Consider the following 115,343-nt stretch of genomic DNA (forward strand, 5'->3'; position numbering starts at 1 on the left):
GCATAGATATCTTCCTTGTTATATTTGAGTAACATTGCTTTAGCGAGATTTTAACTGATTCTGTTCTTGGGTACATGAAAAGGGCATCAGAGAGTCGGTGGGATCACGCAGTGTTATCGAAAAAATAATATTTGGTATGTCGTATGTCTCCAAATGACAGTGTGGATATTGAAATTTTTTCTTCGAACGTATTTACTTCGGTACGTGAACAAAGAGGTATGTTTAGTGTCTTATATAACCAGAGTGCCTTATATAAATAAGTGATTCGCGTTATATTGAATAGAGTATTAGACATGCCTGTTTAGGCTGTAAAAGAAGAAATTGATAAAGTATGAAACCAATGGGCATTCGCGCACAGCAAAAAGAAAAAACTCGTCGCAGCTTAATCGATGCAGCATTTAGCCAACTCAGCGCCGATCGTAGTTTTTCCAATCTAAGCTTGAGAGAAGTCGCTCGTGAGGCTGGAATAGCACCGACTTCCTTTTATCGTCACTTCAAAGACATGGATGAGCTTGGCTTAACCATGGTTGATGAAGGTGGCTTACTGCTGCGCCAGTTAATGCGTCAAGCTAGGCAACGCATAGTAAAAGAAGGCAGTGTGATTCGTACATCGGTTGAAACCTTTATGGAATTCATTGAAAGCAGCCCTAACGTATTCAGACTGTTATTGCGAGAGCGCTCAGGAACTTCATTTGAGTTTCGTGCAGCGGTAGCTCGTGAGATACAGCACTTCTCTGCTGAGTTAACCGAATATTTGATAACGACTGGCATGACAAGGGACGAAGCTTTCACTCAAGCGGAAGCCTCGGTTATCTTAGTCTTCAACTCAGGGGCAGAAGCATTAGATTTAGATCGACGTCAGCGAGATGAATTGGCTGAACGCTTGATCATGCAATTGCGAATGATGGCCAAAGGAGCTTTTTGGTATCGTAAAGAACGTGAACGTAACCGATTAAAAGGCGGGATTGAATAATGTCGAATGAAAATAATACTGTAAACCGTGGTTCTGAAAGAAAAACACTCGTACTTGCTGTTGTAGCCGGTGTGTGTGGTGATGCATTGTTATCTTGGGTAACAATGAGCGAAGTGGGCTTCTCTATTTTCCCGCTTATCGCTTTAGTTTTGGCTGTACAAGCGCTTTACCAAGAGTACCTAACTAACCCAGTATCTGAAGATATCCCACTAGTAGGTTTAGCTTGTTTCTTCGTGGGTGCATTTGGCCACTCGGCTTTTGTGAAGGCACAACACCCTGATGCTGGCTCAAACTTCTTTGCGATTATTGTCGCGATGTTGCTTCTTGCATGGGTAGGTAAGAAACTCGGCTTTATCGGCAAAACTGCTTAAGCTGATTTAGAAATTAAAAAAACGAGCCAATGGGCTCGTTTTTTTTGTATCTGCTGTTTGGCTTAGACCTGAAAGCGATACTTACGCTTTACGCTCTAGGAATACGCCAGCTTCCATGTGGTGCGTGTAAGGGAACTGGTCAAACAGAGCAAAACGAGTGATGTCGTGCGTTTCGCTTAGGATGTCTAGGTTCTCTTTCAATGTTTCAGGGTTACAAGAGATGTACATGATACGCTCGTAGCCTTGAACCATCTTACAAGTATCAACATCCATACCTGAACGCGGTGGATCAACAAAGATAGTGTTGCAGTTGTAGCTCTTAAGATCGATGTTCGCTTGCTGTAGACGACGGAACTCACGCTTGCCTTCCATTGCTACAGTAAAATCTTCTGCAGACATACGGATGATCTGAACATTTTCAATGTTGTTCGCAGCGATGTTGTATTGCGCAGATTCTACTGACGGTTTCGCCAGTTCAGTTGCCAGTACACGCTCGAAGTTTTGTGCTAGCGCTAATGAGAAGTTACCGTTACCACAGTAAAGCTCAAGTAAGTCGCCTTTGCTGTCTTGAGTACAATCGACAGCCCATTCCAACATTTTCTCTGCTACTTTGCCGTTTGGTTGAGTAAAGCTGTTTTCTACTTGTTGGTAGATGTAGCTGTCACCATTCACGTCTAGCTTTTCAATGACGTAGTCGCGGTCTAGTACGATTTTCATCTTACGCGCACGGCCAATCAGGTTTAGATTGAAACCTTCATCGTTTAATTGCTGTTTAAGTGCTTTAGCATCTTGAATCCACTGTTCACCCAATTGACGGTGGTAAAGCAGTGACACCAAAATTTCGCCGCTTAGTGTAGATAGGAAGTCTACTTGGAATAGCTTGTGGCGTAGAGAATGGTTGCTCTTCATTGCATCCGTTAATAGAGGCATTAGATCGTTGATAAGACGACTAGCCGCAGGAAACTGGTCTACGCGGTATTTTTCTTTGGTCTCTTGATTGAACATGACGTAATACATATCGTCACCTTCATGCCACACGCGGAATTCAGCACGCATGCGGTAGTGTTGTTCTGGAGATTCATACACTTCCAGCTCAGGCACATTGTATTGTGAGAACATTTCAGTAAGACGTTCAGTCTTTTCTGCGAGCTGTTCTTGGTAGCGTTGCGGGTTTACATCTAAATTCGCCATTGTTATGCCTTTTGCTGTCGTGCTTTTAAATCAAGAGCGCAGATTTTATTCAATCACAGGCGCTTGTCCAGTGTTGAGAGCTATTCAATGTAAATCGACCTTGAAAACTATAGCTTATAACTATCTTAGACTAGACAAATGATTCATAGGTTAATACTATCTCCGACAAGCTGGTGCCATTTGGATGTATAGATGGCTGAAGAGGGAATCTGGTGTGAATCCAGAACTGACGCGCAGCGGTAAAAGAGAACGAGTATTCATAAGACACTGCAAATAGCTTTTTGTGGGAAGTCGAATATTAGGTAACCATAAGGGTTGTGCTCTTGAGTCCGAATACCTGCCAGCGGCTAAGCCACACAATGTGGTTTGGTAGGACTTTACGCGATTTAGGATCACAACATGAAGAAATCCCTTTTAGCGGTTGCTGTAGCATCGCTGCTTTCACCTATCTCCAATTTACACGCCCAAGAAGCATCTGCCGACGAAACCATGGTGGTGACGGCTAACCGTTTTGAGCAAGTTGATGGCGCAGTATTAGCGCAAACTGTAGTGGTTACCAAAGAAGACATTTCAAAACTTCAAGCAAATAGCCTTATTGACGTTTTTCGAACGTTGCCAAGCGTTGAAGTTGCTCAATATGGTGGTCGCGGGCAAACAGCCTCGTTCTATGTGCGAGGCGGTAGTTCTTCTCAAGTTCTAGTACTAATGGATGGAACTCGCTTACCAAGAGCTATGATGGGTGGTGTTGATTTTAACTCTTTGCCAGTTAACTCAATTGAACGAATTGAATTCATTCGTGGTGCGCGCGCCTCTATATATGGTTCTGAAGCTATTTCTGGTGTCATCAATATTATTACTAGAGCAGATGTGAATGAGAATGCCGTTAAAGTGTATGGCGGGTATGGCACAAACAATCATTATGTAACCTCCTTAGCTGCTCTGCATAAAATTGATGATAACCAACATATTAAAGCTGTTGTTGGTTATGAAAAGGATGATGGATTTAATGTTAAGCCGATTGAGGGTATCAATGATGGTGATGAGCACGGCTTTGAGTCATACAATTTAAATATTGGCTACCAAAATCAGCTAACCAAGACAGTTAATGCCTTTGTTAATGTTGTGGCTTATGACAACGAAGGTGAGTACGACAATAGCTCGGCAGCTTCTCCTTGGGGGCCTGCTCGACATGAAGAAAAAGTTGGCCGAACTGAATTTCGTTCAATCAATACAAACTTGGCTTACAACGAAGATAACCTCACTTCAACGTTAGATCTTACTTATGCAGAGCAAGACAACTACGATTATATTGTAGGTAAGAGTAAGAAAAGTGGTGGTATCACATCGATTAACCAAATCAATGCTGCTTGGTTGAATTCATACCGAGTAAACGAGCAGTTGGCTTTGGGTGGTGGTTTAGATTACCGACGTGAAGAGTTAGATGAAGGTTATACTGGTTCTAGTTACTATAAACCAGAAGAGAACCCTCGTGAAAACTATGGTGTGAGTGTTATTAGTCAATACACTATAGATGGCTGGACACTTGAAGCAAGTGCTCGAAATGATGAGAACAGCCAATATGGAAACAACACGACGTGGCAAGCAGCGGCGGGTTGGGCATTCCTTGATAATTATGAGCTTAAAGCGAGTCATGGTACTGCATTTAGAGCTCCTACGTTTTTAGACTTATATTACCCAGGTTACGAAGCTCCTAATCTAAAAGCAGAAGACTCTCAAAATACAGAGTTAACACTTGAAGGCACACATTCTTATCTAGATTGGTCTATTACTGGCTTTATCAACAAGATTGATAACATGTTGATGTGGCAGGGTGCTGGCATGACCAATATTGGTGAAGCTGAAATCAAAGGTGTTGAACTGGGTTTAGGTTTTGATACTTCAATCGTTACACACCAGTTTTACTTAGATTGGAAAGATCCAGTAGATAAGTCTAATGGTAAAGAGCAGCAATTAGCATACCGTTCTAAACAAGGCGCTAAATGGAACGCCTTTGCTGAGTTAGGTGATTGGGTTCTGGGCTCTCAGTATCTTTATCAAGGTGAGCGTTTTAATGGTACGACACGATTAGCAAGCTACAGTCTTTGGAATTTTACTGCTGAGTACGCAGTTTCGGCAGATCTTAAGGTGAAAGGGAAACTGAGTAACGCATTCGATGAAGATTATGAAATGTATAGTGGTTACGCGACACCGGGTCGTGAATACTTTGTATCAGCATCTTACCAATTCTAATTATCACCTAAACCGCCTTCGGGCGGTTTTTTCTTATTGGGTATATCAATGAAAAAGAAAGTCGTCATAAGTTGGTCGTCAGGCAAAGACTCTACATTAACCCTAGAACGTCTACTTGAAAGCACCGAGTATGAAGTTGTTGCTCTCTATACTACGTATGTTGGAGATGAGGTCCCTTTCCAAGTCACGCCAATCGAGGTTGTCGGAATGCAGGCTACATTGATCGGTTTGCCTCTAATAACGATTGAGCTGCCGGAGGTGTTCCCAAGTAACGAGATCTATCAAAGTACGATTGTTACGGCGCTTAAAGGATCGGGTTTATCTATTGATGCCGTGGCATTCGGCGATATGTTTTGCAATGGTATTGCTGATTACCGAAGAAGTTATATAGAACCTGCGGGCTGGGAGTGTGTATTTCCTCTACTAGGAGAGAGTAGCCAAACTCTGGCTCAAGAAATCATAAATAGAGGAATCGAAACCTTCCTCGTCACAGTTGATAGCGATGCATTAGACATGAGCTATTGCGGGAAAGAATACACGCCTGAACTAATAGACAGTTTGCCAAGTCACGTCGACCCATGTGGAGAAGATGGTGAGTTCCATACCTTAGTAACGTCAGCGCCATGCTTTAAAGGTAAGCTCAAGATAGAGCTAGAAAATGTAGAGCAGGGTGAGCGCTTTGGGCATCAACGCTACCGAGCTTGCATTATATAGAGTGATGATTGGCGAAAACTAAGTGAAGGGGTATCATTGCTGCGGAACTTCTTACAGGTAATGGTTGTGTCGAAAAGCATACAAAAAAACATATTGGTCTTTGATTCTGGAGTTGGCGGCCTCTCTGTATATAAAGAGATAAGCCAGTTACTACCAAATCACAACTATATCTATGTATTCGATAACGAGGCTTACCCATATGGTGAGCTCGATCAGCAAGTCCTCATTCAGCGAGTCCAAAGTATCGTCGCCAGTTTTGTTGCGAGTCACGCTATTGATATTGTGGTGATAGCTTGTAATACGGCCAGTACGATAGTCCTGCCTGCACTTCGCGCTAATAACCTTATCCCTATTGTCGGTGTTGTCCCGGCAATCAAACCTGCCTCGTTACTGGCTAATAAAGCGGTTGGACTTATTGCAACCCCTGCGACGATTACTCGTGAATACACACACGAGCTCATCAAAAACTTCTCGAGTAATAAAAGAGTAGAGCTGTTGGGTTCTACTCGACTGGTGGATATGGCCGAAGATAAACTCAGAGGTGAGGAAATTAGCCTTGAAGAGTTACAGAAAATCCTTCAACCGATGATCAACACGATTGATGTGGCTGTTTTAGGATGTACTCATTTCCCACTTATCAAATCTGAGATTCAACAAGTACTAGGTGAAAGTGTAATGCTGATAGATTCTGGTAAAGCAATAGCGAAGCGAGTTCAAGATTTGTTGGGTTTGGAAAGCATTAATAAAGAAGTGGGAGTGCGTGAGGTTTTTTGTAGTGCACTTCCTAAAAAAGAAAGTGCACTAAATAGTATGTTAAAGCAGTTAGGGTTTAGCTCAGTTCAGATTCGTCCGTTTCAGGATGTTTAGGATCATTTGCAACACGTACTTTTAAAGTGCGTTGCATGTAATCTTTATCGTTAAGTGCAGAGATTGCATGATTCACATCATTACTTGCCATAACAACAAATCCAAAGCCTCTTCTTTTACCAGTACGTTTGTCTTTCATTAAGCGTACTGCAAATACTTCACCATGCTCTGAGAATAATTCACGTACATGTGATTCGTTCGCTTTGTATGGAAGGTTACCCACATAAAGTGTTTTGGTTGAAGCCTTAGGTTCTGGATCTGATTTTGAGTTGGTGCTTGAAAAGTTAACAACAAAAGCGGAAGCCAAGACACCAAGGATAAAGGTAATTGCAGGCGATATATCTACCTGAGAGAAAACAATGCCGCCTAATACAGCCAGTGCGACAATTAACAACATCGATTTTTTTGAGTTCATATCGGAATACTACATATTAATAAACGAAATAGACGCATCTACTATTAACAAAATAGACACATGAATCTTACGTTCATGGCTTCCATTTTTCCAATGTATTGCTGTGATACGTCTCAAATGTTTAGTTTTTATTCGAAAAATGCGGATCTGGTGGCTTTTTAGGCGAACAAAACTTTTATTTCAAAAAGCCCTTGTGCTCCATCTCAATCTCTCTATAATGCCGCCTCACCGACACGGAGTGAGACGAAAGTCACACAGCGAAATCGGTAGAGAAAAAGAGTTTGAAAATAACCCTTGACTCTCAAAGTGGTGCAGGTATAGTACGCACCCCTAGCGACTGAGATGTGAATCACAAAACGCTAGCGCTCTTTAACAATTTAAACCTATCAATCTGTGTGGGCACTCGTTGATGAATATCAAAACGTTTTATCGTTAGATAAAACAGATTCTTCGGAATCAAAATTGATTTCAATGAACTGAGTGACCAATACGTTTAACTACTTGTAGTTATTCGGCACAGTCAATTCATTACCATTCTGTTCCTATTTATTTAAGAAGAGAGGGGTAATAGCTTTAGAATTACATGTTTCTGTTCTTTTTCGAAAGAGCGGTAAATATTAGTTTTGAAGTCAGTATTCGTTGAGTCACACCTATTAATTTAGGTAATCAAAACTTTAAATTGAAGAGTTTGATCATGGCTCAGATTGAACGCTGGCGGCAGGCCTAACACATGCAAGTCGAGCGGAAACGAGTTGTCTGAACCTTCGGGGAACGATAACGGCGTCGAGCGGCGGACGGGTGAGTAATGCCTAGGAAATTGCCTTGATGTGGGGGATAACCATTGGAAACGATGGCTAATACCGCATAATGCCTACGGGCCAAAGAGGGGGACCTTCGGGCCTCTCGCGTCAAGATATGCCTAGGTGGGATTAGCTAGTTGGTGAGGTAATGGCTCACCAAGGCGACGATCCCTAGCTGGTCTGAGAGGATGATCAGCCACACTGGAACTGAGACACGGTCCAGACTCCTACGGGAGGCAGCAGTGGGGAATATTGCACAATGGGCGAAAGCCTGATGCAGCCATGCCGCGTGTATGAAGAAGGCCTTCGGGTTGTAAAGTACTTTCAGTTGTGAGGAAGGGGGTAGCGTTAATAGCGCTATCTCTTGACGTTAGCAACAGAAGAAGCACCGGCTAACTCCGTGCCAGCAGCCGCGGTAATACGGAGGGTGCGAGCGTTAATCGGAATTACTGGGCGTAAAGCGCATGCAGGTGGTTCATTAAGTCAGATGTGAAAGCCCGGGGCTCAACCTCGGAACTGCATTTGAAACTGGTGAACTAGAGTACTGTAGAGGGGGGTAGAATTTCAGGTGTAGCGGTGAAATGCGTAGAGATCTGAAGGAATACCAGTGGCGAAGGCGGCCCCCTGGACAGATACTGACACTCAGATGCGAAAGCGTGGGGAGCAAACAGGATTAGATACCCTGGTAGTCCACGCCGTAAACGATGTCTACTTGGAGGTTGTGGCCTTGAGCCGTGGCTTTCGGAGCTAACGCGTTAAGTAGACCGCCTGGGGAGTACGGTCGCAAGATTAAAACTCAAATGAATTGACGGGGGCCCGCACAAGCGGTGGAGCATGTGGTTTAATTCGATGCAACGCGAAGAACCTTACCTACTCTTGACATCCAGAGAAGCCAGCGGAGACGCAGGTGTGCCTTCGGGAGCTCTGAGACAGGTGCTGCATGGCTGTCGTCAGCTCGTGTTGTGAAATGTTGGGTTAAGTCCCGCAACGAGCGCAACCCTTATCCTTGTTTGCCAGCGAGTAATGTCGGGAACTCCAGGGAGACTGCCGGTGATAAACCGGAGGAAGGTGGGGACGACGTCAAGTCATCATGGCCCTTACGAGTAGGGCTACACACGTGCTACAATGGCGCATACAGAGGGCAGCAAGCTAGCGATAGTGAGCGAATCCCAAAAAGTGCGTCGTAGTCCGGATTGGAGTCTGCAACTCGACTCCATGAAGTCGGAATCGCTAGTAATCGTGAATCAGAATGTCACGGTGAATACGTTCCCGGGCCTTGTACACACCGCCCGTCACACCATGGGAGTGGGCTGCAAAAGAAGTGGGTAGTTTAACCTTTCGGGGAGGACGCTCACCACTTTGTGGTTCATGACTGGGGTGAAGTCGTAACAAGGTAGCCCTAGGGGAACCTGGGGCTGGATCACCTCCTTATACGAAGATATTTACGATGAGTACCCACACAGATTGATGGTTTAGATTTAGTTAAAGCCAGAGCTTTAATTAATAACGTAAGTTATTGATTAAAGCTTTTTGCTTTATGCTCTTTAACAATTTGGAAAGCTGACTGATTGATTACTTACGAGTAATTCAATCAAATTTAAAAGTTCTCAATGTTTATCTTTCATTAGATAAACACAACAAACACATTCAAGTGTCTTGTATTCGATTCAAACTTGTTTGAATCACAATTGAGTCCGGCAAACAGTCATTGAGAATTAACCCTTCTTGATGACAACCAAAAACCTTGGTTAGTTGCCATACGCTTATTTGTCTTCACTTTTTAAAGTGAAAGCAAATAGAAACCCTTTCGGGTTGTATGGTTAAGTGACTAAGCGTACACGGTGGATGCCTTGGCAGTCAGAGGCGATGAAAGGCGTAATAACTTGCGATAAGCCCAGATTAGGTAGTAATAACCTTTTGAGTCTGGGATTCCTGAATGGGGAAACCCACTTACATAAGTAAGTATCCTGTTGTGAATACATAGCAACAGGAGGCAAACCGGGGGAACTGAAACATCTAAGTACCCCGAGGAAGAGAAATCAACCGAGATTCCGAAAGTAGCGGCGAGCGAAATTGGATTAGCCCTTAAGCTTTTAATGATGCAGGTGAAGAGTCTGGAAAGTCTCGCAGTAAAGGGTGATAGCCCCGTAACCGACACATCATAATCAGTGAAAACGAGTAGGGCGGGACACGTGATATCCTGTCTGAATATGGGGGGACCATCCTCCAAGGCTAAATACTACTGACTGACCGATAGTGAACCAGTACCGTGAGGGAAAGGCGAAAAGAACCCCTGTGAGGGGAGTGAAATAGAACCTGAAACCGTGTACGTACAAGCAGTAGGAGCACCTTCGTGGTGTGACTGCGTACCTTTTGTATAATGGGTCAGCGACTTAATTTTAGTAGCAAGGTTAACCGTTTAGGGGAGCCGTAGGGAAACCGAGTCTTAACTGGGCGTACAGTTGCTAGGATTAGACCCGAAACCAGGTGATCTAGCCATGGGCAGGTTGAAGGTTGAGTAACATCAACTGGAGGACCGAACCGACTAATGTTGAAAAATTAGCGGATGACTTGTGGCTAGGGGTGAAAGGCCAATCAAACCTGGAGATAGCTGGTTCTCCCCGAAAGCTATTTAGGTAGCGCCTCGGACGAATACTACTGGGGGTAGAGCACTGTTAAGGCTAGGGGGTCATCCCGACTTACCAACCCTTTGCAAACTCCGAATACCAGTAAGTACTATCCGGGAGACACACGGCGGGTGCTAACGTCCGTCGTGGAGAGGGAAACAACCCAGACCGCCAGCTAAGGTCCCAAAGTATAGCTAAGTGGGAAACGATGTGGGAAGGCTCAGACAGCCAGGATGTTGGCTTAGAAGCAGCCATCATTTAAAGAAAGCGTAATAGCTCACTGGTCGAGTCGGCCTGCGCGGAAGATGTAACGGGGCTAAGCTATACACCGAAGCTGCGGCTACGTACCTTAGGGTATGTGGGGTAGGGGAGCGTTCTGTAAGCCGTTGAAGGTGGTCTGTAAGGGCTGCTGGAGGTATCAGAAGTGCGAATGCTGACATGAGTAACGATAAAGGGAGTGAAAAACTCCCTCGCCGGAAGACCAAGGGTTCCTGTCCAACGTTAATCGGGGCAGGGTAAGTCGACTCCTAAGGCGAGGCCGAAAGGCGTAGTCGATGGGAAACGGGTTAATATTCCCGTACTTCTTACAATTGCGATGGGGGGACGGAGAAGGCTAGGTGGGCCTGGCGACGGTTGTCCAGGTTCAAGTACGTAGGCGGGTGGTTTAGGTAAATCCGGACCGCTATTAACGCTGAGATACGATGTCGAGCTACTACGGTAGTGAAGTCATTGATGCCATGCTTCCAGGAAAAGCCTCTAAGCTTCAGATTGTAAGGAATCGTACCCCAAACCGACACAGGTGGTCGGGTAGAGAATACCAAGGCGCTTGAGAGAACTCGGGTGAAGGAACTAGGCAAAATGGTACCGTAACTTCGGGAGAAGGTACGCTCTTATCAGTGAAGTCCCTTGCGGATGGAGCAGACGAGAGTCGCAGATACCAGGTGGCTGCAACTGTTTATTAAAAACACAGCACTGTGCAAAATCGTAAGATGACGTATACGGTGTGACGCCTGCCCGGTGCCGGAAGGTTAATTGATGGGGTTAGACTTCGGTCGAAGCTCTTGATCGAAGCCCCGGTAAACGGCGGCCGTAACTATAACGGTCCTAAGGTAGCGAAATTCCTTGTCGGGTAAGTTCCGACCTGCACGAATGGCGTAATGATGGCCACGCTGTCTCCACCCGAGACTCAGTGAAATTGAAATCGCTGTGAAGATGCAGTGTACCCGCGGCTAGACGGAAAGACCCCGTGAACCTTTACTACAGCTTGGCACTGAACATTGAACCTACATGTGTAGGATAGGTGGGAGACTTTGAAACCGCGTCGCTAGATGTGGTGGAGTCGTCCTTGAAATACCACCCTTGTAGTTTTGATGTTCTAACGTTGGTCCCTGAATCGGGATTACGGACAGTGCCTGGTGGGTAGTTTGACTGGGGCGGTCTCCTCCCAAAGAGTAACGGAGGAGCACGAAGGTGGGCTAAACACGGTTGGACATCGTGTGGTTAGTGCAATGGCATAAGCCCGCTTGACTGCGAGAATGACAATTCGAGCAGGTGCGAAAGCAGGTCATAGTGATCCGGTGGTTCTGAATGGAAGGGCCATCGCTCAACGGATAAAAGGTACTCCGGGGATAACAGGCTGATACCGCCCAAGAGTTCATATCGACGGCGGTGTTTGGCACCTCGATGTCGGCTCATCACATCCTGGGGCTGAAGTCGGTCCCAAGGGTATGGCTGTTCGCCATTTAAAGTGGTACGCGAGCTGGGTTTAGAACGTCGTGAGACAGTTCGGTCCCTATCTGCCGTGGGCGTTGGAAAATTGAAAGGGGCTGCTCCTAGTACGAGAGGACCGGAGTGGACGAACCTCTGGTGTTCGGGTTGTCATGCCAATGGCATTGCCCGGTAGCTAAGTTCGGAATCGATAACCGCTGAAAGCATCTAAGCGGGAAGCGAGCCTTGAGATGAGTTTTCCCTGGCACTATAAGTGTCCTAAAGGGTTGTCGTAGACTACGACGTTGATAGGCAGGGTGTGTAAGTGCTGCGAGGCATTGAGCTAACCTGTACTAATTGCCCGTGAGGCTTAACCATACAACACCCAAGGGGTTTTGTGGACTCAAAGAAATACCAAACGCTTGAATGAGTTTGAAAGAGACTTTTAAATCAGTTTTCCAGATTATTTTGCCTTCAGTTTTTAAAAAAGCTGAAAGTAAAAGCAAAATTTGCTTGGCGACCATAGCATTGTGGACCCACCTGATTCCATGCCGAACTCAGAAGTGAAACACAATAGCGCCGATGGTAGTGTGGGGCTTCCCCATGTGAGAGTAGGACATCGCCAGGCTTTAAATTCGACTTTGTCTATTAAATAGACAAGTCACCATAGAGTTCTGAGTTTTCTTAGTATTTTATGTTGACTTTCAAAGTAGAAAGCGTATTATACGCGTCCTGCTTAAGTGCTAAGGCACTGAAAGCAAAGCTCTTTAACAATTTAAACCTATCAATCTGTGTGGGCACTCGTTGATGAATATCAAAACGTTTTATCGTTAGATAAAACAGATTCTTCGGAATCAAAATTGATTTCAATGAACTGAGTGACCAATACGTTTAACTACTTGTAGTTATTCGGCACAGTCAATTCATTACCATTCTGTTCCTATTTATTTAAGAAGAGAGGGGTAATAGCTTTAAAATTACATGTTTACTTCGGTAAATATTAGTTTTGAAGTCAGTATTCGTTGAGTCACAAAATCTTAAATTGAAGAGTTTGATCATGGCTCAGATTGAACGCTGGCGGCAGGCCTAACACATGCAAGTCGAGCGGAAACGACACTAACAATCCTTCGGGTGCGTTAATGGGCGTCGAGCGGCGGACGGGTGAGTAATGCCTAGGAAATTGCCTTGATGTGGGGGATAACCATTGGAAACGATGGCTAATACCGCATAATGCCTACGGGCCAAAGAGGGGGACCTTCGGGCCTCTCGCGTCAAGATATGCCTAGGTGGGATTAGCTAGTTGGTGAGGTAATGGCTCACCAAGGCGACGATCCCTAGCTGGTCTGAGAGGATGATCAGCCACACTGGAACTGAGACACGGTCCAGACTCCTACGGGAGGCAGCAGTGGGGAATATTGCACAATGGGCGAAAGCCTGATGCAGCCATGCCGCGTGTATGAAGAAGGCCTTCGGGTTGTAAAGTACTTTCAGTTGTGAGGAAGGGGGTAACGTTAATAGCGTTATCTCTTGACGTTAGCAACAGAAGAAGCACCGGCTAACTCCGTGCCAGCAGCCGCGGTAATACGGAGGGTGCGAGCGTTAATCGGAATTACTGGGCGTAAAGCGCATGCAGGTGGTTCATTAAGTCAGATGTGAAAGCCCGGGGCTCAACCTCGGAACTGCATTTGAAACTGGTGAACTAGAGTGCTGTAGAGGGGGGTAGAATTTCAGGTGTAGCGGTGAAATGCGTAGAGATCTGAAGGAATACCAGTGGCGAAGGCGGCCCCCTGGACAGACACTGACACTCAGATGCGAAAGCGTGGGGAGCAAACAGGATTAGATACCCTGGTAGTCCACGCCGTAAACGATGTCTACTTGGAGGTTGTGGCCTTGAGCCGTGGCTTTCGGAGCTAACGCGTTAAGTAGACCGCCTGGGGAGTACGGTCGCAAGATTAAAACTCAAATGAATTGACGGGGGCCCGCACAAGCGGTGGAGCATGTGGTTTAATTCGATGCAACGCGAAGAACCTTACCTACTCTTGACATCCAGAGAAGCCAGCGGAGACGCAGGTGTGCCTTCGGGAGCTCTGAGACAGGTGCTGCATGGCTGTCGTCAGCTCGTGTTGTGAAATGTTGGGTTAAGTCCCGCAACGAGCGCAACCCTTATCCTTGTTTGCCAGCGAGTAATGTCGGGAACTCCAGGGAGACTGCCGGTGATAAACCGGAGGAAGGTGGGGACGACGTCAAGTCATCATGGCCCTTACGAGTAGGGCTACACACGTGCTACAATGGCGCATACAGAGGGCAGCAAGCTAGCGATAGTGAGCGAATCCCAAAAAGTGCGTCGTAGTCCGGATTGGAGTCTGCAACTCGACTCCATGAAGTCGGAATCGCTAGTAATCGTGAATCAGAATGTCACGGTGAATACGTTCCCGGGCCTTGTACACACCGCCCGTCACACCATGGGAGTGGGCTGCAAAAGAAGTGGGTAGTTTAACCTTTCGGGGAGGACGCTCACCACTTTGTGGTTCATGACTGGGGTGAAGTCGTAACAAGGTAGCCCTAGGGGAACCTGGGGCTGGATCACCTCCTTATACGAAGATATCTTTGATGAGTACCCACACAGATTGATTAGGTTTAGAAAAGTTAAGAGACGATATTGGGTCTGTAGCTCAGCTGGTTAGAGCGCTCGCCTGATAAGCGGGAGGTCGGTGGTTCAAGTCCACTCAGACCCACCAATATCGACCTAGATGGGGCTATAGCTCAGCTGGGAGAGCGCCTGCCTTGCACGCAGGAGGTCTGCGGTTCGATCCCGCATAGCTCCACCATCTTTAAGTATTCTCTTAAGAGAGTCTTTAAAAATGGTTCATTTTATTGAATCAAGCTCTTTAACAATTTGGAAAGCTGACTGATTGATTACTTACGAGTAATTCAATCAAATTTAAAAGTTCTCAATGTTTATCTTTATTGATAAACACAACAAACACATTCAAGTGTCTTGGCTTTTTGTCTTCACTTTTTAAAAGTGGAAATAAAGAGTGATTCAAACTTAGTTTGAATCGAAATTGAGTCCGGCAAACAGTCATTGAGAATTAACCCTTCTTAATGACAACCAAAAACCTTGGTTAGTTGCCATACACTAAGACCCTTTCGGGTTGTATGGTTAAGTGACTAAGCGTACACGGTGGATGCCTTGGCAGTCAGAGGCGATGAAAGGCGTAATAACTTGCGATAAGCCCAGATTAGGTAGTAATAACCTTTTGAGTCTGGGATTCCTGAATGGGGAAACCCACTTACATAAGTAAGTATCCTGTTGTGAATACATAGCAACAGGAGGCAAACCGGGGGAACTGAAACATCTAAGTACCCCGAGGAAGAGAAATCAACCGAGATTCCGAAAGTAGCGGCGAGCGAAATTGGATTAGCCCTTAAGCTTTTAATGATGCAGGTGAAGAGTCTGGAAAGTCTCGCAGTAAAGGGTGATAGCCCCGTAACCGACACATCATAATCAGTGAAAACGAGTAGGGCGGGACACGTGATATCCTGTCTGAATATGGGGGGACCATCCTCCAAGGCTAAATACTACTGACTGACCGATAGTGAACCAGTACCGTGAGGGAAAGGCGAAAAGAACCCCTGTGAGGGGAGTGAAATAGAACCTGAAACCGTGTACGTACAAGCAGTAGGAGCACCTTCGTGGTGTGACTGCGTACCTTTTGTATAATGGGTCAGCGACTTAATTTTAGTAGCAAGGTTAACCGTTTAGGGGAGCCGTAGGGAAACCGAGTCTTAACTGGGCGTACAGTTGCTAGGATTAGACCCGAAACCAGGTGATCTAGCCATGGGCAGGTTGAAGGTTGAGTAACATCAACTGGAGGACCGAACCGACTAATGTTGAAAAATTAGCGGATGACTTGTGGCTAGGGGTGAAAGGCCAATCAAACCTGGAGATAGCTGGTTCTCCCCGAAAGCTATTTAGGTAGCGCCTCGGACGAATACTACTGGGGGTAGAGCACTGTTAAGGCTAGGGGGTCATCCCGACTTACCAACCCTTTGCAAACTCCGAATACCAGTAAGTACTATCCGGGAGACACACGGCGGGTGCTAACGTCCGTCGTGGAGAGGGAAACAACCCAGACCGCCAGCTAAGGTCCCAAAGTATAGCTAAGTGGGAAACGATGTGGGAAGGCTCAGACAGCCAGGATGTTGGCTTAGAAGCAGCCATCATTTAAAGAAAGCGTAATAGCTCACTGGTCGAGTCGGCCTGCGCGGAAGATGTAACGGGGCTAAGCTATACACCGAAGCTGCGGCTACGTACCTTAGGGTATGTGGGGTAGGGGAGCGTTCTGTAAGCCGTTGAAGGTGGTCTGTAAGGGCTGCTGGAGGTATCAGAAGTGCGAATGCTGACATGAGTAACGATAAAGGGAGTGAAAAACTCCCTCGCCGGAAGACCAAGGGTTCCTGTCCAACGTTAATCGGGGCAGGGTAAGTCGACTCCTAAGGCGAGGCCGAAAGGCGTAGTCGATGGGAAACGGGTTAATATTCCCGTACTTCTTACAATTGCGATGGGGGGACGGAGAAGGCTAGGTGGGCCTGGCGACGGTTGTCCAGGTTCAAGTACGTAGGCGGGTGGTTTAGGTAAATCCGGACCGCTATTAACGCTGAGATACGATGTCGAGCTACTACGGTAGTGAAGTCATTGATGCCATGCTTCCAGGAAAAGCCTCTAAGCTTCAGATTGTAAGGAATCGTACCCCAAACCGACACAGGTGGTCGGGTAGAGAATACCAAGGCGCTTGAGAGAACTCGGGTGAAGGAACTAGGCAAAATGGTACCGTAACTTCGGGAGAAGGTACGCTCTTATCAGTGAAGTCCCTTGCGGATGGAGCAGACGAGAGTCGCAGATACCAGGTGGCTGCAACTGTTTATTAAAAACACAGCACTGTGCAAAATCGTAAGATGACGTATACGGTGTGACGCCTGCCCGGTGCCGGAAGGTTAATTGATGGGGTTAGACTTCGGTCGAAGCTCTTGATCGAAGCCCCGGTAAACGGCGGCCGTAACTATAACGGTCCTAAGGTAGCGAAATTCCTTGTCGGGTAAGTTCCGACCTGCACGAATGGCGTAATGATGGCCACGCTGTCTCCACCCGAGACTCAGTGAAATTGAAATCGCTGTGAAGATGCAGTGTACCCGCGGCTAGACGGAAAGACCCCGTGAACCTTTACTACAGCTTGGCACTGAACATTGAACCTACATGTGTAGGATAGGTGGGAGACTTTGAAACCGCGTCGCTAGATGTGGTGGAGTCGTCCTTGAAATACCACCCTTGTAGTTTTGATGTTCTAACGTTGGTCCCTGAATCGGGATTACGGACAGTGCCTGGTGGGTAGTTTGACTGGGGCGGTCTCCTCCCAAAGAGTAACGGAGGAGCACGAAGGTGGGCTAAACACGGTTGGACATCGTGTGGTTAGTGCAATGGCATAAGCCCGCTTGACTGCGAGAATGACAATTCGAGCAGGTGCGAAAGCAGGTCATAGTGATCCGGTGGTTCTGAATGGAAGGGCCATCGCTCAACGGATAAAAGGTACTCCGGGGATAACAGGCTGATACCGCCCAAGAGTTCATATCGACGGCGGTGTTTGGCACCTCGATGTCGGCTCATCACATCCTGGGGCTGAAGTCGGTCCCAAGGGTATGGCTGTTCGCCATTTAAAGTGGTACGCGAGCTGGGTTTAGAACGTCGTGAGACAGTTCGGTCCCTATCTGCCGTGGGCGTTGGAAAATTGAAAGGGGCTGCTCCTAGTACGAGAGGACCGGAGTGGACGAACCTCTGGTGTTCGGGTTGTCATGCCAATGGCATTGCCCGGTAGCTAAGTTCGGAATCGATAACCGCTGAAAGCATCTAAGCGGGAAGCGAGCCTTGAGATGAGTTTTCCCTGACGCTATAAGCGTCCTAAAGGGTTGTCGTAGACTACGACGTTGATAGGCAGGGTGTGTAAGTGCTGCGAGGCATTGAGCTAACCTGTACTAATTGCCCGTGAGGCTTAACCATACAACACCCAAGGGGTTTTGTGGACTCAAAGAAAGACCAGACCTTGAATGAGTTTGAAAGAGACTTTTAAATCAGTTTTCCAGATTATTTTGCCTTCAGTTTTTAAAAAAGCTGAAAGTAAAAGCAAAATTTGCTTGGCGACCATAGCATTGTGGACCCACCTGATTCCATGCCGAACTCAGAAGTGAAACACAATAGCGCCGATGGTAGTGTGGGGCTTCCCCATGTGAGAGTAGGACATCGCCAGGCTTTAATTTCGACTTTGTCTACAAAGTAGACAAGTCACCATAGAGTTCTAAGTTTTCTTAGTATTTTATGTTGACTTTCAAAGTAGAAAGCGTATTATACGCGTCCTGCTTAAGTGCTAAGGCACTGAAAGCGTTCTCTTTTTAGAGAACAAGCTCTTTAACAATTTAAACCTATCAATCTGTGTGGGCACTCGTTGATGAATATCAAAACGTTTTATCGTTAGATAAAACAGATTCTTCGGAATCAAAATTGATTTCAATGAACTGAGTGACCAATACGTTTAACTACTTGTAGTTATTCGGCACAGTCAATTCATTACCATTCTGTTGGAATGGTAATAGCTTTAAAATTACACTCTTTATTTATAAAGAATAGTTTTGAAGTCAGTATTCGTTGAGTCACACCTATTAATTTAGGTAATCAAAACTTTAAATTGAAGAGTTTGATCATGGCTCAGATTGAACGCTGGCGGCAGGCCTAACACATGCAAGTCGAGCGGAAACGACACTAACAATCCTTCGGGTGCGTTAATGGGCGTCGAGCGGCGGACGGGTGAGTAATGCCTAGGAAATTGCCTTGATGTGGGGGATAACCATTGGAAACGATGGCTAATACCGCATAATGCCTACGGGCCAAAGAGGGGGACCTTCGGGCCTCTCGCGTCAAGATATGCCTAGGTGGGATTAGCTAGTTGGTGAGGTAATGGCTCACCAAGGCGACGATCCCTAGCTGGTCTGAGAGGATGATCAGCCACACTGGAACTGAGACACGGTCCAGACTCCTACGGGAGGCAGCAGTGGGGAATATTGCACAATGGGCGAAAGCCTGATGCAGCCATGCCGCGTGTATGAAGAAGGCCTTCGGGTTGTAAAGTACTTTCAGTTGTGAGGAAGGGGGTAGCGTTAATAGCGCTATCTCTTGACGTTAGCAACAGAAGAAGCACCGGCTAACTCCGTGCCAGCAGCCGCGGTAATACGGAGGGTGCGAGCGTTAATCGGAATTACTGGGCGTAAAGCGCATGCAGGTGGTTCATTAAGTCAGATGTGAAAGCCCGGGGCTCAACCTCGGAACTGCATTTGAAACTGGTGAACTAGAGTACTGTAGAGGGGGGTAGAATTTCAGGTGTAGCGGTGAAATGCGTAGAGATCTGAAGGAATACCAGTGGCGAAGGCGGCCCCCTGGACAGATACTGACACTCAGATGCGAAAGCGTGGGGAGCAAACAGGATTAGATACCCTGGTAGTCCACGCCGTAAACGATGTCTACTTGGAGGTTGTGGCCTTGAGCCGTGGCTTTCGGAGCTAACGCGTTAAGTAGACCGCCTGGGGAGTACGGTCGCAAGATTAAAACTCAAATGAATTGACGGGGGCCCGCACAAGCGGTGGAGCATGTGGTTTAATTCGATGCAACGCGAAGAACCTTACCTACTCTTGACATCCAGAGAAGCCAGCGGAGACGCAGGTGTGCCTTCGGGAGCTCTGAGACAGGTGCTGCATGGCTGTCGTCAGCTCGTGTTGTGAAATGTTGGGTTAAGTCCCGCAACGAGCGCAACCCTTATCCTTGTTTGCCAGCGAGTAATGTCGGGAACTCCAGGGAGACTGCCGGTGATAAACCGGAGGAAGGTGGGGACGACGTCAAGTCATCATGGCCCTTACGAGTAGGGCTACACACGTGCTACAATGGCGCATACAGAGGGCAGCAAGCTAGCGATAGTGAGCGAATCCCAAAAAGTGCGTCGTAGTCCGGATTGGAGTCTGCAACTCGACTCCATGAAGTCGGAATCGCTAGTAATCGTGAATCAGAATGTCACGGTGAATACGTTCCCGGGCCTTGTACACACCGCCCGTCACACCATGGGAGTGGGCTGCAAAAGAAGTGGGTAGTTTAACCTTTCGGGGAGGACGCTCACCACTTTGTGGTTCATGACTGGGGTGAAGTCGTAACAAGGTAGCCCTAGGGGAACCTGGGGCTGGATCACCTCCTTATACGAAGATATACACGATGAGTGTCCACACAGATTGATTAGGTTTAGAAAAGCAAAGAGATGAAGAACTCCCAAGTTCTTCGAAGTTTGTTTCTACTTTTTAAAGTAGAGACGAATTGCAGTGTCCCGTTCGTCTAGAGGCCTAGGACACCGCCCTTTCACGGCGGTAACAGGGGTTCGACTCCCCTACGGGATACCATTGGGTCGTTAGCTCAGTTGGTAGAGCAGTTGACTTTTAATCAATTGGTCGCAGGTTCGAATCCTGCACGACCCACCATTCTTTCTCCGCGAAGGAATTAAAACTATCGTGGGCGATTAGCTCAGTTGGGAGAGCACCTGCCTTACAAGCAGGGGGTCACTGGTTCGAGCCCGGTATCGCCCACCATTCTCTAAATATTCTTGGAAGTTAAATATCCAAACCACTTCTTATGTCGTTGGTTGGATTTTTCGACTGTGAGAGTCTTTAGAAAATGAACTTCACAAGAAGTCTCATTGCTCTTTAACAATTTGGAAAGCTGACTGATTGATTACTTACGAGTAATTCAATCAAATTTAAAAGTTCTCAATGTTTATCTTTCATTAGATAAACACAACAAACACATTCAAGTGTCTTGTATTCGATTCAAACTTGTTTGAATCACAATTGAGTCCGGCAAACAGTCATTGAGAATTAACCCTTCTTAATGACAACCAAAAACCTTGGTTAGTTGCCATACGCTTATTTGTCTTCACTTTTTAAAGTGAAAGCAAATAGAAACCCTTTCGGGTTGTATGGTTAAGTGACTAAGCGTACACGGTGGATGCCTTGGCAGTCAGAGGCGATGAAAGGCGTAATAACTTGCGATAAGCCCAGATTAGGTAGTAATAACCTTTTGAGTCTGGGATTCCTGAATGGGGAAACCCACTTACATAAGTAAGTATCCTGTTGTGAATACATAGCAACAGGAGGCAAACCGGGGGAACTGAAACATCTAAGTACCCCGAGGAAGAGAAATCAACCGAGATTCCGAAAGTAGCGGCGAGCGAAATTGGATTAGCCCTTAAGCTTTTAATGATGCAGGTGAAGAGTCTGGAAAGTCTCGCAGTAAAGGGTGATAGCCCCGTAACCGACACATCATAATCAGTGAAAACGAGTAGGGCGGGACACGTGATATCCTGTCTGAATATGGGGGGACCATCCTCCAAGGCTAAATACTACTGACTGACCGATAGTGAACCAGTACCGTGAGGGAAAGGCGAAAAGAACCCCTGTGAGGGGAGTGAAATAGAACCTGAAACCGTGTACGTACAAGCAGTAGGAGCACCTTCGTGGTGTGACTGCGTACCTTTTGTATAATGGGTCAGCGACTTAATTTTAGTAGCAAGGTTAACCGTTTAGGGGAGCCGTAGGGAAACCGAGTCTTAACTGGGCGTACAGTTGCTAGGATTAGACCCGAAACCAGGTGATCTAGCCATGGGCAGGTTGAAGGTTGAGTAACATCAACTGGAGGACCGAACCGACTAATGTTGAAAAATTAGCGGATGACTTGTGGCTAGGGGTGAAAGGCCAATCAAACCTGGAGATAGCTGGTTCTCCCCGAAAGCTATTTAGGTAGCGCCTCGGACGAATACTACTGGGGGTAGAGCACTGTTAAGGCTAGGGGGTCATCCCGACTTACCAACCCTTTGCAAACTCCGAATACCAGTAAGTACTATCCGGGAGACACACGGCGGGTGCTAACGTCCGTCGTGGAGAGGGAAACAACCCAGACCGCCAGCTAAGGTCCCAAAGTATAGCTAAGTGGGAAACGATGTGGGAAGGCTCAGACAGCCAGGATGTTGGCTTAGAAGCAGCCATCATTTAAAGAAAGCGTAATAGCTCACTGGTCGAGTCGGCCTGCGCGGAAGATGTAACGGGGCTAAGCTATACACCGAAGCTGCGGCTACGTACCTTAGGGTATGTGGGGTAGGGGAGCGTTCTGTAAGCCGTTGAAGGTGGTCTGTAAGGGCTGCTGGAGGTATCAGAAGTGCGAATGCTGACATGAGTAACGATAAAGGGAGTGAAAAACTCCCTCGCCGGAAGACCAAGGGTTCCTGTCCAACGTTAATCGGGGCAGGGTAAGTCGACTCCTAAGGCGAGGCCGAAAGGCGTAGTCGATGGGAAACGGGTTAATATTCCCGTACTTCTTACAATTGCGATGGGGGGACGGAGAAGGCTAGGTGGGCCTGGCGACGGTTGTCCAGGTTCAAGTACGTAGGCGGGTGGTTTAGGTAAATCCGGACCGCTATTAACGCTGAGATACGATGTCGAGCTACTACGGTAGTGAAGTCATTGATGCCATGCTTCCAGGAAAAGCCTCTAAGCTTCAGATTGTAAGGAATCGTACCCCAAACCGACACAGGTGGTCGGGTAGAGAATACCAAGGCGCTTGAGAGAACTCGGGTGAAGGAACTAGGCAAAATGGTACCGTAACTTCGGGAGAAGGTACGCTCTTATCAGTGAAGTCCCTTGCGGATGGAGCAGACGAGAGTCGCAGATACCAGGTGGCTGCAACTGTTTATTAAAAACACAGCACTGTGCAAAATCGTAAGATGACGTATACGGTGTGACGCCTGCCCGGTGCCGGAAGGTTAATTGATGGGGTTAGACTTCGGTCGAAGCTCTTGATCGAAGCCCCGGTAAACGGCGGCCGTAACTATAACGGTCCTAAGGTAGCGAAATTCCTTGTCGGGTAAGTTCCGACCTGCACGAATGGCGTAATGATGGCCACGCTGTCTCCACCCGAGACTCAGTGAAATTGAAATCGCTGTGAAGATGCAGTGTACCCGCGGCTAGACGGAAAGACCCCGTGAACCTTTACTACAGCTTGGCACTGAACATTGAACCTACATGTGTAGGATAGGTGGGAGACTTTGAAACCGCGTCGCTAGATGTGGTGGAGTCGTCCTTGAAATACCACCCTTGTAGTTTTGATGTTCTAACGTTGGTCCCTGAATCGGGATTACGGACAGTGCCTGGTGGGTAGTTTGACTGGGGCGGTCTCCTCCCAAAGAGTAACGGAGGAGCACGAAGGTGGGCTAAACACGGTTGGACATCGTGTGGTTAGTGCAATGGCATAAGCCCGCTTGACTGCGAGAATGACAATTCGAGCAGGTGCGAAAGCAGGTCATAGTGATCCGGTGGTTCTGAATGGAAGGGCCATCGCTCAACGGATAAAAGGTACTCCGGGGATAACAGGCTGATACCGCCCAAGAGTTCATATCGACGGCGGTGTTTGGCACCTCGATGTCGGCTCATCACATCCTGGGGCTGAAGTCGGTCCCAAGGGTATGGCTGTTCGCCATTTAAAGTGGTACGCGAGCTGGGTTTAGAACGTCGTGAGACAGTTCGGTCCCTATCTGCCGTGGGCGTTGGAAAATTGAAAGGGGCTGCTCCTAGTACGAGAGGACCGGAGTGGACGAACCTCTGGTGTTCGGGTTGTCATGCCAATGGCATTGCCCGGTAGCTAAGTTCGGAATCGATAACCGCTGAAAGCATCTAAGCGGGAAGCGAGCCTTGAGATGAGTTTTCCCTGGCACTATAAGTGTCCTAAAGGGTTGTCGTAGACTACGACGTTGATAGGCAGGGTGTGTAAGTGCTGCGAGGCATTGAGCTAACCTGTACTAATTGCCCGTGAGGCTTAACCATACAACACCCAAGGGGTTTTGTGGACTCAAAGAAAGACCAGACCTTGAATGAGTTTGAAGAGACTTTTAAATACAGTTTTCCGAATTTTAAAATTTGCTTGGCGACCATAGCATTGTGGACCCACCTGATTCCATGCCGAACTCAGAAGTGAAACACAATAGCGCCGATGGTAGTGTGGGGCTTCCCCATGTGAGAGTAGGACATCGCCAGGCTTTAAATTTGAACACTTGTCAGCGACGACAAGTATTCCACTGCGGAGTGGTAGTTCAGTTGGTTAGAATACCGGCCTGTCACGCCGGGGGTCGCGGGTTCGAGTCCCGTCCACTCCGCCACTTATTAGAGAAGCCCTGCTAGCAATAGCAGGGCTTTTTTACATTTGAAGAAAAGTGTTTTGCTTATAGGTTATACCAATTAAAGTAAAAATGTGATCTAATTAAGATTGATGAATTATTGTGAAATTTAGCCATGGATAGCCTTAATAACACTGACTTCAAAAAGCTTGCGAGCCAGCAAAAAACCATTCAGATGAAGATGCGTTTACTTGCGCTCGCACACTTTAAAGATGGCCTCTCTCGTACACAAATTGCAAAATCTCTCAAAGTCAGTCGAACCAGTGTCAATAAATGGGTTCGGATTTTTTTGAAGAAGGCCTAGAAGGACTTCAAGAAAAACCTCGGACTGGTAGGCCTGCATACCTCACCGATGAGCAGCGGGCTCAACTCAGTGCCTTCATAAAAAAAGAAGCTGAATCACCTTCTGGTGGCCGCCTTGTTGGAAGCGATATACATGACTACATCGTTAAACACTTTGACAAGCACTACCACCCTAATTCCATCTACTATCTCCTCGACCACATGGGTTTTTCTTGGATAACTTCTCGTTCCAAACACCCTAAACAATCACAGCAAATACAGGACGATTTTAAAAAAATTCCAAATCGAAACGATCCTTAAGATCCCCGGCCATATTGGGCTAGAGAGTGTTGATGTCTGGTTTCAAGACGAAGCTAGGTTTGGTCAGCAGAACACAACAACACGTCTTTGGGCTACTCGTGGAACGAGACCTCGCGTAGTAAAACAGCAGCAATTTGAATACGCTTATTTGTTTGGCTCAGTGCGCCCATCGAGAGGGATTGGTGAGGCAATGGTCGTCCCTTGGGTTAACAAAGACATCATGATAAACCATCTAGAGCAGATATCTAAAGTCACAGAAAAAGACCGTCATTCAGTGGTAATAATGGATGGCGCAGGATGGCATACCGATGATATTGCTAACCCATTTGATAATGTCAGTATTATCAAATTGCCGCCATACTCACCAGAGCTTAACCCTATAGAGCAAGTGTGGAGTTGGTTAAGGCAACACTATCTAGCAAACCAAAACTTCATTGATTATAACGATATTGTTTCGAAGGTCTGTAGCGCTTGGAATGGATTTCTTGAGTGCAAAGATCGCGTCACAAAAATGTGTACAAGAGATTGGATTGACCTGATCAGTTAGTTTTCCGGATTGGTATTACTTCTAACTCTGGTAGTTAAGCTAAATAGAGCAGAGCACTAATCTGATTGTTTTACTATGTGAAATTCTCTATCGCGTACGTACTTCGCCCTAAGGAGTGAGACTTTATTGCTTGAATACGTAAAGGGTAATTGTCGATTATGTTCGTATTGGTACTCGTTTAGCTGCTATCTAAACCATACCTGATACACGTTGACTAAGGAAAAGGTAGGATGCTTAACACTTCAAGCTATCACACTCACTATGCATAAATAGAGATGTTGATTCGAAAGACCATCAAACAAACCTAAATAGCTATCTCGTAGATACAAAAACGCCTAGCGTTTGCTAGGCGTTGATAAATAGTGTCTCTAATACATCGACTACAGTATTTGCTTAAGCACCCTATCGGCTTTCACACGAGTGATCTTACGAATCAACTTCTGAACTTCCATCGGGTAGCTCTCTACCTTGTCTAACTGCTTATAAGTACAGATAAGCTGAGTGTGTTGAAGGATGTTATCCACTTCAGCCTGAAACTTGTCTGTTAGGTGATGGTAGTTATCTTGGATAAAGATACCGTTCTCTAGATCCAACTTCCATGCGCGTGGATTTAGATTATTACCTGTTAGTAGCATGTAGCGCTTATCTACCCAAATGCCCTTTAGGTGGAAGCTATTGGAATCGTGTTGCCAAAGTCGAATTGATAGATTACGGCTAGCAATATGAGCTTCATTCGCTTTAGCGAAACGGCGTAAGTTCAGTTCGTAAAGGTATGGCAAACCACCAATCGTTTTAAACTCTTCTTCTGGTGAGATAAAGAAATCATTCGCTGTCTTATCACCAACAACAATGCTGACCTTTACGCCACGCTTAAGTGCTTTCTTCACTTCTTTAGCTAGGCTAGGTGGGAAGTTGAAGTAAGGTGTGCAGATGAAGATTTCATCTTTAGCTTGAGCGACGAGTTGGTTGATTCCCTGATTCAGACGGTTACGTCTTTTACCGATACCAACCAATGGTGTTACAGCCACTTGCTCTGCTGAAACCTCTTGCCCTTCGAATTGATACTGAGACCTTGCCAATGATGCTCGAAACTGACGAATCGCTGGTTTCAGTTCTTTGGTCGCAGGCTTGTTCTTATCAGCCAGGTCATAAACAGCGCTGTCCGCAACCATCTGTTCGTGTACGTAGGCAAACATTGAGTCAGCAAGAGCTGCATTGTTTAAAACATGGTAACGATCAAAGCGATAGCGGTCATGGTAATTCAGATAGATATTGTTAAGGCTTGCACCGCTGTATATCACGCTATCATCGACGATAAAGCCTTTTAAGTGCAATACGCCAAAGACTTCTTTGCCGCGAACGGGAATGCCATAGACAGGCACAGAATGTTGATATTTCTCTGCGAACTCTTTATACATGGCTGCATTGCCTTCAGAAGACTCTGCGCCAATCAATCCACGCTGCGCCCGGTGCCAATCGACACAAACGCTCACGTCTAATTCTGGATTCTTTTGCTTTGCTTCATATAAGGCAGTTAGGATCTCACGGCCAGCCTCATCATCTTCAAGATACAAAGCGACTAAACTAATACGAGTCGTTGCGCGAGATATTTCATCAAGTAGGCGAGTTCGAAACTCTTGCGCTGATAGTAGTACTTCAAACTTGTCAGGATTCTGCGCTATGGTTGGCAACTGTATGAATGGATTCCTACTGGCAATCATATTGACTGTTTTACCTTAAAAATATGCAAAATTGCGAACCTTTAATTTTACCAAAGGGATAGCACCAAATACTAGATAATCGAGGCATTCTCTAACAATTTTGCTGATAATGCATAGGAATGAGATCTTTTCCGCTATTCGAATAGCGCTCGTATAAAACTCTTAAACCATTTGGTAGATCTTTAGGGTCTACTTGTACGAATTTGTGTCGCGCGTAAAAATTGGTGAGATGAGCGTACGCAAAGCAGTAATCATCTTCCGTAAGCGTATGTTGCGCACAATAATCCATAAGCTGGGAGCCTAATTGCTGACCACGATGTTGTTTTGATATCGCCATACCGGTAAGTAAGCGATTATTTTCTATTGTACGAAAACGCACGACACCGCACAGTTCGTTATTCAGCAATAACGAATAGATCAGTTCACTCTTATTCGCTTTTCCCGTTGGGTAATGTTCTTTATAGAAACGTTTAACTAGGGGAACCTTTACTGGGTCTAATTGAGTAATGATGACATTGTTCATTCAGTCACTGCGCCATTGGTTTATCTGCTGTAGAATGACCGCAGTGTAAGTTAATTGAATATCGCCATGCAATTCCATCTCAATGCTAGTTTAAAAAATGTTCATACTTTTTCCATCGATCAGACGTGTGATGCGTTGGTTGAAGTCACCACTACCGAAGAACTTATTTCGCTTTACAAAGACCCTAAATGGTCAGCTTTGCCTAAGTTAATACTGGGTAAGGGCAGTAATATGCTTTTTACTGAGCACTTCGCTGGCCTGGTCATCGTGAATAAATTAGCTGGGATTGAGCTGGCCGAGACGGACAGTCATCACCTACTGCATGTGAGTGGTGGCGAGGATTGGCCAAGCTTGGTTGAGTGGAGTGTGGATAAAGGGCTGGGTGGTCTAGAAAACCTAGCAATGATACCCGGCTGTTCCGGCTCTGCTCCGATTCAGAATATTGGTGCGTATGGTGTTGAGCTACAAGACGTATGCGAGTATGTCGATATCCTGTGTCTGGATACTTATACAGTTAAGCGATTAAGCAAAGAAGAGTGTCTCTTTGGTTACCGAGATTCTATTTTCAAACACGCTCTCTACGATAAAGCGATTGTTGTTGCGATTGGTTTAACGTTGCCGAAAGAGTGGGAGCCATGCAATCACTATGGCCCGTTAAAAAGCCTAGCAGCCGATACGCTCTCCCCTCGCACTATATTTGATGAAGTGTGTGCTATCCGTTCAAGTAAGCTGCCAGACCCTAGAGTACAAGGGAATGCGGGTAGCTTCTTCAAAAACCCTGTGATCACCAAAGATCATTTTGATCGCTTGTTAGCTCTATATCCAAATATGGTTGGTTATGAGAGTAATGACATGATCAAAGTTGCTGCTGGCTGGCTGATTGATCAATGCCAGTTCAAGGGTGTGACAGAAGGTGGCGCTCAGGTTCACCCCAACCAAGCATTGGTTATTATCAATTATGATGAGGCTTCTGCTGTGGATATCCTTAAGCTTGCAGAGCGAGTGCGCCAGTCCGTTTTGAATAAATTCGATATTCGATTGGAACATGAAGTGCGCTTTATGGGACGAGACTGCGAGACAAACTTGGATAAGGCTTTGGAGTCATTGGCATGAGAGAGCACAGTACCAAGCTTGCACTATTGAGATGTCTTGCTGACGGTGAGTTTCATTCAGGTGAAGACCTAGGTGAAATGATTGGCGTATCACGAGCGGCTATCAGTAAGCACATTAAAGGTATTCAAGAGTGGGGTTTAGATATCTACCGAGTACAAGGCAAGGGTTACAAACTAGCCAGTCGTTTGGATATGCTTGACCAAGACAAATTGTCTGCAGTTAGTCGCGATGCTTCTCTTGAACTCATTCCCATCATAGGTTCTACAAACCAACACCTATTAGAGCGCACTAACACCCTCGAATCGGGTTCTGTCTGTATTGCTGAATATCAAGCTGCGGGTCGTGGACGCCGTGGACGAGAGTGGGTATCACCATTTGGTGCAAACCTCTATCTTTCAATGTATTGGAGACTCGACGCGGGGATGGCTGCCGCAATGGGCTTAAGCCTTGTGGTTGGTGTAGCTGTTGTTGAAGCTTTGGAAGAGATGGGCGTAGAAGGTGTAAAGCTTAAATGGCCGAACGACCTTTACCACAATGACAAGAAGCTTGCAGGTATCTTGGTCGAGCTGTCAGGACAGTCTGGCGGCGCTGCGCATATTGTGATTGGTTTAGGGCTAAACCTATCCATGGATCCAACAACATCAGGTATTGGCCAGCCATGGACTTCCCTTAAAGAAGTGTGTGATGGGAAGGTGCCAGACCGTAACCAGTTAGCGCAGGCTCTGATCAATGCTTGGGATAAGTCACTTGTCGACTACGAGTTGAAAGGAATGTCCAATTTTTTAGAGCGTTGGAACCGCTTGGATAATTTCTTAGGTCGCAATGTTAGATTGATCATTGGACCTAGAGAAATTGAAGGTGTTGTTCAAGGCATCGATGAACAAGGTGCTGTATTGCTCAAAACTGAGAATGGTGTCGAGAGCTATATTGGTGGCGAGATATCGCTAAGAAAAGGCGACTAAGGCGTTACTATTTTCTTAGTAACACTTCTTCAACCATATGATCTGCGCCTTTACGTAGAATCAGGTGAGCCCTTTCTCTTGTCGGAAGGATATTTTGTTCAAGGTTCAAGCCATTAATTGAACTCCAGATACCTTCTGCTTTGTCCAATGCGGCTTGGTTCGATAATTTAGTGTAATGACTAAAGTAAGAGCCAGGCTTAGTAAACGCGCCATCGCGGAATTTCATAAAGCGATTGACGTACCATTCTTTGATTTGTTGGCTATCAGCGTCAACATAGAGTGAGAAATCAAGGAAGTCTGAAATAAACACGCGATGTGGCTCGTGTGGATAATTCATTCCGGTTTGTAAAACATTAAGCCCTTCAATAATAAGCACATCTGGTAGGTCGACGCACTTAACGTCATCAGTAATATTGTACGTAAGATGCGAGTAAACAGGGGCTGTGACATTTCTCTTGCAAGCTTTTACATCCGAAACAAAGTTCACTAAACGCTTGATATCGTAAGATTCAGGAAAGCCCTTTTTGCTCATCAACCCTTTCTCTTCTAACACCTCGTTTGGATATAAAAAGCCATCGGTTGTCACTAGTTCAACTTTTGGGTGGTTTTCCCAGCGAGAGAGTAGGGCTTTAAGCAGACGCGCAGTGGTACTTTTGCCAACAGCTACGCTACCCGCAATACCGATGATAAAAGGTGGCGCTTTCTCTTTCTTATCTAGAAATTGGTGGAGTACCGAGTTTCTATTCTGTCTGGCTGCCACATAGAGGTTCAATAGACGAGATAGCGGTAGATAGATCTCTACTGCCTCTTCCATTGTGAGCTTTTCATTGATGCCTTGAAGCTCTTTTAAGTCGCTCTCAGAAAGTGTCATCGGAACTAAATTCCTTAGCTCAGACCAACGTTCGCGGTCAAATGACATAAATGGGCTCATACAAAACTCTATAGTGGATAACAAAACAAGTGCATGGAAAATACATCAAGCGATAGATAAATAAAATATCTTCCTGTACTAGATGCGGGTTAAAGACGTAAACCTTGAGCTAAATAGCCGTATGTAGGAGTTTGGTCAGAGAATTTTGCACTTTTTTTCAATTTACTATTGCAAGGTGGAAAATCATTCAATAAAATGCGCCCCACTTGTGCCGACTTAGCTCAGTAGGTAGAGCAACTGACTTGTAATCAGTAGGTCACCAGTTCGATTCCGGTAGTCGGCACCACTTTCTCCCTTCCTATAAGGCAAGCGAGAGAAAGCTCAAAATTTGGAGAGGTTCCCGAGTGGCCAAAGGGAGCAGACTGTAAATCTGTTGGCACTGCCTTCGATGGTTCGAATCCGTCCCTCTCCACCATATTCTAAAGGTTAAATAGCTCAAACAGAGTTACGTGTTGCGTGCATCGTATAATGGCTATTACCTCAGCCTTCCAAGCTGATGATGCGGGTTCGATTCCCGCTGCACGCTCCAACTCATTTTGTGTGCTGATATAGCTCAGTCGGTAGAGCGCACCCTTGGTAAGGGTGAGGTCCCCAGTTCGACTCTGGGTATTAGCACCAGTCTAAAGCTTCTTCTCCTTTAATAAAGAAAACCATTTTTTTGGTTGCGTGGTCTTATTTTAAGCCACCTAATCCGTACCTAGAGGGACACCCCATGTCTAAAGAAAAATTTGAACGTACGAAACCGCACGTAAACGTTGGTACTATCGGCCACGTTGACCACGGTAAAACAACTCTAACTGCTGCTATCTGTACTACTCTTGCAAAAGTATACGGCGGTGTTGCTAAAGATTTCGCATCTATCGATAACGCTCCAGAAGAGCGTGAGCGCGGTATCACAATCGCAACTTCTCACGTTGAGTACGACACTCCAGCACGTCACTACGCACACGTAGACTGTCCAGGACACGCGGATTATGTTAAAAACATGATCACTGGTGCTGCACAAATGGACGGCGGTATCCTAGTTGTTGCTGCGACTGACGGCCCTATGCCTCAAACTCGTGAGCACATCCTACTTGGTCGTCAAGTTGGTATCCCTTACATCATCGTATTCATGAACAAATGTGACATGGTAGATGACGAAGAGCTACTTGAGCTAGTTGAGATGGAAGTTCGTGAACTTCTTTCTGAATACGACTTCCCAGGTGATGACCTACCAGTTATCCAAGGTTCTGCACTTGGCGCACTAAACGGCGAGAAGCAGTGGGAAGACAAGATCGTTGAGCTTGCAGAAGCACTAGATTCTTACATTCCTGAGCCAGAGCGTGCAGTTGACCAACCGTTCCTACTACCAATTGAAGATGTATTCTCAATTCAAGGTCGTGGTACTGTTGTAACTGGTCGTATCGAGCGCGGTATCCTACGTGTAGGTGACGAAGTAGAAATCGTTGGTATCAAAGAGACTACTCTTACTACTTGTACTGGTGTTGAAATGTTCCGTAAACTGCTTGACGAAGGTCGTGCAGGTGAGAACGTTGGTGCACTTCTACGTGGTACTAAGCGTGATGACGTTGAACGTGGTCAAGTACTTTCTGCGAAAGGTTCTATCAACCCACACACTAAGTTTGAGTCTGAAGTATACGTACTTTCTAAAGACGAAGGCGGCCGTCACACTCCTTTCTTCAAAGGTTACCGTCCACAGTTCTACTTCCGTACAACTGACGTAACAGGCGACATCACTCTACCAGAAGGCGTAGAAATGGTAATGCCAGGTGACAACGTTCAAATGACTGTTGAGCTAATCGCTCCAATCGCAATGGACGAAGGTCTACGTTTCGCAATCCGCGAAGGTGGCCGTACAGTTGGTGCTGGTGTTGTAGCTAAAATCTTTGCATAAGATTTGACGAACCACTAGTAAAAAGGGCATCATTTGATGCCCTTTTTCTGCGCTAAAAAAAGAGTTGGATGTTTTGACATCGATTTTTGCTCTTAGCAAAGAATTAAACGGTCTTTTTGACTAAAATGACTGTTAGATGTGTTGTTTTGCAACGCAAAGGAATGTGCCCTGCAACAGCGGGGTTATTGTCGTCTATATTTAAGACTTATCACAGGTTGGTTTTATGAAAGCAAACGCTGAAACTCCTGATAGCTCAGGTGCAGCAGATACAATGAAGTGGATTGTCGCTTTTGTTCTGTTGGCTGCTGCTGTTGTGGGTAATTACCTGTATGGTGAATTGTCTGTTGTAATTCGCGCTGCAGGTGTAGTTGTGCTGATTGCTGCCGCACTAGGCGTTGCAGCAACAACAACTAAAGGTAAAGCTGCGATCGATTTTGCAAAAGAATCTCGTATGGAGATTCGTAAAGTTGTTTGGCCTACTCGCCAAGAAACTATGCAAACTACATTGATCGTTTTAGCTGTATGTATTGTTATGTCTCTAGTGCTTTGGGGAATTGACGGCATTATGGTCCGTCTAGTTTCTCTAGCAACTGGGGTGTAGAGGGTTCTGATTCATGAGTGAAGCTCCAAAAAAACGTTGGTATGTAGTTCAAGCCTTTTCTGGCTTTGAAGGTCGTGTTGCACAGTCGCTACGCGAGCATATTAAAATGCACAACATGGAAGAACTATTTGGCGATGTGCTAGTACCTACTGAAGAAGTAGTGGAAATGCGTGCAGGCCAACGCCGTAAAAGTGAACGTAAATTCTTCCCTGGCTACGTATTAGTTCAAATGATCATGAATGATGAATCATGGCACTTAGTACGCAGCATTCCGCGTGTTATGGGCTTCATTGGTGGTACCTCTGATCGTCCTGCACCAATCACTGATAAAGAAGCTGATGCTATCTTGAACCGTCTAGAGAAAGCGAGCGAGTCTCCACGTCCTAAGACAATGTTCGAAGCGGGTGAAGTGGTTCGTGTGAACGATGGTCCATTTGCTGACTTCAACGGTACTGTTGAAGAAGTAGATTACGAGAAAAGCCGCATTAAGGTATCTGTATCGATCTTTGGTCGTGCAACACCGGTTGAGCTTGAATTTGGTCAGGTTGAAAAACTGGACTAAAACTCTAAGTTTTGAACAAGCTGTGGATAAATAGTTCACAAGCTGTTTAAAATTAAAGAGTATAAAAAATCACCTTTTTAGGGTTGTTAAAGGCGCGAATTATGATTATAATTTCGCGCCTTTTTGCTTCTGTGGAAGTGAAAAAGAGTTAATTGAATTTATGGGGAGCTCGCCTGGCGGCTAGCGCATGTACCCAAAATATTAGGAAATATCATGGCTAAGAAAGTTGAAGCTTATATCAAACTGCAAGTTGCAGCTGGTATGGCAAACCCAAGTCCACCGGTTGGTCCTGCTCTAGGTCAACACGGCGTGAACATCATGGAATTCTGTAAAGCGTTCAACGCAAAAACAGAATCTGTTGAGAAAGGTCTACCTACTCCAGTAGTTATTACTGTTTACAACGACCGTTCTTTCACGTTCGTAACTAAGACTCCACCTGCTGCTGTTCTTCTTAAGAAAGCTGCTGGCGTTAAGTCTGGTTCAGGTCGTCCAAACACTGAGAAAGTTGGTACTGTTACTGACGCTCAAGTTCAGGAAATCGCAGAAACTAAAGCTGCTGATATGACTGGTGCTGACATCGAAGCAATGAAACGTTCTATTGCTGGTACTGCTCGTTCAATGGGCCTAGTGGTAGAGGGATAAGATCATGGCTAAACTTACTAAGCGTATGCGCGTAATCCGCGACAAAGTTGACTCAACTAAAGAATACGAAATCAGCGAAGCTGTTGCTCTTCTTAAAGAACTAGCGACTGCTAAATTCGTTGAGTCTGTAGATGTTGCTGTTAACCTAGGCATCGATGCTCGTAAATCTGACCAAAACGTTCGTGGCGCAACAGTGCTACCTCACGGTACTGGCCGTGACATCCGCGTTGCTGTTTTCACTCAAGGTGCAAACGCAGAAGCTGCTAAAGCTGCTGGCGCAGATATCGTTGGTATGGAAGATCTTGCTGAGCAAGTGAAAAAAGGCGAAATGAACTTCGACGTAGTTGTTGCTTCTCCAGATGCAATGCGTGTTGTTGGTCAACTAGGTACAATCCTAGGTCCACGCGGCCTTATGCCAAACCCTAAAGTTGGTACTGTAACTCCTAACGTTGCTGAAGCGGTTAAGAACGCTAAAGCTGGTCAGGTTCGTTACCGTAACGACAAGAACGGCATCATCCACACTACTATCGGTAAAGCATCTTTCGAAGCTAGCCAGCTTCAAGAGAACCTAGAAGCTCTTCTAGTTGCTCTTAAGAAAGCTAAGCCTTCTTCAGCTAAGGGTTCTTACCTGAAGAAAGTAAGCATCTCTACTACGATGGGTGCTGGTGTTGCTGTTGATCAAGCTAGTCTTGACACTCAAGCAAACTAATTTGCTTAGGCGCAGATTTAGTGTATACTTCTGCGCCTAATATTTGTGGTTGGGTGGTTTTAAAGCAATTTGAAATCATCTATCCCAAGACCGTAGGCGCTGTCGATTTTCATTAGATTATTGATAGCTTAATAAAACCTACGTAGGCGATGTTGTGGTTTGAAGTGGATTTATTCACTTTTAAATAACATCGTAAACGCTCAATACATTTTGTATTGGGTGCTGTAATCACAACCAGAGGTTAATCCAAATGGCTTTAAATCTTCAAGACAAAAAAGCAATTGTTGCTGAAGTCAACGAAGCTGCCAGTGGTGCACTTTCTGCAGTTGTAGCTGATTCTCGTGGCGTTGAAGTTGGCGCAATGACTTCTCTACGTAAACAAGCTCGCGAAGCGGGTGTTTACATGAAAGTTGTTCGTAACACACTAGCACGCCGTGCGGTTCAGGGTACAGACTACGAGTGTCTAGTAGACACTTTCACTGGTCCAACTCTGATCGCGTTCTCTAACGAGCACCCAGGTGCTGCAGCGCGTCTTTTCAAAGACTTCGCTAAAGAGAACAAAGATTTCGAGATCAAAGCTGCTGCATTTGAAGGCGCAGTTACTGATGCTGAAGTACTAGCGACACTACCAACTTACGACGAAGCTATCGCACGCCTAATGATGTGCATGAAAGAAGCTTCTGCTGGCAAGCTGGTTCGTACTATCGCTGCACTACGTGACCAAAAAGAAGAAGCAGCGGCTTAAGCCTTGCTTTTCACTGGTTGCAAATTAAACTTATTGTTGACTTAAAAGAGAATTGTTATGTCTATTACTAACGAGCAAATCCTAGACGCAGTTGCAGAAATGTCTGTAATGCAAGTTGTTGAGCTTATCGAAGCTATGGAAGAGAAATTCGGCGTTTCAGCTGCAGCTGCAGTTGTAGCTGGTGGCGCAGCTGGCGGCGACGCTGCTGCTGAGCAAACTGAATTCGACGTAATCCTAACTGCTGCTGGCGCTAACAAAGTACAAGTTATCAAAGCTGTACGTGGCGCAACTGGCCTAGGTCTTAAAGAAGCTAAAGGTCTTGTAGACTCAGCTCCTGCAGCGCTTAAAGAAGGCGTTGACAAAGCTGAAGCTGAAGCTCTTAAAGCACAGCTAGAAGAAGCTGGCGCTTCTGTTGAAATCAAGTAATTATTACTTAATTTCATAGCCGCAAGGCTAATGGCTGGTGGTTTATTAACCACCGGCCTTTTTGCGCTGTAGGGCTATGACGAAATTTCCGCTGTTTAACCGTCATAATCCGAGCAAAAAAACAGTCATTTTTTCGAAATGATTGTTCACTACCACTAAACAGCTGTTTGTCACCACCCCCTCTGAAGAGTGTTTTGGGTGGTTTGGGTCACTTATCAGCGAGCTGAGGAACCCCATGGTTTACTCTTATACCGAGAAAAAGCGCATCCGTAAGGATTTTGGTACTCGTCCACAAGTTTTGGACATTCCATACCTGTTATCGATCCAGCTTGATTCTTTCGACAAATTCATCGAACAGGATCCAGAAGGTCAATACGGTCTTGAAGCTGCTTTCCGTTCTGTATTTCCAATTCAGAGCTACAACGGCAATTCTGAGCTGCAATACGTTAGCTACCGTCTTGGTGAGCCAGTTTTTGACGTTAAAGAATGTCAAATCCGCGGTGTTACTTACTCAAAGCCACTACGCGTAAAACTACGTCTAGTTATCTTTGATCGAGATGCACCAGCAGGTACTGTAAAAGACATTAAAGAACAAGAAGTCTACATGGGCGAAATTCCGCTTATGACAGACAATGGTACTTTCGTAATTAATGGTACCGAGAGGGTTATCGTATCCCAGCTGCACCGAAGCCCAGGCGTGTTCTTCGACAGTGATAAGGGTAAGACCCACTCATCAGGTAAAGTTCTTTATAACGCACGTGTAATTCCTTACCGTGGCTCATGGTTAGACTTTGAGTTCGATCCTAAGGATAACTTATTCGTACGTATCGACCGTCGTCGTAAGCTACCAGCATCGATTATTCTTCGTGCACTTGGTAAATCGACTGAAGAGATCCTTGATCTGTTCTTCGACAAAGTGAACTTCGAAGTGAAAGACCAAACTCTTCTTATGGAGTTGGTTCCTGATCGTCTACGTGGTGAAACTGCGTCATTCGACATCGAAGCAAACGGTAAAACTTACGTTGAGACTGGTCGTCGTGTTACTGCTCGCCATATCCGTCAACTTGAAAAAGATGGCGTTGAGCACATCGAAGTACCAGTAGAGTACATCGTTGGTAAAGTTGCATCTAAAGATTACATCAACGAAGCAACTGGCGAGATCATCGTTGGCGCGAACCAAGAGATTAGCCTAGAAGCTCTTGCTAACCTGTCTCAAGCAGGCCACAAGGCTCTACAAACTCTGTTCACGAATGACCTAGATCACGGTCCATTCATGTCAGACACTCTACGTGCAGATAGCACAGTAGATCGCATCTCTGCATTGGTAGAAATCTACCGCATGATGCGTCCTGGCGAGCCACCAACGAAAGAAGCTGCAGAGTCTCTATTCGAAAGCCTATTCTTCTCTGAAGAACGTTACGACCTATCAACTGTAGGCCGTATGAAGTTCAACAGCTCTATCGAGCGTGAAGAAGAAGAAGAGCGCGGTACTCTGGATGAATCAGACATCATCGAAGTGATGAAGAAACTGATTGGTATCCGTAACGGTATTGGTGAAGTGGACGATATCGACCACCTTGGCAACCGTCGTATCCGTTCTGTAGGTGAAATGGCAGAAAACCAATTCCGTGTTGGTCTAGTTCGTGTAGAACGTGCCGTTAAAGAGCGCCTAAGCCTTGGTGACCTTGATGCAATCATGCCTCAAGATCTTATCAACGCTAAGCCGATCTCTGCTGCAGTTAAAGAATTCTTTGGCTCTTCACAGCTTTCACAGTTCATGGACCAAAACAACCCATTGTCAGAAGTTACGCACAAACGTCGTATCTCTGCTTTAGGTCCTGGTGGTCTTACTCGTGAGCGCGCAGGCTTCGAAGTACGTGACGTTCACGTAACTCACTACGGTCGTCTATGTCCGATCGAAACGCCTGAAGGTCCAAACATCGGTCTAATTAACTCACTATCTGCGTTTGCACGTTGTAACGATTACGGTTTCCTAGAAACTCCGTACCGTCGTGTAGTAGATGGTGTAGTAACAGAAGAAGTTGATTACCTGTCTGCAATCCAGGAAGGTCAATTCGTAATCGCGCAAGCAAACACCATTCTTACTGAAGAAGGTACGTTTGCAGATGAGCTAATCACAGCTCGTCAAAAAGGTGAATCTGGTCTTCACCCACGCGATCACGTTGACTACATGGACGTTGCGACAAACCAAGTAGTATCTATCGCTGCTTCGCTTATCCCGTTCCTAGAACACGATGATGCGAACCGTGCATTGATGGGTGCCAACATGCAACGTCAAGCTGTACCAACACTTAAGGCTGATAAGCCTCTAGTAGGTACTGGTATCGAACGTAACATCGCAGTTGACTCTGGTGTTACAGCGGTTGCTAAACGTGGTGGTCAAGTTCAGTCTGTAGACGCTTCTCGTATCGTAGTTAAGGTTAACGAAGATGAATTGGTACCTGGCGAAGCTGGTATCGATATCTACAACCTAACTAAGTACACGCGTTCGAACCAAAACACATGTATTAACCAACGTCCAACTGTACTTCCTGGTGAACCAGTTGCACGTGGCGATGTTCTTGCTGATGGTCCTTCAACAGACCTTGGTGAACTAGCTCTTGGCCAAAACATGCGTATCGCATTCATGCCTTGGAACGGTTACAACTTCGAAGACTCGATCTTAGTATCTGAGCGCGTAGTTCAAGAAGACCGTTTCACGACAATCCACATCCAAGAACTATCTTGTGTGGCTCGTGATACTAAGCTGGGTTCTGAAGAGATCACAGCTGATATTCCAAACGTAGGTGAGTCTGCTCTGTCTAAACTAGACGAGTCAGGTATCGTTTACATTGGTGCTGAAGTTAAGGGTGGCGACATCCTAGTTGGTAAAGTAACCCCTAAAGGTGAAACTCAACTGACTCCTGAAGAGAAGCTACTACGTGCTATCTTCGGTGAGAAAGCATCTGATGTTAAAGATACTTCTCTACGTGTACCAAACTCTGTTTCGGGTACTATCATCGATGTACAAGTCTTCACTCGCGATGGCGTAGAGAAAGACAAGCGTGCACTTGAAATCGAACAGATGCAGCTTAAAGAAGCTAAGAAAGACCTAACTGAAGAGTTCCAAATTCTTGAGGGTGGCCTTCTTAACCGTGTTAAAGCTGTACTTCTGTCTGGTGGTTACTCTGAAGCTAAGCTTGATACTATCGGTCGTAAGCAATGGCTAGAGCAAGTTCTAGAAGACGATGCGCTACAAACACAGCTTGAGCAACTTGCTGAGCAGTGGGATGAGCTAAAAGCAGACTTCGATAAGAAGTTTGAAACTAAGCGTCGTAAAATCACTCAAGGTGATGATCTAGCGCCTGGCGTTCTTAAGATTGTTAAAGTTTACCTAGCGGTTAAACGTCGTATCCAGCCTGGTGATAAGATGGCCGGTCGTCACGGTAACAAAGGTGTAATCTCTAAGATTAACCCTGTTGAAGACATGCCATACGATGAGAAAGGTCAGCCTGTAGACATCGTACTTAACCCGCTGGGTGTACCATCGCGTATGAACATCGGTCAGATCCTAGAAGTTCACTTAGGTTTGGCTGCGAAAGGTATCGGTGACAAGATCAACCAAATGGTTAAGGAACAACAAGAACTGCATAAGTTCCGTGAGTTCCTACAGAAGGTTTACGATCTTGGTGATACTCGTCAGAAAGTTGATATTGCTGAACTGTCTGATGATCAAGTTCGTACACTGATCAAGAACCTACGTGGCGGTCTACCGATTGCTACTCCTGTGTTCGACGGTGCTTCTGAGTCTCTAATCAAAGAACTACTTAAACTGGGTGATCTGCCAGAATCTGGTCAGCTTAAACTGTTTGATGGTCGTACTGGTGATTCGTTTGAGCGTCCTGTAACTGTTGGTTACATGTACATGCTGAAACTGAACCACTTGGTTGATGACAAGATGCATGCTCGTTCAACTGGTTCTTACAGCCTAGTAACTCAGCAACCACTTGGTGGTAAAGCTCAGTTCGGTGGTCAGCGTTTCGGTGAGATGGAAGTATGGGCACTAGAAGCATACGGTGCTGCATATACTCTACAAGAAATGCTAACAGTTAAGTCAGATGACGTTAACGGCCGTACTAAGATGTATAAGAACATCGTAGACGGTAACCATAGCATGGAACCTGGTATGCCTGAGTCGTTCAACGTACTGTTGAAAGAGATTCGCTCGCTAGGTATCAACATCGAGCTAGAAGACGAAGAGTAATCCCTCCTTCTTTTTAAAAGAAGATAGGATTATTTGGTAAAAGGGAGCTTGCTACAGCAGTGAGCTCCTTTAACTCCTTACAGGAGCTGAATGTGAAAGACTTATTAAACTTTCTAAAAGCACAGCATAAGACCGAAGAATTTGATGCAATCAAAATCGGTCTATCTTCACCAGACATGATCCGTTCATGGTCTTTTGGTGAAGTTAAAAAGCCGGAAACAATTAACTATCGTACGTTCAAACCTGAACGTGATGGTCTGTTCTGTGCACGTATTTTTGGTCCAGTTAAAGACTACGAATGTCTTTGTGGCAAATACAAGCGCCTGAAGCACCGTGGTGTTATCTGTGAGAAGTGTGGCGTTGAAGTTACACAAACTAAAGTTCGTCGTGACCGCATGGGCCACATCGAGCTAGCTTCACCAGTTGCTCACATCTGGTTCCTAAAATCACTGCCGTCTCGTATCGGTCTACTAATGGATATCCCTCTACGTGATATCGAACGTGTTCTTTACTTCGAGATGTACGTAGTAACTGAACCAGGTATGACTGATCTAGAAAAATCTCAGATGCTTACTGAAGAAGAGTATCTGGATCGTCTAGAAGAGTGGGGTGACGAATTTACTGCTAAGATGGGTGCTGAAGCGATCAAAGATCTGCTTGCAACAATGGACCTTCATCAAGAAGTGGAAGAAATGCGCGAAGAGTTAGAAACGACTAACTCAGAAACTAAGCGTAAAAAAGTTACTAAGCGCCTGAAGCTAGTTGAAGCGTTCATTGCATCGGGTAACGATCCGCAATGGATGATTCTGACTGTACTTCCGGTTCTGCCGCCAGATCTACGTCCTCTAGTACCACTAGATGGCGGTCGTTTTGCGACTTCAGATCTGAACGACCTTTACCGTCGTGTGATCAACCGTAACAACCGTTTGAAGCGCCTTCTAGAGCTAGCTGCTCCGGACATCATCGTACGTAACGAAAAGCGTATGCTGCAAGAGTCTGTTGATGCACTTCTAGATAACGGTCGTCGTGGTCGTGCTATCACTGGTTCTAACAAGCGTCCTCTGAAATCTCTTGCTGATATGATCAAGGGTAAACAAGGTCGTTTCCGTCAGAACCTTCTAGGTAAACGTGTAGACTACTCTGGCCGTTCTGTAATCACAGTAGGTCCATACCTTCGTCTACATCAGTGTGGTCTTCCTAAGAAGATGGCACTTGAGCTATTTAAGCCGTTCATCTACAGCAAGCTAGAAACTCGTGGCATGGCTACGACAATCAAAGCTGCTAAGAAGATGGTAGAGCGCGAAGAAGCTATCGTTTGGGATATCCTGGACGAAGTAATCCGCGAACACCCAGTACTGCTTAACCGTGCACCTACACTTCACCGTCTAGGTATCCAAGCGTTTGAACCAGTACTAATCGAAGGTAAAGCGATTCAGCTTCACCCACTAGTGTGTGCGGCATACAACGCCGACTTCGATGGTGACCAAATGGCGGTACACGTGCCTCTAACTCTAGAAGCACAGCTTGAAGCACGTACACTGATGATGTCGACGAATAACATTCTGTCGCCAGCGTCAGGTGATCCGATCATCGTACCTTCTCAGGACGTTGTATTGGGTCTTTACTACATGACACGTGACAAGATCAACGTGAAAGGCGAAGGTATGTACCTTGCTGGCCCTGCTGAGGCTGAAAAGGCATACCGTACTAAGACTGCTGAGCTACACGCTCGCGTTAAAGTACGTATCACCGAAACTGTAGTAGACGAAGATGGTAACAGCACTACTGAAACGAAGATGGTTGATACAACTGTCGGCCGTGCAATGCTATGGCAAATCGTTCCAGCTGGCCTACCGTACAGCATCGTTAACCAAAAGTTAGGTAAGAAGCAGATCTCTACTCTTCTTAACGAGTGTTACCGTAAGCTTGGTCTAAAAGATACAGTAGTATTTGCTGACCAAATCATGTACGCAGGTTTTGCATACGCTGCACTTTCTGGTGTTTCTGTAGGTATCGACGATATGGTTGTACCTCAAGCGAAATACGATGAAATTGAATCTGCTGAAGAAGAAGTTCGCGAAATCCAAGAGCAATTCCAATCTGGTCTTGTTACTGCGGGTGAGCGTTACAACAAAGTTATCGATATCTGGGCATCTACGAATGACCGCGTTGCGAAAGCAATGATGGATAACCTATCTTCTGAAACAGTTATCAACCGTGACGGCGAAGAAGAACAGCAAGAATCGTTCAACAGCATCTACATGATGGCCGACTCGGGCGCACGTGGTTCTGCAGCTCAGATTCGTCAGCTAGCAGGTATGCGTGGTCTGATGGCGCGTCCAGATGGTTCAATCATCGAAACGCCGATCACAGCGAACTTTAAAGAAGGTCTAAACGTCCTTCAGTACTTTATCTCAACGCACGGTGCTCGTAAGGGTCTTGCGGATACAGCACTGAAAACAGCAAACTCGGGTTACCTAACTCGTCGTCTAGTAGACGTTGCTCAAGACGTTGTAGTACACGAACATGACTGTGGCACGCATGAAGGTATCGACATGATGCCTCACATCGAAGGTGGTGACGTTAAAGTTGCACTTTCTGAGCTTGCTCTAGGTCGTGTAGTAGCTGAAGACGTTCTTAAGCCTGGTACTGAAGATGTACTGATTCCACGTAATACTCTGATTGATGAGAAGTGGTGTCAAATCATGGAAGACAACTCAGTAGATAGCATGAAAGTGCGCTCTGTTGTTACCTGTGATGCAGACTTCGGTTGTTGTGCACAGTGTTACGGTCGTGACCTAGCACGTGGTCACCTAGTGAACCAAGGTGAAGCAGTTGGTGTTATCGCTGCACAATCTATCGGTGAACCGGGTACACAGCTAACGATGCGTACGTTCCACATCGGTGGTGCGGCATCTACTGCAGCAGCAGAGAACAGCATCCAAGCTAAGACAACTGGTACTGTGAAACTTCACAATGCTAAGTTCGTAGTTAACAAAGATAAGAAACTGGTTATCACTTCTCGTGCATCTGAGATGACGATTATTGATGAATTCGGCCGTACTAAAGAGAAGCACAAACTTCCTTACGGTTCGATGCTAACCAAAGGCGACAACGCAGCAGTTACTGCTGGTGAAGTTGTAGCTAACTGGGAAGCGCATACCATGCCAATCATCACTGAAGTGGCAGGTCGTATCCAATTCGTAGATATGATCGATGGTATTACAGTTTCTCGTCAAACTGACGATCTAACGGGTCTTTCTTCAAGTGAAGTTACAGACGCAGCAGCTCGCCCAGCAGCAGGTAAAGATATGCGTCCAGCTATCAAACTTGTTGATGAGCAAGGTAACGACGTAATGATCCCTGGTACTGATATGCCAGCTCACTACTTCCTACCTGGCAAAGCGATTGTAAACATCGAAGATGGCGCTGAAGTTGGCATCGGTGACACACTATCTCGTATCCCTCAAAAATCGAGCGGAAACAAAGATATCACCGGTGGTCTACCACGCGTAGCTGACCTATTCGAAGCTCGTAAGCCTAAAGAGCCTGCGATCCTTGCTGAGCACACAGGTACTGTGTCTTTCGGTAAAGAAACGAAAGGTAAGCGTCGTCTAGTAATCACTCGTGAAGGCGGTGACGCTTACGAAGAGATGATTCCTAAGCATCGTCAATTGAACGTGTTCGAAGGTGAGAAGATTGAACGTGGTGATGTAATCGCCGACGGTCCTGAAACTCCACACGATATCCTGCGTCTACGTGGTATCCACGCAGTAACTCAGTACATCGCGAACGAAGTTCAAGAAGTTTACCGCTTACAAGGCGTAAAGATTAACGATAAGCACATCGAGACTATCGTTCGTCAAATGCTACGTAAGTGTACAATCACTCATTCTGGTGACTCTCCGTTCCTACCTGGCGAACAAGTTGAGTACCACAATGTTAAGATTGCTAACCGTAAGCTAGAAGCTGAAGGTAAAGAACTAGTACGTTTCGAACGTGATCTACTAGGTATTACTAAAGCATCTCTTGCAACTGAGTCATTCATCTCAGCTGCATCGTTCCAAGAAACGACTCGCGTACTAACAGAAGCTGCGGTTTCTGGTAAGCGTGATGACCTTCGCGGTCTGAAAGAGAACGTAATTGTTGGTCGTCTGATCCCAGCTGGTACTGGTTTCGCATACCACCAAGAGCGTCAAAAACAACGTGAAGAAGAGCAAGAAGGTCCTTCAGCTGAACAAGCTACTGACAATCTAGCAGCACTTCTAAACGCTGGTTTCTCTTCAGAAGAGTAAGCTCTACGAGTAGTCTCTAAGAGATAAGAAAAAGGCACCTTCGGGTGCCTTTTTTGTATCTGGCGTATTGGTATTTAGCTATGACTTATAAAGTGATAGGTGTGCTTATCTAGCTGGTGAGGTTGGATTTATGTCCTGAAGAGTGCTCTTTGAGGCCAGTAAGATAAAGGGTAGAGATGACTAGGCTGATTAGGGCTGTAACCATATGCTTATGGCTAAAGGTCAGGGCGAGCGAGTAAGCTCTGTCTGAAAGGTTCTGGGTAGTTTGGATAACCTTACAGACAAAACAAAAAGCTTGCACAGAGGCAAGCTTATTAAGGATTCGGCTAACTAAGCGCCTGGTGGAATCGCTAAACTGTCTGCAATAAGCTGGATAAGATTATCTTCTACTTCAAAACGTAGTTCGAGTAGTTCACCTACTTTGGACATATCTCCTTCGAAGTTAGGCAACTCATCGTCTGCATTTACTTTAACGTACTTATCATTGAATTCTAGAAGCGGCTCGGTTGTAAGTACGATCTTCGCGTAAGTTGTATCAATCTCGTCATTGGTTTTAAAGCCTGTTGCTTGCCATTTTTTCATGACCATATCGTAGATCTTAAAATGACCCTCTGAGATATAATCGACAACATGATCACAGAATGAGCTTATTTCTTTAGGGGAAGGGAGTTCAACAACGTTTGATTGCCCGTTGCTAGCTGGCTGCAAGGCACCTAGCTTACAATACTCAACGATTAGAGACTGTCGAGTTTCGAGCCAATGATCGATGACCTCATTAGAGCCACCCCATTGTTCTTGTATTTGTTTGAATTTATTTAGCATGACCATGTCCTCATGATCTGATCACAACCTTGTGATCAAGTAATTGCCTAAGCAGGGTCCGTTTTATTGGTAGCTACTAAGAGTAATAGCTTGAAATATTCTCTGCTACAACTCTAGTATGAAATTAGATTGCCAGTAAAATGAACGAACTGCAAGCAATGAGGCATAGGGATGTTTAAAAAAAGTGATAACAAAATGACAGAGCAAGCTTATTGGTGCGTCGTTTCTGGTAGTGATATTTGGGTTAATAATGATCAGTTTCCGTTTGGCTCTGCTGAAGAGCTTGGGCTGAATGTGGAGCATGCAATCTGTATTGGTCAGCATCAAGGTCGCAAGGTGTATTGGCTCAACGATTGTGATGTGGAGAATGAGCTGAGCATGGTCAGCCTAAGAGAGTTACTGCACTGGCCTGAAGTGAGTTTCTTGACTGCAAGCAAAGCCATCCAATATGGGCATATGACTCAAAGTATGCGTTTTTGCCCTCAGTGTGGTGGTCGAAATCATCTCAACCATAACCAGGTGGCGATGCAGTGTGGAGATTGCCGCACACTTCATTATCCTCGTATCTTCCCGTGCATCATTGTCGCTGTACGAAACGACAACAAGATATTGCTTGCGCAGCACCCAAGACATAAGACAGGTATGTATACCGTGATAGCGGGCTTCCTAGAGGTCGGAGAGACCTTAGAGCAGTGTGTGGCAAGAGAAGTCAAAGAAGAAACGGGTATCGATGTCGATAATATTCGTTATTTTGGCAGCCAGCCATGGGCGTTTCCATCGAGTATGATGATGGGCTTTCTCGCAGATTATGCTGGTGGTACGCTCAAGCCTGACTACAGCGAGCTATCGGATGCTCAATGGTTTGACGTAACAAGCCTGCCTGATGTTGCTCCTGTTGGAACCATTGCGAGACAGTTGATTGAGAAAACCGTTGATGACGTGATGAAAGATGGTGTGACTGAGCAGATACTAGAGCACTAATTTGCCTGTGATAGTATTTGGCCTATGGGTGATCAAAAGCTAAAAAAAACCCTCCACAAGTGGAGGGGGTAAGTAAGATGTCGTTATGAGATGCTGAGTAGTGACTACTCAGATGTTATAATTGTAATTTTCGCTAGCGAACAAATTTTTAACATGCTCCCGTAATTGGGTGCAAATTAAGCATTGATTTAAAAGTTAATAACTTGATCTAGGTTGCAAAGCACAAAGCTTTTACCCTTCAATCAGTGTTAGAATACTTGCCATCAAAACTAGACAAGATTGAATTGGAATTTAACGGAATGACCGAATTAAAAAACGATCGCTATTTACGCGCACTTTTAAAACAGCCTGTTGATTACACACCGGTATGGATGATGCGCCAAGCTGGCCGCTATCTTCCTGAATACAAAGCAACGCGCGCTGAAGCGGGCGATTTCATGTCTTTGTGCAAAAACGCGGAACTGGCATCAGAAGTAACACTTCAACCTTTACGTCGTTTCCCGCTTGATGCGGCAATCTTGTTCTCAGACATCCTAACTATCCCTGATGCAATGGGCTTAGGTTTGTACTTTGAAACAGGTGAAGGTCCTAAGTTTGAGCGTCCTATCACGTGTAAAGCTGACGTAGAGAAGATTGGCCTACCTGATCCAGAAGGCGAGCTTCAATACGTAATGAATGCCGTTCGTCAGATCCGTAAAGACCTGAAAGGCGAAGTGCCACTGATTGGTTTCTCTGGTAGCCCATGGACTCTAGCGACATACATGGTTGAAGGTGGAAGCTCTAAAGCATTCACTAAGATCAAGAAGATGATGTACGCAGAACCACAAACGCTGCACCTGCTTCTAGACAAGCTGGCTGACAGTGTTATCGAATACTTGAACGCGCAAATTAAAGCGGGTGCTCAATCGGTAATGGTATTTGATACATGGGGTGGTGTACTGACTCCTCGTGACTACAACCTATTCTCACTGCAATACATGCACAAAATCGTTGATGGCCTAATCCGTGAAAACGAAGGTCGTCGAGTACCGGTTACTCTGTTCACTAAGAACGGTGGCATGTGGCTTGAGTCTATCGCAGCAACAGGTTGTGATGCGGTTGGTCTAGACTGGACAATCAACATCGCAGATGCAAAAGCTCGCATCGGCGACAAAGTTGCTCTGCAAGGTAACATGGATCCTTCAATGCTTTACGCTCAGCCTGAACGTATTCGCGAAGAAGTGGGCAGCATCCTTGAAGGCTTCGGCGACGGTGGTACAGGTCATGTATTTAACCTAGGCCACGGTATCCACTTAGATGTACCGCCAGAGAACGCTGGTGTATTCGTTGACGCTGTTCACGAATTGTCTAAGCCTTACCACAAGTAATTCTGAGTAAGATTATTGAAAGCGCTGTTGGGAAACCAACAGCGCTTTTTTATTGCCTGAAATTGGCATTTGATGGCGGTTTAATCTTGTTGTGTGCAGTTAATTGGGTATTTGGATCATGGTAGGCCAAATACATCAGAGATGTGTTTCCTGATATAAGGAATGACTTCACTTTCAAACCAAGGGTTCTTCTTGAGCCAGATATTATTGCGTGGCGAAGGGTGGGGTAATGGCAAAAACTCAGGCGCCCACCTTTGCCAATCACGCACGGTTTCGGTCAATGTGCTGGTGGTCTTGTTTGTTAGGTAATGGTTTTGTGCGTACTGGCCAATCAGCAGTGTCATTTGAATATTGGGTAGAGATTGCAGCACTTTGTTATGCCAAAGCTCCGCGCACTCTTTGCGTGGTGGAAGATCACCACTTTTCCCTTTCCCCGGATAACAAAACCCCATAGGCACAATCGCGACTTTTTGCTCGTCGTAAAAAGTATCGCTATCTATCCCTAACCATCCTCTTAATCGTTCGCCACTCGCGTCATTCCAAGGGGTCGACGACTCATGCACCTTGATACCCGGCGCTTGACCTATGATCAGCAAGCGCGCGTTTGGATGCGCTTGAATCACCGGGTTAGCACCGTGTGATAGGTGAGGCTCACAAGCTCGGCATTGTCGAATCTCTTTAAGTAACGAAGAGGACATCAGTAACCTTTATCAAAATCGATGACATGATTAAGTGTAAAGCCATCTCGCCACTGTTTGTAATTCTCTGCGAAGATCTCGACTACTTGTCTTGGCTCACTGAGTGCAGCGATGTGTGGAGTGATGGTGACTTGCGGTAGTTTCCAGAAAGGATGTTCCTGAGAGAGGGGTTCACTTTCAAACACATCTAAAAATGCGTGTTCTACCCATCTGTTTTTTATGGCGAGCAACAAGGCTTTATTGTCGATGCTTTCCCCTCGACCGACATTAAACAGCAACACATTAGAGCAGTAACCTAACGTGGTTTGGTTCAACAGCTGATAGGTTTCAGCGGTTGATGGCAAGGTGTTGACCACAATATCGGCCTGCTTAAGGGCAGCCTCTATCTCATTGATGTGGAAAGTCTCTTTAAAGGTTTCTTGTTTGGATGGGATGCCGGTACGGTTGACACCTATGGTATGAATACCAAAAGCCGCCGCGGTTTTTGCCAAATGACTGCCGATTGAACCTGTTCCTAAAATCACCATAGTTTTGTCAGTTAGGCTAGTATAAAGCTGTGGCTGCCAGTTTCGTTGTTGTTGATGCTGGTGGTAATGAGGGAAGTGTCTACAGTGACTGATTGTGTAACCCAATACGTATTCTGCGATAGCCGGACCAAAGATGCCTTTGACGTTGGTTAGCGTATAGTCCTGACGCAGATCTGGCTGAGTGAGTTTATTGATTCCGGCATAGGTACTCTGTACCCAGTCTAGCTCTTTAAACTCGCCGAGGCGCTCTGCGATTAGAGGTGGTGACGCCAAGACAATCTGTGCTGATTTGGGGTTTTGAGTGATTTCTAGGTCGGGTAAATCCTGGTTTAGAATCAGTTGCGTATAGGTATCGTCATGCTCAGTAAGAATATAGAGCTTATTCGTAAAATTGTTCATCGGCTTACCTTTTCCCCCCAGGATTTATCAAGTACACTTTCGCTGTCTTTTTCTGCAATTATTGAGTGACTATGCTTCAGAATCCACTGCAGGTTCGTCTTGAAAAGTTAGAACCTTGGCAACAAATTACCTTTATGGCGTGTCTATGTGAGCGTATGTACCCTAACTATGCCATGTTTTGTGAGAATACAGAATTTGCGGAAGCTCGAATCTATCGTGATGTTTTGGATAGCATTTGGGAAATCCTGACGGTTAAAACAGCAAAGGTGAACTTTGAGCGTCAACTTGAGAAGGTTGAAGAGCTATTCCCTAGCGGTGATGATTTTGATTTTTATGGTGTTTACCCAGCAATGGACGCATGCCAAGGCCTAGCAACGCTAATTCATGGTCTGCTTGACCGTGAACATATGTTGGAAGCGGTAATTAAAGTGAGTCAACAATCGGTGAAGACGGTTGCTGAGCTTGAGTTTGCTCAAGGCGCTGAAGAAGTGACGAACGAAAACCAGAAAGAAAACGAAGCGGTGTGTGAAGAGTGGGACGTTCAGTGGGCCATTTTCCGACCTCTACGTGAAACGACTGAGCGTGACTTAGAGCTGATCAAAGACCTACGCCACGAACTGCGTGAAGACCCAGTCAGTAACATTGGTGTTGCGCTATAATTCGCAATTGCACCAAGGTACGAATAAAAACAAAGGCTCCCTAGGGAGCCTTTGTGGTATCTGACGGTATCAAATTTAGATTAAGCGTCTTTTTTGTCTTCGTTCTACACTTTGTCTTTTGATGCCTTATCTTTTGATGCGTCGTCGTCATTCGTTGATTTTGCATCTGAAGAGTCGTTGTCTGCTGGAGTTTCTTCCTCGTCCTCGTCATCGCGGTTTTCGATAACACCGTGTGTCTCTTTCCACTTCTCCCAGCGTTGGAACGCCAGTTCTTGCATGTCAGTCGTCTTATCCGCTTCGTCGACAATCTCTTCGCCCACTAGGTGCTCAAAGATGTCTTCTAGGGTGATGATGCCCTGAATAGTGCCGTATTCGTCCACAACTAAAGACAGTTGCAGGCGGTTTGCCATCATCTGGTCAAAGGCCTTAGCCAAGCCCATGTTGTTCAGCAACACGTGGATAGGGCGCATTACTTCACCCAAAGCTTTCTCACCACAACCGGCTTGCTGCAATCTAAACAGCTCTAAGCGGTGAACAAAACCGATGATGTTGTCACTCTGCTCGCTGTAAACCAGCGGACGTGAGAATGGCGTGTCTTTATGTTGTTCTAGGAACGTATTCACACTCATTTCCGCATCAACACGGAATACCACTGGGCGCGGCGTCATTACCTGAGTCACGGGTACATCTTGAATACCCAGTAGGTTGCTCAGGATTTTTGACTCGCCTTCTGCAAATTCACCGCTCTCTTTTGCCAAAATCGCCATTGCAGATAACTCATCACGCATTTTTGGTGCTTGGTGGCCACGAGCAAGACGTTTGGTGATCTGTTCTGAGAACCATACAAACGGTGTTAGGAAGAACACCATCCAACGAAGCACGCTTGCCGAAGCAGGAGCAAGTTGACGCCAGTAGGTTGCACCAATGGTTTTTGGAACAATCTCAGATAATACCAAGATACCTAGCGTTAGCACGGCAGAGAAGACACCTAACCATTGGCTACCAAAAACGACAGCCGCTTGTGCACCTGCTGTCGCAGCACCGATAGTATGGGCGATGGTGTTGAGCGTTAAAATTGACGCAAGCGGGCGGTCAATATCTGTTTTCAGTTTGTCTAAAGACTCTGCTGCAGGGTGCCCATTTTGTTTTAGTTGAGCAATGTAGCTCGGACTAATACTCAAAAGTACAGCTTCCAAAACAGAACAAATGAAAGAAACTCCAATAGCAATGGAGACGTAAATAGATAGCAGCAGCATGTTTGCCCTTAAATTAAATTGTACGCTTTAGCAGCGATTCAGCGTGGATTATAGTGAAAAAGTAGTGGCTAGGTCATCATTAATTTTGCTCTCAGCCCCTTTTAAACAAGGGCTTGCTTAATAAAATCAGTAACAAATTGTGAGTTATTACTCATATTATGGCTAAAACTACGGCATTAGAGCTAAAGATCGACGACAAACCTTTGCCAGATGGGGCATTTATGTTTTAGAGTGAATTGAATTCAAAAATACAAAGAAGGGAAACCTAAAATGAACAAGACTCAATTAATCGACTTTATTGCTGAAAAAGCGGACCTTTCTAAAGCACAAGCTAAAGCTGCTCTAGAAGCGACTCTTGGCGGTGTTACAGATGCTCTTAAAGATGGCGATCAAGTTCAGCTAATTGGTTTTGGTACTTTTAAAGTAAACCACCGTGCAGCTCGCACTGGTCGTAACCCAAAAACTGGTGATGAGATCCAAATCGCTGCTGCAAATGTTCCAGCATTTGTTGCAGGTAAAGCGCTGAAAGATTCAGTGAAATAATCTAAACTGTACCGAGGTAGTCGTATTCCACCTCGGTACAGGTTTTTATGAAAAAAGCATTTCTTCTCGTTTCACTATTATCTACATTTCTTATTGGCTGTTCTTCAACAAGCCCTCGCAAAAACCTAGAGCAATTTGAAACTCACACTGGCGGCCAAGTCATGGGCGACGCGACGAGTTTCTACTGGGTTACAAACAAGCTAACACAACCTCATACTTCAGCTGACTACGTCACTGTCGGCGATTACGGCTGGTACCAAACTGATTATGCTTGGTCAGAAGGCGTGCTTCGTGAATTCATTCGTGAAGGCGAGCAGCGTAACTCTTCTAATGAGCTGGTTCCCTATCGAGTCCATGTGCGTTTCAATAAGTCAGGCGAAGCTGTGTATCAACAGTATCGTATTGATAGCAAAATCTTACCTATCCAAGCCAAGCAGCTTGAAAACTATCAGAAAGAAGCGACGTCGGTTCTAGAGACCACAACGAAGCAGCATGATGAAGGGCTTAGGCTGATTCAGGGTTACTGGAATGGCAGCTCTTTTAAAACGTGCGCTGGTGGTGAGTTTGATCGCATTGAATTTAACCAGACCTTGCCAGGCTTCGTGATTGACCGATTGGCGTCTGTGGAAAGCTATGCGGCGTTTCTTGGCAGTGATTCACTGGGTAAGATGAGCGTGGAAGAGTTACTGATGCTGGCTGAAGACAGCCATGATTGTGTCGTTAGGCCATCATTGTTGAAAGAATAGCGAGTAATCAAAGGATTGAGAGTATTTGGCCTACTGTAGGCCAAGTGCCTATTTGTCTGTACAAATACAGATTCTTGTGTAAATGAGATAATAAAAGGCGCCTATTGAGGCGCCTTTTTCTGTTATTCACTTGCTGTCATTTGCTTACTGTTATTGGAAAGTAAGCGAGCAACAAGATTGTTTACTGCTCTTGTTCGCGCGCAATCGCACGGTAACCAATATCATTGCGGTGGAACATACCATTCCAGCTAACTTGCTTCGTCAACGCGTAAGCGCGCTCTTGAGCCTCAGAAACCGTATTGCCCAGTGCTGTTGCACAAAGTACACGACCGCCGTTTGTCACAACGTCGCCAGCTTCATTATTTGTCGTACCCGCGTGGAAAACCTTTTGGCCTTCAACTTCGCTTGTTGGTAGTGAAATAACGTCACCTTTTGCGTAGTCAGCAGGGTAACCGCCAGCCGCAAGAACAACACCGATAGAAGCGCGTGGATCCCACTTCGATTCTGCTTCGTCGAGCTTCTCGTCGATAGCCATTAGGCAAAGTTCAACAAGGTCTGACTCCATACGCATCATGATAGGTTGCGTTTCAGGGTCGCCAAAGCGGCAGTTGTATTCGATAACTTTAGGTGTGCCGTCAGCATCGATCATTAGGCCAGCGTAAAGGAAACCTGTGTAAGGTGCGCCTTCTGCGTCCATACCACGTACCGTTGGGTAGATAACTTCCTCAAGGATACGGTTGTGGATTTCTGGAGTTACAACCGGCGCAGGAGAGTAAGCACCCATGCCGCCCGTGTTTGGCCCAGTGTCTTTGTCGCCAACACGTTTGTGATCTTGGCTGGTGGCCATAGGAAGCACGCTAGAGCCGTCAACCATTACGATGAAGCTTGCTTCTTCGCCTTCGAGGAACTCTTCGATAACAACGCGGCTGCCTGCTTCGCCAAAGGCGTTGCCCGCTAGCATGTCTTTGATTGCGTCTTCTGCTTCTTCAAGGGTCATCGCAACGATAACGCCTTTACCTGCCGCAAGACCGTCAGCTTTCACTACGATAGGAGCGCCTTGCTCGCGAACGTAAGCGATAGCTGGCTCAATCTCAGTGAAGTTTGAGTAGTAACCTGTTGGGATATCATGACGAGCTAGGAAGTCTTTAGTGAATGCTTTAGAGCCTTCAAGCTGTGCTGCAGCTTGAGTAGGGCCGAAGATTGGCAAACCTACTTCGCGGAATGCATCAACCACACCGATAACCAATGGTGCTTCAGGGCCCACGATAGTCAGTTCGATTTTTTTATCTTGAGCAAACGCGACTAAACCAGCGATGTCTTCAACGCCGATGTTTACGTTCTCTAGTTTTGGCTCAAGTGCAGTACCTGCGTTACCTGGAGCAATGAATACTGTTTCAACGTTTGGGTTTTGTGCCGCTTTCCAACCAAGTGCATGCTCACGACCGCCGGCACCGATAATCAATACATTCATGTTTTAAAATCCTTATAGCTGCTTCAGAGCCTTTATTTCTGTGTCAAACATGCTCACTTATGGTCATAAGCTCCGCGTGTTTTCCTTGAACTAAAGTCACTGACTTGCTCTACGTATTTCAAATATCGGAATATTTAAAAAACAAAATTATAAGTTTTGCTCAAAGTAGTTGGTGATGTGGCTAGGCAGCAATTGAGCCCATCCCCGGGAGCATAGTCCGCTATGTGACCGGGGTGGGCGAAAGCAGCTAACGACGCCACAGTGCCAAATACGAAGAGGAAATTAGTGGCGGAAGTGACGCATGCCCGTAAAGATCATCGCCATGCCGTGTTCGTCTGCTGCTGCGATAACTTCGTCATCACGCATAGAGCCGCCCGGTTGGATAACACACTTGATGCCAGCCTCTGCAGCCGCGTCGATACCGTCACGGAATGGGAAGAATGCATCTGATGCCATCACACAGCCTTCAACCTGTAGACCTTCGTCTGCAGCTTTGATGCCTGCGATTTTCGCAGAGTAAACGCGGCTCATTTGGCCAGCGCCAACACCAATTGTCATGTCGCCTTTCGAGTAAACGATAGCGTTAGATTTAACGTATTTCGCTACTTTCCAGCAGAATAGAGCATCTTTCAATTCTTCAGCTGTAGGTTGGCGCTTAGAAACCACTTTAAGGTCATCTTCAGACACCATGCCTTGGTCGCGGTCTTGAACTAGCAAACCACCGTTAACGCGTTTAACGTCAAAGCCAGTTGTCTTCGTTGTCCACTCACCACACTCAAGTAGGCGAAGGTTTTTCTTAGCCGCTACGATTGCTACTGCTTCAGCAGAAACTGATGGTGCAATGATAACTTCAACGAATTGACGCTCAGTGATAGCCGTTGCTGTTGCAGCGTCTAGCTCACGGTTGAAAGCGATGATGCCGCCAAATGCAGAAGTTGGGTCTGTTTTGAATGCACGGTCGTAAGCTTCTAGGATGTCTTCACCTAGTGCAACACCACATGGGTTAGCGTGCTTAACGATCACACATGCTGGCTGGTCGAACTCTTTCACACACTCAAGTGCTGCGTCGGTGTCAGCGATGTTGTTGTAAGAAAGGGCTTTACCTTGAATCTGGCGAGCTGTAGAAACTGATGCTTCTTCAGGGTTTGCTTCAACGTAGAATGCGGCTGCCTGGTGGCTGTTCTCACCGTAGCGCATGTCTTGCTTTTTCTCGAACTGTTGGTTGAACGTGCGAGGGAATTTAGACTCTTCGTCAGCCTTCTTTCCTTCTTCATCAAGTAGAGAGGCACCGTAAGATGGAACCATAGTGCCGAAGTAGTTTGCGATCATGCCGTCGTAAGAAGCGGTGTGCTCGAATGCTGCGATAGCGAGGTCGAAGCGAGTCTCTAGTGTTAGAGATTTATCGTTCGTGTCCATTTCAGCGACAACGCGCTCGTAGTCGTGTGCGTTAACAACGATCGTTACGTCTTTGTGGTTTTTCGCTGCAGAGCGAACCATTGTAGGGCCGCCGATGTCGATGTTCTCAACAGCATCAGCAAGGGTACAACCTTCTTTAGCAACGGTTTCTGCGAATGGGTATAGGTTTACAACAACCATATCGATAGGGTTGATACCGTGAGTTTCCATCACGTCATCATCTTGGCCACGACGGCCTAGAACACCACCATGAACTTTTGGGTGCAGAGTCTTAACACGGCCATCCATCATTTCTGGGAAACCAGTGTAGTCAGATACTTCTGTAACAGAGATGCCTTTTTCAGCAAGCAGGCGAGCAGTGCCACCGGTAGATAGGATATCTACACCACGGTTAGCAAGAGCTTGTGCAAATTCAACGATACCAGTTTTGTCTGATACGCTGATTAGAGCGCGGCGAATTGGACGAGCGTTATTCATGCTTCCATCTTCCTCAAATTCATGGGGTTAAAATAAAGATATTTGCCAAAAAAGAACTTGTTTCTATCTTCTTAGCGTGGATTATCTTAGATACCAGTAAGAGATAAAATATTGGCCAGTTTTGGTAAAGACCTTTTGGGTTAGTCTTATGATTAAGCTATAAGATAACCAACTCCAAATTTGATGGCGCAGATTCTAACTAATTTATTACAAAAAAGCTCGCGCAATCGTTTGGCATCTCAAAATTAATTATGAAAAGTGCCATTTCAGCCTGAAAAGTAACGATAAGGTTAATTGTGGAATGGACGAAACAGTAGGAAAAAACATGTTTCAGATCGGTGAATTAGCGAAGCGATGCGGTGTGACAGCCGATACCTTGCGATTTTATGAGAAGAATAACCTGATCGCGCCAGCCAGTCGCAGTGACTCGGGTTATCGCCTATATGATGAAAATAACCAGAAACAGGTGACGTTTATTCTCAAATCTAAAGCGTTGGGGCTGAGTTTGGACGAGATTAAAGAATTGCTTGAGATTCGCCTCGAGGCCACACAGCACAGTTGCGCTGAAGTGAAGTCGATTACCTCAGCAAAGCTAGAGATGATTGATGAGAAGATTACCGAGTTAACTAAGATTCGCACCGCACTTAAAAAGATTAATGATGCGTGTTGTGGTCACGTAGACGATGATGCAAGCCATTGTTCGATTCTAGCAGCCTTGGACTCAGCAAACGTCGACAAAGGTCGCTGCTGTCGCACTGGAGAGTAATCAGCGACTATCACGGATCGACAAGCCAAAAAAAAGCCAAACTCAACAATGAGCTTGGCTTTCAATTCAATAAATTACGAAAGAACGATTAGTTCATGCCGTATTTTTTAAGTTTCTTGCGAAGAGTACCGCGGTTAATACCCATCATGGTTGCTGCGCGAGTTTGGTTACCGCGAGTGTACTGCATGATAGTGTCTAGTAGTGGCTGTTCAACTTCAGCTAATACTAATTCGTATAACTCGCTGACTTCTTGACCGTTTAATTGAGCAAGGTAATTTTTCAATGATGCTTTAACTGAGTCACGTAGTGGCTTCTGCGTGATTTGGTCTTGTGATGTAACTGTAGTTACTGTCAATGCTTCTGAAGTCAGATTTTGTTCGAACATATTCGGTCTAGCTCTTCTCGTAATTATGGTGCAACGTTATCAAAAAAACCTTCTAGCGCTTCAAGCTGCAGATCACCTGCTTCGAATGCGTTGAAGGTACGGCGAAACTCACTCGCTTGTTCATGTTCTTTTAGATACCAACCCACATGCTTACGAGCGATGCGAGGGCCTAAAAACTCTCCATAAAATTCATGTAGAGCGTGCACATGACCAAGCATGATGTCTTTCACTTCCGAAATCGGGAGTGGGTCCATCGTGGTGCCGTTTTCCAAATAGTGTAGGATTTCGTTAAAAATCCAAGGACGTCCTTGGGCAGGTCGACCTATCATTAAAGCATCAGCGCCGGTGTACTCCAGCACAAACTTCGCTTTTTCCGGACTATCGATATCACCGTTAGCGATAACCGGAATAGATACTGCTTGTTTCGCTGCTTTAATGTGTTTGTATTCTGCCTCACCTTTGTACATACAAGCGCGAGTTCTTCCATGGAGCGCAAGAGCTTGTATGCCGCAGTCTTCGGCTATTTTCGCGATTTGGACACAGTTTCTATTGTCTGTATCCCAGCCTGTGCGCGTTTTCAACGTTACTGGAACGTCGACAGCATTTACCACCGCTTTCAGAATGTCTTCAATGAGTTCTGGATGCTGCAGTAAGGCTGAGCCCGCAAGCTTCTTATTCACTTTTTTGGCTGGACAACCCATGTTGATATCGATGATTTGCGCACCGTTATCGACATTAAATTGAGCAGCCTCGGCCATAAGCTGTGGATCTGCACCAGCGATTTGTACTGAACGAATGCCCGATTCGCCTTCATGTACCATACGCTGCTGAGACTTTGACGTTTTCCAAACTTTCGGATTGGAGGACATCATTTCACTGACTGCCATCCCCGCACCGTAGCGAAGACACAACTCACGGAATGGTCTATCCGTTACGCCAGCCATAGGAGCGACGATTAGATTGTTCTTAAGTTGATAATTTCCGATTTTCAAAAATGTCATCACAGTTCTGTACCAGCAAGGGCGCGCATTTTACGCATTTTTTCGCTGCGTGAAAAGACTAATATTTGAGCATTTACAATTTGTTTTTGTAATTTGTTTAAATTTCAGTCAATTAGCGCCCAAAGTCTTGTCTAGCCTTGCTTGCGCCCTGAGATTCGACACCATTCTTGTTGTTCGATGATCGGATCAATGTGAAGCTCATCACGATAATAAGTGGCAACATCTTCTGCTTGTGTATCTAAAACACCCGACATCGCAAGTACACCATTTGGCTTAACTAGGCCCTTGATGATGCCAGAAAGGTCGCGTAATGGACCCGCAAGAATGTTGGCAACAACAACGTCTGCTAGCAAACCTTCCGGTTGATCTTGTGGCAAGAACACCTCTAGTTGCTCAGCAACGCCATTGCGTTGTGCGTTGTCTTTTGATGCAAGCAGAGCTTGAGGATCAATGTCGATCCCGATAACTTTTGCTGCGCCTAGTTTGATCGCAGCGATCGCTAGGATGCCTGAGCCACAACCGAAGTCGATCACGGTTTTGCCTGCAAGGTCTAAGCCTTCAAGCCACTCAAGACACAATGCCGTTGTCGGGTGAGTACCTGTACCAAATGCAAGGCCAGGGTCTAGCATTACGTTAACAGCGTCAGGTTCAGGGATATCGCGCCAGCTAGGGCAGATCCATAAACGCTCACCAAACTTCATTGGGTGGAAGTTGTCCATCCATTCACGCTCCCAATCCTTGTCTTCAATTTGCTCTACTTTATGAGCAAAGTCTGCAGGGAACATGTTGCTTGCTTTAATCTGCGCTAGAACGACACCAGTATCAGTCTCAGCGTCGTAAAGCGCGAGAATGTCAGTATCACCCCAAAGGCGAGTTTCGCCTGGCAGAGGCTCAAATACAGGGGTATCTTGTGCATCCAGGAAAGTTACAGAAAGAGCACCAGTCTCTTCCATTAACATGTCGCCGATTTGTTCGGCATTTTCATTGGTAGCATTAAGCTTGATTTGAATCCAAGGCATGGCTGCATCTTCTATATGAGAAAAATTGGATGGCGAGTCTAGCAGAAAATATGAGCAAATTCACCAAAACCCCACGGAATATAATGGGGATTAAAGATTGATTTTTTCGGCGGTTCAAAAACAAAAATGCTCACCGAAGTGAGCATTTTGACTGTTCTTAAACGAACGGATTATGACAAACCAAGTTTCTTCTCAAGGTAGTGGATGTTTGCACCACCGTGTTGGAAGTTTTCGTCGTTCATAATAGACAGTTGAAGCTCAGTATTAACGTTAATACCTTCAACAATCATTTCACCCAATGCGTTCTTCATACGAGCGATAGCAACATCACGGTTCTCACCGTAAGTGATCAGCTTACCAATCATTGAATCGTAGTGTGGTGGCACTGTGTAACCCGTGTAGATGTGAGATTCCCAACGTACGCCCATGCCGCCTGGTGCGTGGAAACGTTCAATCTTACCTGGTGAAGGTAGGAAACGAACTGGATCTTCAGCATTGATACGACATTCGATTGAGTGGCCACGCAGCTTAATGTCATCCTGAGTGAATGATAGAGGCTGACCAGCTGCAATACGTAGCTGTTCTTTCACTAGGTCGATACCCGTTACCATTTCAGTAATCGTGTGTTCAACCTGGATACGAGTGTTCATTTCGATGAAGTAGAATTCACCGTTCTCGTATAGGAATTCAAATGTACCTGCACCGCGGTAACCGATCTCAATACATGCACGAGTACAACGTTCGCCAATGTACTTACGCATCTCTTCAGTGATACCTGGAGCTGGCGCTTCTTCCACAACTTTCTGGTGACGACGTTGCATTGAACAGTCACGCTCACCTAGGTGGATAGCATTACCTTGGCCATCTGCAAGCACTTGTACTTCAATGTGACGTGGGTTTTCTAGGAATTTCTCCATGTAAACCATGTCGTTGTTGAAACATGCTTTTGCTTCAGCACGAGTCATCGCGATAGCTTCAGTTAATTCTGCTTCAGAACGAACAACACGCATACCACGACCGCCGCCGCCGCCAGATGCCTTGATGATAACTGGGAAGCCAATGCGTTTAGCGTGCGCTTTGTTTTTTGCTTCGTCGTCGTCAAGAGGGCCGTCAGAACCTGGTACACAAGGTACGCCAGCTTTTTTCATTGACGTGATAGCTGACACTTTGTCACCCATCATGCGAATGGTTTCAGCTTTAGGGCCAACAAAGATAAAGCCACTGCGCTCTACCTGTTCTGCAAAGTCTGCATTTTCAGATAGGAAGCCGTAGCCAGGGTGAACAGCTACTGCACCTGTAACTTCAGCTGCGCTGATGATACGAGGGATGTTTAGGTAGCTATCGATACCACGAGCTGGACCGATACAAATGGTTTCGTCTGCAAGCAGTACGTGCTTAAGGTCACGGTCAGCAGTTGAGTGAACCGCTACCGTTTTAATGCCAAGCTCTTTACATGCACGCAGAATACGTAGTGCAATCTCACCACGGTTTGCGATTACTAATTTATCTAACATAATGAGTGCTCTCTATTATTCGATAATTACTAGAGCTTGGTCGAATTCTACTGGTTGACCGTCTTCAACTAGGATAGCTGTTACAACACCAGATTTATCAGCTTCGATTTGGTTCATCATTTTCATTGCTTCAACGATACATAGCGTTTCGCCAGCAGTTACAGATTGACCAACTTTAACGAATGGTTTTGCGTCTGGGCTTGGAGCGCCGTAGAAAGTACCAACCATTGGAGAAAGAACTTGGTGACCAGCTGGAACTGCAGGAGCTGCTGCTTCTGCTGCTACAGGTGCCGCCGCAGGAGCTGCTGCCGCTACAGGTGCTGGAGCAGCTGCATATTGAACAGGTGCTACAGGTGCAGTGCTGTTACGACTGATTCGTACTGACTCTTCACCTTCAGAGATTTCTAGCTCAGAAATACCAGACTCTTCAACCAATTCGATTAGCTTTTTGATTTTGCGAATATCCATTGTTTCTTTCTCTTTATCTGTTAATTGAACTTACTCTATGACTGAGTAGGTTAGTAATAGTTCGTTGTTTATGTTTACTTTGAGTTGAGCTTGCTGAGCGCAGCGGTCAAAGCAAATTGATAACCTTGGGCACCTAAGCCACAAATCACACCTTCTGCTTTATCAGATAGGTAAGAGTGGTGACGGAATGGTTCACGCGCGTGAACATTCGATAGATGAACCTCAATAAATGGTATGGCAACGCCAAGTAGTGCATCACGCAGTGCCACACTGGTATGTGTAAAGGCTGCTGGGTTGATAATAATAAAATCAACATTTTGATAAGCACTATGGATAGCTTCAATCAGTTCGTACTCACGATTTGACTGTAAGTGAGATAGCTCAACATCGTGTGCTTTCGCTTGCTCGGTCAGTGAGCTAATAATCTGGTCAAGTGTTTGAGAACCGTAGTGTGCAGGCTCTCTAAGGCCTAACAGGTTAAGGTTTGGGCCATTTAAAACTAGAATGCGAAACTTTGTAGACATCGTGGGGCTATCTTCCTTTATCGTGTTTACGAACGTGAATGTTGCCATTTTATTGAAAATTTGCGGTTAATTTCCAGTGAGAAAAACCCAAATTTAAAAATTAGAACCAGATTATAGCTAATTCAGCGCAAATCGCAGCAATTTACTGGTCTAATCTCATATTGATACAGCTTGGAATTGTTACCAACTTAACAAAAAAGCGTCTTAGCCTTAATTTGGGGCGGGATATTTGAGATCAAGATCAGCCATAAAAAAACCGCCACATAGGTGACGGTTTAGAAAGTGCTGTTTTAAACAGTGATTAGCTGCTGTGACTGGTTGCTTATGCCAGTTCTGCTTTCTCGGCAATCAGCTTATCAACCACACTTGGGTCGGCCAGTGTCGAGGTATCACCTAGGTTACCTGTATCGCCAGTCGCGATTTTACGCAGGATACGACGCATGATTTTACCCGAACGAGTTTTTGGTAGAGAGTCGGTCCAGTGCAGTACATCTGGCGTTGCAATTGGGCCAATCTCTTTACGTACCCAGTCTTTTACTTCTTTATGAAGCTCTGCGGTTGGGAACTCACCATCATTCAGCGTGATGTAAGCGTAAATCGCTTGGCCTTTAATATCATGAGGGATGCCCACAATCGCGGCTTCTGCAATCTTATCGAACGCGACTAGAGCCGATTCAATCTCAGCAGTACCCATACGGTGACCTGATACGTTAAGTACATCATCGACACGCCCCGTAATCCAGTAGTAACCGTCTTCATCACGACGAGCGCCGTCACTGGTGAAGTACATGCCTTTAAAGGTCGAGAAGTAAGTCTGTTCGAAGCGGTCATGATCGCCATGAACGGTACGCATTTGGCCTGGCCAAGAGTCAAGAATCACTAGGTTGCCGTCTGTTGCACCCTCAATGATGTTACCCATGTTATCAACCAGTGCCGGTTGCACACCGAAGAATGGACGAGTTGCAGAGCCCGGTTTCAGGTCTGTTGCGCCTGGTAGCGGTGCAATCAAGATACCGCCCGTTTCTGTTTGCCACCATGTATCAACAATTGGAGATTGCTCATTACCGATTGTTTTGTAGTACCACTCCCACGCCTCTGGGTTGATAGGTTCACCCACTGAGCCCATGATTCTTAGGCTGTCACGAGAAGTACCTTCAACGGCTTCATTGCCTTTCGCCATCAATGCACGAATAGCCGTTGGCGCCGTATAAAGAATATTAACTTGGTGCTTATCGACCACTTCGCTCATGCGGCTGGTGTTCGGGTAATTTGGCACGCCTTCAAACAGAATCGTTTTTGCGCCATTAGCAAGCGGTCCGTAAACAAGATATGTGTGACCGGTAATCCAACCCACATCGGCTGTACACCAGAAAGTCTCGCCTTCTTGGTAATCGAATACGTATTTGAAGGTCATCGCAGCATAAACAAGGTAGCCACCTGTGGTGTGCATAACGCCTTTAGGTTTACCTGTTGAGCCTGACGTATAAAGGATGAATAGTGGATCTTCTGCGTTCATCTCTTCTGGTGGGCAATCTGCAGATACATTAGCAATAGCATCGTGCCACCACACATCGCGATGTTCGTGCCATGCCACATCACCGCCAGTGCGTTTGAATACAACAACCTTCTCGATGTTTTTCACTTCAGGGTTCGTCAGTGCTTCATCGACATTCTTTTTCAGTGGAACAGCACGGCCGCCACGCACGCCTTCATCGGCAGTGATAACGACTTTAGAATTTGAATCGATAATACGACCAGACAGTGCTTCTGGTGAGAAACCACCAAATACGACTGTGTGAACCGCACCGATACGGGTACACGCCAGCATGGCTACTGCCGCTTCTGGCACCATTGGCATGTATAAACAAACCACATCACCTTTGTGCACGCCTTGCTCTTTTAGAGCATTCGAAAACAGGCACACTTCTTTATGCAGTTCATTAAAAGTTAGAGTTTTATCATCTGCCGGGTCATCGCCTTCCCAGATGATAGCGACTTCATCACCGCGCTCAGCAAGGTGGCGGTCGATACAGTTAGCCGAAACGTTAAGCGTGCCATCTTCAAACCAGCGAATATCAATGTGGCCAGGGTCGAAAGAGGTGTTTTTTACTTGTGTGAAAGGTTTGATCCAATCAACGATTTTTCCGTGTTCACCCCAAAAGCCTTCAGGGTCAGAAACAGATTGCTGGTACATGGCTAGGTAAGTGTCATTATCCGCGTGTGTGGTTGATTTAATATTTTCTTTTACCGGATAAACGTGGGCTTCACTCATTGCATCTCTCCTTGTGCCTACATTCCTAATGAACTGGCAACTTCCTTTGTGTTCAGTTTCTAGGTCTATTACAGAACCGTCTTTGTGTTATCACTCTCGGCTAGGACGGCGATTTCCACAATTAGACTTTAGGATGAGACGCTGCTTTTCACTTACAAAATAGCGAGTTAAGTTCAATTTTGAGATGTTGCTCTCTATGTGAAGCGCCAGTGGTTGAATTAAGAATAAGAAGAGTTGAAACGGGGAAGGTCACCATGTTTCAGGCGCACAAAGATCAGCGCAGCGGAGATAGCGTCTTGTAATGCATCATGTTTATTGACCGGGATAGGTAAATCGAGTTGGCGACAGATGGCGTCCATACTGAGATCAAAATAGGCATTGGGCAGCTGTCTTTCGAGTTTGTCTTGATAGAGTTGGCTCACTTCGACTAATCGGTTAGGCAGTGGAAATCCAAGCTGTTTTAAACAGGCGCGGTCGAGAATTTTTTTATCATAGCGGATGTGATAGCCGACTAAAGGACGATTTCCAATGAAGTTCAGTAGCTCGATTAAAGCCTGTTTTTCTTCGATGCCGTGCTTTAGATCTTGATGACGGATACGGTGGATTTTTATTGAATTGCAATCGAGCGATTGGGGGGCGCGCAACCGGACTTCAAAAGGTTGGCTGGTAATGATTCGGTTACCGATGATCTTGGTCGCGGCAATGGTAACTAATTCTGCCTGATTGGGATCTAGGCTGGTGGTTTCACAATCGAGCGATACATATTCATGATCAATAGGCGCAGTAAACAGAGGCTGATAGAGGGAGCCTTTGAGCTTGTGATGCCAGTAATAGCGAACCAACCTATTCATCGTTCAATGCCTAATCCCGTATCTGATAGTGGTAGCCGAGCCATTGCTTGAATTTCTTCACCACGTGCAGGCTATGACGAAGCAGATCCCTGTCTGCTCGTTCCATCAGTTTGACGTTAATCTTGTTGCTGCTGTGCTGCTGAGAAAGCCTTTGGGCTAAGCGCCACTTAAAGAATTGCTTGAGTGCTTCACTGAGATTATCGGCAGTACTTTGCTCTAATACTTTCTTGCTGACCAGCTGCTCAATGCGTTCGAAGGTGTTGTTGACCGTGACACCATGTTCTAGGCAAAGCGCTCTCACACCATGCACGATAGGGAAAATACCGCCTTGTTTGATATCGAGTCCGGACTTAGATTGCTTCACATTACCAAACAGGGTCAGGGGAACTGAGAAGTTCAGCGCCGGGCGGCAGAACTCCGTCAGAATCAATTCTTGTCCGAGCATTAAATCACTGAGGTGCTGCTTTACAGGTTTTAATAACTCTCTATTCCCCGCTACTGCGTGTGCATCTGCCATGATCGCGATATCCATCACGGTGTCTGGCGTGGCTTTTTTTACCCAATGGGTGAGGGTTTGTTTCCACTCTTGTTCTGAATGCACCCATTTCGGATTGTTGACCATTACGTTGCCCGGGCACAGTGGGTAACCCAATTGTTGAAGGGTATGGGTGAGGTCGTTCATGGCACTTTGGCATTGATGCCATTCCAAACCATCTTGAATAATCAGAGCGTTGTCTTGATCGGTTTTGAGAATTTGCTCTCCACGCCCCTCAGAACCCAACACGATTAGGCAGCAATGATTATGCAGTGCAGGTGGGATCACCAACTCAAAAGCCTTCTCTATGATCTGTTCGTTGACCGCAGAAATCAGCTCCATGATAAAGCGTGTGCGAATCCCATTACTGAGCAAGCTCTCGACCAGTTGACGTTGTTTGTTGGATGCCATTGCCAATTCTTCAACGCTGGTGGCGCGCGCAATACGCAAAGTAAGAACGTGGGAGTGTGTGGAGAATGCACTGAGAATCTGTGTCATATCCACCATGCCGACCGCATTTTTACCATCACAAACCATCAACCTTTTTACTCGATTTCTGGTCATGGTAATCATGGCGTTAAATAAGAAATCGCCTTGGTTCACGTGCATCACCGGAAACGTTGCGATCTCACCGACAGGCGCATCCAGTGTGAAATTATCGAGCATCACAGCATGCAATAAATTGGTTCGAGTGACGATTCCATACGGCAAGGAACATGATGATCCAAAAGCTTTTGGATCATTATGTTCCAAATGGACTAGGGCCGAGTCTAACCCTTGTTCTTTAAGGGTTTGAGTGACTTGGTTGATCGGTTGGTTTGGTTCAAGTATCAGTGGTGGGTGATAGATAGAGTCATCCACTTTGGTTAATATAAACTCGGCAAGATTCTGTTGCTGCTGGGCGGCTTCTATCAAAGCTTTTCGTGTTGATAGGTTGCTATCAAAGTAGGCAGCGAATTGGCCATTGGCGTGGTAAAGCTCAAGAAAAATATCGGTGGGCAGCAGATAACTTAATGTATCTTCGAGTGCGATATATTGGTGTTTGGTGTGGGGTTCAAACTGGCTGCGGACATCAAAAATATCGTCATTGGCATAGTGTGCGTAAATCTCACCATCACTGCTCGCGCGCTCTTCAACAGCTCCTTTGATCAAAATATGCAGGTGTCGGCTCGGCCTTTCAGCTTCCAGTATCACTTCTTGAGAGCGGTAATACACCACGTCTAATGAAGAGCGAAGCTTCAACTGTTCGGCGTCGGACAGGCTATCGAAGGGCGGGTGCTGCATATTAAATTTGTCAGGCATAAGCATCACAAGAAGAAATGGGAGTCTTTAATCAGTCTGACAAAATACCAGCGAAGCTCCAGACGACTTTAGTCTAAATGCGAGTATGAGTATTGATGAGCGTGAAATCTCTTGTTGAAATGCGATATCCAGACCCATTGAATATGGGAATACTATCCCAGTAATAATTCCCTTTTTCATCGTATGCGAGATAGGCATAATTGGTGCTGCCTTTTTCCGCACACTTTATAGGTCATTTATGTTTAGCCCTTCACCCTATGGCTGGATCTCTCAGTATTTTCTTGGTTTCTTTTTTGCGTATGGCGTGTATTTGCCATTTTGGGCGTTGTGGTTTGAAGACCAAGGCGTGTCTGCTGGTGATATTGGCGTATTGATTGGTATCGGCTTTGCGACTCGTTGTGTGGCCAACTTAGTGATTACGCCGCGTATCCATAAAGTGGAACACTTGATGCCAGCGCTACGCTGTTTGAGTTTCGCTGCGCTGCTGTTTGTCGGTTTCCACTTCTTCACCGGTGGCAGCTTTATACTGATGTTGTTGGCAACGGTACTGTTTAACCTCTGTTGTGGGCCGATCATTCCTCTTTCTGATGCGATGGCTAACCATTACAGTCGTTTGAAAATGTTCGACTACGGCCGAACTCGTCTTTGGGGATCAATTGCCTTTATCGCAGGTTCAACGGTTGTTGGCTATTTGGTGGCACAATTCGGCACTGACATGATTTTGTATACTGCGCTTGCCGGTGTGTTGCTGTCATTGATTCTTGCGATGAGAAACCCCAATGTGATGCCAGTAACACAATCTGAGCAACAAGCGGCGCGACCAAAACTAGGTGAACTGCTGCGTGAGTCGTCAGTGGTAAAGTTTTTAGCCTTGATGGCGCTGCTGCAAGGTAGTCATGCGGCTTACTACAGTTTTAGTGCGATTTATTGGAAAGAAGCGGGTCACTCAGAAGCTATCATCGGTTATTTGTGGAGTTTAGGTGTTGTTGCTGAAGTGGCCGTATTTGCTCTGAGTAAGCGATTATTCTCAGGCTGGTCACTGCGTACTTTGTTTGTCGTCGCGGCTATTGGGGTGATGGCGCGTTGGGGTATAACCGCATCAACCACGGCGATTTTTGCACTGGTGATGGTGCAGTTGCTGCACGGTGTGACATTTGCCATGGCACACATCGCCGCGATTCAATACATCCAATCTGAAGAACAAAACAAGATGGTTGCGCTACAAGCCCTGTATAACGCGATTCCATTAGGTGCCTTTATTGCACTGATGACCACCTTAAGTGGTTGGGGTTATGAGCTTTGGGGCGCAAATATCTTCTGGGGCATGGCTGCAATGGGTGCACTTGCTCTGTTCATTAAGTTGGATGAAAGAAGTTCAGTGGTTGAGATTAATCAATCAGATTCGGAACAGTCAGAATCTCACAGCAAATGCTGATAATTAGAGTCTAAAGCACAGAATTTAAGCGATGCGATTGAGTTAATCACCCATCCTTAGTTAAATGAAACCTCTCCCTTATGGAGAGGTTTTTTTATGGATGAAAAAAGGGTTTTCAATGCAAGGATGGATAGTAATTCCAGTCTCTTTAGCCTACTTGGGCGTGTTATTTCTGATCGCTTGGTATGGAGACAGGCAGGTTCGTTGGCTATCGCGTTGGCGCCCGTGGATCTATAGCCTTTCGATTGCCGTGTATTGTACCTCTTGGACCTTCTATGGAACGGTCGGGCAGGCGAGTAACAACCCTTGGTCTTTTTTACCCATTTACCTCGCCCCGATTCTAGTCTTTACACTAGGCTGGCGGATCTTGGCGCGGCTGATCCTGATTGCGAAGCGGGAACATATCACCTCCATTGCCGACTTTATCGCGGCTCGTTATGGAAAATCTCAGGGCTTAGCGGTGGCGGTGACGGTTATCGCCGTGGTTGGTATCCTTCCTTATATTGCTCTGCAACTGCGTGGTATTACCATGGGGTTGGATATTGTTGCACCCAACCTAGCGGCTGACTTCGGTTATCAGGACTATCATGTGTCTTGGTTTGTGGTCGGTGCTTTGGCTATTTTCACCATGCTGTTTGGTACAAGACACATTGATAACACAGAGCATCACCGTGGTATGATGATGGCGGTGGCGTTTGAATCCATCGTTAAGCTCGCGGCATTCCTGATCGTTGGCCTATTCATCATGTATCTGGCGATGAGCAGCGACAAGATCGACTTGCTTGATGTGGCGGCTTCCACCTACGAATCACCCAATATTCCGACCTTAATTATTCATACCGTTTTGACCATGTTGGCGATTGTCTGTCTGCCACGCCAGTTCCATACCATGGTGGTAGAGAACGAACGTCCTCAAGACCTGCATACCGCTCGTTGGTTGTTTCCGCTTTACCTGATTTTGATGGGACTGTTCGTGCTGCCAATTGCTTGGGCAGGACAAGGACTACTTACTGGTATGCCAGCGGATACCTATGTGATCAGTGTGCCAATGTCAGAAGGCGCTAATCACATTGCCTTGCTGGCTTTCCTTGGTGGTACGTCTGCGGCAAGTGGCATGGTGATAGTGTCGACCATCGCCTTGGCGATCATGGTGTCGAATGATTTAGTGATGCCATTGTTACTGCGCCGTATGCGCCTAACTCAAAGAACCCATCGACACTTTTCTGGCCTGCTATTGGTGATTCGCCGCGGGCTAATTTTACTGCTGTTACTGGGTGCTTGGCTGTTTTATCAGGCGCTCGATACCATCCATTCACTGTCAGCGATTGGCTTTCTTTCCTTTGCTGCGATTGCTCAATTCGCGCCAGCACTTATTGGTGGTTTGTACTGGCGCCCGGGTAACCGCAAGGGCGTGTATGTCGGCTTAATGGTGGGCTCGTTGATTTGGCTGATTACCTTGATGAGCCAAACCAGCATGTTGGCTGGCGACAGTGAAAGTAACCTTTTACTGTGGATTATCACGCCGCCAGAACTGCTCAGTAGCTGGAATATCAGCAGTTCAAACTGGGGCATTGTGCTGAGTATTGTACTTAATACCTTGTGCTATGCCGTGGTTTCGATGACGACTCGCCCAAGCCTAAGTGAGCGCTTACAATCAGCAGCATTTGTTGGCACGCCGCTGCCTGAAAACGAGAATATCAGCCTTTACCAGAACCGAGTGACGGTCGCTGAATTAGAGATGCTGGCGTCGCGTTTTGTGGGCCGTAAGCGTGCGAAAAGTGCTTTACACAGCTATTGGCAACAACACGGGCAGCCGCTGCTTCCTAATCAACAAGCGCCTGCGAGTCTGATTCGACACGCAGAGCGCGTGCTCGCCGGTGTATTCGGTGCTTCATCTGCTAAGTTAGTACTTACTTCTGCTTTGCAGGGAAGAAACATGCAGCTTGAAGAAGTCGCGACCATCGTTGATGAAGCCTCGGAGCTGTACGACTTCAGTCGCGGTTTACTGCAAGGCGCGATTGAACATATTGGCCAAGGCATCGCAGTAATCGACAAACAAATGAGGCTGGTTGCATGGAATCAGCGTTACCTAGAATTGTTTGAATTCCCTGCGGGTTTGATTCAGGTTGGGCGACCCATTTCAGACGTGATTCGTCATAATGCCGAGCAAGGGTTGTGTGGCCCAGGTGACCCGGAAGATCACGTTCGCCGCCGTGTTTATCACCTTGAGCAAGGCACTCGACACACCTCTTCTCGTATTCGTCCTGATGGCCGAGTGATTGAGGTGCAAGGTAACCCAATGCCAAGTGGTGGTTTTGTGATGAGCTTTACCGACATCACGGTATTCCGACAAGCAGAGCAAGCGCTAAAAGATGCCAATGAAAGCTTGGAATCGAGAGTGCATGAGCGAACTCAAGAGCTCGAAAAACTGAATCATCGCTTGGTAAAAGCCACGCAGATTTCGGATCAAGAATCACAATCTAAGAGTCGTTTTCTAGCCGCGGTAAGCCACGATTTGATGCAGCCGCTCAATGCCGCACGTCTATTTGCTTCGTCACTGTCTGAGGTGGCAAAAGAGCAAGAGGTGAAGCAATTGTCATCTCACATCGAGAGTGCACTTGGCGCCGCAGAAGATTTGATTGGTGACTTGCTAGATATCTCTCGATTGGAGTCCGGAAAGTTAGAAACCAACATTCACGCGATTGCCGTGCATGACGTATTAACCAATTTGAACGCGGAATTTAGCGCTCTAGCGAGACAACAGAAAATTGAGTTTAAGATGATTCCGTCGTCATTGTTCATTCATTCAGACCCTAAGCTGTTGAGGCGTGTGATTCAGAACTTTTTGACCAATGCGTTCCGCTACAACCCGGAAGGGAAAGTGGTACTGGGTGCGAGAAGAGTCAATGGACAGGTTCGAATTGATGTGTGGGATAATGGAACCGGTATCGATGAAGACAAGCAACAAGAAATCTTTGAAGAGTTTACTCGTGGCAGCCAAGTACGAGCCGATCAAGGATTGGGGTTAGGGTTAGCAATCTCGAAAGGTATTGCTCATGTGCTTGGCCATCAAATTTCGATGCGCTCATGGCCGGGGCAAGGCAGTGTCTTTTCCATCACTTTAGCTAGAGCGGAAAAAGTGGCTCCAGTTGTGCAAGCTTCGACGCCAATGGCGACCAGCGACATCGAACATCTCAAGATATTGTGTGTCGATAATGAACGAGAAATCTTAGTCGGTATGGAAAACCTGATCGGACGTTGGGGCTGTGAGGTTAAGACGGCGGTTGATTTGGTCGAAAGCTTGCAGTGCCTAGATGAGGGTTGGCTACCTGATGTGATTTTCTCTGATTACCGTTTAGATAATGGCAGAACGGGTCTCGAAGTCCTGCAGCAGTGTCGCTTGCGCCTCGGAGACTCTTTTGAAGGGGTCATCATTAGTGCCGATAGAACCGATGACATGTTGGCAGCGATAAAGGCCAACAGCTTTCGCTTTATTGCCAAGCCAGTGAAGCCACTTAAGTTAAGAGCGGTCTTGAATCGAGTGAGCTAGTTTGGGTTAACAGGCTCGGATTAGTACGTTCGTGAGCGGATAGTGAAAAGGCCTCAGATGAGGCCTTTTTTGTCTCTGTTTTTTTTGCGAACGCCGATTCGCTTGTTAATTCAATAACTAACCAGCAATGCCACCTTGTGTCAGTGTGGTTGGATCAAGCAGTTTACTGAGCTCTTCTCGGCTAAGATCGGTTTCTCTTTCTGCGACATCCAGAATTGGTAAGCCTTCTTTGTAAGCTTTCTTGGCAATATCAGCCGCCTTCAAGTAGCCAATCACAGGGTTAAGTGCGGTCACTAGGATTGGGTTCTTTGACAGTGCCAAATCGAGATTGTCTTGGCGTACCGTGAAGGTCGCGATGGCTTTGTCCGCTAAAGCGACTGAGCTGTTTGCCAATAACTCAATACTTTCCAACACGTTATGAGCAATCACTGGCAGCATCACATTAAGTTGGAAGTTACCTGATTGTCCGGCTACGGTAATGGTGGTGTCGTTGCCAATGACTTGCGCCGCCGCCATAGCTGCAGCTTCTGGAATCACAGGATTTACCTTGCCAGGCATGATCGATGAGCCTGGTTGTAGAGCCTGTAATTCAATTTCCCCTAAGCCAGCCAACGGCCCAGAGTTCATCCAGCGAAGATCGTTTGAGATCTTCATGATCGCAACTGCTGCCGTTTTGAGCTGACCTGACAGCGCAACGATCGCGTCTTGACTGCTGAGGCTAAAAAAGAAGTTTTCACTCGAGCTAAAACTGATCTTTGTCGATTGAGACAGGTTACTCGCAAACTTATCGGCAAAGCGTGGGTCAGCATTGATCCCTGTTCCAACCGCAGTACCACCTTGTGCTAAAGCCTTGATAGCGGGCAGGGTGTTCTCTATTGCTTGCTTAGCGTGTTCTATCTGAAATTTCCAACCACCTAGCTCTTGAGCAAAGGTCATTGGCATCGCATCCATTAGATGAGTGCGGCCGGTCTTCACGACCTCCGCAAGTTCCTGTTGTTTGATGGTGAGTGCTTCAGAAAGGTGAGTTAATGCAGGTAATAGCTTATTTTCAGCCATCAAAGCAACGCTCACTTGAATTGCGGTTGGCACCACATCGTTACTGCTTTGGCCCATGTTGACGTGATCATTGGGGTTCACGTCGCCTTGCAAGCTTCTTGAGGCAAGCGTAGCAATCACTTCATTGGCATTCATGTTGGAACTGGTACCTGAACCGGTTTGGTAGACATCGATAGGGAATTGATCGAGGTGTTTACCCTCAATGATCTCTTGGCTGGCTTCGGCTATCGCGTTGGCAATATCACCTTCCAGTAGACCTAACTGAGCATTGGTATCTGCCGCTGCCTGTTTAATTAACGCCAGTGCTTGAATAAAACTGGTCGGCATCTTGTGAGAGCTAAACGCGAAGTTATCCGCTGCACGCTGAGTTTGTGCTTGGTATAGCGCATCGGCAGGGACTTTCACTTCGCCCATGCTGTCTTTTTCAATCCGAAATTGTAGGGTCATGTTCTATCCTTGTTAGCCAAGTGGGGCTTGGACTTGTTGTAGTGTTTGGCTGAGATTCAAAAAACGCGCTTGGCCTTGAGGTTGCTGGCAGTAGTGGCGCTTCAAATAAAATAGTGGTGAGTGAATAGAGTCTAGGCAGATATGACGAAAGGCGAAACTGCGCTGAGGAGACTCAATCGCTTCAATCAAATGAAAGAAAACTTGGCGTAGATACAGCTCGCACAACAAGATGTTTTCTTGAGCGGTATGCTTTTCATAGTAAGCCGAAAGCGTCAGTGCACACTCGATATACTCTCGAATTACAAACGGCTCATGGCCTTGAACTTGTTCTAATGAAGCAAAGCGATCCTGTGCTTTGTAAAATCTCGAATAGAGAACCTGCTGCTCTTTCATCATCATCTGCATCTCTTTATTGGATGTTAATGATAATTATTATCAAATAAAATTTTAAAAACAACCCTTTGTTTATCTTTTTATAAAGTGAGCAGAAAAAGAAAAAGCCGATACACGAAGTATCGGCTTTCTGGAGTCAGTACCTAATCCCTACAATGTAAGTACTGATTCATTTTTTGCTAAACATCTTTGTTTAATGGTCGTGCTTAGTGGTCGTGAGCTTCACCTGCACCTTTCGGGTAACGGATGTTCTCAACCATATCTTGTACATCTTGTGGTACTTCAGCAGTTACTTTGTTTACAGCAATCGATACTACGAAGTTTAGACACATACCTAGCGTACCGATGCCTTCTGGGCTGATACCAAACCACCAGTTTTCAGGTGTGCTTGCTGCTGGGTTAATGAACTTGAAGTAGATGATGTAGCTTGCTGTGAAGGCAATACCTGACAACATACCTGCAATTGCGCCTTCCTTGTTCATCTTCTTGTAGAAGATACCTAGGATAATCGCTGGGAAGAAGGATGCTGCGGCTAAGCCGAAGGCAAACGCTACTACCTGTGCTACAAAGCCTGGTGGGTTAATACCTAAGTAACCGGCACCGACAATCGCGACCATGGCTGCCAGACGAGCGGCTAACAGCTCCTGCTTGTCGGTCATGTTTGGTCTGAAGCCTTTCTTCAACAAGTCATGTGAAATCGACGTTGAGATGACCAATAGTAGACCCGCGGCTGTTGATAGTGCGGCTGCTAGGCCACCGGCTGCAAGCAGTGCTACAACCCAGTTTGGTAGTTTCGCTAGCTCTGGAGAAGCCAGTACGATGATGTCACGGTTAATCTTCATCTCGTTGCGCTCATCGCCCGAGTAGAACATTTTGCCATCGCCGTTCTTATCTTCCCAACCTACTAGGCCAGTGCTTTCCCAGTTTTTGTACCAGCTTGGTGCGTCCGCTGCAGCGACACCTTGCATGTCAGGGCCGTTGATTGTTTCGATCATGTTTACACGAGCGAATGCTGCAACGCCTGGTGCTGTTGTGTATAGCAATGAGATGAACAGTAGTGCCCAACCCGCTGAGATACGAGCATCACGTACTTTTGGTACCGTGAAGAAACGAATGATTACGTGTGGAAGACCCGCAGTACCGACCATTAGAGCCGCACAGATGAAGAATACATCTACCATGCTCTTGTTACCTTCGGTATAGGCGGTAAATCCGAGTTCTTCGGTCAGTCCATCCAGTTTATCAAGAAGGTAAACATCTGTGCCTGATAGCGTAGAGCCCATACCAACTTGTGGAAGTGGGTTACCTGTCATCATGATTGAGGTAAAGATTGCTGGAACAAGGAAGGCGAAAATGAGGACACAGAATTGAGCTACCTGCGTATAAGTGATGCCTTTCATGCCACCTAGTACTGCGTAGAAGAACACAATACCCATACCAATGATGATGCCTAGGTTAATATCAACTTCTAGGAAACGAGAGAATACAACGCCCACACCACGCATCTGGCCTGCAACGTACGTAAACGATACGAAGATTGCACAGAATACCGCTACCATACGTGCCGTTTTCGAGTAGTAACGCTCACCGATGAAATCAGGAACCGTAAACTGACCGAACTTACGTAGGTAAGGTGCTAAACATAGCGCAAGTAGTACATAACCACCTGTCCAACCCATTAGGTAAACCGCACCGTCGTAACCAACGAATGAGATGATACCTGCCATTGAGATGAATGATGCTGCCGACATCCAGTCAGCGGCGGTCGCCATGCCGTTTGCTACTGGGTGTACACCACCGCCAGCAACGTAGAACTCACTAGTAGACCCTGCACGAGCCCAGATTGCGATGCCGATATATACCGCGAAAGTAATACCGACGAGAATAAACGTCCAAGTTTGAATATCCATGTTCTAGCCTCTAGTCTTCCTGTACGTTGTATTTTTTGTCGAGCGCATTCATGCGGACAACGTAAATAAATATCAGCGCCACGAAGGTGTATATCGAACCTTGCTGAGCGAACCAAAATCCTAGCTTGAACCCGCCAAACTGAACGGTATTGAGGGCATCCACAAATAAGATGCCAGCGCCGTAAGACACCGCAAACCAGACCGCGAGCAGTGTTCCCATAATTCCCAAGTTTTCCTTCCAGTAGGCTTGAGCATGTTCCGTAGATTCGAACGCCATTGCCTTCTCCTTTATTCCGTTTTCGTAGAAACTGTTTTTGTGAAACCGTTTTGTAAAATAGCGTGTTAACGTAATGTTACGATTTAGAATGTAGCAAGGATAAGTCAAGGGATCTGTGCAACTTTAGTCGGGATGGTATTAGCGCTAATGTACTGAAATATGGGAGCTAGGAGACATAATCATAGAAAAATGTGATGTTAAAATGTTGTTAAATTAGCCAAAGGTCTAACAAAAAGGGATGAATTAGACTGCGAGTCATAAAATTTAACAACTAAATGACCGAGAAACGGTATTTAGCCCTGCTTATGACACGAAGCGAAACATAAGTTTGTTATAGTAACAACGGCACTTTCACCGACCGTGCCTTGCTAAACGGCAGAAGATCAACATGCTTATATCTTGAGTTTTATTCTTTGGGGGAACGAATTGGACGCAATAACTATCAACCACTTATTTTTAACTGGTGCGGTGCTCATCGCCATCAGTGTGCTTTTCTCACAAGTGTCCTCACGATTGGGCGTTCCGATTCTTTTGATCTTTTTATTCGTTGGTATGTTAGCGGGTGAAGATGGACCCGGTAATATTCATTTCGATGATTACTCACTGACCTACTTGGTGAGTAACCTTGCGCTTGCCGTGATTCTGTTGGATGGCGGTATGCGAACCAAGGTGGCGAGCTTCAAGGTCGCTTTCTGGCCTTCGCTCTCGCTGGCGACGATAGGTGTCGCATGTACAGCAACCTTAACCGGATTAATGGCGGCTTGGCTGTTTGACTTGTCATTAATGCAGGGCATCTTGGTCGGGGCGATTGTTGGTTCAACCGATGCGGCAGCGGTATTCTCTTTGCTGAAAGGACAGAGTCTCAATGAGCGTGTTGGCTCAACCCTAGAGATCGAATCGGGCACTAACGACCCAATGGCGGTCTTCCTGACGGTGACCTTAATTGCGCTGTTAGGTAACCCTGACGCTGAGATGGAAATGAACTTCCTACTGCAAAGTTTTGCGATGCAGTTTGGTATCGGTACTCTTGTTGGTATTGGCGGCGGCTGGGTTCTATGGAGCTTAATCAATCGAGTACAATTGGCTGATGGCCTTTATTCCATTCTGGTACTCAGTGGGGGCGTGGCTCTGTTTGCGTTCTCTAACATGCTTGGCGGCAGCGGCATCTTATCGATTTACCTAGTGGGCTTGTTCATTGGTAATCGTCCGACGCGCTCGCGACACTCGATTCTTAATGTTCTTGATGGCATGACGTGGCTAAGCCAGATCGTGATGTTCTTGGTATTGGGTTTATTGGTGACGCCATCAACGTTGATGGACATTGCTCTGCCTGCGCTGGCACTGGCCTTCGGTATGATTTTGTTTGCTCGTCCGCTGTCGGTTTGGTTGGGTTTGCTGCCGTTCAGAAGCTTTACCACCAAGGAACGTTGGTTTGTTTCTTGGGTCGGTCTACGCGGCGCGGTACCGATCATTCTGGCGGTGTTCCCGATGATGGCTGGCCTGCCTAATGCTCAGCTTTACTTCAACATCGCGTTCTTCGTGGTTATGGTGTCGCTGATTGTTCAAGGCGGCAGCTTGATGAAAGTCGCGAGATTGGCTCAAGTGACGCTACCTCCAACGCCGACACCGATTTCTCGTACTGGCATTGAAATTTACCCTGCTAGTGAGTGGGAGATGTTTGTCTACAAGCTGAAAGAAGAGAAGTGGTGTGTGGGCGAACCACTAAAGCGTTTGTCTATGCCGGAAGGAACGCGAATTACTGCACTGTTTAGAAAGGATGCCTTGCTTCACCCATCAGGCAGCACCGTGTTAGAGGCGAACGATATCTTATGTGTGCTTGGTCAAGACAAAGATTTGGACAGCTTAAGTTCGTTGTTCAGTGAGGCGCCTCTAGCAGAAGAGGCGGCACGATTCTTTGGTGACTTCTTCTTGGATGTTGAGCTATCAGTTGCGGCAGTGAGTGATTGTTATGGTATTGAACTTGGCTCGGAAGAAGAGCGAGAAATGACGCTAAAACAATTGGTTGCTCAAGAGCTTGGCGCACACTCTGTATTGGGTGATAGCTTTGAGTGGCATGACATCACTTGGGTGGTTGCAGAGATAGATGATCATAAAGTCGTCAGGTTGGGTTTATGTTTACCTAAGACGACTTTAGAAGAGGATATCAGTGAAGCTTAATTGTGGACTTCTTGTAGCAAGATAACCGCTTGAGTACGATTTTTCACATCCAGTTTACGGAAGATGGCCGTCATATGTGCTTTGATGGTCGCTTCCGAAACATTCAATTCATACGCGATTTGCTTGTTAAGCAAGCCGTCAGAAAGCATCCCTAATACCTTGTATTGCTGAGGCGTCAGTGTGGAAATCTTTTCTGCAAGGTCGCTACACGCTGCATTATTGGTGATAAGCCCTTCAGGGAAGAACGGGTCGCCATTCAGCACTTGATTCAGTGCACTCACCAACTCACGCATATCACTCGACTTAGGAATAAAGCCAAACGCACCGTGGCTCTTCACCTGAGTGACCACGCTGGCATCTTCACTGGCAGAAACCACCACAATCGGTAGATCTGGGTATTCAGCGCGCAGTTGAATTAAGCCTGACATGCCATTGGCGCCCGGCATTTTCAGGTCGAGCAGTAATAGATCCGGCTCGCCTTCTTTCTTTAGCAGAGTCAGTAAGGCATCGAGAGAATCGGCCTCAAGCAGGTTCGCACCACTGATCGCCATATGAACTGACTGAAACAGGGCGTTGCGAAAGAGAGGGTGGTCATCAGCAATGATGATGGTATAGGTCGAGTCCATGACGTTCATACTTTTAACAATTTAGTTAATATTTATTATCATCCTGATTGAGTATGTGGACAATATCTATGCATTAAAAGTCTGAACCATATCGACTTTTATCCCCGGAATAAGAAAGCGTTACTCTGAATAGCAAAAAAGCCGCACTGCCATCTCGTTACGGAGGGGCGGTGCGGCTTTCGATTCGGCTTATATTTTAGTGAATATTGCCGTTATAGCTGGTGGTTTTGCATGTGTTTTAAGAATACATCGGCAGGCATAAAACCGGTTACACGAGCATTTGGAACATGGTTACCCTCACCATCCCAGAACTCAATCGTAGGTAAGCCAAGTACCTGTAATTGTTTAAGCAGTTCAATGTCTTGAGGCATGTTTCTCGTTACATCGGCTTGTAGCAGTACGAAGTCAGAAAGCTTGTTTTCCACATCAGCTTGATGGAAGGTGTACTTCTCGAATTCTTTACATGCCACACACCAATCGGCGTAGAAGTCGAGCATCACAGGCTTACCGAGTTTCTTCGCTTCGATGAGCTGGATTTCTAGTTCTTCAACCGTGTTGATGCGTGCAAATTGGATGTGTTGTTCTACCGTCACGCTCTTTTCTGCAAACCAGTAATTGAGCGCAGGTTGAGCTGATGCGAACAGGCCAAGCATCGCAATGATGCCCACAGCGCTTTGCTTCCAGCCACCAAATGGCAGTGCATTCTTACTGTGGTAAAGCCAACCAAAGGCGATGAAGCCAAGGCCAGACCAAAGCACGGTTGCCCACAATTCAGGAATGATGCGCTCTAGCAGGAAGATAGGCGCGGCAAGCAAGATAAAGCCGAATACGATCTTCACCTTGTTCATCCAGCTGCCCGCTTTAGGCAATAGCTTATTACCAAACACTGCCACTAAAATCAGTGGGATACCCATACCCATAGCCAACGCGTACAGAGCAATTGCACCGGTAAATAGGTCACCACTCTGAGCCACATACAGCAGTGCGCCTGACAATGGCGCCGTGGTACAAGGTGAACACACCAAGCCAGAGATAGCGCCCATTGCGAATACGCCCAAGGTATTGCCACCTTGCTGCTTGTTGCTTTGGTTGTTGAGCCAAGTTTGGATGCTGCTTGGCAGTTGCAGGTTATAAACGCCAAACATCGACATTGCTAACGCCACGAACAGAACACTCAGCGCGATCAGCACGTAAGGGTGCTGCATAGCGGCTTGGAATTGCATGCCTGCTGAAGCAACCACTAAACCTAATAAGGTGTAGGTTAACGCCATGCCTTGCACGTAAATAAAGGACAGCATCAGCGCGCGACCTTGGCTGAGTTTGCCACCACCTAAAACGATACCCGTTAGAATCGGATACATAGGCAGCACACACGGCGTAAAGGCTAAACCAACACCGAGTGCTAAGAATAATAGAGGGGTCCACCAACTGTCACCGAGCTTATCGGCTAAGCCTGCTTCTTTTGAAACAGGGGCATTTGGCTGTTGAGTCGTGTTACTTACAACGTCTGCTTTCGGAGATGTTGGTTGCGTAGAAACATCGGTTTCGTTGCCAGCAGAAGATGAAGCTTGTGAGTCACTACCTTGCGAATTAGCAGAACCTGTTGCTGTGAAAGGTTCAATGTCGATGATACGAGTCTCTGGTGGGTAGCAGAACCCTGCGTCCGCACAGCCTTGATACTTAACGATCAGCTGTGAGCCATCTTGGTAACTCTGCAGAGGAACTTGCACGAATAACGGCTGAGTATAAATGCTCACCTCACCGAAGAATTCATCTTGGTGCGGCTTACCATCTTCTAATTCAACATTACCGATAGCGAGATTTTGCCCGGTGAACGAGAGGCTATGTTGATAGAGGTAGTAGCCCTCTTTTACTTGCCAGTCGAGAAGGACTTTGTCGTCTTGCTGGTAGTAATTGAAAGGGAAAGCTTGGTCTACAGGGACAAAACCATTGTTATTGCCTCCGAAGCTTGGCTCGGCGTTGTCGTTCCCAAATAGCGCCCACGCAGGCTGGGTGAATAGGGAAACACAAACAAAAAGTAATGTGGCAAGTCGTCGCATACTATTTAGTCATCAAAATGGAGTTGAAGGTATCTTAACTCAATCAGACCGTAATAGTTTGCTATTAGTTTCATCGGCAAACAAATATCCCCTAAGGCGGGATAGCGATTTTATTGGGTAATCGAGTGGGGAGCTGCAATTCAACTTGAGTGACTTGCCTTTGTAAAAGAGACATTTAAGCTACACCCAAGCGTGCTTTTACTACTTGTTCGCAAGCATCAATATTCATCGTATCTTTTGGAATAATAAGCACGGTATCATTACCGCCAACGGTGCCGATAATCTCAGTATGTGGGTCGATATCGACTAATCTTGCGACTAATTGAGCACAACCTGGATGAGTTTTTACGATGACCATCGCTTGGTTATGAGTGATGAATTCGATTTGCGATGAGATGGATGCATCGACACGAACCGGTGCACTTTCAACCGTGATGCAGTAAACCTTTTTACCGCAAGCATTCTGAATTTTGACAACACCAAGCTGTGACAAAATACGAGATACGGTCGATTGGCTGATACCGGTATAGCCAATATCGACGAGTTTCTCTCGCAGTTGATTTTGGGTCGAGAAGCTTTGTTGTTGTAGTAAGCGTTTGCACGCTGCAGTCAGTGTTTTATCTTCAGCTGAATACAAGCAACCGTGCTCAGTGATTGGGTTCATGAACAACTCCTTAAGGTCAACATGTGGTTATCGCTTGTCCATAGCGCCGAGCGTACTCCCAAAGCCGTAGAGTACGATTGTTAAATAGGGCTTACCGATGAATCCCGAAATAAAGAGGGAAGGTATGCGTGATGTATGATCGTCTACCCATTGAGTCTACCACTAAAGGATGGTTATCTTTTTGAAGGGGATCACCAAATAAAATTCTAGTTAATTGCTTTTATTTTGGAGTTTTATTCTTTTGTTAAATGGATATTTATTCCAAGTTTGGCATAAATATCCATCGGTATTAGGGTGCTTTGGAGACCGTGATAATGGCGCTAAGGGTTAGCGAATTTCACTCATGATCTCGCGAGAGAATACTTTTTCACAGTAGTGACATTTTAGCTGCACGTTTTCCTGTTTTAGCTGCACTTTAAAGCTGCTTTCGACAGGTTCACCGTGCGAAATACAGTTGCTATTCGGGCAAGAGTAGACACTGTGGATTTGCTCTGGCAGCACAAGGGTTAGCTTATTAACCACTTTATACTCTTCAATCTGATTGACCGTTGCCTGCGGAGCATAAAGAGCCAATTGGTTGGCTTGTTCCTTGGTCAGGAAGATGTTCTCAATCTTGATTAGATCTTTATGGCCAAGTGCCGATGATGGCAGGTTTAAGCCCATAGTGATGCGCTGTTCTGTCTTGTGTAGCTTAAACAGTTTAAGGATTTTGATACCAAGGTGAGCAGGGATGTGGTCAATCACGCTGCCGTTACGGATCGCTTCTACTTGTAGCTGAGTTTGTTTAACCATGACTGTTTCTCCTGCTTATAAAGTGTCGTTAAGAACTAGGGCCAATAGGGCTTCGCGAGCGTATACACCGTTTTCAGCTTGTTCGAAGTAGTAAGCGTGTGGCGTTTTATCAACGTCGGTGGTGATTTCGTCGACGCGTGGCAGCGGGTGAAGTACCTTCATGTTTTGACGAGCGTCTTTCAATGTATCGGCGGTGAGGATGTAAGCCGATTTCATGTGTGCGTATTCCGACGCATCAAAGCGCTCTTTCTGCACGCGAGTCATGTACAGAACATCCAGTTCCGGCACGACTTCTTCAATGCTGCTGTGAGTGCTGTATTGGATGCCCATCTCTTCCAATTCTTCACAGATGTAATCTGGCATCTCTAAGACTTCTGGCGCGATAAAGAAGAAACGCACGTTATTGAATTTCGATAGTGCTTGCGTCAATGAGTGCACGGTACGGCCATATTTTAGGTCGCCGACGAACGCCACATTGAGGTTATCGAGCGTGCCTTGTGTTTCGTAAATCGAGAACAGGTCCAGCAAGGTTTGCGTCGGGTGCTGGTTAGCACCGTCGCCGCCGTTTACTACCGGCACACCGTTAGAAAATTCAGACGCTAAACGTGCTGCCCCTTCTTGTGGGTGACGCATTACAAAGGCATCGACGTAGGATGAAATAACCTGCACTGAATCGGCAAGTGTTTCGCCTTTCTTCGCCAGTGAGGTGTTACCGCCATTATCAAAGCCAATGACCGTGCCACCAAGGCGCTGGACGGCGGTCTCAAATGAAAGGCGAGTTCGAGTTGAAGGCTCAAAGAAGCAGCTCGCAACGACTTTATTTTTCAGCAACTCTGGGTTTGGCTCGGCCTTGAGTCTTGCTGCTGTGTCGACGATAAGCTCCAGTTCATTACGAGTGAGCTCAGGTATGGAGATGATGTGCTTGTTAAATAACGAATGCGCCATAACGGGTCTTCCTTCTATGCATACAGTCAAATTGCGGACAAAAAAAAAGCCCCCTAAAAATAGGAGGCTTCGAAACGATCAATAGAGCAAAATAAAAATGACACCACCGCCACTCTTTGGCGTGTAGTTTGACAATCATGTGCGACAGAATTGCAGTTCATTTTTTGCTCTCTTAAGACAAATTGCGGAGGATTATACTCAGATAAAAACGGCATGCAATACTTTCTGTAAAGTATTCATTTAATGGATTTTTATGCGAAATAACCTCTACATTTTGCTTTGATTTAAGCCCTTGTTGAAACAGAAAATCTCAGGGTTTTTGGGGCGATAATGCCCTCAAGTACATGAAAAAAAATGCGGGCTTTATCCAAGGGCTAAATCCCAAGTTCGCCGCCCGCATTTCCCTGTCATTACACTTAACTTGTCAATGTCTCGCGAACAAGTGAGTGCTTAACTTCTTAGTTGTTTCGATTCTTAGCTGTTTAGGTAATTAACTGCCTAGTGTTGCAACCATTACTGCTTTGATGGTGTGCATGCGGTTTTCAGCTTCATCGAACACGATAGAGTATTCAGACTCAACTACCTCATCAGTCACTTCCACACCGTCTTTTAGCTGTGGATATTCAGCCGCAAGTTGTTTGCCTACCGTGGTATCTTCGCCATGGAAAGCTGGCAGACAGTGCATGAATTTCACATGTGGGTTACCCGTTGCTTTCAGCATTTCCATGTTCACTTGGTAAGGCATCATTAGGTTGATACGCTCAGCCCATGCTTCTTTCGCTTCGCCCATAGATACCCAAACGTCGGTGTACAGGAAGTCACAACCTTGCACGCCTTCTTGAACATCTTCAGTCAGTGTAATTTTGCCACCTGTGTGCTCTGCGATTTCACGACACTGAGCCAATAGTTCTTCTTGTGGCCAGAACTGTTTTGGAGCAACAAGGCGAATGTCCATGCCCATTTTCGCTGCGCCAACCATCAGAGAGTTACCCATGTTGTTGCGAGCATCACCTAGGTAAGCAAAGCTGATTTCATGCAGTTGTTTACCACGGCCGTATTCCGTCATGGTTAGGAAGTCAGCAAGAATTTGTGTAGGGTGGAATTCGTCAGTCAGACCATTCCATACTGGAACTCCAGCGTAAGCGCCTAGCTCTTCAACAATCTCTTGACCGAAGCCGCGGTATTCAATGCCATCGTACATACGGCCAAGAACGCGAGCGGTATCTTTCATTGATTCTTTGTGGCCAATTTGAGAGCCAGATGGGCCTAAGTAAGACACGCGAGCGCCTTGGTCGAATGCCGCTACTTCGAATGCACAGCGAGTACGAGTTGAGGTTTTCTCAAAGATAAGCGCAATGTTTTTGCCAGTTAGTGTTGGCTGTTCGTAACCGTTGTACTTCGCTTTTTTTAGCTCCATAGAAAGATCTAATAAGTGTTGAATTTCGCGTGGAGTGAAATCTAGTAGTTTTAGGAAGTTACGATTGCGTAGGTTAAAAGCCATGATGTATTCCTTCTTAGATTTAGGCGCTTTCTTGTTACAGGGAAAGAAAATTCAAGAAAGCGCGATTCAATTTTTGTGTATTAATTTCAGTTCAAACGGTGATTCAGTTTTCTCGCAAGGTTTGAAAAGCTCGCGAGTAGATTAATCTTTGGTGATGTTGGTGCCCGCCAAGCCTTGCAGGATTTGCAAACCATCTTCGAGTGCACCAATACCGACGACTTTGCCGCCTTGCTGAATGAATTCGCACGATGCTTCAATTTTTGGTCCCATAGAGCCTGCATCAAATTCGAATTTCGCCAGTTCACTTGGTGTGGTGCTGCGCAGTGCGTGTTGAGTCGGTTTGCCCCAATCAAGGTAAACAGCGTCCGCGTCGGTCAAAATAAGCAGTGCATCCGCATCCAGTTGTTTCGCTAAGAAAGCCGCTGACATGTCTTTGTCGATAACCGCTTCAACACCCACTAATTTGCCGTTCTCTTTTTTCACTGGGATGCCACCGCCGCCAGTACAAATCACTAGGTGGCCTGCATCGATAAGTTGGGTGATCGCTTCGTGCTCAACAATGCCAGTAGGGCGTGGGCTTGGCACAACGCGACGGAAGTGTTGGCCGTCTGGTTTGACGATCCAGTGGAATTTCTCCGCCAATTCACGCGCTTCCGCTTCTTCGTAGATCGGGCCAATCGGCTTCGTTGGATCGGCGAATGCAGGATCGTTTGGATCAACGGTCATTTGCGTCAACATGCACGAGATGTTGCGGTTAGGTAGATAGTTCTTGAACTCTTGCATCAGCATGTAGCCGATCATGCCTTGAGTCTCACTGCCCAATACATCTAGCGGATACGGGTTTACTTTTTTGTATTCCAAACCTTGCAGAGCCAGTAAACCAACTTGTGGGCCATTACCATGTACTAGAACCACGTTGTACACTTTCGCGATTTCAGAGATGTTTTTAACCGCTGTTTCAATATTACGGCGTTGAACATCGGCTTCTAACGGCTCACCGCGACGAAGTAAGGCATTACCGCCGAGTGCAACAACAACAGTTTGCTTAGTCATAATTGTGTTCTCTCATTTTGGCCAAGCTGAGATTATTTAAGATCATTCAACTTGGCCGTTTTCGTCTTAGTGATTAGATACCATCACGCTCAATTGGGCAGCTCATGCAGCGTGCGCCACCGCGACCGCGGCCAAGTTCATCTCCAGGGATAGGAAGAACTGTGATGCCTGCTTTATCGTATTTTTCATTGGTGTAGGTGTTGCCTTCGTAGCCAATCACAACGCCAGGTTTAACCGTTAGAACGTTGTTTGCATCGTTCCACTGCTCACGTTCTGCATGGAAGTTGTCACCACCGGTCGTGATTAGGTTTAGCTTGTCTACGCCAAGTGCTTTTTCGATAGCTGTTACGAAGTAGCCTTCTTCTTTCACTTTCACTGCGCCAGACTCATCACCAGTTAGGTTCCAGCACTGTACGTCTTTACTCACCACTTCAGGGTAAACAGAGAACGTATCTTCGTTCATGTGCGTCATAACGGTGTCTAAGTGCATGCAAGAGCGGTGTTTTGGTAGCTGCATTGCGATAACTTGTTTCGCTTGACCGTGTTTGAATAGGCTAGATGCTAAGTGCTCAACACCTTGTGCTGTTGTACGCTCAGACATACCGATAAGAACCGTACCGCGACCGATTACAAGAACGTCACCGCCTTCAATGGTTGAGTTGTCGTAGCTGATGTTTTCTTCATCGCCGAAGTACTTAATGAAGTCTTGGCCAGCAAATGTTGGGTGCCAGCGGTAAATAGCGCGAACGTGGTTGGTTTCACGTTGACGAGCAGGTTTCGCCATCGGGTTGATGGATACGCCACCGTATACCCAGCAAGATGTGTCACGAGTAAATAGGTGGTTTGGTAGCGGTTCGATAATGAAGTCGGTTGGTGCGTGCATGCCTTGCATCATTGAAGATGATTTCATTGGCATCTCAGCGTAAGACAGACCACCCGTTAGGATTTTTGCTAGTTCTAGGTTTGGTAAGTCGCCCAAGTAGCAGCGCACATCGTTAGCAAAGGTTTTGCCTAAGCGGTAATCAGAAACTTGATGATTCAAAAGCCAATCTTTCGCTTCTGGCACTGCTAGCGTGTCTGCTAGTAGGTCAGTAAGAAGAAGAACTTCAACACCTTGATCACGCAGCGTTTGAGTAAATGCGTCATGCTCTTTACCAGCACGTTCAACAGCCAGTACGTCATCAAATAGTAAATCGTGACAGTTAGAGGGTGTTAGGTGAGTCAGTGCGCGTCTTGGACGGTGAACTAGAACGCGGCGTAATTGACCTATTTCAGAACCTACATAGAACTTACTCATGATCGTCTCTCTCTTATATATTTGAATTACTTTTATCGCTAAGAGTAATTATTTATTTTCAGTTGAGAAGAATGAATTATTTATTCATATCTCTTGTCTGGAATTAATATTACGCCTGCTAGTCAGGTATTCTTAGAGATCTATCACAAATCGTTTTTTATCCCGCAGCCCTTTAAAATTAAGGGTTTTAACAAACTTTATGCACTTTCAGTTATGAATAATACATTCTAAATAGTTAGCAGTTAGGGAACTTTATGCACGCTTTTTTGACGAAACTTACTAGAATCTAATTTACGAGGGATTATATGCAGAATAGTTTTATTGATAAGAGTGTACTTAGCTTGGAAGTATGCAGTGTTTTTATTTAGATATTTAATTTTGGATGTGGAATTAATTGTTTATTAACAAAGTAAATGCGAATAAAGCTGTTGCGATCACATTTTAAAATCGGCTGTTTAAGTGTGTTTTTTGATAGAAAAGGGCATTAATCCTCGTCTGTTTATTAGGCTATTAATTACTTTAAATATAATTAACGCTAATAAGTGACTAACTATTTGTTTAAACATCATGGTTGAAAATAGAGTGTTATTTCATCAAGAAAATTAGATGTTTAAAAGTAGGATTGATTCTTCTATTGCGAGTGCTTTGAGTTTAGTTGAGCTTGGCTACGAACAGAAGAACCTTGAATATCGCGTGTATGGCTTTGAGGATCTGTTTCAGTGGCAGAGGGTTACATTGAGAGGGAACAATAAAAAAGCCGCTGTGAGAAGCGGCTTTGGATGAGAAAGGAGTGAAGTGCTGTTAGTTAGATCAGCGCACCAATACTCAGTACAACAATGCAGAACACCATCAATATACCGACTAGTGGCATCACCCATTTAACCCAGCGCACGTAAGGGACACGAGCAATCGCCAAACCACCCATCACCACCGCGGAGGTTGGGGTGATTAGGTTCACCAAGCCAGATGCAGATTGGTACGCAGTGATAACCAAGTCACGACCTACGCCAGCAAAGTCGGCCAGTGGTGCCATGATTGGCATGGTCAGTACCGCTAAGCCAGAGGTCGATGGCACTAAGAACGACAGTAGAATCTCTAAGAAGAACATCACGTTAATGAAGATAACCGAAGAAAGCCCCGTTACCATCTGTTCTGCTGAGAAGAGAATGGTATCGGTGATCATACCGCGGTCCATCACCACTACGATACCACGTGCAATACCTATGATGAGCGCAACGCCAAGTAGGTCGCGGGCACCATCAATGAAGCTGGTGGTAAACTCTTCTTCGCTCATGCGAGCCACAATACCAACGATGATGGTTGCTGCTAAGAACATCGCTGAGATCTCAGCCATCCACCATCCAGCAACGGATACACCATAAATCATTACAGCGAACGAGCCACCAAAAATGGTCAGAATCAGTTTGCGAGTCGCGGTGAATTCAAGTTTTTCGCCGCTCGCATTACCTAAGAAGTGCGCTTTGTTCTCTTCGTATTTGTCGTAGACAATTGATGTTGTTGGATCGGCTTGAACCATTCTTGCGTAACGCATTACGTAGGCAACACAAATACCCCAACCAATAATCAACATCGCAATGCGCAACACGATACCGTCTGTAAATGGAATACCAGAGGCGTTGGCAGCGATCACGGTTGCGAATGGGTTAATCGTTGAACCCAGCACCCCAATACCTGCACCAAGCAGTACGGTCGCAGCGGCAACAAGAGGGTCAAAGCGAGCTGCCATCATTACCGGCACTAGCAATGTATAGAAGGGCAGTGATTCTTCCGCCATGCCGTAGACGGTACCACCTGCGGCAAATAGCGCCATCAGTATTGGTATCATCAACTCTTCTCGCCCTTCTAAGCGGGCGGTGACGCGCTCGATACCGGCATCAATGGCACCCGTTTTGGTTACTAGCCCTAAGAAGCCACCAATGATTAAGATGAACAGCGAAACGTCGATAGCCGCCGCTTCATAGCTATTGTGGTCATAGAAGCCGTCAATAGGCGCGAGCAGTACATCAATCACGCCTTGAGGGTTACCTTCTACCGCTTGATAGGTTCCGGTTACGGGTACTTCTCGGCCTAGCTCTTCATTCATTGCACGGTCGTATTGGCCTGCTGGAACAATCCAGGTAAGCAGTGCGACGAACGCAATCAGAATAAATAGAATGGTGTAGGCAGAAGGGAATTTAAAGTTGGCAAAGAAGCCGCCCTTTTTTTTCTCGCTTGGTATCGTTTGAGTTGTCATGGCTATCTCCTTACATCATCTTAAATAGAAGTGATGTGAATTAGCGACTAATGATTTATAGATTGTAAATACACGGACACTTATAAAGCACTCAACGATATAAAGTTGCTGACTTTAAATTAAGGTTGTTTTTATATTTACTAATCCAAATGAAGTTAGATTTAATTTAGCTGCGGTTATTTTATTCCTTACTCCGGTATTTAAGTTTGGTGCTGTTCACAAAAATAATGGCTAATAAAAGGGCTAAAAAATGGCAGAAAATCGTCAAGGTTTTTTGGTTAGTTAGCTTGGATTAATATTCGTTGTGGATTAACTGGAAGTGGAAGGAGATTGATTTGGTAGGTGTTGTTTATGATTAGGCAGAATAATCTTGGAATTTTATTCAAACTTTATTTTTAGGCGGTTTTTAAAGTTTATAATGGTTATTTGATGCGTATCAAATAACACATTGAGCAGAAAACAAAAAAGGAAGCCGAAGCTTCCTTTTAAATGTTCAATCACCAGCGAATGTTAGATAAACAGACCGCCGAATGCGAAGCCGAGTGCTACCGCTGTACTGATTGTTGCCACACCAGGAATGAAGAATGGGTGGTTAAATACGTACTTACCAATACGAGTTGAACCTGTGTCATCCATCTCAACCGCTGCCAGTAGCGTAGGGTAAGTTGGAAGTACGAACAGTGCACTTACCGCAGCAAAAGAAGCCACGGCTGTTAGTGGTGCTACGCCAATCGCTAGAGCTGCAGGCATCAGTGCAACCGTTGTCGCGCCTTGAGAGTAAAGCAGCATAGAAGCGAAGAACAGAACAAGAGCCAGCATCCAAGGGTAGTCAGCAAGTAGAGCACCAGCAACGTCTTTGATTTCAGCAACGTGTGCATTCACAAACGTTGAACCTAACCAAGCCACACCCAGTACACAAACACATGCTGTCATACCAGAGCGGAATGTTGGAGCCGAAGAAATCTTCGCTGCATCAATCTTAGTGAACATCACGATTGCCGCTGCTGCTGCCAGCATCACAGACATGATCGCTTCGTTACGGCCCAGTGCTGGGTTTTCAATTAGGCCAACAGAGCTAGAGATAGCGGCTGCGTAGCAAACAACAAAACCAATCGCTGCAAGGAAGATGTAAGTCGCCTTCTTCGCTGTTGGTAGAATTTCGCGTTTCTCTTCTGTTGCTAGCTTGATTAGACCTTTCTCTAGACGTTCTTGGTAAATAGGATCGTCTTTCAGTTCGCTGCCCATGTAGTTCGCGACAACCGCACCAACCATACAAGCGATGAAGGTTGTTGGAATACAAACCATCAATAGCGTTAGGTAATCGACACCAAAGGGTGCCAGCATCGCTGCGAAAGCCACAACTGCTGCCGAAATAGGCGAAGCTGTGATCGCAATTTGAGAGGCTACAACTGCGATAGACAGTGGACGAGAAGGACGAACACCTTGGCCTTTTGCTACTTCTGCAATAACAGGCAACGTAGAGAATGCTGTGTGACCAGTACCCGCCATTAGTGTCATTACAAAGGTCACAATCGGCGCGTAAAAGGTGATACGTTCAGGGTGTTTACGCAAAAAGTTTTCTGCAATTTGTACCAACCAGTCCATACCGCCAGCAACCTGCATTGCTGCAATTGCGGTGATAACCGACATGATGATCAAAATTACATCGACCGGGATAAAAGATTGGCTTGTTGGAACACCAAGAATTAATGAAAGGGCAATAACACCAGCACCACCGGCAAAACCAATACCGATACCGCCAATTCTGGCCCCCAAAAAGATAAAGAGCAGGACGACAAATAGTTCTACTGCAATCATAAGTAACACCTCATTTTAGATTTTATTATGTGAACATTCGCCACTGGAATGTTCACATAATAGTTCTATGGTTTAGGTTTAATTAAGCAAAAACGCAACTAACGGAAATCCACAAGATCAGCAGGGTTAACCGTATTGGAGCCTAAAAAAGGGCTCCGTTTGGAGCCCTTTCTCGCTACCGTTATTCGTAGCGTTTAGCTTTATACTGAGGATGCATTAGATTTTCAACAGAGAAAATGTCATCAAGTTCTTCTTCGGTCAATAAACCGCGTTCTAGAACTACATCACGAACACTCTTACCTGTTTCTGCACAGATCTTACCAACAATGTCACCTTCGTGGTGGCCAATGTATGGGTTTAGGTAAGTGACGATACCGATAGAGTTAAATACGTGCGCTTCACATACTTCTTTGTTTACCGTAATGCCGTCTACACACTTGTCGCGCAGGTTCACACAAGCGTTTGTCAGAATGTCTAGAGACTCAAACATGCTTTGTGCAATAACAGGTTCCATTACGTTCAGTTGAAGTTGACCACCTTCCGCAGCGAAAGAAACCGTGTTGTCGTTACCTAGAACTTTGAAGCAAACTTGGTTTACTACTTCAGGTACAACTGGGTTTACTTTAGCAGGCATGATTGAAGAACCTGCTTGCAGTTCAGGTAGGTTTAGCTCGTTCAAACCAGTACGTGGACCTGAAGAAAGTAGACGCAAGTCGTTACAGATCTTAGATAGCTTAACTGCTAGACGCTTAAGTGCGCCGTGCGTCATTACGTATGCGCCACAGTCAGACGTTGCTTCGATTAAATCTTCAGCCGCTACACACTCTAGGCCTGTTACTTCTGCTAGGTGTTTCACTGCTAGGCCTTGGTAACCCGGTGCTGCGTTCAGACCTGTACCGATAGCCGTTGCGCCTAGGTTTACTTCAAGCAGTAGTTTTGAAGTGTATTCTAGGTTTTTGATTTCTTCATTGATGGTTACAGCCCAAGCGTGGAACTCTTGGCCAACCGTCATTGGAACTGCGTCTTGAAGCTGAGTACGACCCATCTTCAAAATCGTGTTGAATTCTTGGCTCTTAAGCTCGAATGCACCTTTTAGGTATTCGATCGCATCAATCAGTTTACGAACGCTGTTGTAAACAGAGATACGGAAGCCAGTTGGGTAAGCACAGTTTGTAGATTGGCTGCGGTTTACATGGTCGTTCGGGTTGATGAACTCGTATTGGCCTTTTTCTTTGCCCATAAGTTCAAGAGCCACGTTCGCAACAACTTCGTTTGCGTTCATGTTTACAGAAGTACCAGCACCACCTTGGAAAACGTCCGATGGGAACTGATCCATGCACTTACCCGTGTCTAGAATTAGGTCACAAGCTTGGATGATGTATTTAGCCACTTCGCTTGGAATTACACCTAACTCTTTGTTTGCTAAAGCCGCCGCTTTCTTAGTCATCACCATACCGCGAACGAATTCAGGTACATCTGAGATCGTTACATTTGAGATGTTGAAGTTTTCAACTGCGCGTAGAGTGTGGATGCCGTAGTAAGCATCAGCCGGAACATGACGTTGACCTAATAGATCTTCTTCGAGACGAGTAGCTTGAGGAGCTTCAACTTGAGCTTCTGATTGAGTAGCCATAACAGGATCCTTAGAGAATTATTCTGATTATATAGTTAGTTATTAGCCTATTCTGTGTGCAAATACTCCGTTCGCTAGAATATTGGGCTGATAAATCCGTCCTGACTTATGTGGCACATGATACTGTACTTAGCGCATAAAAATATTAAGTGGATCACCTTTTTCGGTTTTGTTTCGTCAATATTTTGCAAAGTTATTCTTGGTCAATAAACACGCTTATTTACCGGATAAATTTGAGATTGTTAGGGCTTTCAGCGTAAACTGCAAGTAACAAAGGAGGGCGTGTGTTTCCTATCTTATTATTACTATTTATCTTCGTACCCATCATTGAGATTGGGCTATTTATTCAAGTTGGTGGCTTCTTAGGATTGTGGCCAACTATTGCGTTGGTTTTGATCACTGCATTTGTGGGTGCATCGCTGGTTCGTAGCCAAGGCATTCAGACACTTATGTCTGTGCAAGGTCGTTTGCAACAAGGCGAAATGCCAGCACAACAGATTCTTGAAGGCGTGATGCTTGCAGTTGCCGGTGTATTGCTGCTGACTCCGGGTTTTATGACGGACGCACTCGGTATGTTGGTATTATTGCCAGCACCAAGAGCGATGATTGCCAAGAAAATGATGGAAAAAATGGTGGTGACCAACATGTCTGGTGGTTTCCATGCCGGTGGACAAGCTGGTTTTGGCCAGAGCCCATTTGGACAAGACCCATTCAATCGCGATCCATCTGACCAATCAAAAGACGGCAACACCTTTGAAGGTGAGTTTGAGAAGAAAGACGACGACAACGATCGTAACCGCTTAAACTAATTAATTTTTTCTCTCTTTATATAGAGGGAAAACAGAAAAGGCTCTTACCTTTATCCTTCGCAAGAAAGTGATAATGGTAAGAGCTTTTTTATTGTCTGTCGCTAGCTGTTACTTACTGTTTACTATCGATAACAGATAACAGATAACAGATAACAGATAACAGATAAAAGATAAGTTTGAGCGTTCGGTTATACCGCGCCTTCAAAGCCCATTTGTCGCCATGCTTCAAAAGCAATGATTGCCACTGCGTTAGACAGGTTCAGGCTGCGCGCGTCTGGCATCATTGGAATACGAATGCGTTGTTCCATTGGCATGCTTTCAATGAACTCAGCAGGCAGGCCGCGAGTCTCTGGGCCAAACATCAACACATCACCTTGTTGGAATTTTGCATCAACGTGGTGACCTGTCGTTTTAGTGGTGCAGGCAAAGATGCGGAAGTCACCCTCGCGTTCATTCTCAAGATACTCAAGGAAAGCTTCTAGGTTCTTGTGACGCTTAACTCGCGCAAGGTCGTGGTAATCCAAGCCAGCACGACGAACCTTCTTCTCTTCAAAATCAAAGCCAAGCGGTTCAATCAGGTGCAGGTTTGCGCCGCAGTTAGCACATAGGCGGATGATGTTACCCGTATTGGGTGCAATTTCTGGTTCGTATAGAGCGATATCAAACATGTTGGTTCACAAGAGTAATCAAAGATAGCCCGAGTATACGGTGGCAAGCTGAGTGAGTACAGTTCACCACCATTCGCTTACGCTTTATTCGCGAGTGCTTGTGCGTAGTTTTCAGCAACCGCCTTCCAATTCACCACATTCCACCATGCGTTGATGTAATCAGGACGACGGTTTTGGTAGCTGATGTAGTAGGCGTGTTCCCAAACATCGAGCGCAAGAATCGGTTCGCCATCACTGACAACGGTATCCATCCACGGATTATCTTGGTTCGAGGTTGAGATGATCTTCAGTTGCCCTTGCTCTACCACTAGCCAAGCAAAGCCGGAGCCAAAGGTATTGATCGCCGCTTGGGCGAACTGATCTTGGAATGTCTCGAAATCACCGAAGGTACTCTTGATAGCCTCACCAAGCTCGCCCGTAGGTTCACCACCGCCGTCTCGCGACATGCAGTTCCAGTACAAGATGTGATTGTAGTAGCCACCGCCATTGTTACGAACAGCCGGGCTGTGCTGAGAGATGTTGGCGAAGATCTCGGTCAGAGATTGCTGTTCTAGCTCGCTGCCAGACACCGCCGCAACAAACTTATCGTAGTAGGTTCTATGGTGCTTGCTGTAATGCACTTCCATTGTCTTAGCGTCAATGTAAGGCTCTAGGGCATCGTAAGCGTAGGGTAAAGCAGGGAAAGTGTGCGACATGGTAAATCCTCCTTAATTAGAGGATTTACCATAATGGTAATGAAAATCATTATCAACTGCGATCTTTGTGGGGGTATTACACCGGTAAGATAGGCAGGGTGATTTCGAGTTGTAATCCACCGAGCTGGCTGCGGGTTGCGGTGATGGTTCCGCTGTGTTGGCGAATCGCACTTTCAGTAATGGTTAATCCAAGCCCTGTGCCGCCAGAGTTTCTGTCACGCGCTGTTGAGACACGGTAAAAAGGTCTGAAGATAGAATCGAGTTCATCCTCTGGAACACCATCACCATTATCATTGACGCAAATTGTTAGCTGATCTTGAACCACATGGAACTGTACATCCACTTGGTCTTTACCGTAGTAGATGGCATTGCGTGTAATGTTGTCTAGCGCACTCATCAGCAGTTTAGGGTTCCCCGAAATAGAGCGTTCTGGGATCTCCGAGAACGTCAGTTGTTTGCCCATCTGTTCGGCTTCAAACTCTGCGTCTTTTAAGATCTCTTCCCATAGGCTCGAGATAGGCTGAACCTCACGAGTAATATGGCTGTCGACCTGCATACGAGATAGCGTCAGCAGCTCACTGATCATCTGTTCCAAACGCTGTGCTTCGGTATCAATGCGTTCTAACTCTTGGCTCTCGCCTTGTTTACGAATCGCCAGTGCATTGGCCATGCGAAGACGTGTCAGTGGCGAGCGGAGCTCGTGTGAGATATCAGAGAGCAGGCGTTGTTGCCCCGAAATCATCTGGTTTACCGCTTCTACCATCTGGTTAAAGCTTTCACCAGCTTGTCTGAACTCTGAAGTACCTTTTTCGAGTGTTGGATCGACCTCGAATTGACCTTTCGCCACGCGTTGTGCCGCGCGTTCTAGCCTGCGAGCGGGTTGACTCAGTGCCCAAGCTAGCCAAAGCAATAGCGGGGTACTCGCTAGCATAACCGCAAGCAGTAACTGCAGAGGTCTATCAAACAGGCGTAACAAGAACGGAGGTGGTTGAGTCCACTTTATTCCGGCGTACATCAACAACTCTTCACCCGCGAGTTTGATGGGTACTGGACCTGCCACCATGTAGTGTCCGTACAGTTTTTGTTTCGGCACTTCAGGGTTATCTATCGAGGTAACAAAGTTACGAATCGCCTTTAGCTTATAGTCTGAATGCCTTTTCGAGGTAAGGACTGCGCCCTCAAGATCGGTCAGGTAGATGCGAGCTCTAGAATCCTTGCGGCTGCGTGGTGCCTCCAGTTGGAAGACAATCTTGCCCAGATTAGGTTCTTTGGCGTAGCGTTTCTCTGTGATTTTAGCGATACGCTCGAGTTTATCGAGGTGATCTGCGGGCACATCTCGCGCGACTCGAGGGTCTAAATGGGGAAGTGACAGCACCGACAAAAGCACCAGTAACATGGTGAACCAAAAGATAGCAAAGATACGTCCATATAAGCTGGTGATTTTAGGTATACGCATTAATCTTCCTCTACCAATAAGTAGCCACGGCCTCGTAAGGTTTTGATGCGTGATTTGCCGTCAGTGCGCTCAGGAATCTTCTTACGTAGATTAGAGATGTGCATGTCTATCGCGCGGTCAAACGCTGCGAGCCTTTTACCCAGCACATCCAAACTCAATGCTTCTTTGGTGATCACTTGCCCTGGGTTTTGGATAAGGTGACTCAGTAGGGCGAACTCGGTTGTGGTGAGGTCGATGAGCTCCCCATTGCAGTAGGCTTCTTGTTTGCCAGGGAAGACTTCGATGTCTTGATATTGAACTCTATCACTGGCCGCCTTAGGTGCGGTGTTGGTTTGAGTACGACGCAAGATAGCTCGAATACGAGCTAACAACTCTCGGTCACTGAAAGGTTTAGGCAGGTAATCATCCGCGCCAAGTTCAAGACCAATCACACGGTCGATCTCTTCGCCTTTTGCGGTCAGCATCAGCACTGGTGTTTCCCAATTTTCTCTCAGTTTCTTTAGTGTTTCCATGCCATTAAGACGCGGCATCATCACATCCAAAAGAATCAGGTCAATCTCATCATTGATAGCTTCCAGCCCTGCATAGCCATCATTGGCTTCGGAAACAGTGAAGCCCTCAAAGCTCAGAATGTCTTTGAGTAAGCTGGTTAACTCGGTGTCGTCATCAATAAGAAGAATGTTCGCCATTGGGAAGCCTTAATCGGTTATCTACTATTTACAGGTTAATAATACTGCTAATTATTCGTCAACTTTCACTCTTTACGATTCTTTACGCTTTCTAAACGTCACTTTACGAGGGAAAGACTAATCTATATCTAAGCGCTGAGAAACAGACGCAACACATGACTTATTATACCGAATTGAGGCAACAATTATGAAAATGACTAAGAAACTTGTACTAGCAGCTGCGGCACTTCCACTAATGTTAGGTACAGCAAGCGCGTATGCTTACGGTGGTGGTGATAAAGGTGACCACAAAGGTATGCACGACAAGTGTGGCGGTTTCGATAAAAAAGTAATGCGCCAACTAGACCTAACCGACGCTCAAAAAGAACAGTTAAAAGAGATGCGTGAAGCAGACCGTGCTGAGATGAAAGCAAAGCGCGGTGCAAACAAAACGGCAAAAATGGCGCAAATGAAAGCGCATCACGAAAAGGTTCAAGCATTGGTACTTGCTGACAACTTTGACGAAGCAGCAGCAAACGACCTAGCAAGCCAAATGGTTGAGAAGCAAACTGAGCGTCGCGTAGCAATGCTTAAGAAGCAACACCAAATGATGAGCGTACTAACGGCTGAGCAAAAGACTCAACTGAAAGAAATCCAACAAGAGCGCATGACTAAGTGTGCTGACAAAATGGGAAAACGCATGAACAAAGACAAGTAATTCATTGCTTGAAAAATCAGCGTTGAATGAAAGTGTTTAGAAAGAAGCGGCCGAGTGTCGCTTTTTTTGATCCTTAAAAATGAATGTTTCACATCATGGCTGTCATATTCAATTGGTGGTTTGCAGGTTATACTTTGTGCTATCAGTCACTTTATAGCCAAGTTATGAAACAAGAATACGCACGTTTAGTTACGCTCGCCGCTTGGGCAGCCACCACCATCGCCACTATTTTATTGATAGTGAAAGTCGCAGCTTGGTGGGTGACAGGTTCCGTGAGTCTGTTGGCTTCCGTCGTGGATTCAATGCTGGATATCGCGGCCTCTGTCGTTAACCTTATCGTGGTTCGTTACTCTCTGCAGCCTGCCGACAAAGAGCACACCTTTGGTCATGGTAAGGCTGAATCTCTCGCTGCATTAGCGCAGGCAATGTTTATTTCAGGCTCTGCATGTTTCCTTATTCTCAATGGTATTGAGCGCTTCTTCCGACCTCATGAACTGAACTCTCCAGAAATTGGTATCTACGTCAGCCTGTTCGCGATAGTGATGACCTTTGGTCTGGTTCGCTTCCAAAAACATGTGGTCAACAAAACGGGTAGCCAAGCTATTGCAGCCGATTCATTGCACTATCAATCAGACCTTTATATGAACGCCGCGATTATGCTGGCACTGGCATTGAGTTGGTTTGGGCTTGGCCAAGCGGACTCTGTATTTGCGGTGGGTATAGGTATCTACATTCTGTACAGCGCTTATCAAATGGCGATGGAAGCGGTTCAGTCTCTGCTTGATCATAAGCTGCCAGATGATGAGCTGAAACAGATTAAAGAGACATCATTGAGCGTGGAAGGCGTGTTGGGTGTGCATCAATTACGAACGCGTCGCTCGGGGCCAATACGCTTCATCCAACTGCATCTAGAATTGGAAGATAATATCCCACTTATTGAAGCGCATCGCATTTCTGACGAAGTAGAGGCTAAGCTTATCTCCGTGTTCCCTGATGCTGATGTATTAATTCACCAAGACCCGTATTCGGTCGTATTTGGACCAGAGAAGCAGCAGAAATTCCACTCGTGGTAATGCGTGCTAAAAATCAGCGGGCAAATGGTAAGTGAGTGGCTTTTGAACTAAAGTGAGTAAAAATTATTAACTGTTAGGTGATTCAAAAACCACCTTAGTAACAATTAATGTTGATTCTGATGTGAATCAACAAAGTTATTGAGTAAAACTGTAATACTCTTACAGAAGTAGAAATGTTACATAATTTTACGCGATTTGAGTGCTATTCCTGTTGAGGAAATGTAACATAACGCACAAATATAGATTTAAAATCTTGTTGATATACAATCAGCAAGAACAAGAATTGAATAATAGATTCCCAAAAATCGAGGGTGAGCATGATTAAGAAGATCGGTGTTTTGACCAGTGGTGGTGACGCTCCAGGTATGAACGCAGCAGTTCGCGGCGTTGTTCGTACTGCGTTATCAGTTGGCATTGAAGTTTACGGTATTTACGATGGCTACCAAGGCCTTGTTGAAGACCGTATCGAAAAGCTTGACCGTTCAAGCGTATCTGACGTGATCAACCGTGGTGGTACTTTCTTAGGTTCTGCACGTTTCCCTGAATTTAAAGACGTTGCTGTTCGTGAGAAAGGCATTGAGAACCTTAAGAAGCACGGTATCGAAGCACTTGTTGTTATCGGTGGTGACGGTTCTTACATGGGTGCTAAGAAGCTGACTGAAATGGGTTACCCATGTATCGGTCTTCCAGGCACAATCGATAACGATATCGCGGGTACTGACTACACAATCGGTTACCTAACAGCGCTTAACACTGTTATTGATTCAATTGACCGTCTACGTGACACGTCTTCTTCTCACCAACGTATTTCTATTGTTGAAATCATGGGCCGTCACTGTGGTGACCTTACGCTTATGTCAGCAATCGCGGGTGGTTGTGAGTACATCATTACTCCAGAGACTGGCCTAGATAAAGAACAGCTTATCAGCAACATCCAAGATGGTATTGCGAAAGGTAAGAAGCACGCAATCATCGCTCTAACTGAGCTAATGATGGATGCTAACGAACTGGCTAAAGAGATCGAATCTTCAACAGGTCGTGAAACTCGTGCAACGGTTCTTGGTCACATCCAACGTGGTGGTCGTCCTACTGCATTTGACCGTGTATTGGCTTCTCGTATGGGTAACTACGCTGTTCACCTTCTTCAAGAAGGTCACGGTGGTCGTTGTGTTGGTATCGAGAAAGAAGAACTTGTTCACCACGACATCATCGATTGTATCGAGAACATGCAGAACCCAGACCGTTCTGAGCTGTTCCGCGTTGCAGAAGAGTTGTTCTAAGCCACGCTTAGCGTTCTCTTAAAGAATTTAAAAACCGCTGATTATTCAGCGGTTTTTTTGTGCCTGCCGTTTGGGTTTCAGAAACGACAGGTAATAAAAAAGGCCAACCTAAGTTGACCTTTCATCTAATCTAAACGGTGAGGTTTAAATTAAGCTTTTGCTTCAGCTGCTGCTTTAGCGATAGCTGCGAAGCTTTTCGCGTCTAGAGCTGCGCCGCCAACTAGAGCACCGTCGATGTCTGGTTGTGCGAAGTAAGCTGCTGCGTTTTCTGGCTTAACAGAACCGCCGTATTGGATAACAACTTTCTTAGCAACTTCTTCAGATTTCTCTGCGATGTGTGCACGGATTTGAGCGTGGATGCGTTGTGCATCTTCAGCTGTAGCTGCTTTACCAGTACCGATAGCCCAGATTGGTTCGTAAGCGATGATAGCGCCTTCAAGAGCTTCAACACCTTGAGTGTTGATAACAGCGTCAAGTTGACGAGCACATACTGCAACAGTTTCGCCTGCTTCGTTTTGTGCTTCAGATTCACCGATACAAAGAACTGGAGTTAGGCCGTTCTCTTTTAGGAATGCGAATTTCTTAGCTACGAACTCATCTGATTCGTTGTGGTATTCACGACGCTCAGAGTGACCGATGATGATGTGAGATGCGCCGAACTCTTTAAGCATTGCTGGAGACATGTCGCCAGTGAATGCACCGCTGTTGTTTAGGTCAGAGTTTTGAGCACCTAGGATGATCGCGCTGCCCGCTTCAGTAAGCGTACGCTCTGCTAGATCAACGAAAAGTGCTGGTGGAGCAACTGCTACGTCTACGCCTGTTACGCCTTCAAGTTCAGCGTTAAGACCGTTTAGTAGATCAACAACCATTTCTTTGCTGCCGTTTAGTTTCCAGTTACCCATAACTACAGGATGACGCATAGGAATATCTCCAAAGTATTTAAATAAATCGAATGTAAAAAAGTAAACTTTATTACGAAATAATATAACAGATTAATATCAACAGATCATGACTGTGGTCATGACTTTCTTGGATCTTACTCAATGGTCAGAGTAGATTTTGAGCATATATCAGTGATCCGGCAGACAGAATAATAGCTAACTTCTCGGATTTTTCATCGTTAGTTGTTATTAAGGGACAAACGATTGCGTTAACAACAGGAAGTAACAATGCCGAATCTAGTTCTAGAGTACTCCAATTCAGTGGATGAGCGAGTAAATATCCAAGGCTTACTGGAAGATCTCCACCAAGTCGCTCTCACATGTGGCTTGTTTGATGTGCCATCAGTGAAATCTCGTTCACTGCGTTGCCATAATTGGTTGGTCGGTGATGAGGAAGATAGTGTAGACTTTATTCATATCAGCTTTGAGTTACTTTCGGGACGAACGGAAGAGCAAAAGCGAGAATTGTCACGATCGTTAATGCAGATCCTGCAAGAACAAGCGAGTCATGTAAGAAGCTTAACGGTGAATATTCGTGATATGGATAAAAGTTGCTTTCAAAAAGTAATAAACTAACCATTGCTGCTGACTTTTAGCGGCGTATAAATTTGAGTATTTAAGATGTCGATGAAAGAATTACTGCTCTCTTTCAAGGGGAGAATTGGTCGTAAGACTTACTGGATTTGGAATGTTTTCTACTACATAGCGATTACCGGTTTTGCTTCAGGTATCTCTGTGTTGTTCCCTGCTTACTCTTATATCCTGCTACCAATCATCCTATTGATGCTTGTGATCCCAGACCTTGCGGTAACCGCTAAGCGCTGGCACGACCGCAATAAGTCTAATTACTGGCTACTATTGAATGTGCCATTAGTATTGGGTCGTTTAGCTTCGCCAATGGTTGCAACGACGACAGAGCCGGTATCGCCAATTCATATGGCGGCAACCGTCGCGGCATTAGTGTGTGGTTTCTGGATTCTGATTGAGTGTGGTTTGTTGAAAGGTACAGAAGGCCGTAATGACTACGGCGAAGACCCATGTAAATATTGAACAGCGAACCAATAAGAAGGGGGCATTACGCTCCCTTTTTCTTTTTAGTGCTTTGCTAATTTCAGTACATTTTAGGTTCGGTATTCGGCTTAAAAGGCACGACATTTTCAGGCAGAGATTCTTCAAAGCCGCAGCGCCCTTCGAGTGCATCTTGGAACTTACAGACCTGACAGCGCAGCTCTTGCATGAGTACGACATTGGCGTGGTGTGGGTTTTTACAACGGCTAACCACTAAGTCGATGTGACTTTGCTGCGCACGAAGTCGGTCTTGCATCACGTCTGAAGCCGAACAAATCATCTGTTCGCACATCTCGTGTTTGAATTGATTGAATGCTTTCGGGTCGCTTTTCGCGAGTTGGACAAGTTCATCAAAGGGTGGCAGTTTTTGAGCGGGTTGTGGATGCGCCATCATTCCTTCCTTAGCATTAAGCGTGTTTCATATGCTCTAAGCTTAAGAAAGAAATCTGTACAAATTTTAATCTATTTGTATTTTCTCAATATTGAGACGGTATTAGCCGATTACCTTTGCAATCAAAGGGCGGGTGTTAAGGTGTAAGTGCAGCGTCGTTCGCCAGCAATGATGTGCTCTGTACGGCTCACGTGACACTCATCTTTTAGTAACTCAGTAAACACGTTGAGCTCAGATTGGCACAGGCTAGGGCAGCGAGTTGCAGCCTTACAGATAGGGCAGTGGTTCTCAATTAAGATGTAGTGATCATCATGCTCTTGAAGCTCAGCCATGTAGCCTTCGTCTTCACGAAGCTGGGTGAGTTTTTTAAGCTTGCTGATGAGTGAATCACAGCCAGACAGCGCAGTTTGATACTGCTTAAGAGTGTGTTGTTCACGCTCGGCAGCAACCTTAGCCAGCCCTTCTTTACCAAATAGATTCTCGACAGCATCAATCACTTGAATGGTGAGTTCACCATGTCGGTCTGAAAATTGGTTATGACCTTGTTGAGTCAGGGACCAGTGGCGAGTCGGGCGACCCACTTTCACTTTCACATCATGAAACGCAAGAATACCGTCATCTTCCAGGCTTTGCAGATGTTGCCTTGCCCCCATTGTCGTCATGCCAAATTCTTCTGACAGTTGTTTCGCGGTTACCGCGCCTTGACGCTTAATGGTCTGTAAGATTCTGTCGCTTGTTTTCATACTATCCCTACCTAATGAACCTTACTATTATGAGGCAAGGTGTTTATAAAGCAAACCATTTACTATATTGATGATAATTTACTCTATAGATAGCGTTTTACTCTATTGGCTGCCATGGTCAGATTCTGGTGCGCTAATAAAACAAAAGGCTGATACTAGGTATCAGCCTTGGAATATTCTGTTTCACCGAATTTAGGCTTACAGGATATGACCTACTACTTCTGGATCTTTACGCTCTAGGTAGTGGATAGATTTGATGCGGCGAATTGTACGGCAGCGGCCACGGATAAGCAGGGTTTCTGTGGTTGCGATATTACCTTGACGAGAAATACCTTCTAGCAAGTCACCCTTAGTGATGCCTGTTGCTGAGAATACAACGTTGTCGCTGCGTGCCATGTCTTCCATCTTCAATACGATACCCGCCGTTACGCCCATTTCTGCGCAGCGCTCAAGTTCAAGTTCACCGTGCTTGCGGTTCTCTTCTGTGTCGCCTTTCACTTCGTGGCGAGGTAGAAGACGACCGTGCATGTCGCCGTCGAGTGCGCGAATTACCGCCGCCGAGACCACACCTTCAGGTGCGCCGCCGATGCAGTACATGACGTCTACTTCACTGTCTGGCATACAGGTTAAGATAGAAGCCGCAACATCACCGTCTGGCACAGCAAATACACGAACGCCCATTGCTTGCATGTCGGCGATGACTTGATCATGACGAGGCTTAGCAAGCGTGGTTACGACTAGAGTATCAAGTGTTTTACCTAGTGCTTTAGCGATGTTTTCTAGGTTTTCTGTTAGTGGCAGTTCTAGGTCAATCACGCCTTTAGCGCCAGGGCCAACAACCAACTTTTCCATGTACATATCAGGCGCTTTAAGGAAGCTGCCTTTTTCGCCCGCAGCCAATACAGCCAATGCATTTGATTGGCCCATTGCTGTCATGCGTGTCCCTTCAATTGGGTCAACTGCGATGTCGACAGCGTCGCCGCCCACACCTACGTTTTCGCCGATGTATAGCATAGGTGCATCATCGATTTCACCTTCGCCGATAACAATCTCACCGCTAATTTCGGTTTTGTTTAATAGGCTACGCATTACTTCTACAGCAGCGCCATCTGCAGCGTTTTTATCGCCACGGCCAAGCCACTTGTAACCAGCTAGTGCTGCACCTTCTGTGACACGAGAGAATGACATTGCTAAATCGCGTTTCATGCGGACTCCAAAATTTTCAAAGGGGGAATAGAAATTTCGCGGCGAATTTTACCATATCCAAAAGGAAACGTTTGCCTTTTTGTTTTTTGGAGATTGCTCTCGATCAATTCGCAGTGGAAAACAGTTATTATTCATCAAAATAATCGGTTTGCCGTTGTGGCGGTAATCGTTCACGTCAATATTCGGTAAAAAGCGCTGTTTTTTTCATCGAATGGCGCAAAATATCGAATATATTGAGTGTTTATCCTTGCTCTGCTGAGTAGAATGGGGAAATAAGTGGAGTGAACCTTCACCATCAAACGGATAACTTAAAGGTAGGCCAGAATGTCTTTTGAAGTACTAGAGCAGCTAGAAGCAAAAATTCAAACAGCAGTAGATACAATTGCACTTCTTCAAATGGAAGTGGAAGAGCTTAAAGAAGAGAAACAAGCACTAGCAACAGAAGCTGGTGAGCTTAAAGCAAGCCGTCACGAGCTAGAGCAAAAAACTCAGCAAATGCAGGAAGAGCATTCAGCATGGCAAGATCGCATCCGTAACCTTCTTGGTAAAATGGATGAAGTAGAGTAATCGACTCTTCAGATTTAAAAAAACGCCCGCTACTCAGTAGCGGGCGTTTTTGTTTGTGTTCTTATGATTTGTTTTATTATTTGAAGCTGAGTGAGAGTTACTCGACGTCTTCTTCCTCGACATCCAAATTGAGTTCTACATCTAGAGGTTCGGCAGAAAGAATGATGCCAGTGTTGTCTGCGTAGAGGTAATCTTCAGGTAAGAAGGTCACGCTGCCAAAGTTCACTGGAACGTCTAATTCACCGACACCTTCTTGGCTCGCACCAACAGGGATAGAAGCCAAGGCTTGGATACCTAGGTTCATGTCTTCAAGCTCATCGACTTCACGAACGCACCCGTAAACCACAATCCCTTCCCACTCATTGTCTTCGGCAAGTAGGGCTATCTCAGCATCGATCAGCGCTTTACGTAGTGAGCCGCCCCCATCGATTAACAACACACGCCCCAGACCGTCTTGCTCTAGTACAGAGCGAATCAAAGCGTTGTCTTCAAAACACTTTAATGTCGTGATCTGTCCTGCGAAGGATGCACGTCCACCGAAGTTGCTGAACATTGGCTCCACGACATCAACTTGATCCAAATATATGTCGCACAGTGCTGAAGTGTTGTATTCCATTAGTATACCTTTTGAACAATGAGCTTACTTTGAGTATATCGGCGCTTGATCCCTTTGCAATGATTAGTCTCATTTAACTCAATAGAGTTTGAGCTACGACAACCCCTGCAAACAATAGGTTAGTGACCAGTGAGCATTTCACAATCACGGGCATCATTGGTGCAATTTGCGCTGGCTTTTCGGTTTCCCAAACGGCTTTGCCATGCTTGTAAACAATAATAATGCTCAGCAAAAACGGCAGGCTGATCCAGACCGGTTTTTCTTGAATAAGCAGGTAGATAGCGAAAGACGCAAGGGCGAGGCCAAGCAGAGCAAAATGATAGTGTTTGGCTTTGCGTTGTCCTAGGCGAACCGCCATGGTGCGCTTACCACATTCGCTGTCGTTTTCGATATCACGCATGTTGTTGATATTGAGTACCGCAACCGCCATCAAGCCACAGCCCAATGCCGGAAGGAATAGGCTTGGTTCAACATGGCCAGTGTGCAAGAAGTAAGTCCCTGAAACACCTAATAAACCGAAGAAGATAAATACCGATAAGTCGCCAAGGCCAATATAGCCATAAGGCTTATTACCGACGGTATAAGCGATGGCAGCAACAATGGCTAATATGCCTAACGCAATGAAAGATAAGATACTTTCAATCGAGGTTAAGGCATGAAAAATAAGAATCAGCCCAGCGACCATAGTAAACACGATGTTGAGGATGATCGCTTGCTTCATGGTTTTCGCTGTTACCGCGCCAGATTGCATGGCACGTGTTGGCCCCAGACGATTTTCGTTGTCTGTGCCTTTTACGGCGTCGCCATAGTCATTGGCTAGGTTCGATAAAATCTGTAATAGGGTGGCGGTTAAAAATGCCAGTAGGGCTATCGATAAAGAAAACTGACCACCGGCGAACGCTAAACTACTTCCTGTAAGAATAGAGACAAGTGCGAGAGGCAGAGTTTTTGGTCGTGCGGCATCAAGCCAGATCAGTAGAGATTGTTTCATCGTAGGTCTAATTCTTTGTAAGTCTTCGTTTCATACTGTGATTTGAGTATACGCCCATTTTTCGGGTAATAAAAAGCCCACTCGAAAGTGGGCCTTGAATTCGCTTATTAGCTGCTATTTCTTTGAGATAGAGCAATAAGTTAGAGTTTGGTGTGCTACAGGATGAAGCGGCTTAGGTCTTCGTCTTCAACGAATTCGCCAAGTTTCGATGTTACGTAAGCTTCATCAATCACTAGCTTGCTGCCAGCTTTGTCTGTTGCTTCGAATGAAATCTCATCCATTAGACGCTCCATCACTGTGTGTAGACGACGCGCACCGATGTTCTCAGTGGTTTCGTTTACGCGCCATGCTGCGTCCGCAATCTGGTTGATGCCATCTTCAGTGAACTCAATGTTGACATCTTCTGTTTTCATTAGGGCAATGTATTGCTCTGTTAGAGATGCTTTTGGCTCAGTTAGGATGCGTTTGAAGTCATGTGCTGATAGTGCTTCAAGTTCTACGCGGATTGGTAGACGACCTTGTAGCTCAGGGATCAGGTCAGATGGCTTAGCCACTTGGAATGCGCCTGATGTGATAAACAAGATGTGGTCAGTTTTAACCATACCGTGCTTGGTTGATACTGTGCTGCCTTCGATAAGAGGCAGTAGGTCACGCTGAACACCTTCGCGAGATACATCTGGGCCTGAACTGTCGCCACGCTTACAGATTTTGTCGATCTCATCGATGAATACGATGCCGTTGTTTTCAGCGTTGAAGATCGCGTTCTCTTTCAGCTCTTCTTGGTTCACAAGCTTCGCAGCTTCTTCTTCCGTCAGTGCTTTGAATGCGTCTTTGATTTTCATCTTACGCTTTTTCTTGGTGTCGCCCGCTAGGTTTTGGAACATGCCTTGCAGCTGGTTTGTCATCTCTTCCATGCCTGGAGGTGACATGATTTCAACGCCCATTTGCGGTGCGGCTACATCAACTTCAATCTCTTTGTCATCTAGCTTACCTTCACGCAGTTTCTTGCGGAAAATCTGACGAGTGTTTGAAGAGGTGGTGTCTTCAGTTGATTGCTCGTTCTGACCCCAAGCATCACGCGCTGGTGGTAGAAGGGCATCAAGAATGCGTTCTTCAGCTTGTTCTTCAGCGCGGTATTGTACTTTTTCCATCGCTTGTTGGTGCGTCATCTTGATCGCAACGTCCGTTAGATCACGGATGATGGTTTCAACTTCTTTACCAACGTAACCCACTTCGGTGAACTTAGTCGCTTCTACCTTGATGAAAGGCGCGTTTGCTAATTTCGCTAGGCGGCGAGCGATTTCAGTTTTACCTACACCCGTTGGGCCAATCATCAGGATGTTTTTTGGCGATACTTCAACACGTAGGCTTTCTTCAAGCTGCATACGGCGCCAGCGGTTACGAAGAGCGATAGCCACTGAGCGCTTAGCGTTGTCTTGGCCGATAATGTGGCGATTGAGTTCGTGAACAATTTCGCGAGGAGTCATCTCAGACATGGTTTTTCCTTAATTCTTTAATCACTGTTGAATACAACGTTATTGATGGAAGCGGTCGTTACTCTGGCTTTGGCAGCTCAACGGTGCTTTCTAGTTCTTCAATAGTGTGGTGATGGTTGGTGAAGACACAGATGTCGCCTGCAATGTTCAGCGACTTTTCTGCGATTTCACGCGCATCTAAATCAGTATTTTCTAATAGTGCAGTAGCGGCTGCTTGAGCGAAGTTTCCGCCCGAACCGATCGCAATCAGGTCGTTCTCAGGTTGAACTACGTCACCGTTACCTGTGATGATCAGTGAAGCGGTCTCATCCGCTACTGCTAACAGTGCTTCTAACTTACGTAGAGCACGGTCGCTACGCCAATCCTTCGCTAGCTCAACTGCCGCTTTGGTGAGATGGCCTTGGTGCATTTGCAGCTTGCTTTCAAATTTTTCGAATAGCGTGAAAGCATCTGCCGTACCGCCAGCAAAACCAGCCAGTACTTTGTTGTTGTATAGGCGACGTACTTTACGGGCATTGCCCTTCATTACAGTATTGCCTAGAGATACTTGTCCATCACCCGCGATGACGACTTTATTATTACGACGTACAGATACAATGGTAGTCACGAGTAGGGCCTCTTAATATTTCTTATCTTTGGGTATAAAAAGTATATGAGGATGGTGCTCGGATAATTCAAGGAAGGGCGAGTGATGTCGCGCAACTTATCGGCGGAAGTTGTAAGGAAAACTGACTAAAGGGAGTAAATAAAAGAAAACCTCCACAATGGGAGGCTTTCGGAGTTTGTTTTTCGGCTTTTGCTAAGATTAAGACTGCGACTATTGCTAAATCTAAATCTAAATCTAATCGGTGTCTTTCCAAATAGCGCAAGGTTCGATTTTCGCCCGTTGCAGCTTATGGCGATCGCGCTCGGCGTCACGCTTCAACTTGTATGGCCCTAAAACCACACGGTACCAGCTACTGCCGTCTTTTTTACGGATTTCACTCGAGATACCTTGGAACGCAATATCTAACTTGCGCGTTTCTGCCTGTGCTGACGTTTTGTAAGCGCCACACTGCATCACGTAAGGGATCTTAGAGATCTCTTGCTCTTTGGCTTTAACTTCAATCTCGCGGCTTGGCAGCGTTTCAACGTAGTCCCACTTCTCTTCTGGAGGCGGTGGAATCACTTTCGCTGGTTTTGGCTTAGGTTTTGGTTTGGTAGCCACAGGTGTTGGTGCTGGCGGCTCAGGATTATTACTCAATAAGTAAAGTCCATAACCAAAACCACCGGCAAGGAGGATCGCCAAAAGACCACTGCGCCAAGGTTTACGGCGAGGGGCTTGTTTCTTGGTCGGTTTTTTCGTGCCACGACCGCGCTTTACATAATCTCTATTAGCCACAAGACAATTCAATAGTTGCTGATTCTGTCCTCATGGTAATCCAGATTGCGCGAGGATAATAGTGCAGAAATGGAAGCGGCACATCAAAATGTGCCGCAGATTTATAAGGGTATTTCTGAGGGTTACATTCGAGGTGGTGCGGTGCTGCCTCTAACGACTAATTTAGCTTCAAGTAGACGCGAACCTGCTTGCACATCGTTGCCTTTTAATAGATCAAGCATCATCAACATCGCTTGGCGTCCAATCTCATAACGAGGCTGAGAAATGGTGGTTAGCGGTGGATCGCAGTATTGAGCGAATTGGATGTCATCGAAGCCGACAATCGATAGGTCTTGAGGAACGCGCAAGCCCAGCTTCTTCGTTTCTTGAATCGCACCAATCGCCATCGCATCGTTGTGACAGAAGATAGCTGTAGGTTGTTCAGGAAGTGCCAGTAATTGACGAACCGCTTGAGCGCCCGCTTCAAAGGTGAAGTCACCGACCGTGCTATAGGCTGGATTCATTGAGACTCCGGCGCGACGCAGCGCTTGCTGGTAGCCTTGTTGGCGGAACTTACACAGTGTTGCCGATACTGGTCCTGAAATTTGAGCAATACGCTTATGACCTAACTGAGCTAGGTAGTTCACCGCTTCAAAGGCAGAGGTCAGGTTATCGATGTGTACCGTAGGCAGTTCAAGCTCAGGGGCAAACTCACACGCCATTACCATCGGCGGTAAATTCTTTTGTTCAGGTTTGCTGACATCAAACGGATGGTCAGTACCCAGCAGCAACATGCCGTCGGCTTGTTTGGTGAAAACTAAGTTAACAAACGAAGACTCGCGCTTCTTTTGCTGGCCGCTATCACCCAGTAGAACAAGGTAATCATTTTCTACTGCGGCATCTTCGATACCACGAATGATCTCGGCGAAATAAGGGTCACAGATATCAGGAACAATAGTGATGATGGTTTTTGATTCGTTGCGACGTAAGTTTCTAGCTAATGTATTGGGTGAGTATCCAGCTTCAAGTACTGCTGTTTCCACTCGTTTGCGAGTCGAAACTGAGACTTTCTCAGGGTTCATCAATGCACGTGATACCGTGGCTGTTGAGACGCCTGCTAGCTGGGCAACATCCTTCATTGTCGCCATAAATTAAACCCTCTTTTAAGTTCCTTTGCCGCCTAAGCATCTAAGGCGTGAATAATAAATGTAATCGAATAGATATTATGAAAGTGTTGCTAACACTTTTTTTATTGCAATATTTTATTCGTTTAATCCGTGTAAAGTTACGGCTAGATTAACAAAAATCACATGACTAGTGTGAAGTTGCTCACGAGAAATATGAAATATTTGTGAACAAACTTATCATTAGTTTTAACCCAAGTGGGTTTAACTCAAATCTTGCGGCTCAATATCGAGTGACCAGCGAACTTTTTTCGCAGCAGGTAACATATTGATGGCCGGCTTGGCACTCATCAATAGCTTCTGCATTAACGAGCGCGTCTGAGTTTGTAAGATTAACTGCCAGCGCGATTTGCCCGCTCGTTTTGCTAACGGAGCCGGGGTTGGCCCTAACACCATGCAATATTGGTCAAACAGCGGGTGCGATTCCAATGTGTGACGAACCTGACGCAAGAACTCTTCCACCAAGCGAGTGTCATTGGCTTCTGCTCTAAACAGCGTCATAAAGGTATAGGGCGGTAACATTGCCTGCTTACGTTCTGCCAGCGCCGTCTGAGCAAAGTGGTTATAGTCTTTGTGTAGCAAGGCTTGCAACAACCCATGTTCTGGGTGGTGAGTCTGTAAGATCACTTCACCGGGTTTGCTTGCTCGTCCTGCGCGTCCCGCTACTTGGATGAATAGCTGGGCAAGACGTTCAGAGGCACGGAAGTCACTACTATATAAAGAGCCATCCACATCCAATAACGCCACAAGTGTCACGTCAGGGAAATGGTGACCCTTAGCAAGCATCTGCGTGCCGATAAGAATTTGGAATTCACCCTTCCGAATCGACTCGAGCGCGCTTTCTAAGCTGCCTTTACGGCGGGTGCTGTCGCGGTCAATACGAATGGTTTTGTATTCCGGGAATAGTTGACCAAGTTGAGCTTCTAACTGCTCGGTACCGACACCCACTGTCACCAAGTTCACAGACCCACAACCTTGGCAGTTGTGCACGATATGCTGCTGAGAACCACAGTGGTGGCAGCGCATCTCATTACTGTATTGGTGATAGGTGTAGTAAGCATCACAACGTTTACACTCGGCTGTCCAACCACAATCGTGACACATTAATGCCGGAGAAAACCCTCGACGATTGAGGAACAGCATCACTTGGTTGCCAGCTTTGAGGTGTCTTTGCATCTCTGCAATTAACGACGCAGACAAACCACTTTCTAGATATTCACCTTTAACATCCAACACCTTATTGGTGGTCGGCAGTGCGACACCCGCACGTGAAGTCAGGGTGAGATAACTGTATTTGCCGATCTGAGCGTTGTGCAGCGTCTCAAAGGCCGGAGTCGCCGAGCCTAACACAACTGGAATCTGCGCTTTGTGCGCACGCATGATCGCCACATCACGAGCGTGGTAGCGCAGGCTATCTTGCTGTTTATAAGACGCATCGTGTTCTTCATCGACAATGATAATACCTAGGTCAGCAAACGGCGTGAACAGAGCCGAACGGGTACCAATCACGATGCCCGCTATTTTATCGCGCGCCGATAACCAAGCATTCAGTCGCTCAGAATCGTTTAAACCTGAGTGGATAACCTCAACAGGTACATTAAAGCGTCGCTTAAAGCGGTTAATCGTTTGAGGGGTGAGGCCAATCTCGGGCACGAGCACTAACGCTTGTTTACCTTGGTCGAGAATCGGCTTAATCATATTAAGGTAAACCTCGGTCTTACCTGAGCCAGTAACGCCCTCTAACAGGAAGCAACCAAAGTCGGTTTGGCTATTTACGGTCGCAATCGCGATGGCTTGTTCGGCATTGAGCTTAGGCTTGTCTTGGTCGTTTTCAAGATCAACTGGCCACGGCTGACGCGTTGGCTTTTTCTCTACCGATTCAATCCAGCCTTTCTCTTCTAGCGTTTTGAGTACGGCGCTGCCAACTTCTTCATCAATGAACTCTTGATGAGGAACCGGGCCGTGTTCAAGCATGTGCATCACTTTGGCTTGCTTGACCGCGCGACCAAAACCTTGCATCAGTTGGTCTTTGCCTGATGGCGTTAACTGCCACTCAACCAGCGTCGCGAAGTCGGCGGCTTTGCCTTTTCTTAGAGCGCTCGGAAGGGCGTTAGCAAAGGTTTCGCCAAGAGGGTACTGATAAAACTGACTGCACCACATTAACAGTGAATAGACAGATTCCGGCCAAACGGGTTGGTTGTCTAATAAGGCTTTAATGGGCTTGAGCTTATCTAGCTCGAATTCTGATTCGTTAACCAGAGCCGTGACAATCCCAGTTAAGGTTTGTCGTCCAAAAGGCACAGAGACGCGACCACCAATAATCGGGAATAGGTGGTTTGGAATCTTGTAATCGAACTGCTTGTCGAGTGGAACAGGCAGCGCCACACGGGCAATCATTGGACGCATAAAGGGACGGCTTTATCTGAATTGACGAGAGCGAACAGTCTAAAGGATAAGGCGGTTAAATTCGAGAAGCAGTTTGGATGAAGGTGGCGAGTTAGCGTATACCGACAACGACAGCCCGAAATCTCAGGCCGATAAAGGAAATAAAGAGAGAATTGGTGAAAAATGTATCAAATCGGTTGATCCTGCTTTATAGATTCATTACTATACTGCGCCTTAAAGGTATGGCTTCATCACTCTTTTGTGTCGATGCGGTGTCTTTATTTCTTTTTTTAAACTACGTGTGGTGTGCGGCTTAGAATCGTATAGCGACACGGCCTACTTGAGGTTATCCCATGAAAGCTGGAATCCACCCAGAATACAAAGCAGTTACTGCAACTTGTTCTTGCGGCAACACATTTGAGTTCAACTCAACGCTAGCAAAAGAATCAATCCACCTAGACGTATGTGACAAATGTCACCCGTTCTACACTGGTAAGCAACGTATCGTAGATACTGGCGGCCGTGTTGATTGCTTCAACAAGCGTTTCGGTGCTCTTTCTAGCAAGAAGTGATTCTCGCTATTTAGACATGAAAAAGGACACTTCGGTGTCCTTTTTTGTTGCCTGTAATTTGAGAAAGCACTGACTTCTATTCAAGCATCACTCTCACCCAACGATAAGTTGCCTCTCTATTCTATTTCAGGGCAATTCCTTGCGTATCTCTCTTCACCAAAATTCAGCACGAAACTTCAACAAGCGATAGTAATTTCAACTGCTCACTGGTCTTATTAGTAGTGAAATCTCGTTTTTTAATGAGACAGAGGCTTCAACCACCTAGGAACTTTGAAGTACATCCATTAACATGAACAAGATCCCCCAAATAATAATATCCTAGGAACCTACACCTATGTCTGAAGACAGCCGCCAAGATCAATCCTCTCAAGCGTTATCATCTGAAAAATCGTTATCGCCTCAAGAACAATTCCGTCAGCAAGCTCTTGATTACCATGAGTTCCCAATTCCAGGCAAAATTGCCGTAGAACTGACGAAGCCTGCAAACTCTGCAGAAGACCTAGCACTTGCATACAGCCCAGGCGTGGCTGAGCCTGTTCGCGAGATCGCACAGAACGTTGATAACGTTTATAAGTACACAGGTAAAGGCAACATGGTTGCAGTTATCTCTAACGGTACAGCGATTCTTGGCCTAGGTAACCTTGGCCCTATTGCTTCTAAACCTGTTATGGAAGGCAAAGCGCTCCTGTTTAAGCGTTTTGCTGGTTTAGATTCTATCGATATTGAAGTAAAACACCGCACAATCGATGAGTTCGTTGATACAGTTGCGAATATCGCAGATACATTCGGCGGTATTAACCTGGAAGACATCAAAGCACCAGACTGTTTTGAGATTGAACGTCGCCTGATTGAACGTTGTGATGTTCCGGTATTCCACGATGACCAACACGGTACTGCGATTGTAACGGCAGCGGGTATGCTGAATGCGATCGAGCTTCAAGGTAAGAAACTTGAAGAGTGTAAGATCGTTTGTTTAGGTGCTGGCGCAGCGGCGGTTGCTTGTATGGAACTACTGATTAAGTGTGGCGCTCAGCGTGAAAAAATCTACATGCTTGACCGTAAAGGTGTGATCCATACTCGTCGTGATGACCTCAACGAATACAAAGAGCTGTTCGCAAATAACACTGATAAGCGTACGCTTGAAGATGTTATCGAAGGCGCTGACCTGTTCTTGGGTGTATCGGGGCCGAATCTACTGCCTGCTGAAGCACTAACGCTGATGGCTGATAAGCCTGTTGTGTTTGCATGTTCAAACCCAGATCCAGAGATCAAGCCTGAGCTTGCACACGAAGTTCGTTCTGACCTAATCATGGGTACAGGCCGCAGTGATTACCCTAACCAAGTAAACAACGTACTTTGTTTCCCATTCATTTTCCGTGGTGCACTAGACGTGCGTGCGAGCGAAATTAATGACGAAATGAAGCTAGCGGCGGTTAAAGCGATTCGTGAACTGGCGAAAGAAGAAGTTCCAGCTGAAGTACTAGCAGCTGCGGGCGAGACTGCACTGGAGTTCGGTAAGGGTTACATCATTCCTAAGCCAATGGACCCACGTCTACTTCCTCGCGTAGCACGAGCAGTTGCGGAAGCGGCTGTTGAATCTGGCGTAGCTCGTATCGAGATGCCTGCTAACTATATGGCTTAATAGCTATTGCTCTATTGAGCCAAAAAGAATAATAAAAAACCGACTCATCTGGAGTCGGTTTTTTTATGTCTATCATTCACAGCGCAATCATAAAAAGCTATGCGCGATGTGATAAATAAGGTTCAGCTAGAGCGAATCAATAATGAAGGCAGTGACTGAGTTGTT

General features: G+C 46.0%; 84 protein-coding genes, 10 tRNA genes, 9 rRNA genes, 2 pseudogenes and 1 riboswitch (1 of these 106 running past the window's edge). Of the genes and pseudogenes, 54 read left to right on the forward strand and 51 right to left on the reverse strand.

All coding sequences use genetic code 11. The features are described 5' to 3' along the window. Positions 1-4: the beginning of a Si-specific NAD(P)(+) transhydrogenase gene (gene sthA, locus LMH68_RS08705; RefSeq protein ID WP_017061048.1), read on the reverse strand. 1,397 nt of this gene lie to the left of the window's left edge; the window shows 4 of its 1,401 coding nt (coding positions 1-4); its start codon is at positions 2-4; the stop codon falls past the left edge of the window. A gap of 327 nt (positions 5-331) precedes the next feature. Between sthA and fabR the strand changes: the two genes are divergently transcribed. After that, entirely contained in the window at positions 332-973 is a 642-nt protein-coding gene (gene fabR, locus LMH68_RS08710; protein WP_010438693.1) for an HTH-type transcriptional repressor FabR, read from the forward strand. Continuing rightward, complete coding sequence (locus LMH68_RS08715) at positions 973-1,344, forward strand: YijD family membrane protein (RefSeq protein WP_004736696.1); 372 nt, start codon at positions 973-975, stop codon at positions 1,342-1,344. Before fabR ends, LMH68_RS08715 begins: the two co-directional genes overlap by 1 nt. Positions 1,345-1,425: 81 nt before the next feature. Here LMH68_RS08715 and trmA read toward each other — a convergent pair whose 3' ends face one another. Beyond that, positions 1,426-2,535 (reverse strand): tRNA (uridine(54)-C5)-methyltransferase TrmA, encoded by a 1,110-nt coding sequence (gene trmA / locus LMH68_RS08720; protein WP_229648277.1) that lies wholly within the window; start codon positions 2,533-2,535, stop codon positions 1,426-1,428. A gap of 154 nt (positions 2,536-2,689) precedes the next feature. Then, positions 2,690-2,895: riboswitch (cobalamin riboswitch) on the forward strand. A 39-nt stretch (positions 2,896-2,934) separates the two neighbouring features. Here trmA and LMH68_RS08725 point away from each other — a divergent pair. The 3 genes from LMH68_RS08725 to murI are packed head-to-tail and all read left to right on the forward strand — an operon-like array spanning position 2,935 to position 6,366. Next, positions 2,935-4,785, forward strand: coding sequence for a TonB-dependent receptor domain-containing protein (locus LMH68_RS08725; RefSeq protein WP_229648276.1), 1,851 nt, complete (start codon positions 2,935-2,937; stop codon positions 4,783-4,785). Positions 4,786-4,833: 48 nt separating this feature from the next. Continuing rightward, positions 4,834-5,499, forward strand: a complete 666-nt coding sequence (locus LMH68_RS08730; RefSeq protein ID WP_102332806.1) for an ATPase — start codon at positions 4,834-4,836, stop codon at positions 5,497-5,499. Positions 5,500-5,559: 60 nt separating this feature from the next. After that, positions 5,560-6,366 (forward strand): glutamate racemase, encoded by an 807-nt coding sequence (gene murI / locus LMH68_RS08735; RefSeq protein ID WP_229648283.1) that lies wholly within the window; start codon positions 5,560-5,562, stop codon positions 6,364-6,366. Here the strand turns inward: murI and LMH68_RS08740 are convergent. Further along, positions 6,329-6,781: an RNA recognition motif domain-containing protein gene (locus LMH68_RS08740; RefSeq protein ID WP_229648275.1), complete on the reverse strand. Its 453-nt coding sequence runs from the start codon at positions 6,779-6,781 to the stop codon at positions 6,329-6,331. The two genes, murI and LMH68_RS08740, sit on opposite strands and share 38 nt — an antisense overlap. A 676-nt stretch (positions 6,782-7,457) precedes the next feature. Here LMH68_RS08740 and LMH68_RS08745 point away from each other — a divergent pair. The 16 genes and pseudogenes from LMH68_RS08745 to LMH68_RS08820 all read left to right on the forward strand — a co-directional run bounded on the left by LMH68_RS08745 (position 7,458) and on the right by LMH68_RS08820 (position 25,370). Next, a 16S ribosomal RNA gene (locus LMH68_RS08745) occupies positions 7,458-9,012 on the forward strand. A gap of 387 nt (positions 9,013-9,399) precedes the next feature. After that, a 23S ribosomal RNA gene (locus tag LMH68_RS08750) occupies positions 9,400-12,293 on the forward strand. A gap of 134 nt (positions 12,294-12,427) precedes the next feature. After that, positions 12,428-12,543, forward strand: a 5S ribosomal RNA gene (gene rrf / locus LMH68_RS08755). A 411-nt stretch (positions 12,544-12,954) separates the two neighbouring features. Continuing rightward, positions 12,955-14,509, forward strand: a 16S ribosomal RNA gene (locus LMH68_RS08760). A gap of 67 nt (positions 14,510-14,576) precedes the next feature. Then, positions 14,577-14,653: transfer RNA gene (locus tag LMH68_RS08765), tRNA-Ile, on the forward strand. Between the two features lie 14 nt (positions 14,654-14,667). Further along, positions 14,668-14,743 (forward strand) — tRNA-Ala (locus LMH68_RS08770). A 333-nt stretch (positions 14,744-15,076) separates the two neighbouring features. Further along, positions 15,077-17,970 (forward strand): 23S ribosomal RNA (locus tag LMH68_RS08775). Between the two features lie 133 nt (positions 17,971-18,103). Further along, positions 18,104-18,219 (forward strand): 5S ribosomal RNA (rrf, locus tag LMH68_RS08780). Between the two features lie 430 nt (positions 18,220-18,649). Continuing rightward, a 16S ribosomal RNA gene (locus tag LMH68_RS08785) occupies positions 18,650-20,204 on the forward strand. A gap of 122 nt (positions 20,205-20,326) precedes the next feature. Then, a tRNA-Glu gene (locus tag LMH68_RS08790) sits at positions 20,327-20,402 on the forward strand. Between the two features lie 2 nt (positions 20,403-20,404). Then, positions 20,405-20,480 (forward strand) — tRNA-Lys (locus LMH68_RS08795). 32 nt (positions 20,481-20,512) lie between these two features. Beyond that, positions 20,513-20,588, forward strand: a tRNA-Val gene (locus LMH68_RS08800). Between the two features lie 388 nt (positions 20,589-20,976). After that, positions 20,977-23,870, forward strand: a 23S ribosomal RNA gene (locus tag LMH68_RS08805). Positions 23,871-23,966: 96 nt separating this feature from the next. Further along, a 5S ribosomal RNA gene (gene rrf, locus LMH68_RS08810) occupies positions 23,967-24,082 on the forward strand. Together the 16S, 23S and 5S rRNA genes with 6 tRNA genes alongside form the textbook arrangement of a ribosomal RNA operon. A gap of 43 nt (positions 24,083-24,125) precedes the next feature. Next, positions 24,126-24,202: transfer RNA gene (locus tag LMH68_RS08815), tRNA-Asp, on the forward strand. Between the two features lie 133 nt (positions 24,203-24,335). Next, positions 24,336-25,370 (forward strand): annotated as a pseudogene (locus LMH68_RS08820) (IS630 family transposase). A 380-nt stretch (positions 25,371-25,750) separates the two neighbouring features. Here LMH68_RS08820 and pssA read toward each other — a convergent pair. Both pssA and LMH68_RS08830 read right to left on the reverse strand, forming a co-directional pair. Next, positions 25,751-27,091, reverse strand: a complete 1,341-nt coding sequence (pssA, locus tag LMH68_RS08825) for a CDP-diacylglycerol--serine O-phosphatidyltransferase (protein ID WP_029235079.1) — start codon at positions 27,089-27,091, stop codon at positions 25,751-25,753. Positions 27,092-27,182: 91 nt separating this feature from the next. Then, complete coding sequence (locus LMH68_RS08830) at positions 27,183-27,614, reverse strand: GNAT family N-acetyltransferase (RefSeq protein WP_017059798.1); 432 nt, start codon at positions 27,612-27,614, stop codon at positions 27,183-27,185. Positions 27,615-27,680: 66 nt separating this feature from the next. Here LMH68_RS08830 and murB point away from each other — a divergent pair, with 66 nt between their 5' ends. After that, positions 27,681-28,727: a UDP-N-acetylmuramate dehydrogenase gene (gene murB / locus LMH68_RS08835; protein ID WP_017059799.1), complete on the forward strand. Its 1,047-nt coding sequence runs from the start codon at positions 27,681-27,683 to the stop codon at positions 28,725-28,727. Further along, positions 28,724-29,689, forward strand: coding sequence for a bifunctional biotin--[acetyl-CoA-carboxylase] ligase/biotin operon repressor BirA (gene birA, locus LMH68_RS08840; protein ID WP_017059800.1), 966 nt, complete (start codon positions 28,724-28,726; stop codon positions 29,687-29,689). Before murB ends, birA begins: the two co-directional genes overlap by 4 nt. 7 nt (positions 29,690-29,696) lie before the next feature. Here the strand turns inward: birA and coaA are convergent, their stop codons facing one another. Further along, positions 29,697-30,620, reverse strand: a complete 924-nt coding sequence (gene coaA, locus LMH68_RS08845; RefSeq protein WP_017066910.1) for a type I pantothenate kinase — start codon at positions 30,618-30,620, stop codon at positions 29,697-29,699. Positions 30,621-30,830: 210 nt separating this feature from the next. Between coaA and LMH68_RS08850 the strand changes: the two genes are divergently transcribed. The 13 genes from LMH68_RS08850 (at position 30,831) to rpoC (ending at position 44,761) form a co-directional block, all read left to right on the forward strand. Continuing rightward, a tRNA-Thr gene (locus LMH68_RS08850) sits at positions 30,831-30,906 on the forward strand. Between the two features lie 44 nt (positions 30,907-30,950). After that, positions 30,951-31,035 (forward strand) — tRNA-Tyr (locus tag LMH68_RS08855). A 39-nt stretch (positions 31,036-31,074) separates the two neighbouring features. Beyond that, a tRNA-Gly gene (locus LMH68_RS08860) sits at positions 31,075-31,149 on the forward strand. A 13-nt stretch (positions 31,150-31,162) separates the two neighbouring features. Next, positions 31,163-31,238 (forward strand) — tRNA-Thr (locus LMH68_RS08865). Positions 31,239-31,332: 94 nt separating this feature from the next. Then, positions 31,333-32,517, forward strand: a complete 1,185-nt coding sequence (gene tuf, locus LMH68_RS08870) for an elongation factor Tu (protein ID WP_010435158.1) — start codon at positions 31,333-31,335, stop codon at positions 32,515-32,517. A gap of 223 nt (positions 32,518-32,740) precedes the next feature. After that, positions 32,741-33,118 carry a preprotein translocase subunit SecE gene (gene secE / locus LMH68_RS08875; RefSeq protein WP_010435558.1) on the forward strand — a complete coding sequence of 126 codons (378 nt, stop codon included), beginning with the start codon at positions 32,741-32,743 and terminating at the stop codon, positions 33,116-33,118. A gap of 13 nt (positions 33,119-33,131) precedes the next feature. Next, positions 33,132-33,680 carry a transcription termination/antitermination protein NusG gene (gene nusG, locus LMH68_RS08880; RefSeq protein ID WP_010435556.1) on the forward strand — a complete coding sequence of 183 codons (549 nt, stop codon included), beginning with the start codon at positions 33,132-33,134 and terminating at the stop codon, positions 33,678-33,680. Positions 33,681-33,893: 213 nt separating this feature from the next. Further along, complete coding sequence (rplK, locus tag LMH68_RS08885; protein WP_010435555.1) at positions 33,894-34,322, forward strand: 50S ribosomal protein L11; 429 nt, start codon at positions 33,894-33,896, stop codon at positions 34,320-34,322. 4 nt (positions 34,323-34,326) lie between these two features. After that, complete coding sequence (gene rplA / locus LMH68_RS08890) at positions 34,327-35,031, forward strand: 50S ribosomal protein L1 (protein WP_017060523.1); 705 nt, start codon at positions 34,327-34,329, stop codon at positions 35,029-35,031. A 250-nt stretch (positions 35,032-35,281) separates the two neighbouring features. Beyond that, positions 35,282-35,776: a 50S ribosomal protein L10 gene (gene rplJ / locus LMH68_RS08895; RefSeq protein ID WP_017060524.1), complete on the forward strand. Its 495-nt coding sequence runs from the start codon at positions 35,282-35,284 to the stop codon at positions 35,774-35,776. 57 nt (positions 35,777-35,833) lie between these two features. After that, entirely contained in the window at positions 35,834-36,202 is a 369-nt protein-coding gene (gene rplL, locus LMH68_RS08900) for a 50S ribosomal protein L7/L12 (RefSeq protein WP_017060525.1), read from the forward strand. A gap of 235 nt (positions 36,203-36,437) precedes the next feature. Then, positions 36,438-40,466 (forward strand): DNA-directed RNA polymerase subunit beta, encoded by a 4,029-nt coding sequence (rpoB, locus tag LMH68_RS08905; protein ID WP_017060526.1) that lies wholly within the window; start codon positions 36,438-36,440, stop codon positions 40,464-40,466. Positions 40,467-40,558: 92 nt separating this feature from the next. Beyond that, positions 40,559-44,761, forward strand: coding sequence for a DNA-directed RNA polymerase subunit beta' (gene rpoC, locus LMH68_RS08910; protein ID WP_017060527.1), 4,203 nt, complete (start codon positions 40,559-40,561; stop codon positions 44,759-44,761). A 330-nt stretch (positions 44,762-45,091) separates the two neighbouring features. On the opposite strand, the gene LMH68_RS08915 is transcribed toward rpoC, so the two are convergent. Continuing rightward, positions 45,092-45,589 carry an Rsd/AlgQ family anti-sigma factor gene (locus tag LMH68_RS08915; protein ID WP_032546263.1) on the reverse strand — a complete coding sequence of 166 codons (498 nt, stop codon included), beginning with the start codon at positions 45,587-45,589 and terminating at the stop codon, positions 45,092-45,094. Positions 45,590-45,754: 165 nt separating this feature from the next. Between LMH68_RS08915 and nudC the strand changes: the two genes are divergently transcribed. After that, the gene (nudC, locus tag LMH68_RS08920) at positions 45,755-46,564 is read left to right on the forward strand and encodes an NAD(+) diphosphatase (RefSeq protein ID WP_229647408.1); all 810 of its coding nucleotides are present in this window, start codon (positions 45,755-45,757) and stop codon (positions 46,562-46,564) included. A gap of 299 nt (positions 46,565-46,863) precedes the next feature. Next, positions 46,864-47,931 carry a uroporphyrinogen decarboxylase gene (hemE, locus tag LMH68_RS08925; protein ID WP_017060530.1) on the forward strand — a complete coding sequence of 356 codons (1,068 nt, stop codon included), beginning with the start codon at positions 46,864-46,866 and terminating at the stop codon, positions 47,929-47,931. 49 nt (positions 47,932-47,980) lie between these two features. Here the strand turns inward: hemE and LMH68_RS08930 are convergent. Next, positions 47,981-48,629: pseudogene (locus tag LMH68_RS08930) on the reverse strand (uracil-DNA glycosylase family protein). Continuing rightward, entirely contained in the window at positions 48,629-49,555 is a 927-nt protein-coding gene (locus tag LMH68_RS08935) for a D-2-hydroxyacid dehydrogenase (protein WP_017063654.1), read from the reverse strand. The pseudogene LMH68_RS08930 and the gene LMH68_RS08935 overlap by 1 nt, the downstream one beginning before the upstream one ends. Before the next feature lie 71 nt (positions 49,556-49,626). On the opposite strand from LMH68_RS08935, the gene LMH68_RS08940 reads away from it, so the two are divergent. After that, on the forward strand, positions 49,627-50,214 hold the full coding sequence (locus tag LMH68_RS08940; protein WP_017062699.1) for a YjaG family protein: 588 nt from the start codon (positions 49,627-49,629) through the stop codon (positions 50,212-50,214). A 104-nt stretch (positions 50,215-50,318) separates the two neighbouring features. Here LMH68_RS08940 and LMH68_RS08945 read toward each other — a convergent pair whose 3' ends face one another. After that, positions 50,319-51,470 (reverse strand): CNNM domain-containing protein, encoded by a 1,152-nt coding sequence (locus tag LMH68_RS08945; protein WP_017062700.1) that lies wholly within the window; start codon positions 51,468-51,470, stop codon positions 50,319-50,321. Between the two features lie 270 nt (positions 51,471-51,740). Here LMH68_RS08945 and hupA point away from each other — a divergent pair, with 270 nt between their 5' ends. Together hupA and LMH68_RS08955 are read left to right on the forward strand one after the other, a co-directional pair. Further along, positions 51,741-52,013, forward strand: a complete 273-nt coding sequence (gene hupA, locus LMH68_RS08950) for a nucleoid-associated protein HU-alpha (protein ID WP_004729753.1) — start codon at positions 51,741-51,743, stop codon at positions 52,011-52,013. Between the two features lie 47 nt (positions 52,014-52,060). Beyond that, positions 52,061-52,759 (forward strand): DUF1481 domain-containing protein, encoded by a 699-nt coding sequence (locus LMH68_RS08955; protein ID WP_017063655.1) that lies wholly within the window; start codon positions 52,061-52,063, stop codon positions 52,757-52,759. A 181-nt stretch (positions 52,760-52,940) separates the two neighbouring features. On the opposite strand, the gene purD is transcribed toward LMH68_RS08955, so the two are convergent. Next, positions 52,941-54,230: a phosphoribosylamine--glycine ligase gene (gene purD / locus LMH68_RS08960; protein WP_017062702.1), complete on the reverse strand. Its 1,290-nt coding sequence runs from the start codon at positions 54,228-54,230 to the stop codon at positions 52,941-52,943. Positions 54,231-54,512: 282 nt separating this feature from the next. Beyond that, positions 54,513-56,123 carry a bifunctional phosphoribosylaminoimidazolecarboxamide formyltransferase/IMP cyclohydrolase gene (purH, locus tag LMH68_RS08965; protein ID WP_229647409.1) on the reverse strand — a complete coding sequence of 537 codons (1,611 nt, stop codon included), beginning with the start codon at positions 56,121-56,123 and terminating at the stop codon, positions 54,513-54,515. A gap of 325 nt (positions 56,124-56,448) precedes the next feature. On the opposite strand from purH, the gene zntR reads away from it, so the two are divergent. Next, a complete protein-coding gene (gene zntR / locus LMH68_RS08970) occupies positions 56,449-56,889 on the forward strand; it encodes a Zn(2+)-responsive transcriptional regulator (protein WP_017062704.1) in 441 nt (146 codons plus the stop codon). An 88-nt stretch (positions 56,890-56,977) separates the two neighbouring features. Here the strand turns inward: zntR and fis are convergent, their stop codons facing one another. The 9 genes from fis to LMH68_RS09015 form a co-directional block, all read right to left on the reverse strand. Next, positions 56,978-57,274 (reverse strand): DNA-binding transcriptional regulator Fis, encoded by a 297-nt coding sequence (fis, locus tag LMH68_RS08975; RefSeq protein WP_004729744.1) that lies wholly within the window; start codon positions 57,272-57,274, stop codon positions 56,978-56,980. Between the two features lie 23 nt (positions 57,275-57,297). Beyond that, positions 57,298-58,266, reverse strand: coding sequence for a tRNA dihydrouridine synthase DusB (gene dusB / locus LMH68_RS08980; RefSeq protein ID WP_032546269.1), 969 nt, complete (start codon positions 58,264-58,266; stop codon positions 57,298-57,300). Between the two features lie 140 nt (positions 58,267-58,406). Beyond that, a complete protein-coding gene (prmA, locus tag LMH68_RS08985; RefSeq protein ID WP_017055901.1) occupies positions 58,407-59,294 on the reverse strand; it encodes a 50S ribosomal protein L11 methyltransferase in 888 nt (295 codons plus the stop codon). Between the two features lie 170 nt (positions 59,295-59,464). Then, complete coding sequence (gene accC / locus LMH68_RS08990) at positions 59,465-60,808, reverse strand: acetyl-CoA carboxylase biotin carboxylase subunit (protein ID WP_017062706.1); 1,344 nt, start codon at positions 60,806-60,808, stop codon at positions 59,465-59,467. A gap of 15 nt (positions 60,809-60,823) precedes the next feature. Beyond that, on the reverse strand, positions 60,824-61,276 hold the full coding sequence (accB, locus tag LMH68_RS08995; RefSeq protein ID WP_017062707.1) for an acetyl-CoA carboxylase biotin carboxyl carrier protein: 453 nt from the start codon (positions 61,274-61,276) through the stop codon (positions 60,824-60,826). 74 nt (positions 61,277-61,350) lie between these two features. After that, positions 61,351-61,800, reverse strand: coding sequence for a type II 3-dehydroquinate dehydratase (gene aroQ, locus LMH68_RS09000; protein WP_010435475.1), 450 nt, complete (start codon positions 61,798-61,800; stop codon positions 61,351-61,353). Positions 61,801-62,122: 322 nt separating this feature from the next. Beyond that, positions 62,123-64,072, reverse strand: coding sequence for an acetate--CoA ligase (acs, locus tag LMH68_RS09005; protein WP_229647410.1), 1,950 nt, complete (start codon positions 64,070-64,072; stop codon positions 62,123-62,125). Between the two features lie 218 nt (positions 64,073-64,290). Next, positions 64,291-64,923 carry a 3'-5' exonuclease gene (locus LMH68_RS09010; RefSeq protein WP_017062708.1) on the reverse strand — a complete coding sequence of 211 codons (633 nt, stop codon included), beginning with the start codon at positions 64,921-64,923 and terminating at the stop codon, positions 64,291-64,293. 10 nt (positions 64,924-64,933) lie between these two features. Beyond that, positions 64,934-66,766, reverse strand: coding sequence for a DUF294 nucleotidyltransferase-like domain-containing protein (locus LMH68_RS09015; protein WP_017071170.1), 1,833 nt, complete (start codon positions 66,764-66,766; stop codon positions 64,934-64,936). A 232-nt stretch (positions 66,767-66,998) separates the two neighbouring features. On the opposite strand from LMH68_RS09015, the gene LMH68_RS09020 reads away from it, so the two are divergent. Then, positions 66,999-68,195 carry a 3-phenylpropionate MFS transporter gene (locus LMH68_RS09020; RefSeq protein ID WP_229647411.1) on the forward strand — a complete coding sequence of 399 codons (1,197 nt, stop codon included), beginning with the start codon at positions 66,999-67,001 and terminating at the stop codon, positions 68,193-68,195. A gap of 118 nt (positions 68,196-68,313) precedes the next feature. Beyond that, the gene (locus tag LMH68_RS09025) at positions 68,314-71,745 is read left to right on the forward strand and encodes a PAS domain-containing hybrid sensor histidine kinase/response regulator (RefSeq protein ID WP_136974344.1); all 3,432 of its coding nucleotides are present in this window, start codon (positions 68,314-68,316) and stop codon (positions 71,743-71,745) included. Positions 71,746-71,862: 117 nt separating this feature from the next. Here the strand turns inward: LMH68_RS09025 and LMH68_RS09030 are convergent, their stop codons facing one another. From LMH68_RS09030 to LMH68_RS09045, 4 genes are all read right to left on the reverse strand, one after another. After that, a complete protein-coding gene (locus tag LMH68_RS09030) occupies positions 71,863-73,248 on the reverse strand; it encodes a class II fumarate hydratase (RefSeq protein ID WP_017062713.1) in 1,386 nt (461 codons plus the stop codon). Between the two features lie 12 nt (positions 73,249-73,260). Beyond that, positions 73,261-73,647 carry a hypothetical protein gene (locus LMH68_RS09035; RefSeq protein WP_229647412.1) on the reverse strand — a complete coding sequence of 129 codons (387 nt, stop codon included), beginning with the start codon at positions 73,645-73,647 and terminating at the stop codon, positions 73,261-73,263. A 200-nt stretch (positions 73,648-73,847) separates the two neighbouring features. Then, positions 73,848-75,551, reverse strand: coding sequence for a sodium:solute symporter family protein (locus tag LMH68_RS09040; protein ID WP_017062715.1), 1,704 nt, complete (start codon positions 75,549-75,551; stop codon positions 73,848-73,850). A gap of 10 nt (positions 75,552-75,561) precedes the next feature. After that, a complete protein-coding gene (locus LMH68_RS09045) occupies positions 75,562-75,828 on the reverse strand; it encodes a DUF4212 domain-containing protein (protein ID WP_010435433.1) in 267 nt (88 codons plus the stop codon). A gap of 426 nt (positions 75,829-76,254) precedes the next feature. Between LMH68_RS09045 and LMH68_RS09050 the strand changes: the two genes are divergently transcribed. Then, positions 76,255-78,006, forward strand: coding sequence for a potassium/proton antiporter (locus LMH68_RS09050; RefSeq protein WP_229647413.1), 1,752 nt, complete (start codon positions 76,255-76,257; stop codon positions 78,004-78,006). On the opposite strand, the gene LMH68_RS09055 is transcribed toward LMH68_RS09050, so the two are convergent. The 11 genes from LMH68_RS09055 to aspA all read right to left on the reverse strand — a co-directional run bounded on the left by LMH68_RS09055 (position 78,003) and on the right by aspA (position 92,649). Continuing rightward, the gene (locus tag LMH68_RS09055; protein ID WP_017062717.1) at positions 78,003-78,632 is read right to left on the reverse strand and encodes a response regulator; all 630 of its coding nucleotides are present in this window, start codon (positions 78,630-78,632) and stop codon (positions 78,003-78,005) included. The two genes, LMH68_RS09050 and LMH68_RS09055, sit on opposite strands and share 4 nt — an antisense overlap. Positions 78,633-78,844: 212 nt before the next feature. After that, entirely contained in the window at positions 78,845-80,692 is a 1,848-nt protein-coding gene (locus tag LMH68_RS09060; protein WP_102333892.1) for a protein-disulfide reductase DsbD, read from the reverse strand. Between the two features lie 175 nt (positions 80,693-80,867). Further along, on the reverse strand, positions 80,868-81,356 hold the full coding sequence (locus LMH68_RS09065) for an arginine repressor (RefSeq protein WP_017063664.1): 489 nt from the start codon (positions 81,354-81,356) through the stop codon (positions 80,868-80,870). A 327-nt stretch (positions 81,357-81,683) separates the two neighbouring features. Then, positions 81,684-82,148 (reverse strand): aspartate carbamoyltransferase regulatory subunit, encoded by a 465-nt coding sequence (gene pyrI / locus LMH68_RS09070; protein ID WP_017062720.1) that lies wholly within the window; start codon positions 82,146-82,148, stop codon positions 81,684-81,686. Positions 82,149-82,163: 15 nt separating this feature from the next. Beyond that, positions 82,164-83,093, reverse strand: coding sequence for an aspartate carbamoyltransferase (gene pyrB / locus LMH68_RS09075; RefSeq protein WP_017062721.1), 930 nt, complete (start codon positions 83,091-83,093; stop codon positions 82,164-82,166). A 490-nt stretch (positions 83,094-83,583) separates the two neighbouring features. Continuing rightward, entirely contained in the window at positions 83,584-84,594 is a 1,011-nt protein-coding gene (locus LMH68_RS09080) for an ornithine carbamoyltransferase (protein ID WP_017062722.1), read from the reverse strand. A gap of 141 nt (positions 84,595-84,735) precedes the next feature. Continuing rightward, positions 84,736-85,647 carry a carbamate kinase gene (gene arcC, locus LMH68_RS09085; protein WP_229647414.1) on the reverse strand — a complete coding sequence of 304 codons (912 nt, stop codon included), beginning with the start codon at positions 85,645-85,647 and terminating at the stop codon, positions 84,736-84,738. 73 nt (positions 85,648-85,720) lie between these two features. Continuing rightward, positions 85,721-86,944, reverse strand: a complete 1,224-nt coding sequence (gene arcA, locus LMH68_RS09090; protein WP_017062724.1) for an arginine deiminase — start codon at positions 86,942-86,944, stop codon at positions 85,721-85,723. An 805-nt stretch (positions 86,945-87,749) separates the two neighbouring features. Beyond that, on the reverse strand, positions 87,750-89,198 hold the full coding sequence (locus LMH68_RS09095) for a YfcC family protein (RefSeq protein WP_017062726.1): 1,449 nt from the start codon (positions 89,196-89,198) through the stop codon (positions 87,750-87,752). A gap of 510 nt (positions 89,199-89,708) precedes the next feature. Continuing rightward, complete coding sequence (locus LMH68_RS09100; protein WP_004729714.1) at positions 89,709-91,016, reverse strand: anaerobic C4-dicarboxylate transporter; 1,308 nt, start codon at positions 91,014-91,016, stop codon at positions 89,709-89,711. A 181-nt stretch (positions 91,017-91,197) separates the two neighbouring features. After that, on the reverse strand, positions 91,198-92,649 hold the full coding sequence (aspA, locus tag LMH68_RS09105; protein WP_017063668.1) for an aspartate ammonia-lyase: 1,452 nt from the start codon (positions 92,647-92,649) through the stop codon (positions 91,198-91,200). A gap of 284 nt (positions 92,650-92,933) precedes the next feature. Between aspA and LMH68_RS09110 the strand changes: the two genes are divergently transcribed. Continuing rightward, the gene (locus LMH68_RS09110; RefSeq protein WP_012604974.1) at positions 92,934-93,458 is read left to right on the forward strand and encodes an FxsA family protein; all 525 of its coding nucleotides are present in this window, start codon (positions 92,934-92,936) and stop codon (positions 93,456-93,458) included. A 188-nt stretch (positions 93,459-93,646) separates the two neighbouring features. Here the strand turns inward: LMH68_RS09110 and trmL are convergent, their stop codons facing one another. The 4 genes from trmL to LMH68_RS09130 all read right to left on the reverse strand — a co-directional run bounded on the left by trmL (position 93,647) and on the right by LMH68_RS09130 (position 96,966). Then, positions 93,647-94,126, reverse strand: coding sequence for a tRNA (uridine(34)/cytosine(34)/5-carboxymethylaminomethyluridine(34)-2'-O)-methyltransferase TrmL (gene trmL, locus LMH68_RS09115; RefSeq protein WP_009844716.1), 480 nt, complete (start codon positions 94,124-94,126; stop codon positions 93,647-93,649). A gap of 77 nt (positions 94,127-94,203) precedes the next feature. Next, positions 94,204-94,821, reverse strand: coding sequence for a superoxide dismutase (locus LMH68_RS09120; protein WP_017066564.1), 618 nt, complete (start codon positions 94,819-94,821; stop codon positions 94,204-94,206). Between the two features lie 76 nt (positions 94,822-94,897). Beyond that, a complete protein-coding gene (cpxA, locus tag LMH68_RS09125) occupies positions 94,898-96,277 on the reverse strand; it encodes an envelope stress sensor histidine kinase CpxA (protein WP_017061164.1) in 1,380 nt (459 codons plus the stop codon). Further along, a complete protein-coding gene (locus tag LMH68_RS09130; RefSeq protein WP_017061163.1) occupies positions 96,277-96,966 on the reverse strand; it encodes a response regulator in 690 nt (229 codons plus the stop codon). Before LMH68_RS09130 ends, cpxA begins: the two co-directional genes overlap by 1 nt. Positions 96,967-97,153: 187 nt before the next feature. Between LMH68_RS09130 and LMH68_RS09135 the strand changes: the two genes are divergently transcribed. The 3 genes from LMH68_RS09135 (at position 97,154) to pfkA (ending at position 100,016) form a co-directional block, all read left to right on the forward strand. Next, positions 97,154-97,663 (forward strand): CpxP family protein, encoded by a 510-nt coding sequence (locus LMH68_RS09135; RefSeq protein WP_229647415.1) that lies wholly within the window; start codon positions 97,154-97,156, stop codon positions 97,661-97,663. 164 nt (positions 97,664-97,827) lie between these two features. Continuing rightward, on the forward strand, positions 97,828-98,736 hold the full coding sequence (gene fieF, locus LMH68_RS09140; RefSeq protein WP_017066567.1) for a CDF family cation-efflux transporter FieF: 909 nt from the start codon (positions 97,828-97,830) through the stop codon (positions 98,734-98,736). Positions 98,737-99,053: 317 nt separating this feature from the next. Next, complete coding sequence (gene pfkA, locus LMH68_RS09145) at positions 99,054-100,016, forward strand: 6-phosphofructokinase (RefSeq protein WP_017061160.1); 963 nt, start codon at positions 99,054-99,056, stop codon at positions 100,014-100,016. Between the two features lie 149 nt (positions 100,017-100,165). On the opposite strand, the gene tpiA is transcribed toward pfkA, so the two are convergent. Further along, positions 100,166-100,936, reverse strand: coding sequence for a triose-phosphate isomerase (gene tpiA / locus LMH68_RS09150; RefSeq protein ID WP_017061158.1), 771 nt, complete (start codon positions 100,934-100,936; stop codon positions 100,166-100,168). Between the two features lie 249 nt (positions 100,937-101,185). On the opposite strand from tpiA, the gene LMH68_RS09155 reads away from it, so the two are divergent. Then, positions 101,186-101,533 carry a 5-carboxymethyl-2-hydroxymuconate Delta-isomerase gene (locus tag LMH68_RS09155; RefSeq protein WP_017061157.1) on the forward strand — a complete coding sequence of 116 codons (348 nt, stop codon included), beginning with the start codon at positions 101,186-101,188 and terminating at the stop codon, positions 101,531-101,533. Between the two features lie 45 nt (positions 101,534-101,578). Beyond that, positions 101,579-102,007, forward strand: coding sequence for a DUF805 domain-containing protein (locus tag LMH68_RS09160; RefSeq protein WP_017063673.1), 429 nt, complete (start codon positions 101,579-101,581; stop codon positions 102,005-102,007). A 61-nt stretch (positions 102,008-102,068) separates the two neighbouring features. On the opposite strand, the gene LMH68_RS09165 is transcribed toward LMH68_RS09160, so the two are convergent. The 3 genes from LMH68_RS09165 to glpX form a co-directional block, all read right to left on the reverse strand. Further along, complete coding sequence (locus LMH68_RS09165) at positions 102,069-102,416, reverse strand: DUF3135 domain-containing protein (RefSeq protein WP_017061155.1); 348 nt, start codon at positions 102,414-102,416, stop codon at positions 102,069-102,071. A 122-nt stretch (positions 102,417-102,538) separates the two neighbouring features. Next, positions 102,539-103,159, reverse strand: coding sequence for a helix-turn-helix transcriptional regulator (locus tag LMH68_RS09170; protein ID WP_017063674.1), 621 nt, complete (start codon positions 103,157-103,159; stop codon positions 102,539-102,541). Positions 103,160-103,357: 198 nt separating this feature from the next. Further along, positions 103,358-104,365, reverse strand: a complete 1,008-nt coding sequence (glpX, locus tag LMH68_RS09175; protein ID WP_017061153.1) for a class II fructose-bisphosphatase — start codon at positions 104,363-104,365, stop codon at positions 103,358-103,360. 324 nt (positions 104,366-104,689) lie between these two features. On the opposite strand from glpX, the gene zapB reads away from it, so the two are divergent. Continuing rightward, complete coding sequence (gene zapB / locus LMH68_RS09180) at positions 104,690-104,932, forward strand: cell division protein ZapB (protein ID WP_008219652.1); 243 nt, start codon at positions 104,690-104,692, stop codon at positions 104,930-104,932. Positions 104,933-105,029: 97 nt separating this feature from the next. Here the strand turns inward: zapB and rraA are convergent, their stop codons facing one another. The 7 genes from rraA to priA all read right to left on the reverse strand — a co-directional run bounded on the left by rraA (position 105,030) and on the right by priA (position 112,985). Continuing rightward, the gene (rraA, locus tag LMH68_RS09185; protein ID WP_102333889.1) at positions 105,030-105,548 is read right to left on the reverse strand and encodes a ribonuclease E activity regulator RraA; all 519 of its coding nucleotides are present in this window, start codon (positions 105,546-105,548) and stop codon (positions 105,030-105,032) included. Between the two features lie 73 nt (positions 105,549-105,621). Further along, a complete protein-coding gene (locus tag LMH68_RS09190; protein WP_017061151.1) occupies positions 105,622-106,539 on the reverse strand; it encodes a 1,4-dihydroxy-2-naphthoate polyprenyltransferase in 918 nt (305 codons plus the stop codon). Between the two features lie 155 nt (positions 106,540-106,694). Beyond that, positions 106,695-108,035: an HslU--HslV peptidase ATPase subunit gene (hslU, locus tag LMH68_RS09195; protein WP_017061150.1), complete on the reverse strand. Its 1,341-nt coding sequence runs from the start codon at positions 108,033-108,035 to the stop codon at positions 106,695-106,697. A 58-nt stretch (positions 108,036-108,093) separates the two neighbouring features. Further along, entirely contained in the window at positions 108,094-108,642 is a 549-nt protein-coding gene (gene hslV, locus LMH68_RS09200) for an ATP-dependent protease subunit HslV (RefSeq protein ID WP_004729692.1), read from the reverse strand. Positions 108,643-108,876: 234 nt separating this feature from the next. Next, on the reverse strand, positions 108,877-109,416 hold the full coding sequence (gene ftsN / locus LMH68_RS09205) for a cell division protein FtsN (RefSeq protein ID WP_229647416.1): 540 nt from the start codon (positions 109,414-109,416) through the stop codon (positions 108,877-108,879). 122 nt (positions 109,417-109,538) lie between these two features. Continuing rightward, positions 109,539-110,543 carry a DNA-binding transcriptional regulator CytR gene (gene cytR / locus LMH68_RS09210; RefSeq protein ID WP_048605405.1) on the reverse strand — a complete coding sequence of 335 codons (1,005 nt, stop codon included), beginning with the start codon at positions 110,541-110,543 and terminating at the stop codon, positions 109,539-109,541. 240 nt (positions 110,544-110,783) lie between these two features. Beyond that, positions 110,784-112,985 carry a primosomal protein N' gene (gene priA / locus LMH68_RS09215; protein WP_229647417.1) on the reverse strand — a complete coding sequence of 734 codons (2,202 nt, stop codon included), beginning with the start codon at positions 112,983-112,985 and terminating at the stop codon, positions 110,784-110,786. A gap of 332 nt (positions 112,986-113,317) precedes the next feature. On the opposite strand from priA, the gene rpmE reads away from it, so the two are divergent. Both rpmE and LMH68_RS09225 read left to right on the forward strand, forming a co-directional pair. Continuing rightward, positions 113,318-113,536, forward strand: coding sequence for a 50S ribosomal protein L31 (gene rpmE, locus LMH68_RS09220; protein ID WP_407834094.1), 219 nt, complete (start codon positions 113,318-113,320; stop codon positions 113,534-113,536). Positions 113,537-113,870: 334 nt separating this feature from the next. Then, on the forward strand, positions 113,871-115,178 hold the full coding sequence (locus tag LMH68_RS09225; protein ID WP_229647418.1) for a malic enzyme-like NAD(P)-binding protein: 1,308 nt from the start codon (positions 113,871-113,873) through the stop codon (positions 115,176-115,178). Positions 115,179-115,343: the final 165 nt, after the last annotated feature.

Origin of the sequence: Vibrio sp. F13, assembly GCF_020806305.2 — a bacterium.
GTDB classification, from domain to species: Bacteria; Pseudomonadota; Gammaproteobacteria; order Enterobacterales; family Vibrionaceae; genus Vibrio; species Vibrio crassostreae_C.

Coding starts and splice junctions, on each gene's coding strand:
- hupA (WP_004729753.1), top strand. CDS start 51,741: ATGAACAAGACTCAATTAATCGACTTTATTGCTGAAAAAGCGGACCTT.
- LMH68_RS09225 (WP_229647418.1), top strand. CDS start 113,871: ATGTCTGAAGACAGCCGCCAAGATCAATCCTCTCAAGCGTTATCATCT.
- LMH68_RS09015 (WP_017071170.1), bottom strand. CDS start 66,766: ATGCTTATGCCTGACAAATTTAATATGCAGCACCCGCCCTTCGATAGC.
- nusG (WP_010435556.1), top strand. CDS start 33,132: ATGAGTGAAGCTCCAAAAAAACGTTGGTATGTAGTTCAAGCCTTTTCT.
- LMH68_RS09165 (WP_017061155.1), bottom strand. CDS start 102,416: ATGGCGCATCCACAACCCGCTCAAAAACTGCCACCCTTTGATGAACTT.
- LMH68_RS09065 (WP_017063664.1), bottom strand. CDS start 81,356: ATGAACCCAATCACTGAGCACGGTTGCTTGTATTCAGCTGAAGATAAA.
- LMH68_RS09135 (WP_229647415.1), top strand. CDS start 97,154: ATGAAAATGACTAAGAAACTTGTACTAGCAGCTGCGGCACTTCCACTA.
- cytR (WP_048605405.1), bottom strand. CDS start 110,543: ATGGCGACAATGAAGGATGTTGCCCAGCTAGCAGGCGTCTCAACAGCC.
- pyrI (WP_017062720.1), bottom strand. CDS start 82,148: ATGGTTAAACAAACTCAGCTACAAGTAGAAGCGATCCGTAACGGCAGC.
- secE (WP_010435558.1), top strand. CDS start 32,741: ATGAAAGCAAACGCTGAAACTCCTGATAGCTCAGGTGCAGCAGATACA.
- LMH68_RS09130 (WP_017061163.1), bottom strand. CDS start 96,966: ATGGCGAACATTCTTCTTATTGATGACGACACCGAGTTAACCAGCTTA.
- zntR (WP_017062704.1), top strand. CDS start 56,449: ATGTTTCAGATCGGTGAATTAGCGAAGCGATGCGGTGTGACAGCCGAT.
- fieF (WP_017066567.1), top strand. CDS start 97,828: ATGAAACAAGAATACGCACGTTTAGTTACGCTCGCCGCTTGGGCAGCC.
- tpiA (WP_017061158.1), bottom strand. CDS start 100,936: ATGCGTCATCCTGTAGTTATGGGTAACTGGAAACTAAACGGCAGCAAA.
- LMH68_RS08940 (WP_017062699.1), top strand. CDS start 49,627: ATGCTTCAGAATCCACTGCAGGTTCGTCTTGAAAAGTTAGAACCTTGG.
- rplJ (WP_017060524.1), top strand. CDS start 35,282: ATGGCTTTAAATCTTCAAGACAAAAAAGCAATTGTTGCTGAAGTCAAC.
- LMH68_RS08715 (WP_004736696.1), top strand. CDS start 973: ATGTCGAATGAAAATAATACTGTAAACCGTGGTTCTGAAAGAAAAACA.
- LMH68_RS09045 (WP_010435433.1), bottom strand. CDS start 75,828: ATGGCGTTCGAATCTACGGAACATGCTCAAGCCTACTGGAAGGAAAAC.
- birA (WP_017059800.1), top strand. CDS start 28,724: ATGAGAGAGCACAGTACCAAGCTTGCACTATTGAGATGTCTTGCTGAC.
- cpxA (WP_017061164.1), bottom strand. CDS start 96,277: ATGCGTATACCTAAAATCACCAGCTTATATGGACGTATCTTTGCTATC.
- LMH68_RS09010 (WP_017062708.1), bottom strand. CDS start 64,923: ATGAATAGGTTGGTTCGCTATTACTGGCATCACAAGCTCAAAGGCTCC.
- purD (WP_017062702.1), bottom strand. CDS start 54,230: ATGAATGTATTGATTATCGGTGCCGGCGGTCGTGAGCATGCACTTGGT.
- purH (WP_229647409.1), bottom strand. CDS start 56,123: ATGAATAACGCTCGTCCAATTCGCCGCGCTCTAATCAGCGTATCAGAC.
- accB (WP_017062707.1), bottom strand. CDS start 61,276: ATGGATATTCGCAAAATCAAAAAGCTAATCGAATTGGTTGAAGAGTCT.
- LMH68_RS08725 (WP_229648276.1), top strand. CDS start 2,935: ATGAAGAAATCCCTTTTAGCGGTTGCTGTAGCATCGCTGCTTTCACCT.
- zapB (WP_008219652.1), top strand. CDS start 104,690: ATGTCTTTTGAAGTACTAGAGCAGCTAGAAGCAAAAATTCAAACAGCA.
- pyrB (WP_017062721.1), bottom strand. CDS start 83,093: ATGGCGCATTCGTTATTTAACAAGCACATCATCTCCATACCTGAGCTC.
- LMH68_RS09095 (WP_017062726.1), bottom strand. CDS start 89,198: ATGACAACTCAAACGATACCAAGCGAGAAAAAAAAGGGCGGCTTCTTT.
- LMH68_RS09080 (WP_017062722.1), bottom strand. CDS start 84,594: ATGGCTTTTAACCTACGCAATCGTAACTTCCTAAAACTACTAGATTTC.
- LMH68_RS09020 (WP_229647411.1), top strand. CDS start 66,999: ATGTTTAGCCCTTCACCCTATGGCTGGATCTCTCAGTATTTTCTTGGT.
- hemE (WP_017060530.1), top strand. CDS start 46,864: ATGACCGAATTAAAAAACGATCGCTATTTACGCGCACTTTTAAAACAG.
- rplL (WP_017060525.1), top strand. CDS start 35,834: ATGTCTATTACTAACGAGCAAATCCTAGACGCAGTTGCAGAAATGTCT.
- rraA (WP_102333889.1), bottom strand. CDS start 105,548: ATGGAATACAACACTTCAGCACTGTGCGACATATATTTGGATCAAGTT.
- LMH68_RS09030 (WP_017062713.1), bottom strand. CDS start 73,248: ATGACCCTACAATTTCGGATTGAAAAAGACAGCATGGGCGAAGTGAAA.
- LMH68_RS09100 (WP_004729714.1), bottom strand. CDS start 91,016: ATGATTGCAGTAGAACTATTTGTCGTCCTGCTCTTTATCTTTTTGGGG.
- glpX (WP_017061153.1), bottom strand. CDS start 104,365: ATGAAACGCGATTTAGCAATGTCATTCTCTCGTGTCACAGAAGGTGCA.
- nudC (WP_229647408.1), top strand. CDS start 45,755: ATGTTTAAAAAAAGTGATAACAAAATGACAGAGCAAGCTTATTGGTGC.
- aspA (WP_017063668.1), bottom strand. CDS start 92,649: ATGGCTACTCAATCAGAAGCTCAAGTTGAAGCTCCTCAAGCTACTCGT.
- LMH68_RS09055 (WP_017062717.1), bottom strand. CDS start 78,632: ATGGACTCGACCTATACCATCATCATTGCTGATGACCACCCTCTCTTT.
- pssA (WP_029235079.1), bottom strand. CDS start 27,091: ATGATTGCCAGTAGGAATCCATTCATACAGTTGCCAACCATAGCGCAG.
- murI (WP_229648283.1), top strand. CDS start 5,560: ATGGTTGTGTCGAAAAGCATACAAAAAAACATATTGGTCTTTGATTCT.
- LMH68_RS08830 (WP_017059798.1), bottom strand. CDS start 27,614: ATGAACAATGTCATCATTACTCAATTAGACCCAGTAAAGGTTCCCCTA.
- LMH68_RS09155 (WP_017061157.1), top strand. CDS start 101,186: ATGCCGAATCTAGTTCTAGAGTACTCCAATTCAGTGGATGAGCGAGTA.
- pfkA (WP_017061160.1), top strand. CDS start 99,054: ATGATTAAGAAGATCGGTGTTTTGACCAGTGGTGGTGACGCTCCAGGT.
- fis (WP_004729744.1), bottom strand. CDS start 57,274: ATGTTCGAACAAAATCTGACTTCAGAAGCATTGACAGTAACTACAGTT.
- LMH68_RS09025 (WP_136974344.1), top strand. CDS start 68,314: ATGCAAGGATGGATAGTAATTCCAGTCTCTTTAGCCTACTTGGGCGTG.
- acs (WP_229647410.1), bottom strand. CDS start 64,072: ATGAGTGAAGCCCACGTTTATCCGGTAAAAGAAAATATTAAATCAACC.
- LMH68_RS08935 (WP_017063654.1), bottom strand. CDS start 49,555: ATGAACAATTTTACGAATAAGCTCTATATTCTTACTGAGCATGACGAT.
- rpmE (WP_407834094.1), top strand. CDS start 113,318: ATGAAAGCTGGAATCCACCCAGAATACAAAGCAGTTACTGCAACTTGT.
- trmL (WP_009844716.1), bottom strand. CDS start 94,126: ATGTTTGATATCGCTCTATACGAACCAGAAATTGCACCCAATACGGGT.
- arcC (WP_229647414.1), bottom strand. CDS start 85,647: ATGACTAAGCAAACTGTTGTTGTTGCACTCGGCGGTAATGCCTTACTT.
- LMH68_RS08955 (WP_017063655.1), top strand. CDS start 52,061: ATGAAAAAAGCATTTCTTCTCGTTTCACTATTATCTACATTTCTTATT.
- arcA (WP_017062724.1), bottom strand. CDS start 86,944: ATGAGTAAGTTCTATGTAGGTTCTGAAATAGGTCAATTACGCCGCGTT.
- rplK (WP_010435555.1), top strand. CDS start 33,894: ATGGCTAAGAAAGTTGAAGCTTATATCAAACTGCAAGTTGCAGCTGGT.
- hslU (WP_017061150.1), bottom strand. CDS start 108,035: ATGTCTGAGATGACTCCTCGCGAAATTGTTCACGAACTCAATCGCCAC.
- tuf (WP_010435158.1), top strand. CDS start 31,333: ATGTCTAAAGAAAAATTTGAACGTACGAAACCGCACGTAAACGTTGGT.
- fabR (WP_010438693.1), top strand. CDS start 332: ATGAAACCAATGGGCATTCGCGCACAGCAAAAAGAAAAAACTCGTCGC.
- LMH68_RS08945 (WP_017062700.1), bottom strand. CDS start 51,470: ATGCTGCTGCTATCTATTTACGTCTCCATTGCTATTGGAGTTTCTTTC.
- LMH68_RS09160 (WP_017063673.1), top strand. CDS start 101,579: ATGTCGATGAAAGAATTACTGCTCTCTTTCAAGGGGAGAATTGGTCGT.
- priA (WP_229647417.1), bottom strand. CDS start 112,985: ATGCGTCCAATGATTGCCCGTGTGGCGCTGCCTGTTCCACTCGACAAG.
- murB (WP_017059799.1), top strand. CDS start 27,681: ATGCAATTCCATCTCAATGCTAGTTTAAAAAATGTTCATACTTTTTCC.
- LMH68_RS09120 (WP_017066564.1), bottom strand. CDS start 94,821: ATGTCGCACACTTTCCCTGCTTTACCCTACGCTTACGATGCCCTAGAG.
- prmA (WP_017055901.1), bottom strand. CDS start 59,294: ATGCCTTGGATTCAAATCAAGCTTAATGCTACCAATGAAAATGCCGAA.
- accC (WP_017062706.1), bottom strand. CDS start 60,808: ATGTTAGATAAATTAGTAATCGCAAACCGTGGTGAGATTGCACTACGT.
- LMH68_RS08730 (WP_102332806.1), top strand. CDS start 4,834: ATGAAAAAGAAAGTCGTCATAAGTTGGTCGTCAGGCAAAGACTCTACA.
- LMH68_RS09060 (WP_102333892.1), bottom strand. CDS start 80,692: ATGCGACGACTTGCCACATTACTTTTTGTTTGTGTTTCCCTATTCACC.
- trmA (WP_229648277.1), bottom strand. CDS start 2,535: ATGGCGAATTTAGATGTAAACCCGCAACGCTACCAAGAACAGCTCGCA.
- rplA (WP_017060523.1), top strand. CDS start 34,327: ATGGCTAAACTTACTAAGCGTATGCGCGTAATCCGCGACAAAGTTGAC.
- LMH68_RS08915 (WP_032546263.1), bottom strand. CDS start 45,589: ATGGTCATGCTAAATAAATTCAAACAAATACAAGAACAATGGGGTGGC.
- coaA (WP_017066910.1), bottom strand. CDS start 30,620: ATGAGCCCATTTATGTCATTTGACCGCGAACGTTGGTCTGAGCTAAGG.
- rpoB (WP_017060526.1), top strand. CDS start 36,438: ATGGTTTACTCTTATACCGAGAAAAAGCGCATCCGTAAGGATTTTGGT.
- LMH68_RS09035 (WP_229647412.1), bottom strand. CDS start 73,647: ATGATGATGAAAGAGCAGCAGGTTCTCTATTCGAGATTTTACAAAGCA.
- LMH68_RS08740 (WP_229648275.1), bottom strand. CDS start 6,781: ATGAACTCAAAAAAATCGATGTTGTTAATTGTCGCACTGGCTGTATTA.
- LMH68_RS09170 (WP_017063674.1), bottom strand. CDS start 103,159: ATGAAAACAAGCGACAGAATCTTACAGACCATTAAGCGTCAAGGCGCG.
- LMH68_RS09190 (WP_017061151.1), bottom strand. CDS start 106,539: ATGAAACAATCTCTACTGATCTGGCTTGATGCCGCACGACCAAAAACT.
- aroQ (WP_010435475.1), bottom strand. CDS start 61,800: ATGTCTACAAAGTTTCGCATTCTAGTTTTAAATGGCCCAAACCTTAAC.
- LMH68_RS09040 (WP_017062715.1), bottom strand. CDS start 75,551: ATGGATATTCAAACTTGGACGTTTATTCTCGTCGGTATTACTTTCGCG.